The 115,343-nt window shown below is 41.8% G+C and carries 95 protein-coding genes, 2 rRNA genes, 1 pseudogene and 2 riboswitches (1 of these 100 cut by a window edge); of the genes and pseudogenes, 70 read left to right on the plus strand and 28 right to left on the minus strand.

Annotated features, from left to right (window positions below):
• Nucleotides 1-107 precede the first annotated feature (107 nt).
• Together ACWPWY_RS05410 and rrf are read left to right on the plus strand one after the other, a co-directional pair.
• Nucleotides 108-3,154 (plus strand): 23S ribosomal RNA (locus ACWPWY_RS05410).
• 253 nt (nt 3,155-3,407) lie between these two features.
• Nucleotides 3,408-3,524: ribosomal RNA gene (rrf, locus tag ACWPWY_RS05415) — 5S ribosomal RNA — on the plus strand.
• 159 nt (nt 3,525-3,683) lie between these two features.
• On the opposite strand, the gene ACWPWY_RS05420 is transcribed toward rrf, so the two are convergent.
• The 3 genes from ACWPWY_RS05420 to ACWPWY_RS05430 are packed head-to-tail and all read right to left on the minus strand — an operon-like array spanning nt 3,684 to nt 5,265.
• Nucleotides 3,684-4,433, minus strand: a complete 750-nt coding sequence (locus ACWPWY_RS05420; RefSeq protein ID WP_454190724.1) for an SDR family NAD(P)-dependent oxidoreductase — start codon at nt 4,431-4,433, stop codon at nt 3,684-3,686.
• Nucleotides 4,434-4,489: 56 nt separating this feature from the next.
• The gene (locus ACWPWY_RS05425; RefSeq protein WP_454190725.1) at nt 4,490-4,885 is read right to left on the minus strand and encodes a hypothetical protein; all 396 of its coding nucleotides are present in this window, start codon (nt 4,883-4,885) and stop codon (nt 4,490-4,492) included.
• A 41-nt stretch (nt 4,886-4,926) separates the two neighbouring features.
• Complete coding sequence (locus ACWPWY_RS05430) at nt 4,927-5,265, minus strand: MerR family transcriptional regulator (protein ID WP_454190726.1); 339 nt, start codon at nt 5,263-5,265, stop codon at nt 4,927-4,929.
• A gap of 227 nt (nt 5,266-5,492) precedes the next feature.
• Here ACWPWY_RS05430 and ACWPWY_RS05435 point away from each other — a divergent pair, with 227 nt between their 5' ends.
• The 6 genes from ACWPWY_RS05435 (at nt 5,493) to ACWPWY_RS05460 (ending at nt 12,106) form a co-directional block, all read left to right on the plus strand.
• Complete coding sequence (locus tag ACWPWY_RS05435; protein ID WP_454190727.1) at nt 5,493-6,062, plus strand: AAA family ATPase; 570 nt, start codon at nt 5,493-5,495, stop codon at nt 6,060-6,062.
• Nucleotides 6,028-6,624 (plus strand): histidine phosphatase family protein, encoded by a 597-nt coding sequence (locus tag ACWPWY_RS05440; protein ID WP_454190728.1) that lies wholly within the window; start codon nt 6,028-6,030, stop codon nt 6,622-6,624. The genes ACWPWY_RS05435 and ACWPWY_RS05440 overlap by 35 nt, the downstream gene beginning before the upstream one ends.
• Nucleotides 6,625-6,638: 14 nt before the next feature.
• A complete protein-coding gene (locus ACWPWY_RS05445; protein ID WP_454190729.1) occupies nt 6,639-7,001 on the plus strand; it encodes an MmcQ/YjbR family DNA-binding protein in 363 nt (120 codons plus the stop codon).
• A gap of 1,428 nt (nt 7,002-8,429) precedes the next feature.
• Nucleotides 8,430-9,176 carry a DeoR/GlpR family DNA-binding transcription regulator gene (locus ACWPWY_RS05450; RefSeq protein ID WP_454190730.1) on the plus strand — a complete coding sequence of 249 codons (747 nt, stop codon included), beginning with the start codon at nt 8,430-8,432 and terminating at the stop codon, nt 9,174-9,176.
• 3 nt (nt 9,177-9,179) lie between these two features.
• Nucleotides 9,180-10,094: a 1-phosphofructokinase gene (gene pfkB / locus ACWPWY_RS05455; RefSeq protein ID WP_454190731.1), complete on the plus strand. Its 915-nt coding sequence runs from the start codon at nt 9,180-9,182 to the stop codon at nt 10,092-10,094.
• A 62-nt stretch (nt 10,095-10,156) separates the two neighbouring features.
• The gene (locus ACWPWY_RS05460; protein ID WP_454190732.1) at nt 10,157-12,106 is read left to right on the plus strand and encodes a PTS fructose transporter subunit IIABC; all 1,950 of its coding nucleotides are present in this window, start codon (nt 10,157-10,159) and stop codon (nt 12,104-12,106) included.
• A gap of 86 nt (nt 12,107-12,192) precedes the next feature.
• On the opposite strand, the gene ACWPWY_RS05465 is transcribed toward ACWPWY_RS05460, so the two are convergent.
• Nucleotides 12,193-12,921, minus strand: a complete 729-nt coding sequence (locus tag ACWPWY_RS05465; RefSeq protein WP_454190733.1) for an MOSC domain-containing protein — start codon at nt 12,919-12,921, stop codon at nt 12,193-12,195.
• A 257-nt stretch (nt 12,922-13,178) separates the two neighbouring features.
• Here ACWPWY_RS05465 and ACWPWY_RS05470 point away from each other — a divergent pair, with 257 nt between their 5' ends.
• From ACWPWY_RS05470 to ACWPWY_RS05500, 7 genes are all read left to right on the plus strand, one after another.
• Nucleotides 13,179-14,024 carry a GNAT family N-acetyltransferase gene (locus ACWPWY_RS05470; protein ID WP_454190734.1) on the plus strand — a complete coding sequence of 282 codons (846 nt, stop codon included), beginning with the start codon at nt 13,179-13,181 and terminating at the stop codon, nt 14,022-14,024.
• Nucleotides 14,025-14,136: 112 nt separating this feature from the next.
• Nucleotides 14,137-14,685, plus strand: coding sequence for a GNAT family N-acetyltransferase (locus ACWPWY_RS05475; RefSeq protein WP_454190736.1), 549 nt, complete (start codon nt 14,137-14,139; stop codon nt 14,683-14,685).
• 150 nt (nt 14,686-14,835) lie between these two features.
• Nucleotides 14,836-15,279, plus strand: coding sequence for a GNAT family N-acetyltransferase (locus tag ACWPWY_RS05480; protein WP_454190737.1), 444 nt, complete (start codon nt 14,836-14,838; stop codon nt 15,277-15,279).
• A gap of 30 nt (nt 15,280-15,309) precedes the next feature.
• Nucleotides 15,310-15,636, plus strand: coding sequence for a GNAT family N-acetyltransferase (locus ACWPWY_RS05485; protein ID WP_454192809.1), 327 nt, complete (start codon nt 15,310-15,312; stop codon nt 15,634-15,636).
• Nucleotides 15,637-16,069: 433 nt separating this feature from the next.
• Nucleotides 16,070-17,400, plus strand: a protein-coding gene (locus ACWPWY_RS05490) for an IS3 family transposase (RefSeq protein ID WP_454190738.1) whose coding sequence is annotated in 2 segments (ribosomal slippage) — nt 16,070-16,448 and nt 16,448-17,400 — 1,332 coding nt in all. Because the reading frame shifts where the segments join, the coding sequence is not laid out codon by codon here.
• A gap of 512 nt (nt 17,401-17,912) precedes the next feature.
• The gene (locus ACWPWY_RS05495) at nt 17,913-18,392 is read left to right on the plus strand and encodes a hypothetical protein (RefSeq protein ID WP_454190739.1); all 480 of its coding nucleotides are present in this window, start codon (nt 17,913-17,915) and stop codon (nt 18,390-18,392) included.
• 22 nt (nt 18,393-18,414) lie between these two features.
• A complete protein-coding gene (locus ACWPWY_RS05500; protein ID WP_454190740.1) occupies nt 18,415-18,873 on the plus strand; it encodes a hypothetical protein in 459 nt (152 codons plus the stop codon).
• Nucleotides 18,874-18,982: 109 nt separating this feature from the next.
• On the opposite strand, the gene ACWPWY_RS05505 is transcribed toward ACWPWY_RS05500, so the two are convergent.
• Together ACWPWY_RS05505 and ACWPWY_RS05510 are read right to left on the minus strand one after the other, a co-directional pair.
• Nucleotides 18,983-19,666, minus strand: coding sequence for a hypothetical protein (locus ACWPWY_RS05505; protein WP_454190741.1), 684 nt, complete (start codon nt 19,664-19,666; stop codon nt 18,983-18,985).
• A 134-nt stretch (nt 19,667-19,800) separates the two neighbouring features.
• The gene (locus ACWPWY_RS05510) at nt 19,801-21,045 is read right to left on the minus strand and encodes an MFS transporter (protein WP_454190742.1); all 1,245 of its coding nucleotides are present in this window, start codon (nt 21,043-21,045) and stop codon (nt 19,801-19,803) included.
• 189 nt (nt 21,046-21,234) lie between these two features.
• Between ACWPWY_RS05510 and ACWPWY_RS05515 the strand changes: the two genes are divergently transcribed.
• The 4 genes from ACWPWY_RS05515 to ACWPWY_RS05530 all read left to right on the plus strand — a co-directional run bounded on the left by ACWPWY_RS05515 (nt 21,235) and on the right by ACWPWY_RS05530 (nt 24,876).
• Nucleotides 21,235-21,909, plus strand: a complete 675-nt coding sequence (locus ACWPWY_RS05515) for an SOS response-associated peptidase (protein WP_454190743.1) — start codon at nt 21,235-21,237, stop codon at nt 21,907-21,909.
• A gap of 184 nt (nt 21,910-22,093) precedes the next feature.
• Nucleotides 22,094-23,230: an NADH-dependent flavin oxidoreductase gene (locus tag ACWPWY_RS05520; RefSeq protein ID WP_454190744.1), complete on the plus strand. Its 1,137-nt coding sequence runs from the start codon at nt 22,094-22,096 to the stop codon at nt 23,228-23,230.
• 107 nt (nt 23,231-23,337) lie between these two features.
• Nucleotides 23,338-23,787, plus strand: a complete 450-nt coding sequence (locus ACWPWY_RS05525) for an OsmC family protein (protein ID WP_454190745.1) — start codon at nt 23,338-23,340, stop codon at nt 23,785-23,787.
• 15 nt (nt 23,788-23,802) lie between these two features.
• Complete coding sequence (locus ACWPWY_RS05530) at nt 23,803-24,876, plus strand: lactonase family protein (RefSeq protein ID WP_454190746.1); 1,074 nt, start codon at nt 23,803-23,805, stop codon at nt 24,874-24,876.
• Nucleotides 24,877-24,962: 86 nt separating this feature from the next.
• On the opposite strand, the gene ACWPWY_RS05535 is transcribed toward ACWPWY_RS05530, so the two are convergent.
• Nucleotides 24,963-26,804 (minus strand): LTA synthase family protein, encoded by a 1,842-nt coding sequence (locus ACWPWY_RS05535; RefSeq protein ID WP_454192810.1) that lies wholly within the window; start codon nt 26,802-26,804, stop codon nt 24,963-24,965.
• Nucleotides 26,805-27,241: 437 nt separating this feature from the next.
• On the opposite strand from ACWPWY_RS05535, the gene hxlA reads away from it, so the two are divergent.
• From hxlA to pdxK, 5 genes are all read left to right on the plus strand, one after another.
• The gene (gene hxlA / locus ACWPWY_RS05540; protein ID WP_454190747.1) at nt 27,242-27,874 is read left to right on the plus strand and encodes a 3-hexulose-6-phosphate synthase; all 633 of its coding nucleotides are present in this window, start codon (nt 27,242-27,244) and stop codon (nt 27,872-27,874) included.
• 9 nt (nt 27,875-27,883) lie between these two features.
• Nucleotides 27,884-28,435 carry a 6-phospho-3-hexuloisomerase gene (gene hxlB, locus ACWPWY_RS05545; protein ID WP_454190748.1) on the plus strand — a complete coding sequence of 184 codons (552 nt, stop codon included), beginning with the start codon at nt 27,884-27,886 and terminating at the stop codon, nt 28,433-28,435.
• Between the two features lie 71 nt (nt 28,436-28,506).
• Nucleotides 28,507-28,911 carry a winged helix-turn-helix transcriptional regulator gene (locus ACWPWY_RS05550; protein ID WP_454190749.1) on the plus strand — a complete coding sequence of 135 codons (405 nt, stop codon included), beginning with the start codon at nt 28,507-28,509 and terminating at the stop codon, nt 28,909-28,911.
• A 139-nt stretch (nt 28,912-29,050) separates the two neighbouring features.
• The gene (pepF, locus tag ACWPWY_RS05555) at nt 29,051-30,850 is read left to right on the plus strand and encodes an oligoendopeptidase F (protein ID WP_454190750.1); all 1,800 of its coding nucleotides are present in this window, start codon (nt 29,051-29,053) and stop codon (nt 30,848-30,850) included.
• A 273-nt stretch (nt 30,851-31,123) separates the two neighbouring features.
• On the plus strand, nt 31,124-31,936 hold the full coding sequence (gene pdxK / locus ACWPWY_RS05560; protein WP_454190751.1) for a pyridoxine/pyridoxal/pyridoxamine kinase: 813 nt from the start codon (nt 31,124-31,126) through the stop codon (nt 31,934-31,936).
• A 98-nt stretch (nt 31,937-32,034) separates the two neighbouring features.
• On the opposite strand, the gene ACWPWY_RS05565 is transcribed toward pdxK, so the two are convergent.
• A complete protein-coding gene (locus tag ACWPWY_RS05565) occupies nt 32,035-32,901 on the minus strand; it encodes an alpha/beta hydrolase family protein (RefSeq protein ID WP_454190752.1) in 867 nt (288 codons plus the stop codon).
• Nucleotides 32,902-33,012: 111 nt separating this feature from the next.
• Entirely contained in the window at nt 33,013-33,837 is an 825-nt protein-coding gene (locus tag ACWPWY_RS05570; RefSeq protein WP_454190753.1) for an alpha/beta fold hydrolase, read from the minus strand.
• 323 nt (nt 33,838-34,160) lie between these two features.
• Here ACWPWY_RS05570 and ACWPWY_RS05575 point away from each other — a divergent pair.
• The 16 genes and pseudogenes from ACWPWY_RS05575 (at nt 34,161) to ACWPWY_RS05650 (ending at nt 56,105) form a co-directional block, all read left to right on the plus strand.
• Nucleotides 34,161-36,229: pseudogene (locus ACWPWY_RS05575) on the plus strand (bifunctional aldolase/short-chain dehydrogenase).
• Between the two features lie 51 nt (nt 36,230-36,280).
• Nucleotides 36,281-37,501 (plus strand): L-rhamnose isomerase, encoded by a 1,221-nt coding sequence (rhaI, locus tag ACWPWY_RS05580; protein ID WP_454190754.1) that lies wholly within the window; start codon nt 36,281-36,283, stop codon nt 37,499-37,501.
• On the plus strand, nt 37,498-38,976 hold the full coding sequence (locus ACWPWY_RS05585) for a rhamnulokinase (protein WP_454190755.1): 1,479 nt from the start codon (nt 37,498-37,500) through the stop codon (nt 38,974-38,976). Before rhaI ends, ACWPWY_RS05585 begins: the two co-directional genes overlap by 4 nt.
• Before the next feature lie 45 nt (nt 38,977-39,021).
• Nucleotides 39,022-39,750, plus strand: coding sequence for a (Fe-S)-binding protein (locus ACWPWY_RS05590; protein WP_454190756.1), 729 nt, complete (start codon nt 39,022-39,024; stop codon nt 39,748-39,750).
• Complete coding sequence (locus ACWPWY_RS05595; protein ID WP_454190757.1) at nt 39,747-41,258, plus strand: LutB/LldF family L-lactate oxidation iron-sulfur protein; 1,512 nt, start codon at nt 39,747-39,749, stop codon at nt 41,256-41,258. The genes ACWPWY_RS05590 and ACWPWY_RS05595 overlap by 4 nt, the downstream gene beginning before the upstream one ends.
• Entirely contained in the window at nt 41,251-41,976 is a 726-nt protein-coding gene (locus tag ACWPWY_RS05600) for a LutC/YkgG family protein (RefSeq protein WP_454190758.1), read from the plus strand. The genes ACWPWY_RS05595 and ACWPWY_RS05600 overlap by 8 nt, the downstream gene beginning before the upstream one ends.
• Before the next feature lie 408 nt (nt 41,977-42,384).
• Nucleotides 42,385-45,576 carry a bifunctional cytochrome P450/NADPH--P450 reductase gene (locus ACWPWY_RS05605; protein ID WP_454190759.1) on the plus strand — a complete coding sequence of 1,064 codons (3,192 nt, stop codon included), beginning with the start codon at nt 42,385-42,387 and terminating at the stop codon, nt 45,574-45,576.
• Between the two features lie 159 nt (nt 45,577-45,735).
• Complete coding sequence (locus tag ACWPWY_RS05610) at nt 45,736-46,224, plus strand: hypothetical protein (RefSeq protein ID WP_454190760.1); 489 nt, start codon at nt 45,736-45,738, stop codon at nt 46,222-46,224.
• Between the two features lie 253 nt (nt 46,225-46,477).
• Nucleotides 46,478-49,174: a pyruvate, phosphate dikinase gene (gene ppdK / locus ACWPWY_RS05615; protein WP_454190761.1), complete on the plus strand. Its 2,697-nt coding sequence runs from the start codon at nt 46,478-46,480 to the stop codon at nt 49,172-49,174.
• Nucleotides 49,175-49,201: 27 nt separating this feature from the next.
• Nucleotides 49,202-49,840, plus strand: coding sequence for a CBS domain-containing protein (locus tag ACWPWY_RS05620; RefSeq protein ID WP_454190762.1), 639 nt, complete (start codon nt 49,202-49,204; stop codon nt 49,838-49,840).
• An 18-nt stretch (nt 49,841-49,858) separates the two neighbouring features.
• On the plus strand, nt 49,859-50,647 hold the full coding sequence (locus ACWPWY_RS05625; protein WP_454190763.1) for a pyruvate, water dikinase regulatory protein: 789 nt from the start codon (nt 49,859-49,861) through the stop codon (nt 50,645-50,647).
• Nucleotides 50,648-50,720: 73 nt separating this feature from the next.
• Nucleotides 50,721-51,641 (plus strand): hypothetical protein, encoded by a 921-nt coding sequence (locus ACWPWY_RS05630; protein ID WP_454190764.1) that lies wholly within the window; start codon nt 50,721-50,723, stop codon nt 51,639-51,641.
• A 20-nt stretch (nt 51,642-51,661) separates the two neighbouring features.
• A complete protein-coding gene (locus ACWPWY_RS05635) occupies nt 51,662-52,432 on the plus strand; it encodes a DUF3891 family protein (protein ID WP_454190765.1) in 771 nt (256 codons plus the stop codon).
• Between the two features lie 174 nt (nt 52,433-52,606).
• The gene (locus tag ACWPWY_RS05640; protein ID WP_454190766.1) at nt 52,607-54,496 is read left to right on the plus strand and encodes an LTA synthase family protein; all 1,890 of its coding nucleotides are present in this window, start codon (nt 52,607-52,609) and stop codon (nt 54,494-54,496) included.
• 77 nt (nt 54,497-54,573) lie between these two features.
• Nucleotides 54,574-55,044 carry a translation initiation factor IF-3 gene (infC, locus tag ACWPWY_RS05645; protein ID WP_454190767.1) on the plus strand — a complete coding sequence of 157 codons (471 nt, stop codon included), beginning with the start codon at nt 54,574-54,576 and terminating at the stop codon, nt 55,042-55,044.
• A gap of 134 nt (nt 55,045-55,178) precedes the next feature.
• Complete coding sequence (locus ACWPWY_RS05650) at nt 55,179-56,105, plus strand: manganese-dependent inorganic pyrophosphatase (protein ID WP_454190768.1); 927 nt, start codon at nt 55,179-55,181, stop codon at nt 56,103-56,105.
• 61 nt (nt 56,106-56,166) lie between these two features.
• Here ACWPWY_RS05650 and ACWPWY_RS05655 read toward each other — a convergent pair whose 3' ends face one another.
• Nucleotides 56,167-57,504: a hemolysin family protein gene (locus ACWPWY_RS05655; protein WP_454190769.1), complete on the minus strand. Its 1,338-nt coding sequence runs from the start codon at nt 57,502-57,504 to the stop codon at nt 56,167-56,169.
• Nucleotides 57,505-57,752: 248 nt separating this feature from the next.
• Between ACWPWY_RS05655 and ACWPWY_RS05660 the strand changes: the two genes are divergently transcribed.
• Together ACWPWY_RS05660 and ACWPWY_RS05665 are read left to right on the plus strand one after the other, a co-directional pair.
• Nucleotides 57,753-58,487: a DUF1836 domain-containing protein gene (locus tag ACWPWY_RS05660; protein WP_454190770.1), complete on the plus strand. Its 735-nt coding sequence runs from the start codon at nt 57,753-57,755 to the stop codon at nt 58,485-58,487.
• A 183-nt stretch (nt 58,488-58,670) separates the two neighbouring features.
• Nucleotides 58,671-60,545 (plus strand): PAS domain S-box protein, encoded by a 1,875-nt coding sequence (locus ACWPWY_RS05665; RefSeq protein WP_454190771.1) that lies wholly within the window; start codon nt 58,671-58,673, stop codon nt 60,543-60,545.
• Between the two features lie 78 nt (nt 60,546-60,623).
• Here ACWPWY_RS05665 and ACWPWY_RS05670 read toward each other — a convergent pair whose 3' ends face one another.
• Nucleotides 60,624-60,839, minus strand: coding sequence for a hypothetical protein (locus ACWPWY_RS05670; protein WP_454190772.1), 216 nt, complete (start codon nt 60,837-60,839; stop codon nt 60,624-60,626).
• Between the two features lie 433 nt (nt 60,840-61,272).
• Between ACWPWY_RS05670 and ACWPWY_RS05675 the strand changes: the two genes are divergently transcribed.
• Both ACWPWY_RS05675 and glgD read left to right on the plus strand, forming a co-directional pair.
• Entirely contained in the window at nt 61,273-62,427 is a 1,155-nt protein-coding gene (locus tag ACWPWY_RS05675) for a glucose-1-phosphate adenylyltransferase (protein WP_454190773.1), read from the plus strand.
• Nucleotides 62,428-62,452: 25 nt separating this feature from the next.
• On the plus strand, nt 62,453-63,553 hold the full coding sequence (gene glgD, locus ACWPWY_RS05680) for a glucose-1-phosphate adenylyltransferase subunit GlgD (RefSeq protein WP_454190774.1): 1,101 nt from the start codon (nt 62,453-62,455) through the stop codon (nt 63,551-63,553).
• 91 nt (nt 63,554-63,644) lie between these two features.
• Here the strand turns inward: glgD and ACWPWY_RS05685 are convergent, their stop codons facing one another.
• The 3 genes from ACWPWY_RS05685 to ACWPWY_RS05695 form a co-directional block, all read right to left on the minus strand.
• Nucleotides 63,645-64,106 carry a C40 family peptidase gene (locus ACWPWY_RS05685; protein WP_454190775.1) on the minus strand — a complete coding sequence of 154 codons (462 nt, stop codon included), beginning with the start codon at nt 64,104-64,106 and terminating at the stop codon, nt 63,645-63,647.
• A 4-nt stretch (nt 64,107-64,110) separates the two neighbouring features.
• Nucleotides 64,111-64,251: riboswitch (cyclic di-AMP (ydaO/yuaA leader) on the minus strand.
• Between the two features lie 289 nt (nt 64,252-64,540).
• The gene (locus tag ACWPWY_RS05690; RefSeq protein WP_454190776.1) at nt 64,541-66,256 is read right to left on the minus strand and encodes a hypothetical protein; all 1,716 of its coding nucleotides are present in this window, start codon (nt 66,254-66,256) and stop codon (nt 64,541-64,543) included.
• Nucleotides 66,253-72,963: a DUF7507 domain-containing protein gene (locus ACWPWY_RS05695; RefSeq protein WP_454190777.1), complete on the minus strand. Its 6,711-nt coding sequence runs from the start codon at nt 72,961-72,963 to the stop codon at nt 66,253-66,255. Before ACWPWY_RS05695 ends, ACWPWY_RS05690 begins: the two co-directional genes overlap by 4 nt.
• A 226-nt stretch (nt 72,964-73,189) precedes the next feature.
• Between ACWPWY_RS05695 and ACWPWY_RS05700 the strand changes: the two genes are divergently transcribed.
• The gene (locus ACWPWY_RS05700; protein WP_454190778.1) at nt 73,190-73,969 is read left to right on the plus strand and encodes a GTP pyrophosphokinase; all 780 of its coding nucleotides are present in this window, start codon (nt 73,190-73,192) and stop codon (nt 73,967-73,969) included.
• An 80-nt stretch (nt 73,970-74,049) separates the two neighbouring features.
• Here ACWPWY_RS05700 and ACWPWY_RS05705 read toward each other — a convergent pair whose 3' ends face one another.
• From ACWPWY_RS05705 to ACWPWY_RS05735, 7 genes are all read right to left on the minus strand, one after another.
• Nucleotides 74,050-74,760 (minus strand): DUF3153 domain-containing protein, encoded by a 711-nt coding sequence (locus tag ACWPWY_RS05705; RefSeq protein WP_454190779.1) that lies wholly within the window; start codon nt 74,758-74,760, stop codon nt 74,050-74,052.
• A 375-nt stretch (nt 74,761-75,135) separates the two neighbouring features.
• Complete coding sequence (locus tag ACWPWY_RS05710; protein ID WP_454190780.1) at nt 75,136-75,987, minus strand: undecaprenyl-diphosphate phosphatase; 852 nt, start codon at nt 75,985-75,987, stop codon at nt 75,136-75,138.
• A 36-nt stretch (nt 75,988-76,023) separates the two neighbouring features.
• Nucleotides 76,024-76,635, minus strand: coding sequence for a DedA family protein (locus tag ACWPWY_RS05715; protein ID WP_454190781.1), 612 nt, complete (start codon nt 76,633-76,635; stop codon nt 76,024-76,026).
• Nucleotides 76,636-76,662: 27 nt separating this feature from the next.
• Nucleotides 76,663-78,600 carry an FtsX-like permease family protein gene (locus ACWPWY_RS05720; RefSeq protein ID WP_454190782.1) on the minus strand — a complete coding sequence of 646 codons (1,938 nt, stop codon included), beginning with the start codon at nt 78,598-78,600 and terminating at the stop codon, nt 76,663-76,665.
• Nucleotides 78,575-79,345 carry an ABC transporter ATP-binding protein gene (locus ACWPWY_RS05725; RefSeq protein ID WP_454190783.1) on the minus strand — a complete coding sequence of 257 codons (771 nt, stop codon included), beginning with the start codon at nt 79,343-79,345 and terminating at the stop codon, nt 78,575-78,577. Before ACWPWY_RS05725 ends, ACWPWY_RS05720 begins: the two co-directional genes overlap by 26 nt.
• A gap of 100 nt (nt 79,346-79,445) precedes the next feature.
• Nucleotides 79,446-80,429 carry a sensor histidine kinase gene (locus tag ACWPWY_RS05730; protein ID WP_454190784.1) on the minus strand — a complete coding sequence of 328 codons (984 nt, stop codon included), beginning with the start codon at nt 80,427-80,429 and terminating at the stop codon, nt 79,446-79,448.
• Entirely contained in the window at nt 80,426-81,127 is a 702-nt protein-coding gene (locus tag ACWPWY_RS05735) for a response regulator transcription factor (protein ID WP_454190785.1), read from the minus strand. Before ACWPWY_RS05735 ends, ACWPWY_RS05730 begins: the two co-directional genes overlap by 4 nt.
• Nucleotides 81,128-81,379: 252 nt before the next feature.
• Between ACWPWY_RS05735 and ACWPWY_RS05740 the strand changes: the two genes are divergently transcribed.
• From ACWPWY_RS05740 to thpD, 11 genes are all read left to right on the plus strand, one after another.
• The gene (locus ACWPWY_RS05740; protein WP_454190786.1) at nt 81,380-82,906 is read left to right on the plus strand and encodes a diguanylate cyclase domain-containing protein; all 1,527 of its coding nucleotides are present in this window, start codon (nt 81,380-81,382) and stop codon (nt 82,904-82,906) included.
• A gap of 451 nt (nt 82,907-83,357) precedes the next feature.
• Nucleotides 83,358-83,819, plus strand: coding sequence for a hypothetical protein (locus ACWPWY_RS05745; RefSeq protein ID WP_454190787.1), 462 nt, complete (start codon nt 83,358-83,360; stop codon nt 83,817-83,819).
• Nucleotides 83,820-83,866: 47 nt separating this feature from the next.
• Entirely contained in the window at nt 83,867-84,502 is a 636-nt protein-coding gene (locus ACWPWY_RS05750; RefSeq protein WP_454190788.1) for a hypothetical protein, read from the plus strand.
• A 786-nt stretch (nt 84,503-85,288) separates the two neighbouring features.
• Nucleotides 85,289-85,432: riboswitch (cyclic di-AMP (ydaO/yuaA leader) on the plus strand.
• A gap of 353 nt (nt 85,433-85,785) precedes the next feature.
• Nucleotides 85,786-86,640 carry an ectoine/hydroxyectoine ABC transporter substrate-binding protein EhuB gene (ehuB, locus tag ACWPWY_RS05755; protein WP_454190789.1) on the plus strand — a complete coding sequence of 285 codons (855 nt, stop codon included), beginning with the start codon at nt 85,786-85,788 and terminating at the stop codon, nt 86,638-86,640.
• A gap of 1 nt (nt 86,641) precedes the next feature.
• Complete coding sequence (gene ehuC, locus ACWPWY_RS05760) at nt 86,642-87,295, plus strand: ectoine/hydroxyectoine ABC transporter permease subunit EhuC (RefSeq protein WP_454190790.1); 654 nt, start codon at nt 86,642-86,644, stop codon at nt 87,293-87,295.
• 3 nt (nt 87,296-87,298) lie between these two features.
• Nucleotides 87,299-87,961 carry an ectoine/hydroxyectoine ABC transporter permease subunit EhuD gene (gene ehuD / locus ACWPWY_RS05765; RefSeq protein ID WP_454190791.1) on the plus strand — a complete coding sequence of 221 codons (663 nt, stop codon included), beginning with the start codon at nt 87,299-87,301 and terminating at the stop codon, nt 87,959-87,961.
• A 12-nt stretch (nt 87,962-87,973) separates the two neighbouring features.
• A complete protein-coding gene (gene ehuA, locus ACWPWY_RS05770; RefSeq protein ID WP_454190792.1) occupies nt 87,974-88,819 on the plus strand; it encodes an ectoine/hydroxyectoine ABC transporter ATP-binding protein EhuA in 846 nt (281 codons plus the stop codon).
• 42 nt (nt 88,820-88,861) lie between these two features.
• Complete coding sequence (gene ectA, locus ACWPWY_RS05775) at nt 88,862-89,374, plus strand: diaminobutyrate acetyltransferase (protein WP_454190793.1); 513 nt, start codon at nt 88,862-88,864, stop codon at nt 89,372-89,374.
• A gap of 17 nt (nt 89,375-89,391) precedes the next feature.
• Nucleotides 89,392-90,678 carry a diaminobutyrate--2-oxoglutarate transaminase gene (ectB, locus tag ACWPWY_RS05780; RefSeq protein WP_454190794.1) on the plus strand — a complete coding sequence of 429 codons (1,287 nt, stop codon included), beginning with the start codon at nt 89,392-89,394 and terminating at the stop codon, nt 90,676-90,678.
• Between the two features lie 3 nt (nt 90,679-90,681).
• A complete protein-coding gene (locus ACWPWY_RS05785) occupies nt 90,682-91,074 on the plus strand; it encodes an ectoine synthase (protein ID WP_454190795.1) in 393 nt (130 codons plus the stop codon).
• Between the two features lie 13 nt (nt 91,075-91,087).
• Nucleotides 91,088-91,996 carry an ectoine hydroxylase gene (gene thpD, locus ACWPWY_RS05790; protein ID WP_454192811.1) on the plus strand — a complete coding sequence of 303 codons (909 nt, stop codon included), beginning with the start codon at nt 91,088-91,090 and terminating at the stop codon, nt 91,994-91,996.
• Between the two features lie 161 nt (nt 91,997-92,157).
• On the opposite strand, the gene ACWPWY_RS05795 is transcribed toward thpD, so the two are convergent.
• From ACWPWY_RS05795 to ACWPWY_RS05820, 6 genes are all read right to left on the minus strand, one after another.
• Nucleotides 92,158-93,396 (minus strand): cytochrome P450, encoded by a 1,239-nt coding sequence (locus ACWPWY_RS05795; RefSeq protein ID WP_454190796.1) that lies wholly within the window; start codon nt 93,394-93,396, stop codon nt 92,158-92,160.
• A 4-nt stretch (nt 93,397-93,400) separates the two neighbouring features.
• Nucleotides 93,401-94,024: a DedA family protein gene (locus ACWPWY_RS05800; protein ID WP_454190797.1), complete on the minus strand. Its 624-nt coding sequence runs from the start codon at nt 94,022-94,024 to the stop codon at nt 93,401-93,403.
• 45 nt (nt 94,025-94,069) lie between these two features.
• Entirely contained in the window at nt 94,070-94,666 is a 597-nt protein-coding gene (locus ACWPWY_RS05805) for a hypothetical protein (protein WP_454190798.1), read from the minus strand.
• A gap of 434 nt (nt 94,667-95,100) precedes the next feature.
• A complete protein-coding gene (locus ACWPWY_RS05810; protein WP_454190799.1) occupies nt 95,101-96,921 on the minus strand; it encodes an ABC transporter substrate-binding protein in 1,821 nt (606 codons plus the stop codon).
• 40 nt (nt 96,922-96,961) lie between these two features.
• The gene (locus tag ACWPWY_RS05815) at nt 96,962-98,479 is read right to left on the minus strand and encodes an ABC transporter permease (protein ID WP_454190800.1); all 1,518 of its coding nucleotides are present in this window, start codon (nt 98,477-98,479) and stop codon (nt 96,962-96,964) included.
• A 13-nt stretch (nt 98,480-98,492) separates the two neighbouring features.
• The gene (locus ACWPWY_RS05820) at nt 98,493-99,953 is read right to left on the minus strand and encodes an ABC transporter permease (protein WP_454190801.1); all 1,461 of its coding nucleotides are present in this window, start codon (nt 99,951-99,953) and stop codon (nt 98,493-98,495) included.
• A 139-nt stretch (nt 99,954-100,092) separates the two neighbouring features.
• Here ACWPWY_RS05820 and ACWPWY_RS05825 point away from each other — a divergent pair, with 139 nt between their 5' ends.
• The 12 genes from ACWPWY_RS05825 to ACWPWY_RS05880 all read left to right on the plus strand — a co-directional run bounded on the left by ACWPWY_RS05825 (nt 100,093) and on the right by ACWPWY_RS05880 (nt 113,296).
• Complete coding sequence (locus ACWPWY_RS05825; protein ID WP_454190802.1) at nt 100,093-101,829, plus strand: ABC transporter ATP-binding protein; 1,737 nt, start codon at nt 100,093-100,095, stop codon at nt 101,827-101,829.
• A 116-nt stretch (nt 101,830-101,945) separates the two neighbouring features.
• On the plus strand, nt 101,946-102,320 hold the full coding sequence (locus ACWPWY_RS05830) for a hypothetical protein (RefSeq protein WP_454190803.1): 375 nt from the start codon (nt 101,946-101,948) through the stop codon (nt 102,318-102,320).
• A 24-nt stretch (nt 102,321-102,344) separates the two neighbouring features.
• Nucleotides 102,345-102,482 (plus strand): hypothetical protein, encoded by a 138-nt coding sequence (locus tag ACWPWY_RS05835; protein WP_454190804.1) that lies wholly within the window; start codon nt 102,345-102,347, stop codon nt 102,480-102,482.
• Between the two features lie 162 nt (nt 102,483-102,644).
• Entirely contained in the window at nt 102,645-105,452 is a 2,808-nt protein-coding gene (locus ACWPWY_RS05840) for a DUF5689 domain-containing protein (RefSeq protein ID WP_454190805.1), read from the plus strand.
• Nucleotides 105,453-105,758: 306 nt separating this feature from the next.
• Nucleotides 105,759-106,535, plus strand: a complete 777-nt coding sequence (locus ACWPWY_RS05845) for an ABC transporter ATP-binding protein (protein WP_454190806.1) — start codon at nt 105,759-105,761, stop codon at nt 106,533-106,535.
• A 45-nt stretch (nt 106,536-106,580) separates the two neighbouring features.
• Nucleotides 106,581-107,576, plus strand: coding sequence for an aliphatic sulfonate ABC transporter substrate-binding protein (locus tag ACWPWY_RS05850; RefSeq protein WP_454192812.1), 996 nt, complete (start codon nt 106,581-106,583; stop codon nt 107,574-107,576).
• 31 nt (nt 107,577-107,607) lie between these two features.
• Complete coding sequence (locus ACWPWY_RS05855; protein ID WP_454190807.1) at nt 107,608-108,465, plus strand: ABC transporter permease; 858 nt, start codon at nt 107,608-107,610, stop codon at nt 108,463-108,465.
• A complete protein-coding gene (locus ACWPWY_RS05860) occupies nt 108,462-109,274 on the plus strand; it encodes an ABC transporter permease (RefSeq protein WP_454190808.1) in 813 nt (270 codons plus the stop codon). Before ACWPWY_RS05855 ends, ACWPWY_RS05860 begins: the two co-directional genes overlap by 4 nt.
• A gap of 39 nt (nt 109,275-109,313) precedes the next feature.
• A complete protein-coding gene (locus ACWPWY_RS05865; RefSeq protein WP_454190809.1) occupies nt 109,314-110,672 on the plus strand; it encodes an LLM class flavin-dependent oxidoreductase in 1,359 nt (452 codons plus the stop codon).
• Nucleotides 110,673-110,825: 153 nt separating this feature from the next.
• The gene (locus tag ACWPWY_RS05870; RefSeq protein WP_454190810.1) at nt 110,826-111,728 is read left to right on the plus strand and encodes an EamA family transporter; all 903 of its coding nucleotides are present in this window, start codon (nt 110,826-110,828) and stop codon (nt 111,726-111,728) included.
• Between the two features lie 17 nt (nt 111,729-111,745).
• Nucleotides 111,746-111,955 carry a hypothetical protein gene (locus ACWPWY_RS05875; protein ID WP_454190811.1) on the plus strand — a complete coding sequence of 70 codons (210 nt, stop codon included), beginning with the start codon at nt 111,746-111,748 and terminating at the stop codon, nt 111,953-111,955.
• A gap of 18 nt (nt 111,956-111,973) precedes the next feature.
• A complete protein-coding gene (locus ACWPWY_RS05880; protein ID WP_454190812.1) occupies nt 111,974-113,296 on the plus strand; it encodes an IS4 family transposase in 1,323 nt (440 codons plus the stop codon).
• Between the two features lie 203 nt (nt 113,297-113,499).
• On the opposite strand, the gene ACWPWY_RS05885 is transcribed toward ACWPWY_RS05880, so the two are convergent.
• On the minus strand, nt 113,500-114,492 hold the full coding sequence (locus ACWPWY_RS05885; protein WP_454190813.1) for an ABC transporter substrate-binding protein: 993 nt from the start codon (nt 114,490-114,492) through the stop codon (nt 113,500-113,502).
• 197 nt (nt 114,493-114,689) lie between these two features.
• Between ACWPWY_RS05885 and ACWPWY_RS05890 the strand changes: the two genes are divergently transcribed.
• Entirely contained in the window at nt 114,690-115,133 is a 444-nt protein-coding gene (locus ACWPWY_RS05890) for an NUDIX domain-containing protein (RefSeq protein ID WP_454190814.1), read from the plus strand.
• A gap of 123 nt (nt 115,134-115,256) precedes the next feature.
• A protein-coding gene (locus ACWPWY_RS05895) for an AAA family ATPase (RefSeq protein WP_454190815.1) crosses the window boundary here: on the plus strand, nt 115,257-115,343 show its beginning. 675 nt of this gene lie beyond the right edge of the window; only the first 87 of its 762 coding nucleotides appear in the window; its start codon is at nt 115,257-115,259; the stop codon falls past the right edge of the window.

The following is a 115,343-nucleotide window of genomic DNA, read 5'->3' on the forward strand; positions in this document are numbered from 1 at the left end:
GTGTTAAACAAGTGAAGATTAATAGATTGCTGAGTGAGGTTTTTGGATGAAGAACGACTTTTGGCACATGCCAACTGGAGAGATTCAGCAAAAATACCGAACAATATGGTTAAGCTATTAAGAGCACACGGAGGATGCCTAGGCGCTAGGAGCTGATGAAGGACGTGGCGAACAACGATACTGCCTCGGGGAGCTGTACGCAAGCTTTGATCCGGGGATGTCCGAATGGGGAAACCCAGCTATCGTAATGGATAGTTATCTCCACCTGAATACATAGGGTGGTTGAAGGCAGACCAGGGGAACTGAAACATCTAAGTACCCTGAGGAAGAGAAAACAATAGTGATTCCGTCAGTAGCGGCGAGCGAACGCGGATTAGCCCAAACCAATCAGCTTGCTGGTTGGGGTTGTGGGACGTCTCACATGGAGTTACAAAGGAACCGATTAGTTGAAGAGGTCTGGAAAGGCCCGCCAGAGAAGGTAAAAGCCCTGTAGTCAAAAGTCTGTTCCCTCCGAGACGGATCCCGAGTAGTGCGAGGCACGTGAAACCTCGTATGAATCCGGCAGGACCATCTGCCAAGGCTAAATACTCCCTAGCGACCGATAGTGAAGCAGTACCGTGAGGGAAAGGTGAAAAGCACCCCGGAAGGGGAGTGAAATAGAACCTGAAACCGTGTGCTTACAAAAAGTCAGAGCCCGTTTTAGGGGTGATGGCGTGCCTTTTGTAGAATGAACCGGCGAGTTACGTTCCCGTGCAAGGTTAAGGTGAAAAGCCGTAGCCGCGGCGAAAGCGAGTCTGAATAGGGCGATATAGTACGTGGACGTAGACCCGAAACCGTGTGATCTACCCCTGTCCAGGGTGAAGGTGCGGTAACACGCACTGGAGGCCCGAACCCACGCACGTTGAAAAGTGCGGGGATGAGGTGGGGGTAGCGGAGAAATTCCAATCGAACTCGGAGATAGCTGGTTCTCCCCGAAATAGCTTTAGGGCTAGCCTCGGAACAAGTAAGTCGTGGAGGTAGAGCACTGATTGGGTGCGGGGCCCGCAAGGGTTACCAAGTTCAGTCAAACTCCGAATGCCATAGACTTGTATTCCGGGAGTCAGACAGTGAGTGCTAAGATCCATTGTCAAGAGGGAAACAGCCCAGACCATCAGCTAAGGTCCCCAAGTGTGTGTTAAGTGGGAAAGGATGTGGAGTTGCACAGACAACCAGGATGTTGGCTTAGAAGCAACCACCATTTAAAGAGTGCGTAATAGCTCACTGGTCGAGTGACTCTGCGCCGAAAATGTAACGGGGCTAAACACACCACCGAAGCTATGGCTTGAATCGACTTCACTGCTTCTTTGAGGTAGTGGAAACTGAATGAACATTTTTGTCAGACTTCTTCTGAAATGAAGGATGACTCAATGCTCTCAGGGGATAGACACACTTCGAAGGCGGAGTGAAGTCGATTCAGGGGTAGGGGAGCGTTGTATGCCGGGTTGAAGGTAGACCGGAAGGACTGCTGGACTGCATACAAGTGAGAATGCCGGTATGAGTAACGAAAAGATCAGTGAGAATCTGATCCGCCGAAAACCTAAGGGTTCCTGAGGAAGGCTCGTCCGCTCAGGGTAAGTCGGGACCTAAGGCGAGGCCGAAAGGCGTAGTCGAAGGACAACAGGTCGAAATTCCTGTACCACCGTAAATCGTTACGAGCGATGGGGGGACGCAGTAGGGTAGTGACGCAGACTGATGGATGTCTGTCCAAGCAGTGAGGCTGATGTGTAGGCAAATCCGCACATCATTAAGGCTGGGCTGTGATGGGGAGTGAAAATTACAGTAGCGAAGGTCATGATCTCAGACTGCCAAGAAAAGCCTCTAGCCAGATGAAGGTGCCCGTACCGTAAACCGACACAGGTAGGTGAGAAGAGAATTCTAAGGCGCGCGGAAGAACTCTCGTTAAGGAACTCGGCAAAATGACCCCGTAACTTCGGGAGAAGGGGTACCCCGGTAGTGTGAATAGCACGAGGGGGTCGCAGTGAAAAGGCCCAAGCGACTGTTTAGCAAAAACACAGGTCTGTGCGAAGCCGCAAGGCGAAGTATACGGGCTGACGCCTGCCCGGTGCTGGAAGGTTAAGGGGAGTGGTTAGGAGCAATCCGAAGCTATGAACCGAAGCCCCAGTAAACGGCGGCCGTAACTATAACGGTCCTAAGGTAGCGAAATTCCTTGTCAGGTAAATTCTGACCCGCACGAATGGCGTAACGACTTGGGCGCTGTCTCAACGAGAGATCCGGTGAAATTTTAATACCTGTGAAGATGCAGGTTACCCGCGACAAGACGGAAAGACCCCATGGAGCTTTACTGCGACTTGATATTGGATTTGGGTACGATCTGTACAGGATAGGTGGGAGCCTAAGAAGCATGAGCGCCAGCTTGTGTGGAGGCAACGTTGGGATACCACCCTGATTATCTAGGTTCTAACTTGGTACCGTGATCCGGTGCGAGGACAGTGTCAGGTGGGCAGTTTGACTGGGGCGGTCGCCTCCTAAAGAGTAACGGAGGCGCCCAAAGGTTCCCTCAGAATGGTTGGAAATCATTCGCAGAGTGTAAAGGCACAAGGGAGCTTGACTGCGAGACCTACAAGTCGAGCAGGGACGAAAGTCGGGCTTAGTGATCCGGTGGTACCGCATGGAAGGGCCATCGCTCAACGGATAAAAGCTACCCTGGGGATAACAGGCTTATCTCCCCCAAGAGTCCACATCGACGGGGAGGTTTGGCACCTCGATGTCGGCTCATCGCATCCTGGGGCTGAAGTAGGTCCCAAGGGTTGGGCTGTTCGCCCATTAAAGCGGTACGCGAGCTGGGTTCAGAACGTCGTGAGACAGTTCGGTCCCTATCTGTCGTGGGCGTAGGAAATTTGAGAGGAGCTGTCCTTAGTACGAGAGGACCGGGATGGACATACCGCTGGTGTACCAGTTGTTCCGCCAGGAGCATCGCTGGGTAGCTATGTATGGAAGGGATAAGCGCTGAAAGCATCTAAGCGCGAAGCCCACCTCAAGATGAGATTTCCCAATTAGTAAGACCCCTTGAAGACGACGAGGTAGATAGGCTGGGGGTGGAAGTGCAAAGAATGCATGGAGCTGACCAGTACTAATCGGTCGAGGGCTTATCCTACAAGCTTCTGAAGGAAAGCTACTTCGAAAGCATATGCTATAAATCGCAAAAAAACGTTTCGTATCTAGTTTTCAGGGAGCAAATCCTTGAGGAGAACCTGACGCTTGTTTCTTGATTCACACTTCCGTGTTGAACCCAAGTAAACGCGAAGAGCGAATGGATTTTCCAAAGATTTTTAAGCCGCATGTCCTTTCTAAGGGCTGATATTTTGCTGGTGAGTATTCACTGAAGATATTACAGCGCAAAAATCACGTTTGGTGGCGATAGCGGAGGGGTTCCACACGTACCCATCCCGAACACGACCGTTAAGCCCTCCAGCGCCGATGGTACTTGGACCGCAGGGTCCTGGGAGAGTAGGACGCCGCCAAGCACAGCACTGAAAACACACTTCCAATAAAATTGGAAGTGTGTTTTGTATATATACTATTAAGCTTTTTGCTTTGTAATAATTATAATTTATTGTAATGCAAATTATTAAAAGTAGTACTGTGTTAAAGTACATGAATGTATAATTCTCCATCAAATCACCTTATAGATGACTTCCCCCAGTTACATCCATATTATGTCCCGTAATAAAACTCGCTTTTTCACTTGCTAGAAAGGAAATAACATTTGCAACTTCTTCAGGTTGTCCCTCTCTCGCCAAAGCACTCATATTTTTCGCATTTTCCTGTCCTTCTTCCGTATGCAGCCAGCTAGCTGTGGAATCAGTATCAATGATTCCTGGCATGACTGAATTGACTGTAATCCCTTTTGGTCCTAATTCTTTGGCGAGTGTAAATGTCATTGTGTTAATGGCACCCTTTGTCATTGCGTAGATCATCATATGTGGAAATGCGATGCGAGTAACACCAGATGACAAATTAACAATTCTGCCATTCGGTGCTATAAAATCAACTAGAGATTGTGTTATGAAATAGGGGGCTTTCACATTTGCGTTAAAAACCTGATCAAATTCAATGAAATTTACATCTCCAAAGCCGCTTGACGTCGCATGCCCGGCATTATGAACAATCGTGTGCAGGGAGATATTACTCTTTTCACGTAACAGTTTTTTGGATTTTTCTATAAACTCTTCAATTCCTTCATTGGAATTAAAATCACCTTGAATCAAAGTTGCTTGTCTCCCACTTAATTCAATTTCTTTTTTTAATACATTCGCTTTTTCTGTATTTTGGTTATAGTGTAACAATAGATTGAATCCATCTTTGGCAAGTTGAAGTGCAACTGCTTTTCCTATTCCTCTAGAGGCTCCTGTTACTAATGCATATTGGTCCATTTTCATCTCTCCTTTTACAAAAAGTGTACAGGTTAACCCTAGGGAAAGGTCAATTACTATGTAGGAAAAATGAAGTTGGAAAGTCGCTTTGATGAATAAAGGTAATCATCCGAGTTTAATATTCGTTCATAAACATATGATTCAGTCATTTCCAACGAGTTATTATTCATGATATCTTTTATCTTCGCTACAGAATCATCTTGATACGGATTGACTTCGTAATAAAACTGCGTTGTTTTAAAACCAAAGTAACTTGTACTATTGAAAGTATTTGATTCTTTACCTTCTATTGGTATAGCGATATTAACAGGAGTTATTTGACTATCTATCAGTTTGTACTTAATAATTTTATCCTTTACCTTTACATTCGATTGTTTCATTATTTCTTCAGCGTTATTAAGCGCTACACATATATTTTCATTTGGTTTCAGATTGTATTCATATACATTCACCGATTCTAAGTACTCATTTATACTCTTTTTAGAATCCATAATTAAATGCTGAAATGTTCCCAATTTTCTATTGTTTGATGGGCATTGTTTATTTTTTCGATTTCCAATCGAGTTTTCTCTTTAATTAAATTAATGATCTCGTCTACCGATCGTTTTTCATAAATCACTTCGCTGATTTCCTCTAAAGTTAACCCAGCTTGTTTTAGTGATTTTATACGTTTAGCAGCCAGTAATTGATTTTTATCATAATACCGATAATCATTGTCCGGATGTATGAATACGGGATTCAATAGATTATGTTGTTCATATACATACAAAGCTTTCCGTGATAAACCCGTTAACAAGCTAAATTCCTTTATCAAAAGCAAATTATCATTCACTAATCAATCACCTATTTTCAAAAGATTGTAGTTAACGAAAAAACAATATCGAACAATGAAGAGCTGAGGAAATCGGACTACTTAAAATCTGTAAAAAGGGCGATTTCTTTTGGGCACAAATTAGCTTTCGCTAATAGATTTTATGTATGAACAAGGTATTTGAGCGATAATAGAGAAGTATACAAAATAATATACGTTATTTATGTGTTCAGAAGGGATATTATTTTATGATTATTATGATCAATGGTGCATTTGGATCAGGAAAAACGACAGCCGCGGAAACTTTGAATAGAAAAGTTCCAAACAGTATGATTTTTGACCCCGAAGAGATTGGTTATATGTTGAGAAAGGTAATACCATACGAGGTGAAACATAAGGAAGAACAGACGGATGATTTTCAAGATTTAGAGTTGTGGAGAACACTTGTTGTCACTTGTGCTAAAGAACTAAAACGAAAATACAACCGTACGTTAATTATACCAATGACCTTATACAAACTCGAGAATTATGAATATGTAAGGAATGGACTTAGGGAAATAGATTCAAATATTTATCATTTTTGTCTTACTGCATCTAGAGATACGATCCATGGTAGACTGAATGACCGAGGAGAAACACCTGGTGAATGGGTCTATCGACAGACGGAACGTTGTATTGCGGCGTTTGAAGATGCACGGTTTGAGATCAAACTTGATACTGATCAGATGAAGCGAGAAGAGGTCGTTAAGACAATCTTAGATCACATTAAAGGAGGGCATGGACATGACATTTATCGAAACTCATATTTATATGGTTAGACATGCAGAATCTATACATATTCACGGAGAGGAACGTTCACGAGGTCTTACGGAGAAAGGGTTAGGGTACGCGAAGTATGTCGCAGATGTTTTCGCCGATCTTCAAATAGACGCTGTGGTCTCAAGTCCTTATAAAAGAGCAGTGCAGACGGTTCAGTATGTAGCGGATCAAAAAAAACTTCCGATCAAAGAATACGAAAATTTGCGTGAACGTTCGATAATTGGAAATGAGTACGAGGAAAAATGGGAGGTCATTCTCCAGGCAATCGAAAAGTCGTTTGATGACAAGGATTACTCACTGCACGGAGGAGAGTCGACAAAGCAGGCACAAGAACGGTCTATTCCTACACTTGAACTTCTTCTAGAACAATATGCAGGAAAACATGTTATCATGGGTACGCACGGAAATATGATGACCATTATGATGAATTATTATGATTCAAATTATGGGTTTCATTTTTGGAAACAAACCACGATGCCGGATATTTATTATTTAATTTTCCGTGAAATGAAGTTGGATAAAGTAGATCGTATGTGGAATACCCCAATACACCAAGAATAAAGGAGAACGGTTGTATGAAAAATAACATCATTAAAGCATATTGTCTTTCTAAAAAGGGAGCAACGGAAGATTACCCTTTTGGTCCTGTACCCCTTGTTGTCAAAATTGGAGGCAAGATGTTTGCTCTTATATCGCTCAATGAGAAACAGGAAGCAACTGATATTTCTCTTAAATGTGATCCCGTAATTGCTGAGAATTTGCGGGAACAGCACGAAGAAGTTGTCCCCGGCTATCACCTCAACAAGAAGCATTGGAACACGATATCTCTTGGGGGAAGTTTATCGCTTGAGGATGTAACATCAATGATTGATCATTCGTATGAGCTGGTACTGAAAAGCCTGACAAAAAAACAACAAGAGCTATTCCTTACTTCCTAGATAGTAAATACGCTTGTAAGAATAAAATGATTTTATGTTTATGGTTTGATCTTCTCAAAAAACGTGATAACAATCTCCACACTACGTATGTTATATCATAATAAGGACCAGCTCTCGGAGAAAAGGACTTCCCGTAATTGTGTAAAGCGGCTTCAAGTCCCTTCAGCACAAGAATGCTTGCTCCGAAACCAGGGGGAAGCCTTTTCGATTTTCAGCCAAAGTTAGTTTTTCTTGCGGCTACTTGATCCAAATCTTTATGAGGATATACCTATCACCTTTGATGATCAAACTTGAACAGCCCGTAATTAAAATCTCAACGTATCATGATCAAACTCTGTCCATAATATCGCTAACAATGACATCAGGAAATAGTTTGGGAAAAGAGGATTAATAAAAGGTTTCCATATCCATAGTACTCATTTTATTCTGTACTCCAGTTTGTCCAGTCTTTTTAGACTATCATTGCAAAACAGCCACCTTTCAATTCTCCTCAAGTTGTACCACTCGATTCCCCTCTAGGTAACCAGCGCATGCGCATCTTCCCATAAGGAAAACGACGTAAGGAATTAGCTTGAATAATAAAGCTTTTAGCGTTTTCGTAAATCGTTCAAGTGAAATAATCGGAGTCTATATCGATAACGTCCCATTATTAACAACCTCTTTACGAGACAGCACACGATGCTTTCAAAGTTCTAAGGAAGACTCTCGGAATGCAAAGAATACTTTATGTGCTAAACTCTTTATGTACTTAATTAAAAACTAAAACTTCTGAGTATAGCTAGTCTTTAGGATGAATTAGTAAAAAAGCGTACGAAGTTGATTCAAGTTATTGGCTACAGCACTTAGGGAGAATAGGGGATAGTATCAATGTAGAGCCTAGGGGGGAATACCTACACTTCCGTGAGCAAGTCATAGTAAAATGGTAGGTCACTCGCAGAATTGGATGCGATCTGCGATTCAGCATAGAAAATACATAATAAAATTGTGCTAAATTCCTAATTCATGCCTATGACGCATTTAGCTAGAGAAATGGAAAGTTTACGTAAAAAGGTATGAGGAAATGATTATCACAGGCAGGACAAAAAGAACGAAAAATCCACGAGACATACGATGATTATTTACTTCAAACCTTTCGTGAATCTAGGAACAGGGTCAGTGCAAAAGTATAAAACCGTAATTCTAATGGAGATAAGGAACAGATCGATTAAAAAGCGATTAATTAGAAGTAATTTTTTAAAAAAATAACAATTATAGACTAAGAAGTAGAAGATAGCTATGAAGTTAATCATATAAAAGGTTGATATCTTTATTTTTCAAAGAATTGTGACAGAATAAATGGATTGATGATAGATTTTGAATATTTTTGATAGAAAATGATTGTTTTTTAATGATTTTATGATACTATAAGAGCTGTCAGGAGGAATGTGAATGCTTACTGAAGAACGATACCGTTTGATTTTAGAACGTTTACAATCACGCGGGGTTGTTAAACTGCAAGAGCTTGTAGAGTTGCTTGGAGCTTCTGAGTCTACAGTTAGAAGAGATCTTATTGATCTCGAAGCCAATCGTTTGCTCAAGCGAGTACATGGTGGTGCTTCACTGATTACACAGAAAAGCACGGAACCTGGTATGGATGAAAAAACATTCAAAAACGTTCATGAGAAAACGAAAGTAGCCAGGCTTGCAGCAGAGCAATTGCAAAATGGAGACTGTATCTATCTAGATGCAGGTACAACTACACTATCCATGATTCCTTATATAGAAGCAGAGAATATAACAGTGGTAACGAATGGTCTGTCTCATGTAGACGCCTTAGTATCAAAAAATATTCGTAGTTACTTGCTTGGCGGTTTGATGAAAACGCATACGAAAGCAGTCGTAGGGAGTATCGCACTTCAAAATATGAATCAATTCCGTTTTGATAAATCATTTATAGGAACGAATGGGATTGATGTAAAGATGGGGTATACTACTCCTGACCCGGAGGAAGCCTTAATAAAACGGAACGCACATTTGTTGTCTGGTGAAACATATGTGTTGGCAGATTCCAGCAAATTTGGTGAGATTACGTTTGCTAAGTTGTTTGACTTAAATGAAGCAACGTTAATTACCGACATGGTACCAGAACCATACAGAGTTCCCATCGGTCAGAAATATAAAGTAATTGAGGGATGAATAATGATCTACACAGTGACACTGAATCCTTCCATTGATTACATCGTGGAAGTAGAACAATTACAGCTCGGTAATTTAAACCGAATGAAACGGGATTTGAAGTTACCTGGAGGGAAAGGGATTAACGTTTCTAGAGTCCTTACCCAGCTTGGTGCAGAGAATACAGCGATGGGATTCCTTGGCGGATTTACAGGTGAATTCATTCGTGATTTCTTAGCCAAGAGCACGGTCGCTTCCGACTTTGTATCTATTTCCGATGATACAAGAATTAATGTGAAGCTGAAGCATGGAGATGAAACGGAAATTAATGGACTTGGACCTGCTATTACGAATGAAGAAGCGCACGCTCTTGTGGCAAAGCTGTCTCATTTGAAAAAAGGCGATATTCTCGTTCTTTCGGGCAGTGTACCTCCTTCTCTCGGCAGTGACTTTTATGAGCGATTGATTCAGGTGTGTAAAGAAGCAGGGGCAGACTTTGTTATCGATACAACCGGAGAAGCCTTGTTAAAAGCTCTGAAAGATAAACCTCTTCTTGTAAAGCCGAATCATCATGAACTGGCTGAACTTTTTGGCGTTACTATTGATACGAAAGAGGATTTGGTCAAATATGGCCGGAAGCTTCTTGAAGAAGGTGCTAAACATGTGCTGATCTCTATGGCGGGTGAAGGTGCATTGTTGATTATGGATAACGAGGTATATCATGCTAATGTTCCTGCTGGTAAAGTGAAGAATTCAGTAGGTGCTGGTGATTCCATGATTGCTGGATTTATTGGAACGTTTGCTCTTACAGGCGATGTACTGAAAGCTTTCCGGACGGGTGTTGCCTCAGGTAGTGCAACTGCGTTCTCCGATGATCTTGCAGTAAAAGAACAGATTGAAACACTGATTCCTCAAGTACAAATTAATGAGTGGAAATAACATACATCATGGGTAAGGATGGTCATTTTTCATCACTTTCCTAAGTTAAAGGAGTGCATATCGTGAGAATTACAGATCTGATGATCAAAGAAGTAATGATAATGGATTTAAAGGCAACAACCAAAGCCGAAGCGATTGATGAACTGATTGCGAGCCTTAACAAAAGCGGACGGATTAATGACCCGAAATTGTTCAAGGAAGCGATCTATAAGAGAGAAGAGCAATCAAGTACGGGGATTGGTGGAGGTATTGCGATGCCGCATGCCAAAACCAAAGCAGTAAATGAACCAACGGTTGTATTTGCAAAGAGTAAAGCAGGTATTGACTTTGATTCTTTAGACGGAGCACCAGCTCATGTATTCTTTATGATTGCAGCCCCAGAAGGAGCAGGAAATACGCATCTTCGTACGCTAGCTGCTTTATCTAAGCTTTTAATTGACGCTGATTTCATCGAGCAATTGATGAATACGAAAACGCCGGATGAAGTAACTGCATTATTTAATGATAAACAACAAGATGAAGAAGCAGAACAAGCGAAAAAAGAAGCTGAAAAAGCAAGTGCTGCTGAATCAGCTCCTGTGGAAACAAAATCAAAAGCAGAAGCAGAAACAAAAGCCAATTCTTCTGAAGATTTTGTTGTAGCTGTTACGGCTTGCCCAACAGGTATTGCTCATACTTTTATGGCAGAAGATGCCTTGCTTAAAAAAGCAAAAGAGATGGGAGTAAATATCCGGGTAGAGACAAACGGAGCAGAAGGAGCGAAAAACGTTCTGACTGAAGATGAAATTCGCCGAGCAAAAGGGGTAATTATCGCAGCTGGTAAAAAGGTTGATCTGGACCGTTTCCATGGAAAACCTGTACTTCAGCGTCCTGTAGCAGACGGAATTCGTAAACCAGAAGAACTAATCACCAAGGCTTTAAAAGGTGATGCGCCTATACTTCAGGCGGATGCTGCATCATCCTCTTCCTCTGCGGACGAAGAAAAGACAAGCATAGGAAGTACGCTCTATAAAAACCTCATGAACGGGATTTCGCACATGCTTCCATTCGTGGTGGGTGGAGGTATCCTGCTTGCCATCTCTTTCTTGATCGAACAAGCAGCTGGAGCAGACAGTCCACTCTTCCAGTTATTACAGACAATTGGGGGCGGGGATGGCGCATTCCACTTCCTGATTCCAGTCCTTGCTGGTTTTATTGCGATGAGTATTGGTGATCGTTCAGCTCTCATGCCAGGTATGGTCGGCGGTTTAATGGCAGTTAATGCAAACGCAGGATTCCTTGGCGGTCTTGCAGCTGGTTTTCTAGCTGGTTATGTGATCCTTGGTCTGCGTAGAGTATTCAAATATTTACCATCCGCGATTGATGGATTGAAATCCATTATGCTTTATCCTGTTTTTGGTCTTCTGATTACCGGTGCAGCAATGTACTACATTCTCTCACCGATTTTCAGTTGGATTAACGTAGGTTTGGTAGATATACTGAATAACCTCGGTACAGGGAACATGGTGCTTCTTGGTGTCATTCTTGCTGGAATGATGTCCGTTGATATGGGTGGTCCGTTTAATAAAGCGGCATATACGTTCTCTATTGGTGTCTTTACTTCCAGCGGGAATGAGAACGGGCTAATGATGGCAGCAGTAATGGCCGGTGGTATGGTTCCGCCTCTTGCGATTGCACTGGCTACGACTTTCTTCAAAAATAAATTTACGGAACAAGAACGTAAATCAGGTGTAACGAATTACGTGCTCGGACTCTCTTTCATTACCGAAGGTGCGATTCCATTTGCAGCAGCAGATCCGCTTCGTGTCCTGACTTCCTGTATTATTGGTTCCGGTATTGCAGGCGGACTAACACAATTGTGGGGAATTAACCTTCCAGCACCGCATGGCGGTATTTTCGTAGCAGCACTTGCTAACCATGCTTTGCTGTTCTTACTAGCTGTACTCATTGGTGCGGTTGTGTCCGGTCTGATTCTTGGATTATGGAAAAAACCAATTGAAGTAAAAGCATAAAATAAATGAATAAATAAACAAAAATGAAGAAAAAAAATCAGAAACCTGGAAGGGAATATCCTTCCGGGTTTTATTTTTTTATAAGGCTAATCCAGAAGCGTGACTTCATCTCCTTCGGAAACCGTACCCGTATGCAGTACAGAAGCATATATACCAAACTGATTATTTCGCTCTGTAACTACCTTCTTAAGCAGAGAAGGATCTCGCATCGCATTTTCTGGATGAATATTAATAATGGAGCATCGTTTACAGGGGCGTTTAATGAGTAAGGTAACATTCTCTCCGATTCGGATCCTTTTACCAAGCCATTGTTCCTCAATAAAAGGAACCTGATCGACAAGCGACAAAACGAAGTTCGGTCGAAATCTGCGTGAATCCACTTCATTATTTCCCCATAGTTTCTCAAGTTGTTTGATGGAAGCATCTGTGACGAGTTGAATAGGTTCCTCTTCGATCGCTCCCAATGGCACATGAGCAGGTGTATACTGGATCGGCACGATTTCTTTCTTATACAATTCCTCTAATTTACGAGTCAGTTCCTCATCGCCAAAGTGATATTTCTGTGCCTGGGGTGTAATGACTTCCACACGCGGGTAATGCTCCTGCACTTCTTGATCTGTAAAATAAGCCTGAAAACCGGCCATTTGTGGCAATTGAGTAATCGTTACATATTGATTCCTATTGGATTTGTGTACAAAGGCATGACTGCGATCCCCATAAAGTCCATACTCCATCACTTGAGTACGGGGTACCCGTTCTCCTTGGAACGATTTTATAGGATGACGTACAATTTCTTTGATCCGGCCGACATACATGGAGTTCACTCCTTCGATTTCATAAAAGGTTGTGCAGGTGGTAGATAACACTTATAGATATATAATAACTTGTTTATGGCATATTTTGGGGTAACAATAGAAGAAAACAGGGAAAGAGGATGTGAATGGGACAAATCGTCTTGAAACCTTATAAAGATTCATGTCATGAACAAGTTGTACAGTTATATCTGGCGGTGACTGCGAAGTAGAAGCATGCGATTTTTTGGTGGCCAGGTCCGGAAGAAAATTACCATAATGTGTACTGCGCCTTCGATGGAGAGATTCTTGTAGGAAAAGGACAAGTCGAAATTATAACCATTCAATCTCAGGATGAGACCGGTGTTTACGAAGGAACGAAAGACGGTATAGTGGAGAGCTATCACCAGATCTATATGAACATAAAGGTAAGACCTGAAGTATCCAATCAGGAGGAAGTGTTCCAGTTACTTTACGGTGCATTATATGAACGTGCGCTTGTCCTCGCTCAAGATCTTCCTAAGACACATTCAGTACAGATTTGTGTAGGGAATCATCAGGCAGAACAGGAGAATTCAGCGCTTTTTGAGAAGCGTAACTTCACTCCAATGTATCGTCAGTATGAGATGGAAAAAGAGCTGAATAGTGTACAGGATACTCCTGATTTACACATTCCTGAACTTCAGTTCATCCAAACTGCACTTGAATCCTCTGATGAAGAACAACGCTATCTTCGTACAGAAAGCACAATATGGCCGGAATATCCGCTTGGATTACATCGCCTTCGTCAGCTAAATGGAAGAACTGATTTCACTAGTTATGCTGCGCTAGATCCGGATGGACAGCTCGTGGGGAGCGTTATGGTATGTCAAGAAAATGAGAATTCAGGTTCCATTGAAGAAGTCTTTGTCGTACCGGCTTGGCGAAACAAAGGAATTGCAACGCATCTTATTCGCTATGGCTTGAATTATTTACAAGAAAAAGGATACGCTACCGCAAGGCTTCAGGCTCAGACCAAAAATGAAAAAGCACTGGTGCTTTATCAATCTCTCGGATTTATGATTTCAGGTGAAGAGCATCGTTATAGAAAAGATCTAATTAAGATTGAACCCCTATCACACGGATAAGAAAATTCTTTCGTTCATAACTATCAAATTATATAATAGTAAAAACTGGATGAACCCGGATTTCCTCCTAGGAAAAAACGGGTTTCTTTATTTTATGGAGGAGGAAGCATATATGGTGTATACAAGGATGGAAACAAAACGCCTAGTAATCCGGGAGTTTGTAGCAGAAGACTGGATGAGTGTGCACCGGTATGCATCGGATGAACGTGTGACAGAACATACTCTTTGGGGGCCGAATAAGGAAGAAGATACAAAAGCTTTTATTCAGTTATGTTTAGAACAACAGAAGGTAGAGGATCGAACCGAGTATTCACTTGCAGTCGAAGAGAAAGAGACAGGAATTCTCGTCGGAGGCTGTAATATCATTTTTATGGGCAACAATGCGGAGATTGGCTATTGCTTTCATCCCGATTATTGGGGGCAAGGTTACGCGAGTGAAGCAGCAGCGGCAATGCTGCAGTATGGTTTTGAACATCCAATAGTGCACCGGATTTATGCCACATGCCGTCCTGGTAATACCGGTTCAAGTAAGGTAATGACTCGAAATGGAATGACACAGGAGGGATTGCTACGTGAGCATGTATTTTACAAAGGGAAATATCACAGTTCATTCTTGTTTTCTATTCTGAAGCAAGAGTATCAGAGTCTTATAAATCGATAAATGTGTGCGAGTTTTTACTCATTTCATCAGGAGTTTCGCAAGGTTCCTGACATGAAAACATAAACTTTGTCAAAGAAAAGAACATCCTGCGATTACCCGAGAAATATCAGGGGTGTGGTAACTAAAGGAATCGGAGAGGGAGGATACATAATGAGTGATATTGTGGTGAATGATTTACGGTTATCCGATCTGCGAGAACATCCAGATGACTATCAGAATATTTGCCGGAAATTATATGGGTACAATGTAAGGGCGAGTAACGGGTTACTTCAGAAGCCAGGGCAAAACATTCATCTATACTTAAAAAATGCCAGTTCAGAAGTGGTAGGAGGTATTTTTTGTGAGTCATGGTTATCCGGGCTGTACATTGATGTGTTATGGATTTCAGAAGATTACCGGAAAGCGGGGTATGGCAGGCAGATGCTACTTGAGGCAGAGCGCAGGGGGAAGGAGATGGGCTGCTTATTCGCACATACCTCTACCTTTTCTTATCAAGCGCCCTCCTTTTATGAGAAGAATGGATATGAAATCTATGGCGTAAATGATGAATATCCAGAGGGGATCAAACAGTATTTTTTGAAGAAAAGGCTGTAATGAAAAAGAAAAGTGGTGGAATGAAAAAGGCTGCGGCATAATGAGAATTATGAAGTGATAGGTGCTATCTATGGTGGAGAGCTTGTTGGATCAGCGATGGGAATCTATTGTGAGGACTTAGCTGGTGACAGTAACCCCTTTATGATAATTGAGAACGTAGTGGTCTCATCCAAGGTTCGCAGACAAGGTGTGGGGCTTAAATTGAAGGGCCGAGTGGAGGAGCTTGCACGGAGCAGGAATTGCTCTTACATTATTTTGGTATCCGGAGCAGGACGAGCAGAAGTACACCGCCTGTATGAGTCGCTGGGATATAATGAGAAAGAGTCGGTGGCAGGATTCCGAAAATACTTAGATTAGGGGTGTGAAGTTGAGCAAAACATGGCGTTTTCTACTTGAAGGGACAGTTGTTCTTATGCTGATCTTCGCGATCATGCCGATTCTATCGGGGATGTACTAACACTACTGTATGTTCCTCAGAAGATACAAAGCGAGTCTCCATCTGTTCAATCATTTGAAGCTTCTCCCTTACTAATGATTGGCTTGGCTTTATTAATGTTGCTAGTCTATATGTTGATCCGAACCGGAATAGCATGGATTATCAGGAAGGGGAAATCCAGTGAATGAACAAATTCATGTGGTAAGAAGAAAAAGAGATATAGGAATAATCATTGAACTGAACCCCGAATGGTAGACACTTTAAAAAAAGTGACTCCATTCGGGGTTTTTCTATTTTCTTTCTAGAAAAGTCCCGTTATACTAACATTACAATTTTTAGAACGGAGTAATTATCATGAGTAAGATTATCTTTAATGAACACCAACAAAGACAATTAGAGGCCAATCCAAATGTTAGAATCGTGACAGATCGGACGATTCAATATACCCCTGACTTTAAACTACTAGCGGTTAAACAAAACCAAGTTGGCAAAGGACCAGCAGAAATTTTCACAGAAGCTGGATTTGATTTGAAGGTGATTGGCCTAAGTAAAGCACGAAGTGCCTTAGATCGTTGGCGTAGAACCTTTCAAACCTATGGAGAAGATGGTTTTTTTGAAGAACGTCGAGGAAAAGGCAGTAAAGGACGTCCTAAGAAAGAAAATGCCTCTGCAGAAAGGAAATTAGCCCAAGCAGAAGCGCGTATTCGATTGCTAGAGGCGGAGTTGTCTTTACTAAAAAAGCTAGACGAGTTAGAAAGGCAGGCGAAAAAGAATCGTCGTTAACAGCTCGAGAGAAATACCAAGTCATCAATGAAACGATTCGGCAGTATCAATTGAAAAACATGGTCCGTTACTTATGTGAAGTGGCTAGAGTAAGTCCTAGTGGCTATTACAAGTGGCTTCAAAACGGAGAAAAACGAGCCCTCAGTGAAGAATCAGATTATCAAGATTATCTCTTACTAAAAGAAATTTATGATCAAGCCAACGGGAAAATTGGTTATCGTGGTTTGTATATGGAAGTGACTGAAAAAGCCGGTCGGCCCATGAATCATAAAAAAATCTTACGTTTAATGCGTAAGTTTCACTTCTTTGCCAAAGTACGAAGAGCAAATCCTTATCGTACGCTAACCAAAGCTACAGAAGCTCACTGCCAGGTACCAAACCACTTAAAACGTCAGTTCAACCAAGAGGAACCTGGGAAAACATTCGTAACCGACATTACTTACTTGCAAATTCAGGGTGGTAAAACGGCTTATTTGTCATGTGTGAAAGATGTGGCGACACGGGAAATTGTCGCTTATGAACTTTCAACGAGTTTACGGATGGAAATTGTCTATCGAACGTTAAGCAAATTAGAAGACTTTATCGGGAATCGACTACATCCAGAAGCCATGATTCACTCGGATCAAGGTTTTCATTACACCCATCCAGAGTACCAGTTTCGTGTAAAGAGGATGGGACTTCTGCAATCTATGTCGCGAAGAGGAAACTGCCTAGATAACGCACCGATGGAGTCTTTCTTTGGGCACATGAAAGACGAAATATCTTATAAACAAGCAACCAGTATAGTAGAACTAAGACGAATGGTTGATGATTACATGGACCACTATAATAATACAAGAAAGCAATGGACATTAAAAAAGATGACTCCGGCAGCATACCGAAGTCATCTCATTGCCGCTTAAACAGCGGCACATCCTTTTTTTAAAACTGTCTACTTAATAGGGTTCAGTTCACATTTTTTTGATCTTTTTTGTTTTCTATCATACTTTTTATATTTATAGAGTTGTCGAGAATAGCGGGTACGATGTTTTGATTGTCCTAATGATCTGTCTGTATATCACTATAATCGGATTTTTCGGATATAAATTATTTCTTATACTAAGGTATAGCTTTACATATTATCCGCTTCGCTTCGTCGAACTCGAGTTATTACCCGGTTCATTTCGTCTAGGCTCTTGTAGCGTGAAGACTTCAGAGATTGAAGCCATTCGGATCGATGGATACTGGAATTCCACGATAGGAGTTAAGCTAAAGGGGAGCAAACGAATTCCTCTTCATCTAAGACTCAAATATCAGAATACATTGCAGGAGGACGAGATTATGAAGGAGCTGCGAACCTGGTCCGCGGTTCACGAGATTCCTATCGAATACAAACGCATAGTTTACTAAGTCAGCAGAGAGGAAGGATATAGAGGTGGAGCAGAAACAATATCTGATTACCAAAAAAGATCGGAAGTCACAGCTGGTAGCTTCTTTATTATTTTTGTTAATGCTGTTAAGTATTAGCACTCTTCAACGAAAAACCGATCATGTATTACTGCACGTTCTTTTATTTGTATTGATTGTGATATATATCGTGCTTGTAGGATATGAGCTTTATTATTACTTCACCTTTACTCGACCTCGTAAAGAACAGTTACTGATCATTAAGGAAGATCATCTTATATTACAAGGAGAAGAGGTATATCCTTCTCAAATTGATCGGATTGTCTCAGAAGGATATATCAATTCTCCGATAGGAATTAAACTGAAGAAGAGTAAATGGATTCCTCAGCGTTTACAATTCATATTGGCAAATCCTAGTACAGAACAAGAAGCATTTGATCAGTTGCAGGAATGGGCGAATACATATCAGATTACAATCCAGGAGGGTAAGATTAGATCGCTAACATAGCATAGAAGGGAGGGGAATGTTGATGAAAGACCCTAAGATTGAAGTTATTTCGAGGAGAAGATACAGAAATCTATTCGTAATGGGGCTTTACACTTTATTGTTGGGGGGATATCAAGCCATTGTTGAGATGGATAGGGATTATGTACATATATTCACAGTAATAACAGCTGTCTTGTTCCTTTTTGAACTAGGTCTGCTGCTATATCAATGGTCTGTCAAACCTAAAACCATCGAACTTCATAAAGGGCAACTTATAATTGGTAACCGTATATTCCGAGCAGATGAGTTGAAGTCCATTATTATAGAAGAGTATTACGGGCCGCATATCGGAATCAAACCTAAAAATAAGATGCTCGTTCCTATGTGGCTTGCTTTTCGAGTGCTGGATAAGCAAAAAGCAGATCTTGCCTTTGATGAAATCCATGAATGGGGAGAACGGAATAAAGTTCCTATACTCACCCAGCGAATGTGGTTACTATAATCCTGTACGAATAAAAACCTCCCAATCCTGCCTTCATTCTTAGCAGATGTGGGAGGTTTTCTTTCATGCGATTAATAATTAATGGCATAAAATATAAAACTGATTAACTTCACCTTGTGATCGGACGAGATTCATTCTTCTGGTCTTGGAACCAAACTGTTGTCCATAAAGAGATGATCAGTATGAGCTCAAAAATATTGGTGGCTGCTGAACTTTCGAAAGGGAGAGGAACCAGTTGTCCAATAAAAAGCAACGCAGTTCCAACAAACATCCATATCCATTTTTGTCGGAAGATTAAGATGATGCCGATGATTAACAGTACTAACCCCACCACAATAACCATGATTGGAGGTCCGGAGGTACCTTCTGCTGCGTAGCGAAGAACGCCGTATTCCTGAACTAGTTGTAGATTCTTTACTTCATGTAATGTTTGAGCAAAGATCTGATACAGTATCAATGCTAAGGTTAGAAGCCAGGCGGAGATCCGTATGTATGATTTTGAAGCAAAAGCTGCTCCCGATCTTTGAAGTATGTAATAACCTACAAGGATAAGACCCGGTGTGACAAAAGCATGAATCCAGAAACGAAGACTACTTAATATCATAAGGAGTTTACCTTCCCCAATAGCATTACCAACAGCAATAATTCCGTTATCGTAAGCAAGGCCGAGTGCCAAGATCACGAGTAAAATCGGATAATGAAACCACAGCTTTGTCCGTGACAAATGGGTGAACATGAAGAATAACAAGATGATGTAAGCAAATGTAATGATTGAGTAAATCCAGAAATCCATGCAATCCCACCTTATATAGAGTTTTTAATCTTCTTTATTCCTTAAGCCTATTCACCAATATGCATAATAATGAAACGAATAAAATAGTTGAATCGATCAAAATAACACTCTATTTAATGTATTGCAGAGTTTTATTAAATCACTTCATTTCGTTTTTTTAAGTAGACATATAAGATCATGCTGAATATAGCACAGAGTAGTGTACATAATCCAATAAATCCATAACCAAATTGCAGCCCGGTTCGAAGTGCTGCGTCCGTGCCCGAACCTGCCTTTACGTTTTTAGTACTCTCAATGATGATACCAATTAAATAATTGCCAACCACATTTCCAATTCCCATAAGCGTTACCGTAAAAGTAATGGCAGAATCGCTTCCTTTGGCATATCGTCTTGCAATGAGTGCCATGACGGTAGGATAGATTGGAGCGATCCCAATTCCAGCTAAAGCAAAGAAAAAGGAACCTGGTTCTCCCGTTATAATGGCAATCAAAGTGCAGATCCCGCTGAAACCGGAAAGGATTACAAGCGATAAAGTGAATCCAATTCGGTCTATGAAGGGACCAAGTAATAGCCTCGCAAGCATAAAACAAAGGAAAAAGGCAGAAAGCATGCCTGCAGCATTGGTTGCATTCCAACCATATACTTTCTCTAGAAAATTAACGAGCCATCCCCCAACCCCCATCTCCGCAATCACGCCGAAAGTTAGAATGATGACAACAAGCCAAGCCGCTTTATCTTTCAATAATTGCCGGAAAGGCAGGCGATCTTCATCTGCCGTTTGATCCTCAGTAAATTTACTAAAGAGAGCAGGAATAACCGGAATAAGAGATAACATGAGTACCACCAGATACATTCCTCTCCAGTCCAGTGTATATCCCAATATTGTAAGGCTCATGAGACCCGATGCGATTAACGGAGCCACAGTGGAACTGAGACCATAGAAGAAATGAGCTAGATTCATCATTGTACCGGTATTTTTGATGAAAATCCTAGCCCCAAGAACGGCAAGTGCAATTTCAAGCATCCCATTACCTAGATACATCATGAAGTAAGACCAGGTCAGAGAAGTATAGTTATGGGACAAAAATATAAGGACCCCCGAAAAAGCCATGAAGACAAATGAAAAAATACTGATGTACTTCACACCGAATTTTCGGACAAGAATTGCTGTAAATGAACAAGCGATGAGATATCCGAGCGAGTTTAGGGACAGAAGAGTACCCACCTGCATTTCATCAATGTGAAACTCAGCCTGCATTCTGGGAATAGCGGGGCCTTTTATATTCTCTGAAAAACCAAATACAAGAAAGCCGATAAAAACCGTGGCAAGTTGTAAAGCATAATTTCGATGGATACTCCATCGATTTAATATTCTCATAATGTAATCCTCCAGCTGCTTCTGATTGTATAAAAAATGCAAAACAAGAAAGATTATACGCTTTAATCAGAGCAGTGGAAACCAAAAAAAACGATGGGGGAATGAAAAAGGATGGAATACATAAAACTTTATGCATAATTTTACCTCCTGTTGCAAACAGTAAAGGAAAATTCAGGGGGGTTACAAAGGATGTGTAAACGTTATTCGCTTGCAGCAGATTTGGATGAAGTTCGTGATCATTTTGGTGTGCAGCGGGTCATGTATTATTACAAAAACCGTTACAATATTAGCCCGACACAACATGCTCCGCTCATACTTTATGAAGATGGGGAACGTATCATGGACGAATATCGTTGGGGATTTATTCCTTTTTGGGGCAAGGATGCTGTTAACGCAGACTTGATCTCTGTTCATAACAATGTGACTTATCGGAAAATGGTGGAAACAAAACGATGTGTTATTCCTTGTAATGGGTTCTTTTACTGGCGTCAGGAAGGAAAAAGAAAATATGCGGTTCGTGTAGTCATGCCGGATCGTTCTATGTTTGGCGTCGCGGGACTGTATGAAGTATGGAAAGATCCACACAAGATTCCAGTGAGAACGAGTACCATGCTGATGTCGGATGCCAATCTAACGATTCGTGAATTTGATAACAGAATGCCAGCGATCTTATCAAAAGAAGCAATGGATGCCTGGCTCGATCCAAGGAAGACGGAAGTACATCAATTACTTCCTTATCTAACCTCTTATCGAGATACTCCGATGGAAGTTTATCCTGTATCACCACTCGTAGGTAACGATAATCACGATTCACTGGAATGTGTTAAAGAAGTAGATACGCGAATGGCTATGATCAAACCGTAACATCGTGAATACACATGACCATATCAGGACGGCAGCAATGCCGTTTTTGGTATGGTCATGTGTATTTTTTATAAGCTCTTATATTTACGATGACTTGCATAAAAACTTTAAAGTAACTATACTTGTTTCAGTAAGCAAGGAAAAGTTTATAAATATAATAGCTGTAAATGTGGGAGTGATCGAGATGAATTCAAAATATAATCTTCTTTTTGACCAAGTTACCTTACCAAATGGAATGATCTTAAAAAATAGAATTATGATGGCGCCAATGACGCATTCGTCTTCCAATGAGGACGGGACTGTATCGGATGCAGAACTGGAATATTATGCTCGCCGCTCTAATGGAGCGAGTGTTGTTGTTACTGCAGTTGCGTATGTAACGGATAATGGCGTAGGTTTTCCAGGTCAGTTTTCGGTATCGGACGATTCTTTTGTGCCAGGTCTTAAGAAACTGGCTGATACAATTAAAAAACAAGGCGCTAAAGCCGTGTTACAAATTTTCCATGCGGGCAGATTATCTCCACCGGATTTGGTAGGCGGAGATGTTGTCAGCGCGAGTGCCATTACAAGTGAAAGACCAGGATCGCCTGAACCGCGTGAATTACAAGATACTGAGATTGTTTCGATTATTGAGGATTTTGGAGAGGCGACTCGCCGTGCGATTGAAGCCGGTTTTGACGGGGTTGAGATTCATGGAGCTAACGGTTACTTAATTCAACAATTTTTCTCTCCTCATTCAAATCGTAGAGAAGACCGCTGGGGTGGAGATGTAGAGAAACGACTTACATTCCCGCTTGCTGTGATCGATTCCGTTCAATCCGCAGTTAAGAAATATGCGAAAGGCCCGTTTATTGTAGGTTATCGTTTTTCACCGGAAGAACCGGAGACACCGGGACTAACCATGGAAGACACTTTCGTATTAACGGATGCACTACTTGAGAAAAATCTGGATTATCTGCATGTTTCTCTTGGCGATTTTTGGTCCAAACCAAGACGTGGCGCGGACGATTCTAAGACGCGAATGGAATGGATCGCAGAGCGCGTAGGTAACAGAGTTCCGCTTATCGGAGTTGGTAACATTCAGACAGCGGATGAGGCACTGAGTGCACTGAATACAAATGTATCCATGATTGCACTTGGCAGAGAACTGATTGTTGAACCGGACTGGGTTGAAAAGATTGAATCCGGCAATGAAGAACATATTGCTGTGCACTTAACAAAAGAAGATCAGGAACGACTTGTCATTCCTGGTCCGCTGTGGAATATGATTCTCGGAGTCCCGGGCTGGTTCCCGGTACTTGATTCCGAAGAATCAAAATAATATCATGAGTATAAGGTCGGAAGCTTCCCGAAGCTTTCCGGCTTTATTGTTTTTTCTTAGGTACTCTATGATATAGTGAAAAAAGCAAAAGAGAGGATGATTGCAGGTTGAAGCACCCATTTGTACTCGAAGCCGTATGGAACGGTGGACGTAATAGTACCGGCACGATTGAAGCTGGACAGCTCCAAACCAAGATCTCAATTCCTAAAGAAATGGGCGGACCGGGTATCGGTACGAATCCTGATGAGATGCTGCTTGGAGCAGCCGCCACCTGTTATCTGATCACTCTTGCAGCAATGATGGAGCGGTCTGAACTTTCTGTAGACCAGCTTATCTTAACTTCAGAAGCGACCGTAGATGTAACAAGCAATATATTTACGTATGAAGCAATTACTCATCGTCCGGTAGTTACTTTGAAGCAAGGCTCAACAGATTCGGATGTGGAAAAAGCACTTCATCTGTCGCATAAAGCGGAAAGTTCTTGTATGATCTCAAGAGCTGTTGCAGGAAATGTACAAATAAAAACGGAGCCAAGTGTGCTCGTAGCTAGTAGGTAAGGGAGGAAATACAAGATGACAACTTCAAAATTATTAGTATTTACAGGTTCTTATGCAGAGAAAGAAAATCCAGGGATTCATGTATATGAACTCGATGAAAATACATACGAGCTATCCCTGCGCAGTAAGCAGGAAGGAGTGAAGAACCCAACCTTTCTCCAAGTAGATTCGGATTCAAAACAACTTATTTCTATTGGAGAAATGGTGACAACCGATGGCTTAAAGTCGGGGGAAGCTCTAGCTTATCAGATTTTCCCGGAGACGGGGGAACTGGAACTCATTAATCGTGGTCAGTCTGCTTATGCACCTACGTGCCATGTTCAAAAGGATCCTCAAGGTGAGTATCTTGTGATTTCCAGCTACCATGGAGGCACAGTAAGTCTAGTATCATTAAAAGAAGATGGAAGCATCGGAAAAATGCTGGATTCCAAACAGCATAAAGGTCATGGAACGCATCCAGAACGCCAGGATCGCCCTCATGTTCATTCCGCTTTCTTCTCGCCAGACGGACAATTTATCATGGTCCAAGATTTGGGGCTTGATACGATTTTTGTATATCAGATCGACCGGGAACAAAATAAACTTGTGCTGCATCGTGAAGTGAATACGCATGACGCTGCAGGTCCACGTCATCTCGTATTCCATCCAAATGGCAAGTATGCCTATGTAATCAACGAAGTAGATTCTACGGTAACTTCTTATTCATATGACGCCGAAGAAGGTAATCTAACGGGGATTCAAACGATACCTACCTTGCCAAGCGATTTCACAGGTGAGAATACGTGTGCAGAAATTACGATTTCGGAAGATGGTCGCTTTGTATATGGCTCTAACCGGGGACATGACAGTATTGTTGTGTATGCCACTTCTGCGGACGGAACGCTCGAACATGTACAGCATATATCCACTGAAGGTGCTCATCCAAGACACTTTTCGCTTACACCAAATGGTAACCTGATGCTTGTTGCAAATCGAGATACGAATAATATTGCTGTATTCGAAGTGAACAAGGAGACCGGCCGATTGACTTATACTGGTAAACAAGTAGAGTCACCGAAGCCAGTCTGCGTGTGGCCCTTATATATGTAGTGTAGACACCGTAAATGTGGCTGCAAAATAAAACAGCACCCCATGCTTCACGATTTTATCGTGAGGACATAGGGTGCTGTTTTTACTTATTGCTTAATAGGAAGCTGGGATATATAACTATGTGACAAATCGAGGAGAGAAAGGGCATGATAGAAATCATTCTCTGTCGTTATATGATCTGTTTCTTGTGTGTTCTTCAGTAAATGATGTTCTCCATCATCAAATCCGCTACCGGAGATGAAGACTTCATTGCTGTTCACAAACGAGCCGGTAGGCAGATAATAGCGTTCAGGCAATAAATTATAATCCTGATGATTCAATAAATCTTGCCCAAAATGAATATGGTCTTCGAGTGAAATACCAAGCAGATTGGCTACGGTAGGTAAGATATCCACCTGACCGCCAATTTGTTTCTGCTCTCCCTCAGGTGTGACACCGGAAGAAGCAATGACAAAAGGAATATTAATCATATCCGAGTAATCATAAGGATGTCCTAATATTTCATTTAACAATGATAAATCTTCGTCATCCAGTGATGTGGTTGGTAGTCCGACGTGATCTCCATATAGAACAACAACACTGTTGTCCCATACCCCGCGATTTTTCAAATCCTCAATGAATGTACCGAGTTCAGCATCTGCATAATGCTGAGCGCGAATGTAGTTCCCCACAAACGTATCATCATAACGTTCGGGAAGAGGCAACGTCATTTTCTCTTCGGGAAGAGTAAACGGATGGTGAGCAGACATGGAAATGACTTGGGCATAAAATGGATTTGCTTCCTGATCCATCTCCTCTAGTTTTTCCGCTGTTTTTTGATAGAGTACATGATCGGAGGCTCCAAAGAATACCGTATCTTCTTCACCAAAGAATGACTTGTCATAATAGTGATCGAACCCGAGTGATGAATATAGTTCGCTGCGATTCCAGAATTCTACCACATTGGTATGGAACGTAGCTGTATCGTAACCTTCATCTTTAAGAAGTCTTGGCAGGCTCGGTAATACTTTGTCTACATAAGTCTGGACAGCAGCGCCCTCAGGAGGGACATAATAGGAAGTGTTTACTACAAACTCAGCATCCGATGTATTTCCTTGACCTACCTGATGATAAAAATGAGAGAAATAAGTATTATCTTGTACCAGCTTATTTAAGTTGGGTGTAATTTCTTGTCCATCGATTTTTAGATCAACTAGAAAATTTTGAAGCGATTCCATCTGGATTATAATGAGATTTTTTCCTTCTAAAGCTCCATTCAGTTGTAAATCGTCAGCCTTATTTTCTGACAATCCTTTTAACTCATTAATCCGTTCTTGAGTAATCTCTTCTGATGGAATAAGTTCCACTTTCTTTTGATTGAACAAGGTGTACGCTTCGTAATTGAAAATCCCCATTTGTTCTGCTTTGACTACTTCATTAAAACTGCCGCGATTTGTATAAATATTTAGTGATGTAATAAGGAGTGAGATAGAAAAAAGACAGGCAACGATTTTTTTATTTGCGGGTCTTCCTATCGCTTGTTTCCAGCCTCTCACCGATTTATTCCGGAATAGTAAATAGCCAAACACGAGAACGTCTGTGAAGATCAGCAAATATTGGGGGTCGATTAGTGAGAAAACACTGTTGCTGACTGCCGTCACCTGATTCACTTGTTCTAACGCCTTGTAGGTGACAATAACACCATAATATTTGTAATAAATAATAACTGCAAAGAAAATAGCGGTTAGAAGCAAATTAAAAATAGTATATATCATTAATTTTCGTTTCGTGGCAAACCATTCTATAAGACAGAAAATCAGCAGTATGAAAGGTAATTCTTTGAGCATAATGGCCCAGGAAGGTCCGTCATCAAAAACGCCAAACCAAGCTACATAACTCTTAAACAGCATAATTAGAGAGAAGAACAATAACGAGCGTGAGCAGATCATGGTGAGGACTTTTGAAGCATTGACTAGAACTTGTGATTTTTGCTCAGGAGTATTTGGGACGTAGTTTATCAAGGCATCGTCCTGAGAATTTACTTTCTCGAGTGGTGGTTTCATTAATTGTACTTCAGCCGGAAACTCATCTACCGGACAAAAGTTTTCCCTCCCTGCTAGATTCTATCGTTTTCCAGATATTTATCATATCTTCTAGCATTATAGTATAGGTCTTACTGGCTAATCAATTGTGCTTAAACCGTACAGTTCAAAAGTTACAGTGTTTATATAAAAAATCTACATACGGCCCATTAGTATACTTTAGGTAACTACCCTACTTTAAAGTGCGTACTTCCTATTTGGAACTTTAGTACTTAGTATAAAGGGTAACAGACAATCTGAATTCAGCTTGTCATGAATACGAACTATAGAGGAGCGAATGATATATGAAATTACAATTAGCACTTGACCTTGTAAATATCCCGGAAGCAATTGAAGTGGTAAAAGAGGTTGAATCTTATATTGATATTGTAGAAATTGGAACACCGATCGTTATTAATGAAGGACTTCGTGCAGTAAAAGAAATGAAAGCAGCATTCCCTGAGCTTACTGTACTCGCTGATCTTAAAATTATGGATGCGGGTGGTTACGAAATTATGAAAGCTTCTGAAGCGGGCGCTGATATTATTACTGTACTTGGTGCTACGGATGATATGACAATCAAAGGTGCTGTCGAAGAAGCAAAAAAACAAGGCAAAGAAATCCTTGTTGATATGATCAATGTGAAAAACATTGAACAGCGTGCTAAAGAGATCGATGCTCTTGGTGTCGATTATATTTGTGTCCATACTGGATATGATCTTCAAGCCGTAGGTCAAAACTCATTTGAAGATTTACAGACGATTAAAAGAGCTGTAACCCATGCAAAAACAGCGGTTGCGGGCGGAATTAAGCTGGAAACCTTGCCAGAAGTAATCAAAGCTGGACCTGATCTCGTTATTGTCGGCGGCGGAATCACTACCCAAGATGATAAAAAGGCAGTAGCAGCACAAATGCAAAAATTGATTCAACAAGGGTAATAGAGAGCGATGGTCAAAAATGATGTAGTATCTATCCTTAGGGAATTAGAAACGGCAACGTCTCTTCTTAGCGAAACCCAGTTAACGGAAGCGATGAATGTAATCGCATGTGCAGGTCAGGTCTTCGTAGCGGGAGCAGGGCGATCTGGCTTGATGGGAAAAGCGTTTGCTATGAGGCTGGCTCATCTGGGTAAGCCGACCTTTGTAATTGGAGAGACGACGACCCCTCCCATTCGCAAAGGAGACGTTCTAATTCTTTGCAGCGGGTCAGGTGAAACGAAAAGTTTGTTATCAATGGCCCAAAAGGCGAAAGCAATGGATGCTTCCGTCGTGGTTCTTACGATTCATCAGGATTCTTCGATTGGACAGCTCGCGGATGCCATCATTCAAATTCATGCGGCAGCGAAAGAAGATGAAGGTAAGCGTCAATCTATTCAGCCGATGGGTTCACTATTTGAGCAAAGTCTAATCATTACGCTTGATGGAATTATTCTGTCATTAATGAGAAAGATGGATCAGGATACAGGAACCATGTTTGAAAGACATGCCAATCTTGAATAGTTTCCTTTAGCCCCTTTTGCTGCGAATTAGGAAGTTATAGTAGACTTAGGGTGAAGGGGGCTTGATATCAAATGGCGACAGAAATAAAAGATCGTATTAATCTTAAAGAAATTAACTGTGAGAAAGAACTGACGCTTGCTGTCATTGGCGGGAAGTGGAAGCTGATTATATTATGGCATTTAGGTCTTGAAGGGACCAAACGTTTTAGTGAACTGAAAAAGATGATTCCTCATATTACACAGAAAATGTTGACCCATCAGCTACGCGAACTGGAACAGGACCGTCTTGTTCATCGTAAAGTGTATGCAGAAGTTCCTCCGCGCGTGGAATATTCTTTGACGGATCATGGACAAAGCCTGATGCCTGTTTTACAAGCGATGTATAATTGGGGCAAACAATATGGTGAGAACGTGATATGGAAAGACGACAGTGAAGAGACGCCAGATGCTGATCATGAGCTGGTAATCGAGCAATAAGTCTGGACGTAAGGACTCGCTTCTGGAAACAGAAGTGGGTTCTTTTTTTTTTTTTTTAAAAGAGGCTGAAGGTATTTTATGATACAATTACATAAATTAGGTAATACATAAACAAGGAAAAGAGAAGGGAATGAACCATATGTCCAAAATCTTATCAAGGTCGGAAGTCCAAACAGAATCGACTTGGAATCTGGATGATATATTCGCTACGAGAGAAGCGTGGGAGGAAGAACGTAAAGCCATTGAGATTGATATTTCTACCGTTACACAGTATGAAGGAAGACTGGGAGAGGGAGCAGAAGTTCTTCTTGCTTGTCTTGAGGCTCAGGAGAAGCTTCAGGGAAGACTACAGCGAATGAGTGCTTATTCCTATTTGCATCAATCGGGCGATAGTATGAACGCTCAGAATCAAATGGATGCCACAAAGGCGAGAGACGTATCATCTGCGGTCAGCTCCGCGCTCTCTTTTGTGCGTTCAGAGATTTTATCTCTTCCGGATGGGATAGTGGAAGCCTACATAGAAGAAGAGCCAGGACTTCAAGTGTTCGAAAGAAGTTTGAAGTTGCTGCTTGAGACGAAGCGTCACCGGCTTAGTGCAGAAACCGAAAAAGTACTTGCCTCTTTTGGTGAAGTGTTAAGTGCACCTTACCGTATTTATGAACGAAGCAAGCTTGCTGATATGACCTTTCCTTCCGCTGAAGACGGACGTGGGGAACAAGTTCCCGTATCCTTTGCCCTCTATGAGAATAAATATGTAGAGTCTGCGGATACCATACTTCGCCGAAATTCGTTTCATGCGTTTAGTGAAACATTGTATAAATATCGGAATACATTTGCAGAAGCTTATAGTACAGAAGTAAAACGACAAGTCATTGAATCTCGTCTTCGGGGATATGATTCCGTAACAGATATGCTGCTTAAGCCTCAGCAGGTAACACAAGCTATGTATCATAATATTCTAGAAATTATTCAGGAAGAACTGGCACCTCATATGAGGAGATATGCAGCCCTCAAAAAGCGCGTGCTGGGTTTATCAGAGATGACGTTTGCTGATTTGAAAGCTCCGCTTGATCCTGATTATAGTCCCGGTATTTCATTCGAAGAGGCTGGCGAACTGATCAAAGAAGCTTTACAGGTCCTCGGACCCGAATATGGTGAGATTGTTGCTGATGCCTTCCGTGAGCGCTGGATTGACTATGCTGATAATGCAGGAAAACGAACAGGTGCCTTCTGTATGTCTATTCCAGATGTCCATTCCTACATCCTGATCAGTTGGTCAGATAATATGAGGGGGGCCTTTACCCTCGCTCATGAAGTAGGTCATGCGGGACATTTAATGCTTGCTGGGAAAAATCAACGTCTTACCAATGCCAGACCATCGCTTTATTTTATCGAAGCTCCTTCTACCCTGAATGAGCTATTGCTGGCAGATCATTTAATCAAGCGCTCTAATGAACCGCGCATGCGCCGCTGGGTTATTTCACAGCTCTTAGGAACCTATTTCCACAACTTCGTTACTCACCTGTTAGAAGGAGAACTGCAGCGTCAGGTGTACGAACTGGCCATGAATAATGAGCCGATAACTGCAGTGAAGCTAGGTGAGTTAAAAGGCGGGATTTTATCTTCATTCTGGGGAGAGGATGTTGTCATTGATGATGATGCTTCCCTTACATGGATGCGTCAGCCGCATTATTATATGAGTCTCTATCCTTATACTTATGCAGCAGGGCTCACAGCTTCGACTGCTGTTGCACAGCAAATTCGTAACGAAGGGCAGCCTGCGGTAGATCGCTGGTTAGAGGTATTAAAAGCCGGGGGAAGTAAGAGTCCACTGGAACTCATGAAGCTGGCTGGTGTGGATATGTCGCAGCCGGAACCGATCCGCAGTGCCGTACGTTATGTAGGTGAACTGATTGATGAACTGGAAAGTTTATACTAAATCGCACAAAGGTTTTTATGTCCATCAAGGAACTCGGTATTTAGGATTTGAACGGATGACAAGTCCGCTCAGATCTTCTCCATATGAACAGTAAATATTAAAAAGTTACTATTAACTTAGAGGACTGTCTGATCATCTCGATAGAGAGGTGATTAGGCAGTTTTTTTTTAAAAATGTCGATTTCTTTGATAATCTTACAAAATGGGTATGGATTAACGCCATTCATTTATTTTATAATAGAGAAGTTATCTACAAGCGAAGGGAATAATGAACATGACGATAAGAAAAGCATTAACGGTAGCAGGCTCTGATACAAGCGGAGGCGCTGGAATTCAAGCTGATTTGAAGACATTCCAAGAATATGATGTATACGGAATGACCGCTTTAACAACGATTGTATGCATGGAACCGAAAACATGGGATCATCAAGTATTTCCTGTGGATCTCGGAGTTGTGGAGACGCAACTTAAAACGGTAATTGAAGGTATTGGTTTTGATGCAATGAAGACAGGGATGCTTGGTTCTGTTGATATTATTGAACTCGTATCTCGCTATATTGACCGTTATAAGCTAGATCGAATTGTTATCGACCCTGTTATGGTCTGCAAAGGTACGGACGAAGTACTGCAGCCGGAAAATACAGAAGCGATGATCGAATTCCTTCTTCCGCGTGCGGATCTCGTAACACCAAACATTTTTGAAGCTTCACAACTTGCAAAAACAGGTCCAATTACTACATTGGAAAAAATGCAGGAAGCAGCAACGATCATTCATGAACTCGGAGCAAAACATGTTCTGATTAAAGATAGAGGGAAAATCCGTGAAGGTAAAGCAGTGGATCTTCTATATGATGGACAAACCTATGAATGGTTTGAAGCGGATGCGATTGAGACCCAGTATACACATGGTGCAGGCTGCACATCCTCGGCTGCAATTACAGCTGGTCTAGCGAAAGGACGTTCCGTTCGTGAATCCGTATCTGGAGCGAAAACTTTTGTAACGCAGGCTATCTCTAATGGATTCCCGCTGAACACTTTTGTTGGTCCAACAAGACATTCCGCACATCGGATCCCGTCTGCGAAATAATACTCAGTACGTTATCACGGTAACACTAAAAAGAGCTATCCCCATTATGTAGTGTGTTTCAGACTACAAAGGGGACAGCTCTTTTTTTGTGAGTTGAGTTACATAGAAATGGTCTCAGGATCTCCCGTGCCCTCTGTAATCCACTCGAACATTCGAGTAATCGCAGCGCGGTGTGTTTCCTGTGGGAAATGATGACCGAGACCTTCATAACGGTGGAAGTTCACATCTGCTTTTGCTTCGTTTAACGAGTTGTACATTTTCTCGCCTTGACTGTAGGATACCTGGGCATCCTCCGTACCATGAACGATAAGTACTGGACAGCTGAGTTCTCCAGCAATCGTGACGGGTGAGCGATCTTTATATGCTTCCGGCACTCTCGTTGGAGTACCGCCGATTACGCGTTTAAAAGTACGGCGCAGATCAACTCTTTCTTCATAAGTCTGAGCCATATCGGATACACCGCTCCAAAGCACCAGTTTATGAATATTCGGTTGGGTATGCGCAGTATATGCCGCATTAATTGAACCTCTTGAAAATCCCATAATGCTTATTCGATCGGCATCAACAAAAGGTAGTTCTGACAGAAGTCTTACGGCAGCATACACATCTTCTTTGTCATCTCCGCCAAAGCAGTCACGTCCTTCACCGCCGTCTGTTCCCCGGTAGGAGGGAGCGAACACGATATGATCATGCATAGCAAATTCTTCGACCCATGGAGTACGAACCTTACCAAAATTACCAATTCCTCCACGGCAATAAATGAACACAGGCCACTTCTTAGAAGTGAAATCTTGACCTGTGGTATGCAGAGGAGTATTTAGTTGTACAGCGGGATATGTATCGCTGCTGAATGTTCCGAACAGCAACTGGCGAACTTCGTCTTCCGGAAGTTGATACCCATAGGGCAGACTAAGATATCCTTTTACATGAAGTCCTTCAGATGGATAGGTCACATGATAAATCATAATACGTGCTCATCACCTTTGGTCATAGTTGTTATTTTACGCTTATACTATTATACCCCATAGGCAATGTTCATCAAACGCAACGTTCATACTTACCTTCTTCTTATGTTTCTACGTATTTTGAATAAAATCTAGCAATGTGGCTTGAAAGCGATTCTTCTCTTCATATAAAAGTCCATGACCGCTTTCCTCAAAACGATATAACAAAGACCCAGGGATTGCCTGTTGTGTAGCAACTGCACCTTGAAACTGGGCGAACTGATCATGAGCTCCGTGAAAAATACCGGTCGGTATTTGAATCTGGGACAAATCCGAGGAAACATCTTCGTTTCTTAAGGCAATCCCACTCTGTAAAATGGCGTGGGAAGCGCCTTCGAGGCACATATGCTGAAACCAGTTTTTGTATTCTGGGCTGATATATTGATAATAGAAAGTACCTCCAAAGTCGGAGATCGCTTGAGGCAAATCAATCTGCATTTGCTGAAGTAAATGATCGATTTGAACTAAAGGCAGACCAAAAGCAGACTGATTCTCTTTTTTTACGATAAAAGGGGTTGTTGCTCCGGCAAGAACGAGTTTTTCAACTCTAGCACCCGTATCATACTTCGTAATGAGACGAGTGCAGATGGCTCCACCCATGGAGAATCCGACAAGAACCACATTTTCTAAATTAAGTACATCCATTACGAAAGAAATGTCCTCGGCAAATCGATCATAGTAATATCCATGCCATGGTTTATCCGACTTCCCAAACCCTCGAAGATCAAGAGTAATACAACGATATCCTAAGTAGGGCAGCATTTGCATCTGGTAATCAAAAATCCGGTGACTTACAGGCCAGCCCGCGACAAATAGGATGGTTTGTCCATTTCCTCCGTCCACAGGACGAAGATCTTCTACGTACAGTTGAACTCCATTTTCAACTTCAATCATCATAGCCCGTTTCCTCCTTTGTTGTTGTCATACATCATATCGTTACCCTTACTCATCTCTATTGTTCTTATAATATGCAGCTCTAACTGAAGGAATGTCCTATCTAAAAAGAAGAAGTTTCTCGAAGAAATAGGTGGTAGTTTTATATGATTCAGTGGTTGACAGCGCTTCATTTGTTTGAAACAAAGATATATGACTGTTTTTCATATTGTTTTTTCTTTAAAAAACAGAAAAATACATACTCAAACCCAAATAAAAGTGGTATACTCCCGTTAAGCAATGACAAAATATCCTAAATATAGAACCTCTGGAGGATTGATTGCACTATGGTACAAAATTTGTGGGACAACGAGAAAGCACAGCAATTGAATAAAGGACTTGAAGAACTTGTGTATCGCTCCAATCTTATTGGAACCGATCGCCGTGTATGTAATTGGGGCGGGGGAAATACGTCAAGCAAAACGGTGATTAAGGATTTTCGGGGAAGAGATGTAGAAGTCATGTATGTGAAAGGCAGTGGATCCGATCTTGGAACCATGCAAGCTAAGCATTTTACGGGACTTCGACTTGAAGATATCAATCCTCTATATGAATTAGATGAAATGCCAGACGAAGAAATGGTGGCGTATCTCAGCAATTGTATGATTGATTCGAAACACCCAAGGGCATCTATTGAAACTTTGCTTCATGCGTTTCTACCATTTCCACAGGTAGACCATACACACCCAGACGCCATTATTAGTATCTGCTGTGCAGATAACGGACGCGAAATTGCTCGTGAAATATATGGAGATCGATTCGTCTGGGTTCCTTATATTCGTCCAGGTTTTACGTTGTCAAAAATGATTGCTGAAGGTGTCAGAAATCACCCTAATGCGGAACTTGTGCTTATGGAGAAACATGGGCTGGTTACATGGGGAAACACTTCTGAAGAGACGTATGCGAAGACAATTAGCGTAATTCAAGAGGCGGAAGATTATATTGAACGCCATGCACAGGAGAAGGAGACTTTTGGAGGAGCACGCTATACATCGCTTAGCGAGGAAGAACGCCGCGCAGCAGCAGCGGTGATCATGCCTTTGATTCGCGGGGCTGTCAGTGATGAGAAGAAAATGATTTTAACATATGACGATGCAGATGATGTATTATCATTCGTAAATGGAGTAAGTTCGAAAGCTTTATCGCAGATCGGCGCAGCTTGCCCTGATCATCTGGTACATACCAAAGTCGTTCCTCTATTTGTGGAGTGGGAACCAAAGTTAGAAAATATAGACCAATTGAAACTAATCTTAACTGAAGAAATCCAGAAGTATAAACAGAATTACAAAGCTTATTTCGAACGCAACAAGCATGAAGGAGATCAAATGTTTGAAAGCGCACCACGCGTCATTTTGATTCCTGGTATCGGGATGATCAATACGGGAAAAAGCCATGCTCATTCGCTAATTAGCGGTGCATTATATCACAGGGCAATTGCCGTGATGAGAGGCGCTACTGCTCTAGGAGAATTTGTCTCTCTCAGCGAAAATGAATCGTACAATGTGGAGTATTGGCCGCTTGAACTGTATAAATTGTCACTCGCACCAAAAGAAACGGAATTCTCGCGTCAAGTTGCACTCATTACAGGAGGTGCGGGCGGAATTGGCAGTGAGACTGCTAGGGTGCTTGTATCCGAAGGAGCGCATGTGGCTATTGCCGACCTGAACCTGGAAGGGGCTCAGCGTGTCGCTGCAGAAATTAATGCCGAGTACGGAGGCGGCCGGGCTCTTGCTATAAAAATGGATGTGACGAATGAAGAGCAAATTAAAGAAGCTTACGATCAGTGTGCGCTCACTTATGGCGGTGTCGATATTATTGTCAATAATGCAGGGCTTGCAACCTCGAGTCCGTTTGATGAACCTCCTTACAAGAATGGAATTTAAATATAAATGTGTTAGGAACAGGATATTTCCTTGTTGCCCGCGAAGCTTTTAAGGTAATGAAAGAGCAGGCGCTTGGAGGCAGTATGGTTTTCATTGGTTCTAAGAATTCAATTTATGCCGGTAAAAATGTGACCGCTTACAGTTCCGCGAAGGCTTTGGAAGCACACCTAGCTCGCTGTATTGCCACAGAAGGCGGGGAATACGGAATTCGAGTAAATACGATTTTACCGGATGCGATCTTACAAGGTTCTGCGATATGGAATTCCAACTGGCGTAATGAGCGAGCTGAGGCTTACGGAATCGAACCCGATCAGCTGGAAGAACATTACCGCAAACGCACTACACTGCTCGTTAATATTTATCCCAGAGATATTGCCGAAGGCGTCGCTTTCTTTGCTTCATCCAAAGCAGAAAAAACAACGGGTTGTATGTTAACGATTGACGGCGGAGTACCTGCAGCCTTTACACGTTAATCCGTACGCACGCATTTGTTTTGTGCTTCACATTCGAAGGAGGGGACAGATTTGAAGGATAAAGCCTATGTACTATTCGAAGAGCAACAGTTAGCAAGAGGTATCGATGTTAATCAGATAAAACAAAAGCTAGCCGAGCTGAAAATTGAAACTCCTTCTTGGGGGTATGGGGATTCCGGTACACGTTTTAAAGTATTTCAAAAAGAAGGAGTTCCGCGTAATCCTTTTGAGAAAATGGAAGATGCTGCGGTGGTCCACCGGCTGACAGGGCTCGCTCCGACCGTCGCAATTCATATCCCTTGGGATCAAGTGGATGACTATAGCAAACTGCGTTCACATGCGGAAAATCTCGGGCTGCGCATTGGAGCTGTGAATCCGAATTTATTCCAGGCAGACGAGTATATGCTGGGAAGTGTAACGAACAGTGATAGCCGAATTCGGCGCATGGCAACCGACCATCTGCTGGCCTGTGTAGATATCGCAAAAGAGACCGGTTCGAAAGATGTATCCTTATGGTTCGCCGATGGAACCAATTACCCGGGACAAGGCGACATCCGTAAGCGCAAAGGCTGGATGCATGAAGCTTTGCAGGAAATGTACCGTGCACTGGATCCAGACATGCGGATGCTTATTGAATATAAGTGCTTCGAGCCTGCTTTTTATCATACCGATTTGGCGGATTGGGGCATGGCGTACAATATGGCGCTGAAGCTTGGAGAACAGGCGCGAGTGCTAGTTGATACGGGACATCATCTCCCTGGGGCGAATATCGAACATATTGTAGCCTACCTGTTGGATGAGAAAAGACTAGGCGGTTTTCATTTTAACAGCCGTAAATACGCCGATGATGATCTTATCGTAGGTACCGTCAATCCATATGAATTATTCCTTATTTTCTATCAGATTCTGCAAGGAAGCATGGATGAAGATGAAGGAATACGAAGCGGTGTAGATAATATCGCTTATATGCTAGACCAATCTCATAACATTGAACAGAAGATTCCAGCCATGATTCGTTCCGTACTCAATGTTCAGACGCAATACGCTAAAGCGCTGCTTGTAGATCATGAGGAAGTAGCAGCTGCTCAAAAAAATAATGATGTGCTTGCTGCTGAACATGCAGTAAGAAGAGCATTTGAGTTCGATGTTACTCCGCTACTTCATGCCGTACGTGAGGAGCAAGGACTTCCAGTGGATCCAATGGAAGCCTATCTAAACAGCCGTTATACGGTCGAAATTGCAGGGCGCGGCAAAGGAGGGGCTAGCTGGTGAGTGTCCTAGCCTTTGATTTGGGAGCCAGCAGCGGGAGAGCAGTCCTTGGACTGCTCCACGACTCCCGCATGGAGATAAGGGAAGTGCATCGATTCAGTAATAACCCGGTTTTTACTGGGGAACACATGCACTGGGATATATTACGAATTTTGCATGAAATGAAACAAGGGTTGCTCAAAACTAAACAAGGGGGAGAACGGGTAAGCAGTGTCGGTATTGACTCGTGGGCTGTTGATTTTGGGATCCTTAGCAAGGACGGCGAGCTGCTCGGAAATCCATACCATTACCGTGATACGCAGACAAGCGGTGTAATGGAAGAGGTGCATAAAAAGATTCCAGCAGAACGCATTTTTGAAAAAACAGGAATTCAGTTTCTTCCGTTCAATACCATTTATCAACTTGCTGCCTTGAAAAAACGTGACTCTTATCTGCTGAGAGAAGGGGCACATTTACTGATGATCCCGGATCTACTCCGTTATTTTCTAACGGGAGAAATACAGCATGAATTCACAAACGCAACGACCACTCAGCTGTTTAATCCGGGTATGAATGATTGGGACCGAGAATTAATCAAGGACATTGGCATACCAGAAGAATGGTTTGGCCCGATTGTCGCTCCAGGCACGGAAGTAGGGATGCTTCGATCTAAAGTGACCAAAGAGCTTGGAATACTTCCAATTCCCTTCATTGCGGTGGCTGAACATGATACGGGCTCAGCAATTGCTGCAGTCCCGGCGACCGATGGCCCTTTTGCTTACTTAAGCTGCGGCACATGGTCTCTCATGGGTACTGAGGTAAAAGCGCCGATTATTAATGAACAGACGCTTGCGAGTAATTTTACGAATGAAGGTGGTGTAGGTCATACTTATCGTTTGCTGAAAAATATTATGGGATTGTGGATTTTTCAAGAAACGATAAGAGAGTGGGAGCGAGAAGGGCATGAGGTAAATTATGATAAACTCCTTCATTTAGCTGAGCAGGCCGCCCCTTTTCAACATTTTATTGATCCGGATCACCCCTTGTTTCTTCCTGCGGGGAGCATGACGACTCGAATTCAGGAATATTGTGTAAGGACCAACCAACGTCCGCCACAAACGCAAGGAGAGATCATTCGGTGCATACTGGAAAGTCTCGCAATGAAATATCGGTATGTATATGAACTGACAGAGCAGGTATCGGAACAATCTTTCAGCGGGCTTCATATGGTCGGCGGAGGTATTCAGAATCGCCTTTTATGTAAGTGGACTGCGAGTGCCCTTGGCAAACCTGTATATGCGGGTCCTGTCGAAGCAAGCGCAATTGGGAATATTATTGTACAATGGATAAATGAAGACGTTTTCACTTCTTTGACTGAGGCGAGAAAAGCAGTAAAAGAGTCATTTCCAGTACTTACGTATGAACCAGAGAACGCAGAGGCTTGGAAAGAAGCTTATCTCGAATATGTAAAATATACAAATGTAGCTGCCCATGTATAGACCTAAACAATAAGATGAGTTTCTCTAGATAAGAGGTGTACGCTGATGAAAGTCTCCCTATTTATTACTTGTTTGAGTGATGCCATCTATCCAGCGGTGGGAGAAGCCATGGTTCGTATATTGGCAAAATACGGTGTTACTCTTCAGTTTCCAAAAGTGCAGACTTGCTGTGGTCAACCGGCTTATAACAGTGGATATTTTGAAGAAGCAAGAACAGCTGCCAGAACCCTTCTTGAAGCATTTGAAGACAGTGATTTTGTAGTCTCTCCTTCGGGTTCTTGCACTTACATGATCCATCACTATGAGGACTTATTTAAAGATGATCCTGTTTTGGCAGAACAAGCAAGGCGTCTTGAAGCGAAAACCTATGAATTTACACAGTTTTTAGTTCAAGTGATGGGGATCACCGATATAGGTGCTAGATTCCCTCATAAAGTTACGTATCATCCGTCTTGTCATGGCAGTCGTTTATTAGGAGTGAGGGAAGAACCGATGGCCCTTTTAGCCGGAGTCAGAGATATCGAGTTTATTCCACTCCCTTTTGCAGAAGATTGCTGCGGATTTGGCGGAACCTTTGCTGTGAAGATGGCGGATATTTCAGGTGCGATGGTAACGGAAAAGGCAGAACATATCGTTGAAACAGAAGCTGAAGTTCTCGTTGGTTTAGATATGGCATGTCTGATGAATATTGCTGGCCAGCTTCGCTTTCAAAATAAGCCGGTTCGGGTCATGCATCTTGCTGAGCTGCTATACGAAGGGGTGAAGTCTTCATGAGCATTGGAGCAGGGAAACATGCCGTTCGAGAACGCGCTGAAATTGCGCTGCATGATGAATTTTTACGCAGAGCAGTACGATTTACGACAGAAAGGCTTCGTGGTGGCAAAAAGCTGGCATCCGAAGAGCATGGAAGATGGGAGGAATGGAGAGAGCGAGGAAGACAGATTCGTCTTCATACCATTGCTCATTTGGATTATTATCTCCATCTTTTTACTGAGAATGCGAGAGCGAACGGAGTTCATGTCCATTTTGCCGAAACGGGTGAGGATGCCGTTAGAATTGCCCTAAAGATCGCCAAGCATCGGGAAGCTCATTCTGTCGTAAAATCCAAGTCCATGGTCACGGAAGAACTGCATCTGAATCATGCGCTGGAAGAAGCGGGAATCGAAGCGATTGAAACCGATTTAGGGGAATATATTATCCAGCTAGCAGGGGAGATGCCTTCCCATATTGTAATCCCCGCTATTCATAAAAATAGATATCAGATTGCCGAGCTGTTATCGAAGGTTGCAGGAGAAACACTGGCTCCTGATACAACCATTCTTGCAGGATTTGTACGGAAAAAATTGCGTGAACGGTTTCTCGATGCCGATATCGGCATGACGGGATGTAATTTTGCGATTGCGGAGACGGGTTCTATGGTCCTCTTCGAAAATGAAGGGAATGCACGGATGGTAAGTACATTACCGCGAACTCAGATTACACTCATGGGTATGGAGCGTATCATCCCATCATGGGCTGATTTGGAGGTCATGGCAACACTGCTGCCAAGATCAGCTACAGGTCAGCGTATGACGATGTATATGTCAGGTATTACAGGTCCTAGGAGAACCGAAGATGCCGATGGACCTGAACAAATGCATATCATTATCGTGGATAACGGACGTTCTCTACAGCTAGGAGACCCCGAGTTTCAGGAACTGCTGAACTGTATCCGCTGCGGTGCCTGTCTTAACGCTTGCCCCGTCTATCGCCACATTGGAGGTCATGCTTACGGAAGCACATATAGTGGACCGATTGGGGCCGTTCTAACACCAGCATTAAATAAGAATGTCGCTGAGTGGGACGACATTGCCAGTGCCTCAAGTCTGTGCGGAGCATGCTATGAAGCTTGTCCTGTGAAAATTCCTTTACATGACATGCTTGTTTCTCTTCGTAGACGTAAGGTGGAACAAGGGTACGGGAATAAGGTAGAAACAGCAGGGATGAAGGCTTTTGGAACGGTCGTGAAGAAGGCCAGCCGCTTTAGTACAGCTATAAAAATGGGGCAAATCGGCCAAAAATTGATTGTAAAAAATGGCGAAATCACATTAAAGGCTGGACCTCTTAAGGGCTGGAATAGTTACAGAGTAACTCCATCGCTTGCAAAGCAGTCTTTCAGACAGTCATGGAAGACACTAGAAGCTGAGATTCGTTCAGGGCATGTGGAGATGAATAGGGATGTTCGCGATCGAATGCAAAATGTACTAGACCGTAGACAACAGGGGGACTCGCGAGATGAGTAAATTCAATGAAACTTGGCTCACGGAACTCGAACAAGAATCGCGGCGCAAACAGGAGGCATTTATGCAGCATATTGCTTCTAAACTGCAACGACCCCGTGTAATGGAACGACCCGCTAGACCCTTTCAAGGTTCACCTGATTTTTGGAATGAAACGAATTGGGATGACGAAAAGCGGGTTGAACAGTTTTCTCTTCACTTCGAGAGCGTAGGGGGACATGTCGCCCTCGTTTCTAGCGAGCAGGAACTTCGCACATGGATCGAGGAAAAAGCAGAGGAGCTGGAGCCAAAGCGGATTATATGTCAGGATCAAGAAGGGCTAAGGGCACTCCAATTAGAAGATTCCATCCCGTATGCCAAGATTACTTTTTGGAATACGGAGGAGGGAATTAACGAGAAGGTTTTGGCTGCAGAAGCCGATATTGGGATCGTTATTGCAGATGGAGCAGCGGCATATACCGGTTCCGTGATGGTGAAGTCTTCTAAGGAAAAGGGAAGATCAGTAAGTTTACTGCCTACGGTATTGTTTCTTATTATTCCTAGAGAACTGATCCGAACGAGAATGGGGGAACTGCTTGTAGAACTCGACGAACAAGCCCGAGAGGAATTACCAGCTGGGGTGCATTTTATATCGGGACCAAGCAGGTCTTCTGATATAGAGAACGATTTGACCATTGGAGTTCACGGTCCTGGAATCGTATATGCGATTATATTGGGTTAGACCTAAACTAAGTGAAGGCCTCCGAAGCGAAAGGAATGGAGGTTTCTTCACTTTTTTATATTCAGCAAGTCATGATTTGGGTAATTAATAAAGTAGGTGATTCATATTTCACGTGGTGAATAATACAGGTATTTAACGATATAAATGAAGAATGCTGTGATAAAAGTACCAAGAAAAGGCAGGTATATTGATATATTTCGAAAATAATATGAAACTTTTGACGTATGGATTCATGACCTTATACCTGTTGTGCGACAAATTAACATCGTGATAATGTAGATATATAGGAGAGATTGAATAATCAAATCCACTTTTTTTTACATCAAAATGACCAGTTTACTATAACAGTCAGTTGGTTCTAGACATAACAAAATGAATGATAAATGAAGGATAACGGAGGGAAATAAAATGACAGAATCTGTTCAGATACCACAACCTAAAACCTATGGTCCGCTTGGAAATTTACCGATGATTGATGGAACGGCTCCAATACAGTCACTATCTAAAATCGCGAAAGAATATGGTCCGATCTTCCAAATGCAGTATCCGGCAGGACGTAAGGAAGTCTATATATCAGGTCATGAATTTGTGAAAGATGCAACGGATGAGAAGCGCTTTGATAAGAGAATATGGGCTCCGCTGCAAAATGTTCGGCCGTTTGCGGGCGATGGACTTTTTACAAGTGCGACGAACGAACCCAACTGGAAAAAGGCACATAACATTTTGTTATCTAGTTTTAGTCAGCGTGCCATGCAAGGGTATCACACCAAGATGCTTGATATCGCTTTTCAGCTCGTTCAGAAATGGGCGAGATTAAACCCTGACGAGACTGTTGATGTCCCGGCTGATATGACAAGACTTACGCTCGATACGATTGGGCTATGCGGATTTGATTACCGTTTTAACAGTTTTTACAGAGAAGATAATCATCCCTTTATCGATGCCATGGTTCGTTCTTTGGACGAAGGGATGAATCAACTGCATAGATTAGGGATTCAAGAAATGTTTATGGTGAAAAGAAAAAAACAATTTCAAGATGATAAGCAGTTTATGTTCAATCTTGTGGATGATCTGATCAAGGAGCGAAAAGAGCGGGGCACTGGAAACAGCGGAGATTTACTTTCTCACATGCTCGAAGGTGTTGATCCGGTAACGGGTGAAAAATTAGACTCTGAAAATATACGTTTCCAGATCATTACTTTCTTGATCGCAGGACATGAGACAACAAGCGGCCTTCTGTCATTTGCCATCTATTACTTAATGAAGAATCCAGACAAAATGAAAAAGATTGTAGAGGAAGTTGATAGAGTACTCAAAGATCCGGTGCCTACGTACAATCAGGTTCGAGAGCTGAAATATACTCGAATGGTGTTGAATGAAGCACTGCGTCTATGGCCAACGGCACCAGCATTTTCTCTCTATGCGAAAGAGGATACACAAATTGCTGGTAAATATCCGATCAAGAAAGACGACAGCGTAACCGTTCTTATTCCGGCGTTGCATAGAGATACTCGGGTATGGGGAGATGATGTGGAAGAATTCAAACCGGAACGGTTCGCAGATCCAAGCGCAGTACCGCATGATGCTTATAAACCATTTGGCAATGGACAAAGAGCTTGTATTGGACAGCAGTTTGCCCTTCAGGAAGCAACGCTTGTTCTTGGTCTTGTTGTTAAACACTTTGAATTTATTGATGATCGTAATTATGAGCTTAAAGTAAAAGAATCGTTAACTTTGAAGCCGGAAGATTTCCATGTAAAAGTACGTAGCAGAGGAAACTTATCTGCAGCACTTATGATTCCAGGTGCTTCGGCAGTTACCGCACAAGAACAAACGTCAGAAGCGAATGAAGCTGAGTCATTGCCGGAGAATGCGCATCATACCCCAATGCTTGTACTTTATGGTTCAAACCTCGGTACCGCAGAAGGTATTGCCCGTGAGGTAGCGGACCGGGCTAAATATCAGGGATTTGACAGTAATGTAGCACCAATGGATGAATATGTGGGCGATCTGCCAAAAGAAGGCGTCGTGCTTATTGTCACTGCTTCTTATAATGGCCAGCCGCCATCCAATGCAAAATCGTTCACACAGTGGATCGAGTCAGCTGGAGATACCGAGTTCGAAGGTGTTCGTTATGTTGTATTTGGTTGTGGTGACCATAACTGGGCCAGCACCTATCAGCGGATTCCAAGATTGATTGATGAAACTCTGGAATCAAAAGGAGCGACTCGTCTTCTAAGCAGAGGAGAAAGTGATGCGAGCGGTGATTTCGAGACAGATGTGGATGATTGGTCAGAAGGATTATGGCCTGATCTGATGCAAGCGCTGGATCTGAAGCTTGTGGAAAACGGTAAGAAGAAGAGCACAAGTCTGAAAGTGAAATATGTCAGCGGAGTAGCTGCCGTACCACTGGTAGAGACATACCATGCTGAACTTGGCCACATAGTTAAAAGTGAGAACTTACAAAATGCAGAAAGCGGCAGAATAACTCAGCACATTGAGATAGCTCTTCCAGAAGGGGTGTCTTATCAAGAAGGAGACCACTTGGGAATATTGCCTGTTAATCCTGAATCACTCGTTCAGCGAGTATTGAAACGGTTTGCTCTTCAAGGAAGCAGCCACCTGGTTCTATCCGCCAGCGGAAGAAGCAGTGCGCATTTGCCGGTAGGAACTCCCGTACGTCTTGATGATCTGCTTGCACGCAGTGTAGAACTGCAAGAGCCGGCAACTCGTGCACAGCTGCGTGAGCTTGCAGCTTATACGGTATGTCCTCCTCATGCGAAAGAGCTGACAGCTATGCTCAATGATGAGCTGTACCAATCGGAAATAAGAGCAAAACGAATCACGATGCTCGATTTGATCGAAAGATATGAAGCTTGTGAAATTCCATTTGAGCGTTTTATGGAATTACTGCCTGCACTAAAACCAAGATACTATTCGATTTCAAGTTCTCCAAAGGTGAGCGAAAATATCGTAAGTATTACGGTAAGTGTAGTGAGAGACGCAGCATGGAGCGGCCAAGGGGAGTATAAAGGTATTGCATCTAACTATCTGGAAGGTCTGGATACGGGTGCAGAAGTATTCCTGTTTGTTCGTACACCGGAATCAGGATTCCATCTTCCTGAAGAAACGGAATCACCAATTATTATGATTGGTCCTGGGACAGGAGTAGCACCATTCCGTGGTTTCATTCAAGCGAGAAAAGTAATGAAAGAGCAAAACATGAAACTCGGCGAAGCTCATCTTTACTTTGGTTGTCGGAATCCTGAACATGACTATCTGTATAAAGAGGAGTTAGTTGCGGCTCAGGAGGAAGGCCTAGTTACGCTTCATACGGCTTTCTCGAGAGTGAATGGACAAGAAAAATGTTATGTACAGCATCTAATGAAACGAGATGCCGATCATCTGCTTGGTCTGCTAGAACAAGGAGCTAAGATGTACATTTGCGGTGATGGTACAAAAATGGCACCAGATGTCGAAATGACTTTGATCACAGCTTACCAGTTGAAACATGGTGTTAGTGAAGAAGAGGCGTTATCTTGGTTAACCGGTCTTGAATCATCTGGTAAATATGCGAAAGATGTATGGGCGGGAGCTTGATCTAAACTAAAATGAGAGGCTAATCTCAGTGGTGTATTCACTGGGATTAGCTTTTTTTGTCAATCACAGATTTGGAAAAACCTGTACATCATTTACTGTAGGCAAGTACAATGTGGTTAGAGATTCGAAGATTATTTGCAACCGCAGGGAGTGGAGTACATGTTATCGTTTCAAATCATCAGTTTGATCGTATATTTAGGTTTGTCTGTTGTCATTCTTTGTCATAGTATATGGCTACGTGGACGGGTGGGACAAATCAGGTTTGATGGACAGGGCAAACAGCAATCTTTTCTTACTATAGCCGTGTTTATTTTGGGTGGTGTTTATCTCGTTTCTAGTACAGGTTTTGTAAGATACGGACTCTTTATTATCGCTTTTATCGTGCATTACTTTGTAACCCGGTTCTACGTAGGGACGAAGGGAATAAAATACGGCACACGTTTTTACTCTTTCGACCAGATTCATTCCTATCGTGGGTATAGTGATACGAATGAGCTATCACTGTACTTACACGGAAAGACGAATGATATGTATTTACGGCCGCGGATTTCTTATCATAGCAGTAGGATTCGTCAGATCCTGGAGCAAGAAGGAATAGAGAGTGCTAACGATACGGAAGATACAAGCGAACATGAAGCCAGGAAGTAAGACGTTTTATTGCTAAAGCTGTTTTGGATTGGAGACATAGCCATACTTCATAGATAAACAATGTAGCCGCCTTATGGCGGCTTTTTTAATACCGAAATGATGCTGAATTTGCGTGTGATGTCGTATTTGGAAAAAGGGATCTGTGATCCTTCTCATCGTGACGTATTATATATTGACCAATTGCCCTTAATGACGTATTATATTGGCTGAGCACAACTTGAAAATATTGGAAATTATGACAAGGAGAGATAAAATGAAGAACAAGCGGGTGTTTTTGTTTCATGAAGGAAACGCGTCTATGCGCGAGCTGCTCGGAGGTAAAGGTGCGGACCTGGCCGAAATGACGAAAGCTGGATTACCAGTTCCTTATGGATTCACCATCACAACAGCTTCCTGCAGAGATTATTATACTCACCTTGGTCATATCCCGCTTACACTCATTGATGAGATTCGAACAGCACTTCGATCTCTAGAACAAACTTCAAACAAGCGCTTCGGTGATCCGGTGAATCCTCTTTTACTTGCGGTACGTTCCGGAGCGGTTACTTCTATGCCGGGCATGATGGATACCATTCTTAATTTAGGCCTCACGGATGAAACGGTAGAGGGTCTTGCGGTAACTACAGGTGATCGAAGGTTTGCGCTGGAATGTTATGCAAGATTTATACAGATGTATGGTCATGTCGCCATGGATATCGAAAATAATGCTTTCTCTAAAGTTCTTCAGCAAATAAACCGTGAATCTGAGGCGGAACATATCGGACAGTTGTCGGAAGTGAAACTGGAAGAGCTGATTAGTAAATATAAACAAATGATTCTTCATCGTGCTAAAAAACCGATCCCGCAAAATGTAGAAGACCAATTAATTAATGCGGTTCGGGCTGTTTTTCGTTCCTGGTCAAATCCAAGAGCTAAGGTCTACCGTAAAGTTCATAAAATCTCAGAAGATCAAGGCACCGCTGTAAGTGTCCAGGAAATGATTTTTGGAAATCGGGATGAAACGAGCGGTACGGGCGTTTTGTTTACGAGGAATCCTTCCACAGGCGGAAATGAGATGCTGGGTGAATATTTGCCTGCTGCCCAAGGGGAAGAAGTTGTATCGGGAACCAGAACACCTTTTGGTATTACTTATCTCAAACAAACGATGCCGTCCATATACGAACAGCTTCATGAAGCAGCTTCTTCATTAGAAGAGTTATATGGCGATATTCAAGATATTGAATTTACGATTGAGAAAGGTCAGCTGTACATATTACAAACAAGAAATGCAAGAAGAACAGCGCAAGCTGCCATGAAAGCAGCGGTTGATTATGCGGAAGAGGGGATTATTACTAAAGAAGAGGCACTAATTAGAATTGAGCCTGAACACTTGAATCAGCTACTCCATCAATCGATTAAAATTAGAGAAGAAGATGAGATTATAGCTAGCGGACTACCTGCCTCTCCTGGAGCAGTGAGCGGACAGCTCGTATTCGATGCAGAAACGGCTGAATCCTGGGCATCTCTTGGAAAACGAGTCATTCTTGTGCGCAGAGAAACGACCCCGCAGGATATTCACGGTGTTATCGCAGCAGAAGGGCTTCTTACGCTCCGCGGCGGAATGACAAGTCATGCTGCTGTAGTAGCGAGAGGGATGGGAACCCCTTGCGTATGTGGTTGTGAAGAGCTTGAACTTCGTGAGGATACAAAAGAGCTGATCTGCAGTGATCAGATCTTCCGTGAAGGAGATTTAATATCGATTGATGGCGGAACAGGAAAAGTATATGCCGGAGAAATCGAACTAAGAGAGCCAGAAATATCCGAAGAACTAACACGGATGCTCAGCTGGGCAGATGAAGTGAAGAGGATGAAAGTATTTGCAAACAGTGATCATCCCCATGATGTAAGACTCGCTCGTAAATGGGGAGCAGAGGGAATTGGACTTTGCCGAACCGAGCATATGTTTTTATCTCCATCGAGACTTCCGCTAGTACAGAGAGTCATTGTTGCAGGAAGCAACCAAGAGCGTCAGGAAGCACTCCAAAGACTACTACCTGTGCAGCAATCTGATTTCGCAGAAATTTTCACGGAAATGGATGGGTTGCCAGTTACCATCAGGTTGCTTGATCCACCGCTCCACGAATTTTTGCCTAAGCTCGAAGTGCTCGAAGGAAGAAGAGAGCACCTGAAGATGATTACACTCGATGGTGATACAGATGAACTCGAGAAGGTAGATCGTGTAATTGAGAAGGTTAAAGAATTGAAAGAATCGAACCCTATGTTAGGTCAAAGAGGAGCAAGACTTGGCATCGTATTCCCGGAGATTTATGATATGCAGATCGAAGCTATATTCAGAGCAGCGCTGCAATGTATTCATCAAGGAATCAAAGTACTGCCGGAGATCATGATTCCGCTGATTGGTCACGCAAGTGAGTTATCCTTCCTGCGTAAATTAGTAGATGAAGTAGCAGAGCAGGTACTTAGGGAAGAGCGAATCCATTGTCCTTACCGTGTAGGTACGATGATTGAGGTTCCTCGTGCTGCACTTACCGCATCACAAATTGCGGAGCATGCCGACTTTTTCTCGTTTGGCACGAATGATCTGACCCAAATGACGCTGGGGTATAGCCGAGATGATGCAGAACGAAAGTTTTTAAATCATTATGTAGAACAAAAGATTCTTCCTGCTAATCCATTTGAAGTATTGGATCAAGATGGAGTTGGTGAGCTGATTCGGATGGCTCTTGAACAAGGAAGATCCCGTAAACCGGAACTTGCAGCAGGAATATGCGGAGAACATGCAGGGGAGCGGGATTCGATTTTCTTTTTCCATAATGTAGGGCTTGATTATATTAGCTGCTCTCCTTATCGTGTACCTTTCGCACGTATTGCTGCTGCCCAAGCACAGATTCAAGATTCAAACATGACAAAATCATCTCATGGTGAGAACCCTATTTCTACTACAGCATAAGAGAAAGTTAACAAATCACGCTGGAGGGTGAATAAAATAGAACTTACCGCACGCCAGCAGCAAATTATTGACATTGTACAGAAGAAAACACCGATTATTGGAGATCAGATCGCTGAACAGCTTGGCTTGTCTAAACCGACGATACGCAGCGATCTTTCTCTTCTTGTCATGACACAGTACTTGTCTGCGAAACCGAAGGTTGGATATTTTCCAGGTGAGCGTCTGACGGTTAAGGAACCGCTTCGAACGGCGCTTGTAAATATGAAAGTAAAAGATATTCAAAGTGTACCGGTCGTAATCAATGAAAATGCGACACTTCATGAAGCCGTCGTTGCTCTATTTTTAGAGGACGTTGGCACCCTGTTTGTTATTAACAAAGAAGGTAGACTTTCTGGCATTCTATCTCGAAAAGATATCCTGAAGATGACGCTTGGGAATCAGGATTTATCCGAAGTGCCTGTATGCATGATGATGACGAGAGCCGTGCAGATTGTTGCGGTCACACCCGAAGATCATGTTGTGGAGGCTGCACAGAAAATGATTAATTATGAAGTGGACAGTCTTCCTGTTATTCGAACATGGAATCAAGAGGATGGGTATGAGGTGGTTGGCAGAATAACCAAGACTACCATTACCAAGCTTGTCGTTCAGATCGCAGTAGAATAGGCCGCTGGAGGAGAAACTATGCAATTTGTTGCTATCTGCTCGGATTCACTCGGGGAAACCGCAGATCTTGTTGTGAGAGCTGCACTGCACCAATTTGAATCCTTGCAAATTCAGATTAAACGTTACCCGCAGATTCGCAGTGAGGAAGAGATTCGCGAACTGATGGAAGAAGTCCACCGGATGTCAGGGTTTGTTGCTTATACTCTCGTACAGCCTGAACTTCGTGAACTGATTAAAGAAGAGTCCATTCGGCTGAGTATCCGAACAGTGGATATTATGGGCCCCATGATGCAGGCATTTATCGATACTTTTCATGATTCCCCTACGCAAAGACCAGGGGTGCTTCACCGCCTGGATGAGGACTATTTTCGCCGCGTAGAAGCAGTCGAGTTTGCGGTAAAATGTGATGACGGCAAAGATACCAGTGCGATTCGAAAAGCGGATATTGTCCTTCTTGGTGTGTCTCGGACTTCGAAAACTCCGCTCAGTATTTTTCTGGCGCATAAAGGTTATAAAGTCGTAAATTATCCCGTTGTGCCAGAGATCAAACCTCCTGATCCGCTTAATGAAGCGATCAAGGGACAAGTCATCGGTCTTACGATGGACGCAGAACATCTGCTCAAAATTCGTACAGAACGACTGAAAGTCATGGGTTTACCGCACGGTTCCAATTATGCTTCACTCGCTAGAATTGTTGAAGAATTGGAATATGCATATACGTTGTTTGATCGGTTAGGTTGTCCTGTCATTAATGTCACAGACAAAGCGATTGAAGAAACGGCTGGAATGATACTTGGTTATATATGAAACCGCCTTCTGGCGGTTTTCTGCTTCTTTTGATACGATAATAGATAAAACAAATGGAAATAGGGGGAGCCGCTTGTTAACAACAATAGGAAACCAGAGTATTACGATAGAACCTTTTGGGGAAGAGCATGAACCATTTTATATGAAATTAAAAGAGTTAGCCAAGGTAGATGATCAGGAACATGTAAACCCGGCGAAGTCAGAAGTTGCTTTTGTTGCGCTTGCTGACGGAGTTCCAGCGGGCATGATTTTTACATATCATCGTCCGTTTCATCCCTACTGTACCTATATTTCACTTCTCGTCTTCCCTTCAAGTGACCGAATGTTGATTGCATCGAGATTGTTGGATTCTTTATCGGCGCACCGGATGGTGTACCCGCTCCAAATCTCCGTCTGGGAAACTGATTTTGCAATGAAGCAGGCACTTGTTAAGCAAGGGTTTTATGAAATTAGAAATACATATAAAGTACGTATTGCAACGCCTGAGAGTGGATTTATCAGAGATGAGGAATACTTTATGAGGCAACACTCCGATTATGAGGTGTTGTCACTGTCTGAATATCTAAAGAGGGAACAAGGTGAAGAAGAACTTGTACGCCTTGTGAAAAGAACCTACGAACATACGCACCGGGCAAATCCACCGGGAGTGTTCGATCTATCTCGCTGGAAAGCATTTCTATATGAGCAAGATTTGGATTCACAAGGTTCTTATGTTGTTCTCCATGCTACGAATGGTCGTTGTGCCGGATTTGCCTTGCTTCATTCTACTTCAGAGAACGGTGTGGCGGAACTCGGTTGGAGAGGTGTGGCATCTTCTGAACAATCCGATCTGATTCTGCTGCTTACACGAGAACAAATGACATACGCCGCTGAAAATGGAATCAAGCAGCTTGTTTGCGAAGTGGACAGTACAGATCCTTACCAAATGGAGTTGCTACATGTGTATCCGTTTGAACCTGCTCCAGCATGGGTTACTTATCATAGACAAAGATAATGACAGGAGTTGAATTTCTCATGGTGATCAGAGAACAAGCAGAACATTTTATCATGATTGAGCAACATGAACATGCTAGATTAAGCGGAGAAATTGCCAAACATCTGAAAGCCGAATACTTCATTCATGAGAAAGATAAACAAGATGTCATTTATGCAATCACAGAGCACGATCGTGGCTGGATTCGGCTTGATGCTGACCCCATCTGGAATGAAGTCACAAAAGCTCCCTATTATTTCGTCGATTATCCCTATGCGGTTAAGCTTAAAATGTACCAAGTAGGAATTCAAGAAGTTGAATTCGTTAATCCTTATGCTGGTTATTTAGTGAGTTACCATTTTTCTACCTTTCCCGATATTAAGAATGGAACCGATCCGTTCAGTATTTCTTTTAATCAGGAAGAGAAGCAGCGACAAGACCAGCTGGAACAACAACTGGGCTCAATTCAGAAGACGGAAATGAAACAGCATTACCACCTACTTCAATTGTGTGATGATCTGTCTCTCTACGTATGTATGAATGAACCGGGGGTAAGTAAAGATAAGGAACATCCATGGTTCCAGAATGGGCTTGGATCAGCGGCGGTACTTTTTCAAGAAGGAAAAGGATCCGTTCAAGCATTTTGGAAAGATGAATATACGGTGGAAGTGCAGCCTGCCCCATTCAGTAAGGCTTTTGAGACGGAGTTATTCTACCGAAAAGTAGCCAAAAAAGACATTCAAGATAAAGGATTGAACAAAGCTTTTCACGAAACAGAGCCGGCAGTTCAAAAAATAACGTACACATCATAATAACGGTATACATCGTAATATATGAGATTTTAAGAAAAGAAATGGCCCTTAACCGGTCGTTTCTTTTTTATTTCTTCGTACGTTTTCTTTCATTGAAATGGAAGGCGGATCAAAACAGTGTTATAATTAATCAAGCTTTTCGTAAACGAGAAATTAATTTTGATAAATGGGGTTGTGATTTTGAAAAAAACGATGAAGGGGCTTCAAGGGTCCTTATTTGTTGTTGTATTTGTTTTGCTATTGGCAAAGTTTGCCTTATTTCGTTTCTTTGTTTTTAGAGATTTATCATTGGACCGTGTAGGTGCAGATGCCCTAGCGATTCTTGTTATTCTGAGCCTATGGGAACTCATTAGTCCGCGCAGATGGAAAGGCAGTGCTTATTTTGTACTAAATACACTCTTTTCTCTTATTTTGTTCGCAGCAACGCTGTATAACGTGCAGTTTGGGTCTATACCTACTTACACCACGCTACTCAGCTTGAATCAGATTCCGCAAGTAGCAGGAAGTATTGGTATGCTCATTAAACCGATACATTTCTTGTTTTTTGTTGATGTAATCTTAATGGCAATTTGGTGGTTCTACCAACGCATGCAAGGTAAACGCCGATTGTATACGAAACAGCTTTCCCGGATCTCTATCGTTGCGGTCGGAGCCATTTGTGTTATTCTCTCCGGTTTAACGATTGCGAAAGATGGTACGATTGAGAATGAAACCGTTCGTGCAGATGAGCTGGGGTTTCTCAATTATCAAATAGCTGCTGCCATTCATGCGAAAGCAGAAAATAAGGCGATCGCCGCTGGGAACCTGCAAGAGACCATCAAAAAAGTGAATGATCTAAAGTCATCCTATCCTTATCAGACCTCGGAGAAGGACCCTGATGCGAAACCAGAAGGGTATGGGGCGATGAAAGGTAAAAATGTCATTGTCGTGCAGCTGGAATCTTTCCAACGGTTCCCGATCGGACAATCGGTAGAAGGTCAAGAAGTTACGCCGGTTCTGAATGAGCTTATCGGTGATAGTCTTTATTTTCCAAATGTATTCCAGCAAATTGGGCAGGGAAATACGTCGGACGCCGAATTTATATCGAACACATCCATTTATCCGCTTGGCACCATTGCCATGTCTACCGGTTATGGAGATCGCGTTCTTCCGAGTCTGCCGAGACTGCTGCAAAATGAAGGATATACAGCAGAGACCTTTCATGTGAACTCGGTTAGCTTCTGGGATCGAATTAAGATGTATCCTGCACTTCATTTTGATCAGTATTTTGATAAGCCTTATTTCAACAATGATAATTATAATGAGATGGGAGCTTCCGATGAAGAACTATTTCGTGTGGGAATTGAAAGGCTGGCAGATTTAAAAACACAGAACCAACCTTTTTATGCTCAGTTTATAACGGCTTCGAGCCATTCTCCTTTCAAAGTCAAACCGGAATTTGTGAAGTGGGATACACCTGCTTCTATTGAAGGAACAGCGCTTGGGGATTACCTGACATCACTGAATTACGCTGATTACGCGCTTGGAACATTGATTGATGGACTGAAAGAGCAAGGATTATGGGATGAAACAGTGCTTGTTGTTTACGGTGATCATTTTGGATTACAGAATCAAAGTACTTCTCCAGAAGAGGTCGAAGCAGCACTCGGTGTTCCATACCATGAACAGGTTAGCAGATTTAATATTCCTTTAGTTATTCATGTACCCGGGATGGAAGGGCAAGAAATTGAGACGGTTGGCGGTCAGATGGATATTCTGCCTACGGTCAGCAATCTGTTCGGTATTTCACTTGAGGACACTAAATTTACCGCTTTCGGTCAGGATCTGCTGAATGTGGATCAAAATGTGATTGGCATGCGCTATTACTTGCCAACGGGTTCTTTCTTTAATAATGATATTATGTTTATTCCAGGGACTGGGTTTGAAGATGGAACCGCAATTTCACTTGAAACGCTGGCTCCTGTAGAAGACATTGAGAAGTATAAGTCAGACTATGATTACATCATGCAGCTCATGAAGTTGTCTGATGAGTATGTGAAGCTACTTCCGAAACGCGGGTTATAAAAAGAATCGTAAAGGCACCGTATAATAGGTACGGTGCCTTTTGTCAGGAGAAAATGAAGAAATGAGGAGAAGAACGGATGATCAAAAATGAAAAGATCAAAGCATCAGAAGTACATGTGACGGGTCTAGATGGAGAAGATCTCGGACTTATGTCGACAACAGAAGCGTTGAAACTAGCAAAAGAATTAAAAGTGGACTTAGTATGCACCTCACTCATGACAAGCCCGCCGCCTTGTAAACTGATTGGAGCAGGAGCAGCGAAACAGGAAGCACTGGCTGAGAAACGGAAGGACAGAGCACCAAAGACGAAGGAGATCAGGCTGACACCTCATATTGAGGAGCATGATTATGATACCAAAAAAACGCAAATGGAACGGATTCTAAAGACGGGTGATATTGTAAAGCTGGTTGTTAAGATCCAAGGAAAGCAAGGAGAAGCGGCTAAGAAATTGCTTGAAGACTTAATTCGGGATGTAAAACCTTGGGGGAAACCGAGTACTGGAATTCAGCTTAGCGGTAAACAAGCGGTTGTAGAATTACATCCTTAAAAAAATGTTGTTAAATACAAGGTAGAGTTATTGGAATACAGATGATTTAACGCTATAATCTTAAAAGGACTTACATCCTTAACGGATGATCTAAAATATGAACTTACTCTAACAATTATCGGAGGTTACTTTTCATGGAGAAAACTTTAATCTTTGGCCACAAAAATCCGGACACGGATACGATTTGCTCTGCACTTGCATATGCTGATCTGAAAAACAAACTGGGCATAGAAGCAGAGGCAGTACGTCTCGGCGAGGTGAACGGTGAAACTCAGTATGCGCTTGATTACTTTGGTGTTGTTGCACCGCGTTTCGTAGAGACTGTAGCGAATGAAGTAAACAAAGTAATTTTGGTAGACCATAATGAACGTCAGCAAAGTGTAAGTGATATTGATCAAGTACAAGTTACGGAAGTTATTGATCATCATCGTATTGCAAATTTTGAGACAAGCCATCCGTTATACTATCGTGCGGAACCAGTAGGCTGCACAGCAACTATACTTAATAAATTGTATAAAGAAAATAAGGTAGAGATTTCTAAGCCTATTGCTGGTTTGATGTTATCTGCTATTATTTCGGATTCACTCTTGTTTAAATCTCCTACTTGCACAGATCAAGATGTGGCTGCTGCTGAAGAACTCGCTGCGATTGCTGGCGTAGACGCGAAAGTATATGGTCTGGATATGTTAAAAGCAGGTGCAGATCTAAGCAAGAAGTCAATTCCTCAACTGTTGACCCTAGATGCAAAAGAGTTCCAAATGGGCAGCTCCAAAGTGGAAATTGCACAAGTAAATACAGTAGACGTGAATGATGTACTTGCAAAACAAGAGGAACTTGAAGCAGCTATTTCTGCAAATGTTCAAGTGAAAAACTTGGATCTGTTCCTTTTTGTAATTACTGATATTCTGAATAATGATTCTGTTGCTCTTGCCATCGGTGAAAAAGCGGATGCGGTAGAACGTGCTTACGGTGTACAACTTATTGAGAATAAAGCAGTACTCAAAGGTGTAGTATCTCGTAAATCTCAAATTGTTCCTGTTCTTACAGAAGCATTAGCATAACATAAATATATACAAAACCCTCTGACTACTGTCAGAGGGTTTTGTATATATTTATTGTATTTTAGAACGAAACCGTAGGTTCATGTTCTATACTATTTTCAGCGATTTCTGGTGCTTTCTTAAATTCTACTTTCTTCACTCGGTTGCGTCCCACTTCTTTGACGGTAAAGAGGAGACCTTGATGAAGATGCGTTAGACCTGGTCTCGGGTTAAGCAAGATGGTATATAACCATCCACCAATAGTATCCGCAGTTTCCAGATCGAAATGTATTCCCGTCATATCTGCGATTTGATCAAGCTGGATTTTTCCATCTACAATGTAGTGAAGCTCCCCAAGTTGTTCAATTTCCTTGCGTTCTTCAGAGTCAAATTCATCTCGAATTTCGCCAACGATTTCTTCGAGAATATCTTCTATCGTGACAAGCCCGGCTGTCCCACCAAATTCATCTACTAAAACGGCGAGATGAACTTGTTCTTTCTGCATTCGTTTCAACAGATCATTAACGGCTGTTGCTTCAGATACGGTCAGAACGGGATGCATAAACTGTTTGAGATCAAGACTTTTACCTTCCTCATAATTAAGGAACATTTGTTTCGTATTAATCATACCTATAATCTGATCTTTGCCTTGATCGGCAACTGGAAAGCGTGTGTATTGTTCTCTACGGATAATTTCCATGTTCTGATCAAACGTATTATTCGTATATAGACAAACCATGTCGGTACGAGGGATCATAATTTCTTTCGCTAATAAATCGTCAAAAGCAAAAATACGATTTACATATCCGTATTCTGTATTATTTATTTTTCCGCTCTGATAGCTTTCAGATAGAATAATTTGTATTTCTTCTTCAGAGTGAGCATCTTCATGTTCACTTGCTGGTTTTAATCCGAAGAGTCGAACCAAGCCATTGGCAGATCCGTTTAGAAGCCAAATAAAAGGATACATGATTTTATAGAACAACATAATTGGTCTTGCAACCAGGAAGGTCACAGTTTCTGCTTTCTGAATAGCCATTGTTTTCGGAGCGAGTTCACCCACAACGACATGCAAGAAGGTAACGATAGCAAAGGCAGTAATGAAGGAAACGATGTGGCCAATTTCTGCAGCGATGCCGAATCGTTCAAACAACGGTTCAACCATTTTTGCTACAGTAGGCTCACCGAGCCATCCAAGTCCTAAAGCTGTTATCGTAATACCAAGCTGACACGCAGACAAGTATCCATCCAGATTGGATGTCACTTTCTGTACGGCAAGTGCACCTCTACGTCCTTCCAGTACTAATTGATCAATTCGGCTCGGTCGCAACTTAATAATGGCAAATTCAGTAGCTACGAAGAAAGCCGTTAGCGCAATTAATACGACAAACAAAAACAAATTCAGTCCTATGTCATCCATTAGACGTCTTCACAATCCTTTATAATATATTTTAAGTTCATATGAACTAGTATACAGAACTTATCATTGGGTGAGCAATGGTCAATATCGTCTGGTTTAGTTGATTTATGGCGTTTAAGGTCTGAATTGATGAACTTTATATCCTTTTGCGCTCCCTTGCACTCCTTTACAAGGGATAGCGTGTCACGTAATATTAGTCCATATGATTTGATAGGATTATTATTACAAAAATATAGGAGGTCCGTGAGATGACAGAGTTATTCACCCTTACTCGTAGCGAAATGGCACAACTGCTGCTGTCCATCGAAGGACATCATAAGATAACACCACTAGAACTGCTGCAAAAAGCGTGGAATGAACACCATAAGTCTGACGTAGATCAGAGAACTACATATGCAGCATTCTTATCCACTTCGCTTCCTCCCATCTTAGAGAAATTAATTAAAGGCAATCGAACGGCTGGTTTCTCCCTCCAAGAGATTGCTTCACTCGCTCAAATGATTGAATATTCAAATACATCCCTTACTTCGATGCAAAATTGGGTGAAGCGGGATTTCAAAGAGTATTTTTCTTCACCGAAGATCGGGAAAAAATATTCCATTCATCAAGCTGCACTCCTCTTTATTATAGATGATTTAAAAGCAGTTCTAGACTTCGATTCTATCCGCAATCTGTTCAAGGGGGTTTTTATTGATCCTGAGCGGGACGACGATGATTTATTAAATCCGCTGATCTTGTACAACACGTATGCGGATCTTTTTGAACAGTTAGACTGTGAGAAGGAGCGTTTTATTCACACGGATCGGGCAGCAGAAGCACAGGTACTGACGGCAGCTGATGAGATAGTGCAATCTTTCTCCTATTTAACGGAAAGACAACATCTTATCGTGAGGAATATCATTTTCATTGCCACCTTATCCATACAAACAACATATTTACATTCCCTTTCTAAACGATATTTGAATGCAACCTTATTTTTATAAGGATATGAATGACGAAGAATAAAAAGCCGGTATTTTTATAAATACAGGCTTTTTTTACTTATGCAAAATGATGGGAGAGGATATTTATTTAAAATATGAATCTTTTGTAACCTTAGTTTGGAGTAAGGTAAAAAGAGGTAACTATTAGAATAGATACAATTGGTAGGTGAAGGAGGCGGCCACATGTCAGGGCCTTTAACAGACAGTAAAGTCTGGAAGAGCATCTTTCAGAATGCACCCATTCCGATGGCCATGGTTGTTGGTGATAAGGGAATAATATGTAAAGTGAATAAAGCGTTCGAAAAATGGGCTGAACTTTGTTCAGAAAATTTGCTCTCTAAATCTTTTATACATATATTAGGTTTACAAGACATGGAATATATTAATTTTAAGCAGATCGCTAACGAACTAGAGACAGGCAGCGAGGATTCAGTACAATACAAAGTTCTGCTAAACAAGGAGCGTCTCAAATCTAAAGAAGTACAGCTCCACTTCTCACTATTGGAGGATTCGGATCAGGAAGACTCTTGTTTTATTGTTCAGGCCGTTTCCCCAATGAAAGACTTAGCAGCGGAAAGAGAATTGGAAGAATCAAAATCTCTGTTCAAATATAATCCATTAGGAGTAGCTTCTATGGACCTCAGCGGCCATTTACTGCGGGTAAATGAAGGGCAGTGTAAGATAACAGGTCATACGGTAGAAGAGCTTCTTACAGACCGATATACTCCACTGATTCATCCTGATTATATAGAGAAGACCGATTATCACTTTTCTATGGCTTCCCAAGGGATCCCGCAATCGTACCATATTCGTATGCTTCATAAAGAGGGGCATACCATTGAAGCAAGTGTAATCAATGTTCCTACTATTCTAAACGGTAAGGTGGTAGGTGTTTATGGTATTACTAGCGACATCACAGAAAGCAGACGGTATCTTCAGGAAATCGAGAATCTTAGCAACCAACTTGAACTTATTTTTAATGCAGTAGATGAATGTATATTTGGCGTAGATTATGAGGGACATTTGACTTATTTGAATAAAAAAGGGGCCGAACTGCTCGGCATATATCAAGAGGAAGCGATCGGTCTTAAGCTTACGAATCAATTTTTGCAATTTAATGAAAATCATTATCCCTACACACCAGAAAAGATGCCAATATATGAAAGTATTCTGTCTGGGGAAAGTCACTGCGTAAAAGAAGAGATTTTTGGACGCAAAGACGGAAGTACGTTTATTGCTGAGTATCAAGTCACTCCATTAATCGATCGGGGTGAACGTAAAGGTGCAGTCGTCGTGATTAGAGATATTACCTCTATCAAAGAGATTATGAAGGCAAAAGAAGAAGCGATTCATGCAGACCGGGCCAAATCCGAATTTCTTGCGATGATGAGTCATGAACTGCGGACACCAATGAATGGGATCGTGGGGATGACTTCTTTATTAATGGATACAGATCTCGATGATGAGCAAAAGTCATATACAGAGATTATTGCCAGCAGCAGCAACACACTCATGCAAATGTTTGGGGAACTGCTTGATTTTAGTAAGATCGAAGCCGGGAAAATAGAAGTGGTTCATGAGCCATTTTCCTTAACGGAAGCACTTCGAGAGGTTCATGATTTATTTATCGCTTCAGCAGAAGAGAAAGGTATACGGCTTATACAAAATTATGATGAGGATATCCCGGAAATCTTCTTAGGGGATGTAACCAAAATCAAGCAAGTTTTAATTAACTTAATCAGTAACGGAATTAAATTTACGAATGATGGAGAAGTGATTATACAAATTGAACAAATGAACACTCACTTGACTAATCGAAAATTACTTGTATTTCAAATTCAAGATACAGGTATTGGAATTCCACTTCATAAACAGCATGAATTGTTTCAATCCTTCTCCCAGTTAGATGCTTCCATTAATCGAAAATACGGTGGAACCGGTCTCGGACTGGCCATTTCAAAACGTTTGGTTGAAGTGATGGGAGGTACGATCAGCGTCAGTAGTGATGAAGGGAAAGGAGCTACCTTTCAATTTCTACTGGAGCTGGATATAGTCTAAAAAAAAGAAGAATTTAAAAAGGACAGTCTTAACCTCGTTCTCGTTAGAGAAAAGTCGGACTGTCCATTTCTTTTTTTATTATTCGTTCCATCCGCCTATAATACTAGAGAGCAATATGCACTCCTCATCCTCTAACTCAGCGATGCATCGGATGTTCTCATGATCTTCTGGATCTGTGCAGTAAATTTCACGACGTCCATCTTCATGGTGAACGATAATGAAATTTGAACCTGATTTGGTTTCCAGTTGATATTTCATACCTACACCGGGCAAAGTGGATTTGAGAAGTTCCATGGGAATAATCCCCTTTCTAAGCTATAATTCGATTTGCTGTTATTCACACTCAAAGCCGTATTGTACTATCAGGTGTCTTCGAATGCAAGACGAAAAGAAGGAAAGGTACATAATAGCAGGTTTTCCTAGGCAGAGATTCCGATTTTTAATGATAATTTTGATAACACTGCTTTTTAGGAAGGATTTTCGATGATTATAATGAAATAGAACTGTGTATACATAAATTAACAACATAGAGTATTTATTCTTCTTATACACCCTTTATAAGTTTTACCTCCCTAATAACCATCTTCTAAGACCAACCTTCATGGTGTTACCTCTACAATGTTTGATCTTCTAATGTCCAGTCACAGGCATCTTCAATATGTTATTTGTTTATTTCTACTCACTTTAGCAGCAGTTATACAATTTTACATCTTGAGGAGGCTTTTCCATGAACAAAAAAGAAGTGGTAGCTATGTTACTGGCCGGAGGTCAGGGTAAACGATTAAAAGGGCTGACGAAGACTTTGGCTAAACCTGCTGTTTATTTTGGGGGTACTTACCGCATTATTGATTTTCCGCTGAGTAATTGTGCAAATTCGGGAATTGATACGGTAGGTGTATTAACACAGTTTGAGCCTTTGGTGCTTCATTCGTATGTAGGGATCGGCAGTGATTGGGATTTAAACCGCCGAAATGGAGGCGTGTTTGTTCTTCCGCCACATGAGAGAGAGGGGAGTAATAACTGGTACAGAGGTACGGCAGATGCGATCTATCGTAATCTGAATTTTGTTGACCAGTTTGAACCAGAACATGTGCTTATTTTATCAGGTGACCATATCTACAAGATGGACTATGATGCCATGCTTCGATATCACAAAGACCATGATTCGGACTGCACGATCTCGGTCGTTGATGTACCCATGCATGAAGCAAGCCGGTTTGGCATTTTGAATACAAAAAATAATTATGAGATTTATGAGTTTGAAGAGAAGCCCGAACATCCGAAGAGTACGCTAGCATCCATGGGAGTATACATGTTCAGATGGTCTGTCCTTAGACAACATCTTCTTGAAAGTGAACAAGATCCGGATTCCACCTATGACTTCGGTCATGATATTATTCCACTGCTTCTAAAGAATGAGAAGAAGCTGTACGCTTATCCATTCAGCGGTTACTGGAAAGATGTAGGGACGATTAAGAGCTTATGGGAAGCGAATATGGATCTGTTAAGCGACGACCCTCCGCTGAATTTAAATGATCCGCAGTGGCGTATCTATTCACGTAATCCGAATGAACCGGCGGGCTATATTGGCACAAAAGGGAAGGTACGTAACAGCATCGTGAATGAAGGCTGCATTGTCGAAGGGGAAGTCAGCAAATCGGTATTATTTTATGGGGTAGAGATCGGGGAAGGAAGTGTGATTACGGACTCAGTAATTATGCCTAAAGTGAAAATAGGGAAGAATGTTAGGCTTCACAAGGCGATTGTAAGCGAAGGAACGATTATCGAAGATTACTCCGTTGTTGGGGGTAATGGAGATCAAGAAGATGAAATATTACTGATTGACGAAACATATCGACAACATACTTATGGACTTAGCTAAATATGAATGAGGACGGTGACCGAGTATGCAACAACTCATGGGTGTAGTAAACCTGGATCAAGAGCTCGATTTAATGAATGAATTAACGTATTTTCGTTGCGGTGCTGCCGTTCCTTTTGCAGGTCGGTATCGTTTAATCGATTTTGTATTGTCAAATTTAATGCATTCTAACATTCATCATACCGCGCTATTTGTACGCCGGAAGTATCGGTCGCTACTTGATCATTTGGGGCAGGGAGCTCCATGGGATCTAGATCGCAAACACGGGGGACTCTTTATACTTCCGCCCGACTGGAATGATCCTACGGACCGTTCCAAAGGCGATTTACAGCATTTTCATAATAATCGTGATTATTTTCTTCGAGCAAAAGGCACCCATATTATTCATACGGGCAGTCAGCATATTTACTCTATGGATTATCGTGAAATGTATCAGTTTCATATCTCTCAGCAAGCCGATGTCACTCTTCTTTATAAAAAAGTAGATGAGATCCTTCCTGAACATGAATCCTGCGTACGGGTCGATGTGGACGGTGTGAAAGTTACCGGAATTCATCAAGAAGGAGACCATCCTAATATATATCTTGGTGCCTTTATTATGGAAAAACAATTGTTTTTGAAATTAGTGGATCATTGTATTGCCCATGGTCAAGATTACTTCTTCCGTGACGGTATCCAAGATAATTTGCATAACTTAAACGTTGCTGCTTTTGCTTTTGATGGCTATCATACCGTAATTAACTCGATTGAAAGCTACTATCGCAATAGTATGGATTTACTCAATCAAGAACAATATCAACGTTTGTTTAAACAAAATGAGATTCATACCAAAATCAAATACGAACCGCCGACTAGGTTTCTGGATAATGCGGAAGTAAGCAACTCTTTAATAGCTAATGGCTGTATTATTGGAGGACAGGTCGAGAACAGTATTATTTTTAGAGGAGTTAAAGTTCATAAAGGGGCACAAATTCGGAATTCGATCATCATGCAAAAGTGTGTAATTGAGGAGAATGCAGTGCTTGAGAATGTAATTCTTGATAAAGATGTACATTTAACGGCAGATCGCACACTGATCGGTGACGCTAAGCAGCCTTATGTCATTGCCAAAAGCAGCCAAATTTAAAATTACTAAAAAGGTCGGAGGAGTAATCCTCTGACCTTTTTTATATTGAATTTCTGAAGTTTCATAATCGTGATGGCAGTTTATATGTATACTATAAGCCGGCCTTTTTCGCAGCTGATGAACTAAGTACACGCTTAGCACCATAATATTTTGAGCTCCAATAACCCTTATTAATGGGTGTAATGGCAATACCTTTAGAGGAGGTAGCGGAGACAAAATTGTTATTACTTAGGTATATGCCAACATGCGAGATACCTTTACCGCTTGTATTAAAGAATACAAGATCGCCTTTGGTAAGAGCGGATTTTTTCACTGATGTGCCTTTTTTATATTGTTGCTTCGAACTATGGGGTAAAGATACACCTAGTTTTTTATATACATAACGAGTAAACCCAGAGCAATCAAACCCTGAGAGTGTGGTACCGCCGTATTTATAAGGAACACCAACTGTTTTATTTACTGTGGTAGAAAGTACAGAAGCGGAAGCTTGCCCGAGTCCTGCTGTGAATAGTAATGATAGTCCTAATGCTGCTGCTGCGAGTTTCTTTTTCAAAATGTAATACTCCTTCCAATGCCTGCGAGGTTAGCTAAGGATTCGGTTGAAGGTACCCTATGATCACTCTGTTTCGAGATCAATTCACCCATGGTAGGCGGGTCCCCCGCTTCTTAGGTGCGTAAGAATTCGGCGGTTATCGTGATTGCACCTTGTATATTCATGATAATGATAACAATTAGTTACAAAAATAATTACGAAAATGTTACTTTCTCTACAACGAATTTTAACATTGGCAGAATGAATTATCAACCTGATTTTGCTAATTTCGTTATCATTTTTTCGGATTTATCACGCTTTTGTGAACAATGGTGTTGGTTAACCCTTATTAGCAGAATTATTGGAGATGTTTTAATACCGACTAATTTACTTAGCAACACGATAAAAGAGGCCCGGAAGCATTAAAATAATGCTCTCGGGCCTTTCATTTCTCCTTATTCATCGTGCTCAGTAAAGACAATTTCATAGACATTAGATACCACTTTAAAGGAGTGTATCCGATTATTAAAGTCATAAGTGCAAAGTGCCTGGATCGTGTCGGAAAACACATATTCATCCCGTCCCCGCGAGGGTCTAAAGAGCGGAAGCACTTGCATATGCAGTGTGTAGATAATCTTAATTACTTCACTAGGCTGAATATCTGTAATTTGTACTGTCTGTTGCTCCATCTCAGAATCTGTTAGCTCACGTTTACGATCAGACGACTGAATAATGCCATTTAGGATCGTAGACACACCCGGAGCAGGTAAGGTGAGAAACAAATCTGCTTTCGTATTTCCTAAATTCTGAACGGTTAGCTCAAAAAGAATGTCGTCGCCTGGTTCCACGAACTTCGGTGAGGTGCGGACATGAAGTATTATGCGCGGAGCATAGAAAAAAACAGGAGTAAGAGCTAGTGTTGTCAGTCGAACGGATCTCCCATCATTAATTCGAAATGTGTAAGTCAGCAGTGAGCGGTTCATCCATTCTTCAGCAGGGACAATGGAATTAGGGATCACAGAAACTGACGATTCAAATGTAATGTATATGCTGGCGTGTGGAATTAAGGTGCCTAAAGGAAGTCCGGTATCTAAAGAAACCTCAGGGCGAAGAATGCCGTTTATTTTTACTGTACCTGGAACCAGGTTGAGCTCTGAGGCTTGAAGTAAGTCATAGACTGCTTGGACAGGAACTTCTCCTTTATTTTGGATAAGCACTTCATATATAACGGTATCTTCATAGGTTACTTGATTAGGAGTTATGTTTACGGAAATTGATAACAACGGTTCCACATAGGAGATAGATACCGGGTTTGAACGAATTGTAATTTCTTCTCCCTGATTGATATAAAGTAACATTGCAACACTCGTAAGAGGAGTTGAAGTTGTCTTTTTCCCTATTTTCACCTGATACGATATTTGTGTCGTTGAGTTTGCGGCAACGAAAGGTAATGTAATACCTGCAGATGGATCAAGTTCAGGGGCGAGGAGACCATCAATGACTACACTGCCTGGAAGAAAACGCATCTCACCTACCAATGATGTGCTAACTACTGCATTTCTGATGTCATCTTTGCCTGTATTTGTGATTTGGATAAGAAAAGTGAGGGTATCTCCCTCAAAAGTCTGATTCGTATTGGCATAATAGTAGATTGATAATTGAGAGGGAGATAGGTATAAGGTGACTGGATTAGAGATGAGCTCTTTGGTAATGAGACGACCATCCATCGCTTGGAATGTATAGCTAGCTGTGGCCACATTGATCAGCGTTAAAGAATCAGGAATGCTGCTTACAATGATCTGGAACTGAATCGCAACTTTCTTATTGATCGGCAAGATCCCGATTTGCAGACCCTCTCGGGGATTCGCCCCTGGTATAGGTACGCCATCTTTCAAGAGGCTGTTAGGAATAAAGGAAGTACCCTCCGGTAGCGTATCGGTTAGCGTAACCTCTGCAGGGGCATTCCCTGTATTCTCTATTTCAATCTGATACGTAACGATGCTGTCGAGCGTCACTTGTTCCACTGAAGCACTTTTTTTTAGTGTGAGAATGGCACCTGTTAACGGAATAGATACCATGTTGGAATAAGATACACCTTCAAAGCGGCCGGAAGCAAAACGGACAGAAGATTGATTGTTTAATACATAATTCCTTCTATCCTGCGAATTCATATCGTAACGACCTGTACTTGGAATGTAATTGTTGAGAAAGCTCCTTCTTGAATGGTCCCAACCGTAACACCTGTATTTGGATTGGCATTAGGTCTAGCGTTTCCATCCACAATTACACTTCCAGAAATAAACTCAGTACCAGCAGGCACGGGGTCTACCATGACGACATTTTCAACTTCTACGATTCCATTATTGGTAATAACTACGGTATATGTGATGGTATCGCCAACAACAGCATCTCCTGTAGATGTCGTTTTTATAACCGTTACATTTGGTGATGAGACAGGGATCACGAGCGGGTTAGAACTAAAAGTGCCGCCGAGCAATCGTCCATCTGGGGGTGCGTAAGAAAACGTTCCAAATGCTTGATTGATCAGTTGTTGTAATTCTGGAAGAGTGTCAACGACAATCTGTAAAGTTACGGTAATATTGATATTCGATCCAGGAGCTACATTTCCGAGAGGAATACCTGTTTCCGGATTCACCCCAGGCTGAGGGACTCCATTGATGAGTACACTATTCGGAACCAAAACGGCTCCATCAGGTAAGTCATCCGTTAAAGTGACAATTCCCGGTAAATTACCTGTGTTCGTGAGATTTAAGAAATAGGTTACGGTATCGCCTACCGTCACGTTTGAGGTGCTGGCTGTTTTTAGTAATTGAAAAATAGGCTGGTAGATCGGGATGCTCACTGTGTTGGAATAGGAAGCTCCAGTAAAAGCACCGGAGGTAAAACTAACGGAAGTACGGTTTTGGATTGTGTAAGGAGCACTAGGCAGCGTATTTACGGTCACGTCGAAAGTTACGGTCACTGCACTGCCGGGTGCAATCGTACCTAGGTTAATTCCGCCCGCCGGATTTGCGTCTACTCGAGGACTGCCGCCAACAGTAACACTTCCGGGTACAAAACTACTTTCGATCGCTAACACATCAGACAATACAGCATTATTTACATTCGCAATCCCGTTATTCGTAACAAGGACGCTATATGTGTAGGTGTCACCAACGACTGCGGTTGCTACAGAGGCTGATTTCACGAGTGTAATATTTGGTGAGGAAACAGGTATTTGCAATAAATTACTGACAAAAGAACCATTCAGTGTTCTACCATCAGGCAAGGTATAAGTGAAGGTTGAAGCCGCTTGATTGCTTAATTGTTGACTGACCGGCAATGTATTAATGACCACAGAGAACATAACGGTGGCTGTAGATGACACAACACCGACGGACATACCTGCTGCCGGATTTGCTCCTGGAACCGGAGCACCATTCAGAATAACACTGTTCGGAATAAGTGCTGTACCTTCTGGTATGAGATCGGTTAGAACGACGTTACCGCCATAATTACCTATATTCGTATACGTGATCGAATACACTACGATATCTCCGACCGTAGCATTGATCGTGTTAGCTGTTTTGACAGCTGAGAGAATAGGGCTATATACAGGTGTGTTTACGGTATTCGAAAATGTGCTGCCTGAGAATGTACCGGAAGTAAAGGTCACGATTGCACGATTTTCGATTTGCGACAAAGAGGTAGTAGGAATCGAGTTGATACGGTATTGAAAAGTAATGTTGACCGTAGATCCTGGAGTTATACTCCCGATCGTCACCCCAGTAGAAGGGTTCGCAGTAGGACGCTGGATTCCGTCTACATACACACTTCCGCTAACAAACGAAGTCGATGCAGGAAGTGCATCGGTAACAATCACATTATTTACAGTATCGATACCATTGTTCCCGACGGTTACCGTATACGTATTGACATCCCCCACAGTAAGGGAAGTGAATGAAGATAATTTAATAGCTGTCACATTAGGAGCCGAAACGGTAACTACGGAGATATTAGAAGAAACATTTCCGCCGAGTGTTCTGCCCGAAGGCAATGTGTAGGAGTAATTGACAAAAGATTGATTACTCAAGAATTGTGGACTCGGAAGCGTATCTATGACGACAGAAAAGGTAACTGTACTCGAGGTCCCTGGGGTAATAGTGCCTGATACAATGCCTAGGGAAGGATCGGAACCAGGTGATGGAAGTCCGTTGATTAATACACTGTTTGGAACAAATGAGGTACCCGCAGGAATCGTATCTGTTAGATTGATTGTTGCACTATAGTTACCTGTATTACTGACCGTAATATTGTAAGTGAGTGTATCACCAACGGTGGCATTGATTTTGCTTGCAGATTTAACAGCCGTAAGAGCCGGGTTATATACGGGAATGATCGGTGCATTAGAGAAGGTAGTACCTGCAAACACTCCTGATGTAAAACTCACGGATGCTGAACTATTAATTTCAGGTGGAGTTGGTACGGAATCAACCCTGACATTATAAGTAACGGTAGCAGAAGCTGCGGCTGCTATTCCTCCCAATCCAATTCCATCTACCGGACTTGCTATTGGATTCGGGCCGCCATTAATCGTGACACTACCCGGAATGAAGGTTGTTCCCGTTACTGGATCTGATAAAAGTACATTTTGTACATCATCGATTCCAAGATTCGTAACCGTTACTGTAAAGGTAATAATATCTCCTACGGAAACATCAGCAAGTGAGCTTGTTTTGGTAACGAGTACATTTGGTGATGATACAGGGAAACTAACTGTGTTGGATAAGGCGGTTCCTGTTAATGTCCGATTATCAGGAGTGGTAAACGTAAAGGTAGATGAAGCTTGATTCGTAATGAGCTGTGGTGAGGGAAGCGATGTAATTGTAACGGAAAAAGAAAGACTGGAAGTTGCACCAGCTGCAATTACCCCAGCACTAACTCCATCAATGATGGATACGCCAGGTATGGAAATTCCATTAACAAGAACACTGTTTGGAGCAAAGGTAGTTCCTGCAGGGATGGTATCTGACACGATAAGTGCAGCGGGTAGATTCCCTGAGTTTGTAGCCGTTATTGTATATACCACAGTATCGCCTACGGTAGCATTGTTCGTATCTGCTGTTTTTGTGAGTGAAATTTGCGGTTGAGTCACAGGGATCTGCGTTTGATTCGATGTTGATGTGCCTGAAAAAACACCTGATGTAAAACTAACCGTTGATTGGTTATTAATTTGTGAAGGTACAGCCATGGTTACATTCACCTCAAATGTAACGACAGCACTTGCCCCGGGGGCTAGACTGCCGATTGGAATGCCGGATAGAGGAGATCGATCTGGAGCAAGGACTCCGCCGATCACCACACTCCCGGGTACAAAAGAAACGTTTTGCGGTAATCCATCGCTGACAATGACATTGGTGATCGTAGAGGGTCCATTGTTAGTAATCGTTGTAGTGTAGGTAACTCTATCACCTACTACAGTCAGAGCGGTAGAAGCGGATGTGACCACAGAGACATTTGGAGCCGATACTTGAATTACAACACTGTTAGATGTAGCACTTCCAGACAGCACACGGCCTGAAGGAGTTTGATAAAAGTACAAAGCAGTTGCCTGATTTAGGATCTTCTGTGATGGAGGCAGTGAATTTATCGTTACGAGGAAAGTAACGATGGTCATCCCACCTACAGGTACATCCGAAACCAAAAAACCACTCACAGGATTGGCGCCTGGAGCAGGCACACCTCCGATCACCACACTATTAGTCACAAAGCTGACTTCAGAAGGTAATACATCTGTTAATGTTAGTGAGGTAACCGTGTTGCCCGAATTGCTGATTTGTATCGTGTAAGTCAGTGTGTCTCCAGCTGTAGCGAGCGCTGTATTCGTACTTTTCACAAGGGAAATCGCAGCGCTATAAACAGGAATCGTCACTGTATTCGATGTGGAGGAACCACTGAATGATCCGCTTGTAAAAGCAGCAGAAGCTTGATTTGCAATCGCTCCGGAAGCAGGTAAAGAAGTTACTTTTAGCTGATAGGTTACCAAGGAAGAGGATTGAGCCGCAAGCGGACCAACCGCAATCCCGTTAGAGGGTACCGCTGTACTTACAGCAACTCCATTAATACGAACTGAACCGGTTACAAAGGAGGTTCCTTCGGGAGTGATATCCGATAAAATAATGGAGCTTACGGTTCCAGACCCGGTGTTACTTACTGTGATGCTGTAAGTGATGACATCATTTATCGCCGCTTCAGCAGTATTGGCTACTTTAACCAAGCTAATATTGAGGGCTGACACAGGAATAGATACCGTATTAGAAGAAAGAGAACCACTTTGTGTACGACCACTAGGTAATGTATAGGTGTAATTAATCGCTGCCGTATTCGTGATGGTTTGCGGCGTTGGCAGAGAAATGACCTGAAGCTGGAAAGTGACAGTGCTTGTAGTATTCACTCCAAGCATGCCGATGGAGAATCCATTTGCAGGATTTGCTCCAGGAATAGGAGCTCCATTGAGCGCTACACTCCCTGTAACAAAACTTGTTCCAGGGGGGATGTTGTCAGTAATCTGAACTTGAGCTCCTATGTTTCCTGTATTCGTAAGCCCAAGTGTAACTTCAAGTAGATTACCAATGGCAGTACTTGTAGTGTTAAAGCTTTTTAAGGCAGAAATAGTAGGAACGTATATGGGCGTTGAGACAGTACTAGAAACAACGTTTCCTGTAAAACTGCCCGAACTATAGGAGATACTCGATTGATTCGTGATCTGACTTGTCGAAGGGACTGAAGTTACAAGCGCTTGAAAAGATACCGTAGTTGTTCTACCGCTCTGTAAGCTGCCTATGGAAATACTACTTGCGGGATTTGCATTAGGTCGAACAACACCTTCTACCGTAAAACTTCCCGAAATAAAGTTTGTGCCTGCGGGGCTGGCATCTGTAAACACGATATTCTGTAGAGTGGCCAGACCATTATTCGAAATTACGGAAGTATATGTGATCGTTTCTCCTACGGATGTATCCGTTACATTTGCTGTTTTTGTAACGCTCACATTCGGTCTGGTCACAGGGATAGATAAGGTGTTAGATACGGCTGATCCGCTGATTGTTCTTCCATCAGGTGGCTGAAATGTATAAGAAATACTTCCTTGATTGACGAGACTGGGCGGTGCAGGGAGTGAGTTAACAACCACTTGGAAAGTAACATTGGTTGTGCTTTTAAGAGCTAGGGTTCCTATATTTACACTCGTAGTAGGATCCGCTCCGGAGATCACCGTTCCGTTCACTCGAAAGCTGCCAGGGACAAATGTGGTGCCCGCAGGAATGATATCGCGATAAGTTACAGCTGCTCCTATATTCCCAGTGTTAGCTATGGTTGCGGTATAGGTCACGGTATCTCCTACAGTGGCATTTGTTGTGTCTGCTGACTTGACTATCGTGAACAGCGGATCATAAACAGGTATAGATAGGTTATTGGAAGGAATGACACCTGTGATCGTACCTCCCCCAGCAACACTTTGGAAAGTGAAAGCCGTATTCGCTGAATTTGAGATCGTTTGATTCGCTGGAGTAGAGCTGACTGTGGCTCTGTATGTAATTGTTATTGAACTGCCAAAATTCAAGGTTCCAATCGGGACACCGCTAAGTATATCGAAGGTTGGTCTTGATGTTCCAGCAACAACTACACTTCCAGGTACAAAGGTAACGCCAGAAGGGAGGACATCCGTTAGTACGACACTCGCAGCATTGGCGGTTCCTGTATTCGATACAACAACAGTGTAGGTATAGGTGTCACCTAAGACTAAACCTGTTGCAGAAGCGCTTTTAACGACACTAATGGTAGGGGAATTGATATTGATCTGAATTGCATTCGCGTTAATAATGTATACATCACCGGAAGTTGTAAGATTTAGTACCGCAGAAGACTGATTATTGATTAGTCTTGCCGAAATATCAACATTCGTAATATCCCAGCCTTGTCTGCCGCCTATAATATTCGTTCCCGGTGTGCCATTTGTTTGATTGGACGTTCCGAAGGTTCCCGTAGTATTAATAAGTCCTGCATCATTGTTAATTTGGGAAGCAAAGAAATTGTTAGCAAAATTATTCGGACCTGAAAGAGAAACAAGCGTAGCAGAAGTGGGGCCAAACTGAGCAGAGTCCCCAGTTCGATTGGCATCTCCTTCCTGCGCACTGAATAAAGCTCGACCGCCAAGGGGTCCTGAGGTTGGAGTTGCAAATCCAGTTATCGTTGTTGAATTGGATGCACTTACAAGAATACCGCCTGCTCTAAGCGACATATTCCGAAAGGGGAGCGAGGAGTTGTTATATATAACGGCTAGGGTCCAGCCTGCATGGTTAGCTGTAGTGTCACCCGTGATGACAATCGTTCCTACCACACTTCCCGTGGTATAAGTACCGGCACCCGCTTGCTGTACAAGCGGTGTTACATTGGCAGATCTAACATATGCCTGCGCACCATTTCCGAGATCAAATGCATTATAGGTGGTAGGGTCCGGGATTACGCTGTTCGTTCCTGCTGGTGTAATAAAAGTTACCGGGTTATTAATTGCGCTCGACAAGTTAACAGAACCATTAATATAAGAACCGCCCCAGATCAATTCCGCATAGAGAACCGTACTTCCCGAAGGCATCACAAGAGTGGCAGATGAGCTATTGCTTACATAGTTATTGGTTGTTCCTAGTGGATAGGTCCCAAATCTGGTTGCTGTGTTTGTCGTTATAAAGGCGCCGATGCTGTCTAAATCTCCTGGAACCCCTTGGACAGCAGAACGGCTTAAGCCTAGTGTATTCCCTGTAAATGTGATCCCGCCGGTGGCATTATAGGTTGCCCTTAGAACCAGAGGAATGAGAGACACCCCCTTGGAGTGGAAATATAATGTTAATGTTATAAAATAACAAAAAGTAGTTGCTACACTTAAGCTATGCTTAGATACATAAAAATATTGTCAATTTTATACCAGCGGTATCTAGTTTTGAATTTCAACCTTCACTTCATGTACAATGGATAGAGTTAAAAGATTTAGTATGAGCCATATGATTAAGTATATATCGCCCTAAGAGTAAGGAAGGATGAGTTAGCTTATGAACGAGTTAGTCAATCATCAGAATCAAATGGAACAAGTAAAAAGAATTAAAAATGAAATCACTAGATTTATTATGGTTTATAAATTTGCACTCGATGAGATTGAGACCAAAATTGAGATTCTGAAAGAGGAATTTGAATCTTTTCATGATTACAGTCCGATTGAACATACGAAGTCCAGATTGAAATCTCCGGAAAGTATCTTGAAAAAATTACATCGTAAAGGACTTCCGATCTCGGTAACGAATGTGAAAGAACACATTAAAGACATTGCAGGTCTTCGAATTACATGCTCTTTTATTTCAGATATATACAAAGTTAGTGAGATGCTGCAAAAACAAAGCGATATTAAAGTGCTTGGCGTAAAGGACTACATTGAACATCCAAAACCAAATGGATATAAAAGTCTGCATTTGATCGTGGAAGTGCCCGTTTTTTTATCCGATGGGGTAGAGCATGTATGTGTGGAAATTCAGATTCGGACGATTGCGATGGATTTCTGGGCCAGTCTGGAACATAAGATTTTTTATAAATACAAAAAAGAAGTACCAGAGTCTCTGCTCAAGGAACTCAAAAGCGCGGCTGACACGGCGAATAGTCTAGATCTGAAAATGGAGCGACTACACCACGATATTAAAGAGATTAAAGATGCAGAAGAACAAAGCAATCAAGAAGATCTTCGTAAAATTGTCATTCGCGATCAACAGTTTATGCTTCCTTCCGCATTTCTTGAAATCATCGATCAGGCAACGGATTCTTTCCGCAAAGATAAAAAGTAATTCAGAAAATTCAAAAATCAATTTCTATAAAAAAGGGCTGTCCCTGTAGAGTTTAACTACAATAGGGCAGCCTTATTTCTTTATTTATTTCTTCGAACTTTTCTGATGACAATAAAGAGTATAGTGCCGATGAGAATAAGAGCAATAACGGCAGTAATGATGATATTCTGAATATTGGGTATGCTCACGGAGAGTTCAAGATGGTTAGCGGATAAAGGATCTACATGCCAGGTCATTGTTTTGCCATCGGGAGTTACTGTATCTGCATTACTTGATTCTGGTTTGATCGGCAAAGTTAATTTGAAATCCAGTTCAATGTCCTTTAATAATAAGTTACGCACGAAGTTAGGGATTGCTTGTAACTGTTCAGTCCAAGTGTTATCAGGGATCGCAGACATGAGATCCGCATCGACTGTAATCTTGTGTTTTGAAAAAAAGAAACCTTCCTCTTTCACGGTAGAGTAAGAGATACTTTCAGGAAGTTCTTGTTTGTTATCCGCTCCACCGATCTTCACTTCCTTAGAAGCAGAAATCTCACTTGTACCTTCAGATTGTTGGTTCCCCGTCACAAAACCATGGTCTTCAAAAGCATTCTCAATCGACTGGACAAGCTCGTTTTGTCCTATGAATTTTAAATTGCGATTCTGTACTTGAAGGTCGAAATTCACGTCTGCGGTGCCATCGGTATGGACGGTTACATGTGCTTCACCCTTGGCACAGGCGGAGAGAAGGAATAGGAGTAGCAGGGACATGATAAGGGTTAATAGATACTTGTTTTTTCTGTTCTTCATGGTTATTCTGATCAGCCTTTCTACTATGTAATGAGAGCGAGATAGGGACAACTTATAGAATTAGATAACAAAATATAAATCATATGATACGGGACCTAGTCATATACATATAACGGGAAACGTAAATGCAAGCCATCAACATAAGGCCAAGCGAATGGGAGAGGATCTGGTACTGAAGGAGCATCTTATGTGCAGGAGGCGAATCGCATGAGTGCAGAATTGCTCATCCAACTGCTAGTGCTCATCTTGATGATTATTCAGCTCAGTTCCCGTAAGTCGTAAGGCAATCAAAAAGCAAAGAAGAGAGGAGGACCGTTATCCGGTCGCTCCTCTCTTCTTTGCACCCTCTATTTAGAGGGTGCAAACGATTATAGACTACATAATAAATACTAGATAAATAACGGCTGCGAGAATAATACGATAAATCGCAAATGGAACCAATTTCACTCGATTAATCAGTTTCAGGAAGAAACGGATGGAGATGAGGGCAAAGATAAATGCAGAAATGAATCCTGCAATAAAATAAGGAAGTGCATCCATTGTGAAATACTCCCAGTTTTTTAGGAGAGACAAGAAACTTGCTCCACACATAACGGGAACGGCCATAATGAAAGTAAAGTCAGCTGCTGCCCTGTGACTCATCCCAAGAAGGACACCGCCAGAAATTGTAGAGCCGGAGCGTGAGAATCCAGGCCATAAAGATAAACACTGGATAAGGCCAATTGAAAATGCTTGGCGATAGGTCATTTGATCCACGGTTTCTACTTTCGGTTGTTTTGGAGCAAAGTAGTCAGCGGCAATCATAAAGAAAGCACCAATGACAAGTCCGATGAGTACCGTGTTAATGGAGAATAGATGCTCATCAATATAATCTTCGAAAAGTACCCCTAGGACAGCGGCTGGAATGAGACCAACAATAACCTGGGACAATTTAAGACGATTATGACTCGGTCCTTCCGGAATCGCGGGTTTCTTCTTACCGAACAGTCGATCGAGTCCGAGCAAGTTAATAAAACGATCTTTAAACACCACGAGCACAGCGAGAATGGATCCTAATTGAATGACTACCTTGAAAGTATTTGCTACATATTGAGTTAAAAATTCTTTTGAATTCAGCCACATGTCATCAACAATGATCATATGTCCCGTAGATGAAACCGGGGCAAATTCGGTTAATCCTTCCACCATTCCAAGAATAATGGTTTTTAGTAAATCTATAAAATTCATGTTGATGTCACTTCTCCTTTATAAAGGGTGCTTCGTTTATTTAGCTTTTTTGTTGCGTCTGAAAAACCAGATCAGGAAGGCAATACCTGCTATGGCGATAATCGCATAAGCGAAGTTAGAGTATACACCGATGAAATCAGTGATTTCATGCCAGTTACTACCCAGGGTTGCTCCGACCAGAACCAGAATCGTATTCCAGATTAAGGTACCGACTGTGGTGTACACCAGGAATAATCCGAATTTCATATTGGACATACCAGCTGGAATAGAGATCAGACTTCGTACCAGCGGGATCATACGGCAAAATAGTACCGTCCAATATCCGTATTTATCAAACCAGGCGTCTGCTTTGCGGATATCTTCTTTTTTGATACGTAGAATATGTCCCCAACGTTCTACGATCTTCTCCAAGCGCTCCACATCAAGTAAGAGACCTACACCGTACAGAATGACTGCGCCAACGACAGAACCGATCGTAGCAGCAATGATAACCCAGAAGACGGTAAGGGACGTGTAGGTGGTCATAAATCCCCCGAAAGGAAGTACGATCTCTGATGGAATCGGCGGAAAGACGTTCTCAAGTGCAATAATCAGAGCAATACCAATGTAACCAAACTGTTCCATAAAACTAGTAATCCAATTTTCCAAGGTCTACCTCCTAAAATTAAAATCTTGTTAAAGTGATTTTTTTAAATTTCGTAAGTAATGAAAACGAATAAAAAAGAAATACAGCACCTGGGCAAGTACAAAACACAAAAGCACAACTCCCATTTTAGATGCTATGGATAAGTAGAACAAGCTTTGCAGTGCAATAAATGCAAAAATGCTGTGAATTACGGCCATCACGGTAGGCACAAAAAATAAAAATGCAAGTTGGCCCGTTACACAGCTCCGAAATTCTCTAGGAGTCAGGCCCATCTTTATTAGTGTTAAATACTGTCTTCGATCATAATCCAGATCAGCATACAGCCGGAAGTATAAGAAGCTTCCTGCAGCAATGAAGAAAATAGCGGCAAGCAGCATCGCGATAAATAAAAGAATGCGATACATACTTTCTCTGAGAATAAACAGCGTACCGCTTACCGACATAGCATAGGGTTCTCCAGCGTCATAACGTGTTCGTCCATGATCAACAAGCGTATCTGCTAAAAATGCGGTCTGCTCAAAATGTTCTACATAAAAACCGGTGTACACATCTGTTCGGTCCGGAGTGACAATCTGTGCGAATAACTCATCGTGAATAACGACCGCTTCAAAGCTTTCATCAAAGTCTGCAAGCAGATTATCTGGGATAATCACGTGCTTGGTGTAACCTGTTTCTCTAATCGTTACTTCAGGCTCAAGCAGTGTATACTCTTTACGCTCTTTGAGTCTAATTTTGCTCTTGTCATTCTGTGAACTAATCAGTACATAAGCTTCATTATAGGCGGGGGATTCCTCTGTCCATTCATACCCAGCAAGCTGAACGGCCTGTTGATAATCTGAAAAAGATATCAGGGGCAGTTCACCAGATAATACTTGGTTGTCCTCATCAGGATGAATCGCCGCATATTTTATCTGAATACGATCCTCATTGTAGGGGATATTTCGGTCTTTGAGCTCCGATGTAATACGTGATAAATGGGCGTCTTCTGATGAATTACCTTCTTTGGATACATAACCGACAGCAGCGGGATAATCCTCCAGAAAAAGCTCAGTAACCACATTAATAGAAGCAAATACACCCAGCGAACAAAAAGAGATCGTCGAAACCATCGTCACCATAAAGAACAGTTTTGCGTGTTCTTTCATCCGCGAGGAAAGCCCAGAGAACATAATTAAATGAGTTCGTCTGAGAGAAAGCTTTCGGTTTCTCTTTATCCATTGAAGCAGGATCACACTAAAATGAGTGTATAACAGATACGTTCCAACCATCGTGATGATAACTACCGGAATAACCCGGTCATAGATGCTATTCGTATCCGACCCGGCTGCTAGTGTATATCCTGTACCGAGCAAAATCAAGCTCAGTAAGGCAAGCCCTGGTGAACCTTCCGGTTTTGTTTTATTCTTTGCAGCTGCTTGGAAAAGATCAATGAGTTTCGCTATGCGTACAATTCTTGAGGTGTAAGCAGAAATCAGCAGGAATAAAAATACAAAAGCAAACAAGGTCAGCATGAGTGGCTGCCATGACAAATAAAACGGAAGAGAGCTAATCTCAAGTGCCCTGGCGCTGACGAGAAAAAACAATTTGGCAAACAGCGCCCCAGCTGCTGTACCTGCCATGGTTGCAGACAACCCAATAATCATATTCTCGAGGAATATAACTTTGCCGAGCTGAGCAAGGGTCATCCCATGCATTAACAAGATTCCGAACTCTTTTTTACGAGTAGTTAAGAAAGAGCGTACAGAATACAACACAAACAAGAAGGAAAACAGAAAGACCATACATTCTGCCAAAACAAAAGCTTGTACGGCAAGTTCTGAACTTAGTCCGCGCCTGATATCCGGATGATAAATAAGTAATGCATTAATAAAAAAAACCATTACCGAGAATGCGCTGCTTAAAAAGTAGGCAGCATAAGTCCGTTTATTACGGATCACATTCTTAAAGGCGAGCTGTCGTAAGGTCATATCGATCTCCACCTAGTAAAGCTAACATATCCACGATTTTTTGGAAGAAAGCTTGTCTGTTTTCGCCTCGGTATATTTCATTGTAGAGCTTTCCGTCTTTGATGAAAATGACCCGCTGACAATAGCTTGCAGCCATTACATCATGAGTAACCATCAGAATAGTGGCATGCTCTTGTTCATTCATTTGCTGCAGCATCGTCATGACATCTTTAGAAGACTTAGAATCGAGATTCCCGGTCGGCTCGTCAGCCAGGACAATGGACGGATGATGGATCATTGCTCTCGCAATCGCGGTACGCTGTCTTTGTCCGCCTGAAATTTCATGAATCATGCGGTGACGGATGGACTCGATTCCGAGGGTCTGAATAACCTCTTCCAAACGAGCATTCATCTCAGCCAGCGGAATGTTATCCAGGGTTAATGGCAAGACGACATTCTCTTCCACGGTAAGGGAGTCCAGCAGATTGAAATCTTGAAAGACAAAGCCGAGTTCACGCCTGCGGAAGAACGCCATTTCTTTTGCATTCATCAGATATGGGTTGTTACCCCTAATCTTAATGTCTCCGGAAGAAGGAGGGTCGATCGTAGCGATGGCATTCAGCAATGTAGTTTTACCACTCCCCGATGGACCCATAATACCTACGAAATCACCATTTTTCACTTGGAAGCGAATGTTATCGAGCACTTTATTCTCGATGGAACCTTCATATATTTTTGATACATTTCTTACTTCAAGAAGCGACACTTCACTTTTGCCACCCTTCTCTTGACCTTATTTATTATAATAATTTTGGGTATGAATTTACCAGCATGCAAACTTACAGTTAACTTACAGATTTGTAAGACTAGAAAATCAGACGAATACAAGTGCCTTCTCCTTGTACGGATTCAATCTCAAGTTTGTGACCAAGTTTCTCACAGACTTCCTTTACAAGGTAAAGACCCATGCCTGTCGATTCAGGTACGGATCGTCCGTTTTCTCCTGTGAAAAAAGGATCAAAAACTCTTTCTATATCGTGTTTTGGTATGCCGATTCCTTCGTCTTTCACTTCAAGAATCGTGTGCTGTTCCCGCTCATAACTTTCAAAGTATACTTTTCCATTCGTTCGGTTGCTATATTTCACACTATTCGTAAGCAACTGAGTGATTATAAATTTCAGCCATTTCTCATCCGATATAATCTTGAAATCACTCGGTATTTGAATGACAGGAAATACATGATTCCGTATGAAAAGTTTCTTTTGATTGGAAGTAATAGTTCTTACAAGGGACCCAAGAGAGATCGTCTCTATATGCAGATCGTGTTCAAAAGAATCCAGCCTTGCGGCATATAGCACCATATCAAGACCTTTACGCATCCGATCGAGCTCATCCTCCATAGCATGCGACAATTCGTCATCTCGTTCTTGATTTAGCAAATGCATCACAGAGAGAGGAGTCTTCATCTGATGAACCCATTGATTGATAAAATGGATATGCTGGTCCAGTTGTTCCTTTACGCTGAGCAGCTCTGTTTTTTGTGTTCGATCTTGGTGAAGTAATAGCTTATGAAGGCTTTCCGCTAGCGGCGCATGTTCAGATCTATAGGTTAATTCATCTGGGACTGCCTTAGGTCTTGCAAGACGTTCGTAAAAATGCCGATGCGTATAGTAGCGATAGATCAAATAAGCGATTAGCAGACTTGTACTAAGCAGGATGGCATAAAGGGAAAGGGAAGTATCGCGCATTCCGCCAAGCCAATATACGAACGAGATGAGTGCAAGTTGGAGCATATAAATAAATAGTAATGGCACTTGTTCTCTTAGAAACAGCAAGACCCCTTTTTTCATGTCTGTTCTTCCAGTTCCGGACGCAGTCTATATCCTAAGCCGCGAATCGTTTCCACCGCATCAGTCAGCCCTAAAGAACTCAGTTTTTTTCGAACTCGGGTAATGTACACGTTGAGCGTATTATCATCAACAAAGGTATGTTCATCCCAAATTTTTTCAAGCAACCGGTCTCGAGATACCACTTGGCCCGGTTTTTTCATGAATTCATCCATGATTTTGGCCTCGGTATGGCTAAGATCGAGCCGCTCATCTTGATAAAATAAAGCGAGTCGTTCCATATTCAGCGTGAGACCAGCCACTGTTATTGACCGATCCTGTTCACGGGATGAATACGGGCCAAATGCGCGGCGGAGGTGGCTGTTTACTTTGGCAATGACAATATCATAGTCAAAAGGTTTGGTTAGATAGTCATCTGCACCATTTTCAAGGGCCATCACTTGATCCATTTTACTTTCCCTTGCGGATATAAATACAATCGGGCAAGTGGACCGATTCCGAATTTGTCTGCACCAGTAGTATCCATCATAACGAGGGAGATTCACATCCAGCAGGACAAGATGAGGCTGAAAGGCTTCAAAATCTTCGATAACGGTATCGAAGCGGGAGACTGCAAAAGTATCAAAACCAAATTTATGTAATCGTTTCTCAAGCAAGGTGACCAGCGTTCTGTCATCCTCCACTATGAATATTTTAAACATGCTTATTCTCCTTCAGAGCAATGTAATCTACTTGATTGTATCAAATTTTGTGGAGTGAAGAGAAATACAGGTGAATATTTAATATTCTTGCTGTGGCCGTGGATAACGTGACTGCTTATTTGTGGCGGTACAATTCTTGTTTCTCCAAAAAAAAGAGCTCATAATATCTCGATAGCATAATATCAAATAGCAAAGGCAATCTTAGTGAGAACAGTTATTCATTATACTTTTCTTGATGTATGTGGGGTAGATATGGAGAAAATATTACTGAAAAAAATAGGATTCATCTTTGTTGTTCTATCTATTTTAATATTCACAACGTTTTCGGGGTTCATCTTTTTTACAGAAAGTAAGAACACATTCCAGGAACTTGATGAGATGATGAAACAAATGGACGTTTCATATAACGAGAACGAGATAAAGAATATACCAACTTTACACCAAATATCTCTTTTTGTTATTGATGGGAATACAGGCAAGGTGATAGGTATAAGCCAAAATAATGAACAAGAAATCAACATTGATGGGGCAGAGTCTACAGAAGAGTACTTAGGGGTTCTGAGAAGCAGTAACACCGGAGAACTGATTAGAATCAATGGAACTATGAAGTTTCTGAAAACGAAAAATATAGATGATAAGATCTTAGGTGCTTATGTGGAGGCAGGTACCGTATACAGGACAATCCTAATACAGATTATATACTTGCTGGCAGGTATTGTGGCTGTACTTATCTGTGTCATTATGATTGTTAGGTATCATCTTAAACGTTATGTCTTACAAGATATTTCATCGATTGAATCGAGTATTAAAGAATTGATGGCTGGAAATATGGATGTCACATTTAAAACAGACTACAATACAGAGTTTCGGCATATAACGGCGGTACTCAATGACTGGAAAGATAGTTACAAAAACAAAAAAGAAAGAATGTCGAGATTGATTTCTTCCATTGATAGTCATGTGGCCGTGTTTGAATGTCTATATTCCATAAATCAGAATTTCTTCTCTGATAATACACAGTGTATTTTAGGGATAGATGATGAAGAATGGGATGAAATGACCAAGACACCGAAAGGGTTTGAAAAATATCTTACTTCATTGATTACTGATTCTGAAGAGAACATTATAAAGCTAGAAAATGATCGATATATCAGTATCGTTTCTTTTACAAAAGAAAATGAGTTTTACGGGATGATCATGGATAAAACGGAAGATGTGAAATTAAAAATTAAAATAGAGCAAGAACTTCAGGCAGCACAAGAAGGTGCTGAGATGGATCCTTTAACTCAATTGACCAATAGAGCAGGACTAGAAAAGAAAGTGAAAACCTCATTAAAAAATGAACCAGGACAAGGAACCATGCTTATTTTTGATCTCGATAACTTTAAATTGGTGAATGATAAACTGGGACATCCAGAAGGGGATAAATTATTAAAGAAATTTGCAGGTTGCTTGAAATCTTATTTTAGAAAAAACGACATTGTCGCGAGAATGGGCGGAGATGAATTTGTTGTTTTTATTCATTCGAATATAACTAGAGATATTTTATCAGATAAACTAAACGCTTTATTAGACAGTATCCGGCGGGAATTGAGCAGCTATGATCGTTATGGACTTTCAACAAGTATTGGGGTTGCCTATGTAAATCAAAGTACAAATGGTTATGATGATCTTTATAAATGTGCGGATGCTGGATTATACATGGCAAAAAGACAGGGTAAAAATAGATTTTATATTAACGAAGATCATAGTCGTTGTATCAATTCTAATGAACCTTGAGGGCTTCATGTCATATGAATGTGAAAAATGTCACAGTAAAGATTTGTCACCTAATTTATAATTATTTACAAATCGCTGAAAATTGATTTAGTTAAATAGAAAGTAAAAGAATGATTTAAGCACTGCGAATAGATTTAAATACGAAGAGCAAGTAGATGTTTTAGAGGGAGCAGATCTCTCAGAGATGGAAAAAGAAGTTTAGCTAGCAGAATGATATCATACACCTAGAGTGCTGACCTCTTAAGGGTAGAGATCAGCACAGATCATCTTACCTTTACATGGATTTTGAAAAAATCATAATAAAAGAAATGTTACGATTGGGGAGGCTGAAGAGCCTCTTTTTTGTTTTCTCTACTTCTTGGCATATATCATGTTTGTGAGGTATTCACTTGATCATAGCTATAGTAGAATGAGAAGAAAATATAACGAATAAAAGGGAGAGAATAGCAGATTGGAGCAGGATATAGAACAATTATGGAGTAATCAATCTGCGGAGCGATGGAAGAGACGCAAGGGGGAACTCACCGCTTGGATTGAACGTCCGAAATTTCAAAATGAGCAAAAAAAACTGATGCTTTTCGATGATATAGAAGTCGATGCTTCCATCTATCCCGCTCTCATGGCTCTTAAAAAGCTTGATTTCAAAACGGAATATTCATGTGCTGGCGTGAGTATTTTGGATGAACCAGAGGACCATTCTCTATATGCGTATGTTACTTTAATAGAAGGTCCGAATACGGATCAATTTGTGAAGTATGCAATGCAGCGGATGGGATATCGTTTATTAGTTACTTATGAAGGATTCAAACATCGTTATGATCTATCCTCATTCTATATTTCGCAAAATCGTTCTTTTTGTTATGGGCTTGAGCTTTGTGCAAAAGAATTTTCTTATCAGATGTTGCAGCCATAACTTTTTATATGTACATTGTGTTCCTTCTATAGAGAGGGAGTGATTAAATGCGTAAACGTTCTGTATGGATCGCGGTAGTAACTTTTGCAATTTCTATTGTATCTATGGGATGTACGAATGAAGACCAGTCCACTGAGGCCACCATTGCTCGAAGTGTGCAGCCGGCATATGAAAAAACATTTACGGAATTGCATCTTGGAGAGGCGCATTTTTATAAAGCATTCATTCCAAACGGAGCAGAGAAATGGGTGCATTTTGGAATTGATACTTACATTGGTGGACAGCTTCAAGAAGTGACTCAGGAATTATCTACGGGTAATTTTATTGAAAGAGAAGATGATAAGTATGATCTTGGACTGGTATTAATGAATCATGGAGATCAGATACTCGCACAACTCAATGTAGATGGAGCAAGTACAAGTTTATATGAACTGCCTAAAGCAACAATGGAGGAAGGTAAGGGGCTCGCAACTTCATGGGTGGAGGCATTGCCAGAGGATGAAGATGTTTCGCTGATTGAAGGGGAAAAACAAATCGTAGGTGCTTATTTAATGAATACGAATAGGCGGATACGGTATCGTGATTTATTAGATGCTAGGCAGCTTAAGCAGGCGATTCGGGAGAATCACATCATGCACATTCTGTATATGACAGTAGAGGCTGTGGATAAAATACCACAATAGTAATTTAAAAAAGCGGAGAGCTTTAACTAACAGTTCTCCGCTTTTTGGTGAATTCAATAGTAGAGTTAGATTTCAACCAAAAATTGTTCGTTATCATATTTTTTTGGTAAAATTATTCTCAAGCAAGACGACAACGAGAAGATCCTTTACTATTTCCGGAATCTTAATATTGACAGAGGTAATGGCATCTCCTAGCAAAACGGTGATTGAGTTATCTTTCCCAGATAACGAAGTTTGGGTTTGATTTTAGTTGACAATATAGTTTAAACCTCCAGTTTACACATTGATGTTGGTTAAGCATATCAAACAAATATATTACTTAGAAGGTTAAAAGTTGTTAAATAGTAGATAAATACCAAGATATTTTAAACGAAATTGAGATGGAAATGTACTTTTGATCAGCAACGCTCGGTTTCTTAACATGCACGTGGTATGAGCAAGTTCACCGAAAAGCATCGTTCTCATACATTTAGGAAACGTTCTTCTTCAACAGTAATAAACTGTTTTTTAAATAAATTTATTAGGCTGAATTTTCTTCAATTTGACCCTGATTCTAAGTAAATAAAAAGAAGTAAAGTAGAGCCTCCTTTCATTATTCTCTTCCTTCGCCAAATGCTTGCTATATAGCTAAATTCTCATTGTTTAAAGCTTGTCTTATACAACTTTTACATCGCGTAATCGAACGAAAAAATCCAGTTATTATCCAAATTTCAAACTTCGTTAAAACAATCATTTATCACCAGAAAGACTCTTAATGAGTTTGACATTTCCAAAATATCCCTTTATTATGGACTCACGCTTAGTTTTCAGAAAGCACTTTCTGAAGAGCGGGGGAACCAGTTTTCAGGGGCGAGTCACATGAATCCATGTGTAGGGTACCATCTTACCCGAGTCCGTCAGCTAACCTCGTCAGCAGTGGATGGGTCCTTTAATACATACATAATGAATTCACATAACAAAGGCCCTTTACTCATTAATCATAGGGGCCTTTGTCTTTGTTTGTTGACCCCCTGCTGGCGGAGCTATGTCTTAATCCCCTGTGTGGAGGTCTTTTTCCGTTTACTGAAGTCCAAGTGCGGTTTACATGTGTGCTTATTTTGACAAGTAAAGATGTGCTTGAGTTGGAGGGGAGGTACAGGGCACACCTGCATTCAGTTTTCTGTTTCAAGTAAGCAGAATAAGACTTTCTCAAGGATTAAATCCAAGTAAAAATGTATGTTTACTTGGTGTATTCGTTGTGTCATTTTTTTGAATCTAGAAACGGAGAAAGGTTGTGGAATGCTTTGAGAAAAGTTTTTGTTCTCGTAATGTCCTTAATCTTTGTGATTTCTCTAGCAGCATGCAGTACAAGTGGGAATCCGCTGGAGGAAGCGATTGAGAGAGGTTACATCACCGTAGGATTTGCAAATGAAAAGCCATACGCATACAAAGAGGCTGATGGAACACTAACAGGAGAAGCTGTTGAAATAGCACGTGTTATTCTAGAGCGGCTAGGCGTGAAGGAGATGAGAGGGGAGCTAACAGAGTTTGGTTCATTAGTAGCCGGCTTGCAAGCTAAGAGGTTCGATCTTATTACAGCGGGAATGTTTATCAATCCAAATCGTTGTTCTGCCGTCCTATTCGCGGATCCGGAGTATAGCATTGGAGAAGCACTTGCAGTTAAGCAGGGGAATCCGCTAGATCTTGTAAGTTACGAAGGTATCGCGAGTAACGAGGATGCAAAAGTCGCTGTCATGACAGGTGCCGTGGAGATCGAGTATTTAGAAAAGTCTGGTATTCCTTCCGATCGTATTATTCAAGTTCCTGACCAAGCTTCAGCGATTAGCGCACTCCAAGCTGACCGTGTGCAAGCTATAACAATGACCGGGCCATCACTTCAGGCGATGCTCGAATCGGCCAATGATAATAAAATTGAGCGTGTTGCTGACTTCACTCAACCTATAGTAGATGGTGAGAGTGTTCGCGGATATGGGGCGACCGCTTTTCGTCAAGCAGACACTGAGTTTCAAGCGGCATATAATGCAGAACTTCAAAAAATGAAAGACTCAGGCGAGTTGCTCGAAATATTGCAAAAGTTTGGATTCACAGAGGATGAGCTTCCAGGCGATATGACAGCTATTGCGCTTTGCGGAGAATAACATGCCAAATTCATGGATTGATTTTCTTCCTTCGTTATTAAAAGGGGCAGAAATCACGGTCTTGGTTGCTTTTTTCTCATCCATATTAGCAATCATTGTGTCCTTTATTGTTGGCTTACTTAGGTTATCAAAACTCTGGATTGTACGTACTGTTTCAGCGATTTATGTGGAGATTTTTCGCGGAACCTCCTTACTGGTTCAATTATTCTGGTTATACTTCGCTCTCCCCTTTATCGGCATTGAGCTTCCGAAAATGTTAGCTGCTATTCTTGCCATAGGACTTAACTTCGGGGCATACGGATCAGAAATTGTACGAAGCGCAGTGCTTGCAGTTCCAAAAGGACAGACGGAGGCTGCTATAGCCTTAAATATGAAATCCTGGCAAAGGTTAACTCATGTCATACTTCCTCAAGCTTCGCTACAAATGCTACCGTCTTTCGGGAACCAGATGGTGGAATTGATTAAATCAACATCGCTCGTCTATTTTATTACGATGGCTGATCTGACATATCAGGCAATGGTGCTGCGCAATAACTACATCTCTTTTACAACGGAGATCTTGGTGCTGCTTTTGCTGATGTATTTTGTTATAGCTACCCTAGTTTCTATCGCTGTTCGGTTACTTGAACGGAAATTGACAACGGGGAGGCTGTAACAAATGTGGGATTGGAATTATGTATTTGATATTTTGCCGCAGTTAATTGGGGCATTAAAAATGACGGTATTGATTACGATTTATGCTTTCGTGTTGGCACTATTCGTTGGTTTACTTCTCGCTTTTATGGCACGAAGTCGATTTAAACTTCTATCGTTAGTGACAAAAGGAGTTATCGAGTTCATACGTAATACACCTTTGCTAGTTCAAGTGTTCTTTCTTTATTACAGTCTGCCGTTACTTGTGGGTATTTCCGTTCCGGCTTTCTATACTGGGGTCATAGCACTCGGGCTTCATTACAGCACATACCTCTCAGAGGTATATCGCTCTGGAATTGAGGCTGTTCCAAAAGGTCAATGGGAAGCTGCAAAAGCACTGAATTATACGAAATCTCAAACCTGGAAGAAAATTATTTTACCCCAAGCGATTCCACCGATTATACCGGTACTTGGAAATTATCTGATCGTTATGTTCAAAGAGACACCTATTTTATGTGCAATTACGTTGGTTGAGCTTATGCTCACAGCTAAGAATATCGTTTCTTTATCTTTCCGAGCTTTTGAGCCGTATACGTTAGTCGGTATATTGTTCTTCATTATTAGTTATATCGCTTCCTTACTCGTGCAACAGTTGGAGAAACGCATGAATCTACAAAGAGGAAGATAAGGAGGGGAATATATGAACACGGTATTTGAACGTGAGCAAATGGATGTTTCTGCGCAAGAGATGAATCAAGAATTACCGGATACATCTCCTATTGTGAAATACACAGATGTGACTAAATCATTTGGGAATGTAGAAGTTCTAAAAGGTATTGATTTAGAAATCCAGCCGGGAGAAAAGGTCGCTGTTATTGGACCAAGCGGCTCAGGCAAAACAACCATGGGACGTATGCTAATGACACTTGAAGAACCGACGAGTGGAAAGATTGAAGTAGATGGAGAGCTTCTGTGGCATATGGAGCATAAGGGTGGAATTGTTCGCGCAAACGAAAAGCACCTGCACCGAATGCGAAGCAATGTAGGTATGGTGTTTCAGCATTTTAATCTATTTCCCCATATGAATGTGATGCGTAATGTGACAGAAGCTCCACGAAAAGTACTTGGCTTAAGCAAAGAAGAGGCAGAGGAACGCGCAGTTACGATGCTTACTAAGGTTGGACTAGAAGATAAGCTGAAGGTGTATCCATCCAAGTTATCCGGTGGACAGAAACAACGTGTTGCTATTGCGAGAGCTCTTGTAATGCGACCGAAAGTTATGGTGTTCGACGAGGTTACTTCAGCCCTTGATCCAGAGCTTGTGGGTGAGGTGCTGGAGGTAATCCGCGAAATCGCTGAAGAAGGAGAGATGGCGATGATGTTGATTACACATGAGATGGAATTTGCCAAAGAAATTGCAGACCGAGTGATTTTCGGTGCAGATGGATTCATCGTGGAACAGGGAACACCGGAAGAGATATTTGATAACCCGCAAAGTGATCGATTACAGAGCTTTCTGCAGCGTTTCCGTTCTTCAGGAAATTAACAGGAGTTACAAATTAGATATAGAAAGGGGGACATTATTAAGATGGCAGTAAACACGGAAACCGAGCTTATATACCGTAAACCGATAGCAAAAGACGGTGCCAGCGTATGGGAGCTCATTCGGGATACAGAAACGCTCGATCTAAACTCACCCTACTGTTACATGTTGCTTGGAGATCATTTCCGTGACACTTGCCTAATTGCCGAACATGAGGGGGAAATCATCGGATTTATTTCCGCATTTTGTTCACCTCGTAATCAAGATCGGCTGTTTGTATGGCAGGTTGCAGTAGCTCCGACGCGCCGAAAGCAAGGGATAGCAAAGACCATGCTGACGTATCTTATGAAACAAAAAGCGTGCCAAGGTGTGCGTTTTATTGAAGCGACTATTTCACCTTCGAATAAGGCATCGCACCGGTTATTCCTGAGCTTTGCTGAGGAAGGATCCATTCCGAGTACCTTTACTGCGGGGTATGGTGCAGATATGTTTCCAGAGCAAACGAATCATGAGGATGAGCCACGGTTTGTCATCGGACCAATCATTAATCAAATGTAAACCAATGGAGGGGTATTATGAACAATCAACTTTTAGAATTGCCAGAACTTAATGTGTTTAACGATCTTGAATCTGAAGTGAGAAGTTATTGCCGGAACTTTCAGACGGTATTTGAGAAAGCAAAAAACGCGCAATTGTGGGATCGAAATGGAAATAAATATATTGATTTCTTTGCAGGTGCAGGGGCTTTGAACTACGGCCATAATAACGAGAAGATTCGCGGAAAGCTGATTGACTATATGATGCAAGATGGTATTACACATAGCCTTGATATGGCAACAAATGCGAAAGAAACATTTCTAACTCAATTTCAGGAGGTGATCCTGAAACCGCGCGGCTGGAATCATAAGGTAATGTTTCCGGGTCCAACGGGAACGAATGCGGTAGAAGCTGCGCTGAAGATCGCAAGGAAAGTTACAGGACGTTCCACAATTCTTTCGTTTACGAATGCGTTTCACGGCATGACGCTCGGATCGCTCGCTGTGACAGGAAACTCTTTTAAACGGGAAGGAGCGGGTATAGCTCTTACTCACTCTGTATTTATGCCCTATGACGGCTACTATGGAAAAGACGTAGATACACTCGCATATATCAAGAAACTACTTGATGATCCTGGAAGCGGTGTGCCTATCCCAGCAGCTGTTATCGTAGAAGCTCTGCAAGGAGAGGGAGGACTGAATTCTGCGAGTCAAGAGTGGTTGAAGGGTCTTGAGCAGCTTTGTAAGGAAAGAGATATTTTACTCATTCTTGATGATGTTCAGATGGGCTGTGGTAGAACAGGACCGTTTTTCAGCTTCGATGATGCCGGTATCGAGCCGGATATTATATGTCTATCGAAATCGATTGGTGGCTTTGGACTTCCAATGGCTATTACATTATTGAAACCAGAGATCGATGTGTGGGAACCAGGCGAACATAACGGAACTTTCCGAGGAAATAATCTAGGATTCATTGCGGCTACCGAAGCACTTAATTATTGGAAAACGAAGGACTTCCAGCTTGACGTAGAGATTAGAGCGAAGTATATTCGCAAGGTTTTGGAGGATATTCCAGTGAAGTATCCAGAGTTTCGTGGTGAAACTCGAGGCAGAGGTCTAATACAGGGTTTTGCATTTGAAAGACAGGAACTCGCTGGAAGACTCTCTGAAATCGCTTTCGATCATGGGCTGATCATGGAAACATCAGGTCCGCATAGTGAAGTAGCGAAGATCATGCCGCCACTGACCATTGAAATCGATACATTAGAAGAAGGATTGAAAATACTGGAGCGTAGTTTGGAACAATTATCTGAAGAGGAGAGATGAATTATGATTGTTAAACATTTAGAAGAGATAGTTCATACGAAGGATGATATTGATACCACGACATGGAACTCGAGAAGGTTGCTTCTTACCAAAGATGAGATGGGTTTTTCCTTGAATGACACACTTATTAAAGCGGGAACGGAGACACTGATCTGGTACAAAAATCATGTTGAAGCTGTGTATTGTATCGAAGGAGAAGGTGAGATCGAAATTGTCGGCGGGAAAACATATCAAATATCTCCGGGAATGATGTATGCCCTTGATGGACATGAAAAGCATTATCTGAGGGCTCGGTCTCAAATGCGAATGATCTGTGTGTTTAATCCGCCACTAACCGGTGCGGAAGTTCATGATGAAGAAGGAACATATCCGCTACTTTCCCAAATTTCGAAGTAAAGGAGAGATAATGATGAGTAATAATCATGTATCCACACTGCAAGAAAGAGAGGTAGACGTCTATCCTTCAAGAATTCATGCAGAGCCTCGAATTTTGAAGAGACAGGACCCTGTTGTTCACTCTGAATGGAATACGAGTTCACCTGTAACGAAAGAACAATCTGATTTTTATGAGCATCATGGGTACTTGTTTCTAGAAAGTTTTTTAAATCAAGAAGAACTAAACCACTATCAAAAGGAAGCACGAGATTTGCAGGTTACAGCCCGGCAATCGGAGAGTGACCAAATTATTCGAGAACCTGAAGGCAGCGAAGTGCGATCTGTTTTTGCTATCCATGAGACTAGGCCCGTATTTCAGAAGCTATCTCAAGACCCGAAACTACTTAGTATTGTGGAGTATTTGCTTGGAAGCAAGACGTATATCCATCAATCGCGTATTAATTATAAACCGGGTTTTACGGGCAAAGAATTTTATTGGCATTCTGATTTTGAAACGTGGCATGTGGAGGACGGTATGCCTCGAATGAGAGCATTAAGCTGTTCTATTGCACTCGAAGATAACTTTCATTTCAACGGGCCGCTTATGGTTGTCCCTGGATCCCATAAAGAGTTCGTGGCTTGTGTAGGTAAGACGCCAGATAACCATTTCAAAGATTCCTTGCGTAAGCAAGAATATGGAGTCCCTGACCATGACAACCTGACTCGTATGGTAAAGGAAGGCGGAATTAATACACCTGTCGGTAAAGCAGGTTCGATCGTATTATTTGATTGTAATATTATGCATGGTTCGAATAGTAATATCACACCTCTGCCTCGTAGCAACATTTTTATGGTATATAACAGTGTTGAGAACAAGCTAGTTCAGCCATATTCCGGTCAACAGGCAAGACCAAGCTATATCGCTAACCGTGGAACTAAATAAACTTCCTTAAAAGATAGGTCTCCTTATCATAGGGCCTATCTTTTCTTTTTTATATATTGTGGGCTACTGAATATCTTGATCATCTTCTAGAAGCAATCCTTGTTTCAAAAAAACGAAAAAAGCGGATAGCTCTTATGAAACAGACTATCCGCTTTTTATGATTACAGTTTTACATGAAGTGCTTCAAGTCCGCGAAATAAAGTTTGATTTCGCCATATTGGTGTGGGCCCGGAGAACCTAAGGGCAGGGTACTGTTTCAACAATACCTGAAAAGCGGTGATCGCTTCTAGTCTTGCCAGCGGAGCACCGATACAGAAATGGGGTCCAGCGGCAAACGAGAGATGCCGATTTTTCTTTCGCGTAATATCGAAATGATTCGGATCACTAAAAACGTCAGGATCTCGGTTAGCTGCACCTAGGGAAACGAATACTTCTTGTCCGCGTCGAATTAGCGTATCGCCAAGTAAAATGTCCTCACCAGCTGTTCGATTGGTAAACTGGACAGGACTTTCATACCTTAGGATTTCTTCTACGGCAGACGGAATCAGCTCTGGCTGATCATGCAAATGCTTGTAAGATTCAGGGTGTTCAATAAAGAGTTTCATTCCGTTACCGATCAGATTGACCGTTGTTTCATGACCAGCCACGAGAAGTAATATACAGTTATTGATGAGTTCCTCTTCAGACAACAAGTGCTCTTTATTTTCCACATGAATGAGTTCGCTTATGATATCTTCTTTTGGATTCTTTTGACGCTCCTTTACCTGTTGACGGAAGTAGTCACGAATCTCTGCTGCAGCTAGATCGCCTTCATCCAGCTGTTCTTCAGAAGTGAAGGTAACGTCAAGGAGTCTGGCTAAAGAATTGGACCATCTTTTGAAAATATTCCGATCTTCTTGTGGCACACCAAGCATATCTGCTATGACCATAACGGGAAGAGGAAAAGCAAAATCATGAATGACCTCAGGATTCGTTTCCTTCCGCATATCTGCTGCTAAGTTTTCAGCAATGGATAGAATTCGAGGTTTGCTCTGTTCCAGTGTTTTTGGAGTAAATGCGTAGGCAACGTGACTCCGAAGCCGTGTATGAGTCGGAGGATCACGGAATAACATCCAGTCTTGCACCAGCTCATTTATATTTCGCCACCTAGGAGGATCCGTAACCACCGGTTCTGCTTCAAGTCTGCTTCGCTCCCGAATAAACGTAGGACTTTTTAGAATGAACTGAACATGTTCATGTTTTGAGATAATCCAAGTGTTTCGCTCTTTCAAATAATAAGCGGGATGATCTTGAAGCATTTTCGCATAAAAAGGGTACGGATCTTGATGAATTAATGGGTCATAGGCATTGAAAAAAGCGGAAATCTCCTGTTCAGTGAGATCTTGACTGATGTTTTTCAAGGCGTTATTTCCTCCCAGAAATGGTTTTATGGTGCTGTTTACTCCGAGATGATCGGTATAGTAAATAAAGTAATAAGCATACGATGAGGACAACAACAACAATCGTTCCATAATGTTCAATCATCGTACCAATTTCCATAATCTGATCTTTCACGGCGATCCCTAATAAGAAATAGACTAGTGTCCATAGAAAAGCAGAAGGGTAGGCGTAGAGAGCGAATTTTTGGTAAGGCATCTTGTTCATCCCCGCAACGTACATCGTGATATGACGAAGAAAAGGTAAACACAGACTCATACCGATGGCATAACCACCGTATTTATCAAACCATTTTTCCGAGATTGTAAAATAACGCTCGGTTTTCGCTGACTTCTGCATACTTCGAAATAATCTTGTCTTGATAAAAAAACGACCTACCACATAACTGAAGGTCATGGCTGAACAGATTCCAAGGCTAACGGCAAGATAAGCAAAAGGATAGAAGAGTATTCCTGCAGCAGATAATGTACCTGCCGTCATGAGAACAACCTCATTAGGAATCGGAAGTCCGATAAGACCCAAACACAATACTAGAAACAAAGCAATGTATCCAAAATGATCAATAAATTCTAGTAAAAAATCATAAACCATCGTTAATTGACATCCTATCCGCCCATATTGCAAAATACAACACGGCTATGAAATAATATGCGCCTTTACTCGGTCCATCGATGCTGTCTTCGTTCGAACAGATCGTTCACTGGACTGGCATGTATAATCCCATAAACTGCCTCGATACACTTCTTTCAGAATTTCTGTTTTCTCAAAATCACTGGGTGTAACGAGATGGGCCGGTTTACGTACCGGCAAAGCTCCTCCATGTCCTAGAACAGTAGAGACAAATTGGGAGCAAAAATAAGCATTCTCCCTGCGGAGTTCAACGTTGAGCATAACTCCGATTAGGCCGAGAAGATGATATTTATATGTATGCTGTCTCTTCATCATGTCCCGAACAAGGTGATGCATTTGATTATACTGCTCAGAGGTCACTGTTAAGGTGTAAATAGCGCAGTGAGATGAATGAAAAAATGAGGAGCTGTAATCTTCCCGGACAAGGCCTGCCAGAAAAGGATTTGCTACATTTTTACGTCCAAAACTATATACCTCTTTCAGCTCTGGGTCAAATGCGATGGATGCATGATTAAGAGATGCTTTCGTATAAAATTGTATCAATTTTGATAAATACGTACCTGTCGAAGTCAGAACGATATATACAACTCTATTCGCTGACATGTTTCTTTTCCCCTCCAAAAACAACGTTACCTTATTCTAACTTGCTAGCTAACTAAATAAAACATGCTAGGGTAGTAATCTACCTCTTGACTATAGTCTATATGAAACCTGGTCTTAAGACTAGGAAGGTGACAAGATTGTGTTTTTATCCCATATTTTGTAATATTTAAAGCTGCGATGCTTACTACAGTTATACGTGAATGTTAGCAATCATATGCTGGGTAGGAATTTACATTTTCTTAACAGCAGACGGAGGGTATCATTTCACCAATTAATAATAAGTACTTTATTGAAATATTACTAGTACTATTTTCTTATAAAAAAGCGCCTCCCGTGTTTGACGATGTCAACAACGAAAGACGCAGCTCTAGAATGGGGACATGATTACAAATCCACCTTCAACAAGGAATGGATCTTTGTCTGTAGTACAAGAATTACTTACTTTCCTGGTATTTAGCAAGATGTTCTTTTACTTTTGCAGGATCAGCAACCAGCTCATTACCGGTTTTAACGATGGGACTAACTGTGGATACTGCTTTAAATTTATTGTTGTTATAAAAGGACAAAATTTCATCCTGATTAATGGAGTAAAGGATGGCTTTTCTTAAATCTTCACTCTCAGCAACATCTCGGCCTTTTGTATTAAATAATAAGTAACTGACTCCATTGCTTTCGAGGGTCTGCAATTGCAGTTTACTATCTTGTTTCACCAAATCATATTTGGTTTCAGGTACGCCGTAGTACATATGAATTTCTCCACTGCGAAGTGCAGATAAAGCATTGTCAGGATCCTTAATGAATTTTAATTGAACAGTAGAAATCTTCGGCTCATTCTCCGTACCTGTCATGTAACCTGGGTTTTTATAAAATACGGCTTCATAATCATTTTTGGAAGACAAAATGTAAGGACCGCTTGCATACAGCGTATTATTGTAAGAACTTCCTTCTGTTACTGTATTTTGATCTCCGTAAGGGATATCTTTATTAACGTCAAATTTTGCTACATCATAGGTATTAATGCTTTCTACCTGTTTTTTAGAAACAATCCCGGCAGACTGGTGAGCCAAATAGTTCAATACTTGCGGGAAAGGTTCTGTAGTTGTAAGTTTCACAACTTGATATTTACCCGATTTATTATCTGCTTGTGCCTTATCACTAACGAGCTGTGTAATTCCCTGATCTAAATCTTGATTCAGCACATCAATAATGGAATTTCCCGTTCCCGCTTGTTTGATGGATTCAAGTGAGCCTAGATCAGTAACAATTTCAGCATCCTTAATATGTTCATGTAAGGAGTAGGTACGGTGATCTGGTACCGAATTTTGATCTTTGGCACGGTTTAGAGAGAAGATGACATCCTCAGCACCCACACGTTCACCGGAGTCTTCCGCTTTTTTATCGGTGATTTTCGCGAAATTGATATCATCACGCAGAACAAAGTAATAGTCAGAATTGCCATCAGCAATACCATGATTCAAAGAAAGAGAACCTTCGGAAGTAATCTGGTCATCATCCGTTAGATTAACAAGACGAACATACATATTGGTATTGATCGCGTTGATCGAACCGTCATTCCCTTTAATGGGATCAAGTGAAGTTAGAGTCGAAGCTGCCTGCGTTAGGAGAAGCGGTTTCGTCGTATTTTGGGAAGCATCCTTAAACTGAATCGATTCCCATACTTGTGAACGTGATTTAGACAAGCGAATCGTATCTGGATGTAAGACATCTTTGTTAAATCCTTGGCTTTTCAGTGAAATATAGAGTGGAGCAATGTACGCTTTATCAAAAACAAGATAGTCTTCGAGCTCCTTGTACGTTTCTGTATACTCTTCAGGTGTTTCGGTCGCTGCCTGGTCAATGAGTTGGTCCACCTTAGGATCAGCTAGTTTACTGTAGTCACCGCCGGTTTTGAAAAGGGAACGGACCGCATAGTCTGGGTTACCCGTGACAGTAGTCCAGCCTGACAGTGAAATGTCATAGTTGCCTGCATCTTCTTGTGCTTTGAAACTGCCGTAATCCGGCTGGAGATTTAGTTTCACATTAAAACCGTTTTTAATCAATTGATCCCGAATGATATTTACATCGGATTCATTACTGCTCATGGCTAACAGTTCAATATCAACGGGCTGAAGATCCGTGGTAGTCGTATTCTCAGCAGGTTCACTTTCTCCTGCTACATCGGATTTCGTACTTACATTGCAGCCGGATATAACCAAGATCAGGACAAGTAACAGGGGTAAAAGGGCTTTTTTCAATTGAAATCCTCCTTAAGTTTATCAATTTATATTTTACGAATTAATCAAGTTTTGGATCGAGTGCATCTCGAAGTCCGTCACCTAGAAAATTAAAGGATAATACAAGAGCTACAATCGCAAGACCTGGATAGATTGCCAGGTAGGAATGCGATTCGAGATACGTGCTGCCGACTTTGAGGATATTCCCCCATTCAGGAATATGCGGTTCAACGCCAAGCCCCAAGTAACTCAGACTGCTGGTTGCAATGACGGCTCCGCCAATCGTCAGGGTTGATTTGACAATCATCGGTGCAAATGAATTTGGTACGATGTGTCTGAAAATAATGGATAGATTACTCGACCCAAAAGCTCGTGCAGCATCAACGTATTCAAAATTGGAGACCATGAGGACATTTGCTCGCATCGTTCTCGCATAAGTAGGGATGGAGCCCACACTAAGTGCAAGAATGAGATTCGTTGTATTTGCGCCAAACGCTGCAATGATGGCAATCGCAAGCAGTATACCTGGAATGGCATACAGCACATCGAGCAGACGCATGATGATGTTGTCGGTATAGCGCCCATAATAACCAGCAAATGCTCCAAGTATTCCGCCTATAATAACCGGAATTAAAGTGGATATAAATCCAACCACGAGGGAGATCCTTGCTCCAAATACAATACGAGAAAATAAATCTCGACCGAAATGATCTGTACCCAGCGGGTAAGCAAGATTCGGTGTTTGGAGGATCGCACTGTAGTTATTTTGGACTGCCATATCGTAGTCGAACGTAAAGTAGCTGGACACGGATATAGCGAACATAAATACGATGAAAAAAAGTCCGAACATAGAGCTGTAATTGCGTGTGATTTTGTTCCAAATTCGTTCCCAGTTACCAGACCTTGGTTTCAGGGTTTGTCGTATTTTGAAGATCAAGTCAAGACCAAGTAATAAAGCAAACAGGTTGCCTGTAATACTTGTTAACATTAGCGGAATGGCGATGTAGATCATCCATTTAGGAGCCTGGCGGCGGTCCACAAACGCAGCGACAAGGATTAAGGTGATGAAATAAAACACAGTTATGCCGATCAAAACAAACATGGATGGTAAAAAGGTATCCGTCACATAAGGTTTAAACAAGTTTAGTGAGGATACAGCGATGACACAAATCTGGGTTACAAGCAAGTAGATCGCGAGTGTATATTGGCTTGTTGTTTTCTTATTAATAAAATGCAAGCCAAAAATGGCAGTAAAGAGATTACCAGTGGCGATCGATAACACTTGCACATAACCGAGTCGTCTCGTCGCAGATCTAACTTCGCCATACGTCAGTACATCCCGCCGAATAAACCAAGTAATCAGAATCTGAATCAAAGTAAACAGTGCATAGACTGCAAATACAGTGAATAGAGCAGGCTTAAAGGTTGCACTTGCAAAATCATAACTGCTTGCAAGGAAAACCACAGTTATCAATAATGAGACAACCCATATGAATTGAGACTGCATATACTCGGGTGACCATTTTAACTGCTGACTCTTTTCGATGCTAGGAGTCTTTTGTTTAGTAAGAGTAGACATGTCAGCACCTGCTTTAATATTGTTTCATCTTGGACCTGATTCGAGGATCGAAGAAGGCATACAAGATGTCGATGAAAACATTGACAATGGAGATCGTGATCGCCGTGTATACAACACCGCCCAGTATACCGGGAATATCGGGAATAAACTGCTTATCGACGATGTAACTGCCAATTCCGCTAATGTTGAATACCTTCTCTGTTACCGCTGCTCCACCGAGCATCCCTCCGAATTGAAGCCCAATCACCGTAATTATAGGAATAATGGCATTGCCTACCGCATGTCTCCACAGTACAACTCGGCGACTAAGACCTTTTGCTTTCGCTGTAATAATATAATCTTCGTGAATGACTTCGAGGGTAGATGATCTAGTCATACGAGCTACAGCAGCCGTAAGTCCTGTACCGAGCACAACGACCGGCATTATGATGGAAGCCGTATTTTCTGGACTGTAGGTAGCGGGCAGTAAGCCCAATTTAATAGAAAAGTTCAGAATAAAGATGAGCCCTTGCCAGAAGTTAGGGATGGATAGTCCAAGCAGTGCGATAAACATGAACGTGTAATCAAAAAATGAATTTGGTTTTGTTGCCGAAATGATACCAACAGGTATAGCAATAAGTACGGAAAAGAAGAGCGAGATGAGTGTAAGTGTCAGCGTGATTGGAAACTTACGTGCAATGCTTGCGGCAACGTCTTCATTCCCTGTATAGGAAGTTCCGAGATCAAACAAAGCAATTCCTTTCATGTTGTTCCACAGCTGACTAAGATAGCCTTGATCCAGTCCATAAATATGGTTGAAGTTCGCTATTTGCTCTTTTGTTGCACCTTCCCCAAGAATGTTGGCAGCTGGATCAAAAGGTGACATGTAAAGGAGAGTGAAGACAATAACGACGACACCCATAATAACGAAGATCGTCATTACGAAACGTTCCATTACATATTTGGTATACGGATTACTGTAGAGCAGAATTACCATATACATCAGAATGCCTGGAAGAAAAGACAAGATTAGAAACAGCGGGTTATGTACAAGCGTTTGAAAAGTTTGATCGTAGGAAGGTTTCTCGAGTCCCCTTTCATTAAGACGGAGTCGTAAAAGTTCTTCCTCTTTTTCTAGAATCGCATCGTTCGCCCACTTTTCTGCTGTTTCTTGAATTTGTTTAGGAGACCCTGATTGATCGAAAAAGGTATGTTTACGTTCTAACTGCAAAGTGTACCGCTCTATTAAGGCATTATAGACATTGGCTTCACTCAATTCCTTTTGCACTTGTGTTCTGATTTCAGTGGAAATAGATCGATTACGATGTACTAAATAGTAAAACAAAATAAACAAATGAACCGGAAATCCAACAATAAAGAGAAAGAACGAATAGGCAGGACGAACCCTTATCTTCTTGTAAGTTTCACTAATGATGTCCGATAGACGGAAACGCTCTGTTGTAGGACCAGGCTGCTTTTTTCTCGCAATCTCCATGGTTTTGACCTCCTTTCGGTTTAAATTGCATAATTCCGATCAATATAGTATATTTTATTTACCGCTGTATAAAAAGTCAATCATTTCTAAGTATAAATTTTACATAGTTTCAAGAAAACATCGTAGGTAGGTGGACATAGTGGACTCTAGTATTTTAAAAGTAAAAGACTTAAGAGTATCTTTTTTAAATCAGGAAAGAGAGTTTGAAGCGGTTAAAGGGGTTAGTTTTGAACTGAAAAAAGGTGAGACACTTGGCATTGTAGGAGAGTCAGGCAGCGGTAAGAGTGTAACTGCCCGTTCGATAATGCGCTTGCTTCCCACACCTCCTGCTCAGATGAAAGATGGCGAGATACTATTTATGGGTCAAAATTTGGCTCATAAAACAGAGAAAGAGATGGAATCCATTCGGGGAAGAGATATTGGAATGATTTTTCAAGATCCGATGACTTCACTTAACCCTACATTAAAAGTAGGAAAACAAATTGCGGAAAGTGTAAAGAAACATCGCAAGCTATCGAGAAAAGAAGCAAAGCAAGAAGCGATTGAAATGTTGAAGCTCGTCGGTATGAGGGATAGTGAGACTAGATATAACCAGTATCCGCATGAATTCTCTGGGGGAATGAGACAGCGTGCGATGATTGCTATTGCGCTTGCGTGCCGTCCTGCCCTGCTGATTGCTGACGAACCGACTACAGCTCTCGATGTAACGATTCAAGCTCAAATTCTAAATGTCATGAAACATATGCAAGAGAAATTTGGAACCTCTATCATTCTCATCACCCATGATCTTGGCGTCGTAGCAGGGATGTGTGACCGCGTGGTGGTCATGAAGAATGGTGAAGTCGTAGAGACGGGTACGACGGAAGAAATTTTCGAGGAAGCAAAGCATCCTTACACGCAAAAACTTTTACATGCACTCCCGCGTCTAGATGAGAAGAAGAAACCTAAGCCTGCTTCCCTTATTCTTAATACAAGCAAGGAACCGCTGCTCGAAGTAACCGGACTCAAACAATATTTTAATATGGGCAGAGGACAGATTGTTAAGGCTGTAGATAATATTAGTTTTCATATTCAGCCTGGAGAAACGCTTGGGGTAGTGGGTGAATCCGGCTCTGGTAAGTCAACGACCGGAAGATCCATTTTACGCTTGCATGAACCTACGGCAGGAGAAGTATTATATCAAGGCATGCCGATACATCGTTTGAATGGGAAAGAAATGAAGATGATGCGCAGACATATGCAGATGATATTCCAAGATCCCTACGCTTCGCTCAACCCTAGATTCAAGATTATGGACATTATTGGTGAATCCATGGATGTTCATCAGATGAGCGGAAGTAAAGAGGCTCGTAAAAAGCGAGTTGAAGAGCTGTTAGATCTGGTAGGTCTGGAACCTTCTTTTGCAGAACGTTATCCTCATGAATTCTCTGGCGGACAAAGACAGCGTATAGGTATTGCCCGCGCTTTAGCTGTGGAACCAAAATTTCTAGTATGTGATGAGCCCTTATCTGCACTCGATGTATCCATTCAGTCTCAAGTAGTGGACCTGCTTGAAGATTTGCAGCATAAGCTGGGACTCACCTATTTATTCATTGCGCATGATCTGTCGATGGTAAAACATATCAGCGACCGGGTCGCTGTGATGTATGCAGGAAAAATTGTGGAACTTGCGGAAAGTGAAGAACTATACGCCAATCCGCAGCATGAATATACGAAATCATTGCTCGCAGCCATTCCGGTACCGGATCCAAGAATTGAATCCAAGAAAACTCGCAAACTACTAGAAGAACAAACGAGTGCCGATAAATATAATCTATTACAGTCTGAACTGGTGGAAGTTTCCAAAGGCCATTTTGTCGCAATTCCTACGGGATAAGACGCTTATGGCGAACTGTACAAAAATATGAAATAAGTAACGTTACAATCCCCTGCGGCATACTTTATTAATACAGTGCTTCATGCTTATCGTGCCGGCTTAAGGGGGTTGTAATATTGGCGAACTATCGCAAGCCTCCACATAAACGTGCATCACCCAACTCTAGTAAAAACAAAGCTCAAAGCAAAACGCAAAGCAGAGAAAAGAACAATGGAAAAGCGGATCAATCCCAAAGTTTCAAATCTCCGCTAAGCGAACTGACATCACTATCAGGTGTGACTCTAGATTATGTGGTTGCTGCACTGCTACTGACAGGTAAACTAACGGTGGATTCTTTAACATTATTTAAAGAGGCAACCATTGTCATCGGCCTGACGGGCAGATTTTTAACCAAAGATGATTATAAAAAGTTGAATGATATTGTTCAAAACATAAATGGCAATAACGAAGTGGAGATTGGAGAAATCTTAAAGTCGATTAATGTACTATAATCTATGGTGGCAGGGGAGTTTAAGGTGAGTGAAATTGAAGGTTTTGATGGTAAAGGATTTTCCACTCTCATCATTCTTGGTATTTTAGTCGCTTTATTCATTTTTGGATCAAACGATATTCAAAAGTTATCGGAAACGCCGACCAATGTAGATGAGATTTAAGCCTAATCACAACGAATAGTTAGAGAAAAAACAGAAGGAATGAGCATGTTATAGCTCTCACTCTTTCTGTTTTTTTATTTTACATAAAGTAGCATGATTTTTAATCTATGGATGCTAGAATAATAGAGTATATACAAATATTAACATTGTAGGAGGGAAAAGATGGGGACATCGCGGAAGAAGATTCGAGACAATCACTGGTTTAAATACGTGGTGGCAGCAGCAGTAGCGCTATCTGTTCAGACAGGATGGTCAGCTGACATTACGAATGTTGTTCAAGCAGAGAGCGCACAAGATCCGGCTCCTTATATTCAAGCAAAAGTAGTTAATGAAAATGCGGGTAAGAAGGTATTGTTCGACAATTCTCATGCACAGACGGCAGGAGCGGCGGATTGGGTCATTGATGGTGGATTTTCCGATTTCGGCAATGCGCTGGCTTCCGATGGGTACTATGTAAAAGAACTGCGTAAAACTACTCCAATCATCCTGTCAGATCTCTCCGATTATGATGTCTTTGTCGTTGCAGAGCCAAACATTCCGTTCACACAAAGCGAACAAGCAGCAATGGAACAATATGTGGATCAAGGTGGAAGTATCTTCTTCATAGGGGATCATTATAATGCGGATCGGAACAAAAACCGATGGGACGGTTCTGAGTCTATTAATGGATACCGCAGAGGGGCTTGGACCGACCCAACAAAAGGAATGAGTGCAGAAGAGAAAAATTCAGCAGCAATGCAGGGCGTAGTCAGTTCGGACTGGCTCGCTGAGAACTTCGGTGTAAGATTCCGTTACAATGCGCTAGGTGATGTCACGGCGAATAATATCGTTGCACCAAGTCAATCATTTGGGATAACCGAAGGGGTATCGACTGTAGCCATGCATGCGGGATCGACGCTTGCCATTACAGACCCAACAAAAGCCAAAGGAATTGTATATTTACCGAAAACGAATGCGGCTTGGGGAAATGCCGTTGACCAAGGTGTATATAACGGTGGCGGAATAGAAGAAGGACCTTATGTGGCCGTATCGAAAGCCGGACTTGGTAAAGCAGCGTTCATTGGAGATTCTTCCCCAGTGGAGGATGCTACACCTAAATACGTTCGTGAGGAAAATGGCATTAAAAAAACGACGTATGATGGTTTTAAAGAGCAAGATGATGCAACTCTCTTGGTTAATCTAGTAAACTGGCTTTCCGAAGATGAGGATTACTCCAATTTTACGGAAGTAGACGGTCTTGCACTCGATCAGCCTACAGCTGTGTTGCCGTTTGAAGTTCCTGCTGCTTCTACAGAACCTCAATCAGAACCATGGTCTCAGCCTGCTGCAGGATATAAGTGGTGGGATCCATCTACTTTTAAAGCAGGGTCTTACGGAAGTAACGTAGCAGCACCTTCTAGCCCATCATATAATTTTGTGCATCAAAGTCAGCTTCCTAACAGCGAAGCTTTTCAAATTCGTGTGGTGGTGAATAATCTTGCGCCAAACAGTACGGTATCTGGGTATAGTGCAGGGTTCTATACGACAGGCGGAACGCAAGTGGCCAAAGTTCAAAATGCAGACCTGACCTGGCCAAGTGCTTATGGTTACAGTCAGACATTCAGCTTGACGGCGAATAGTAAAGGCATAGCGACAAAGGACATTACTGTACAGATTAAACCAGGTACAACCGGAGCAGCGAGTTTGAGGCTTAGATTAAACGGTTCGAATTTGGTGACAACGCCGGTTACGATTGCGAATGTTCCTGCAGAGGCTCTTCCTGATGGCGGAGAAGAGGCTCCTGAGATAACACTCTCAACGATTAGTGAAGCGAGAACTAAAAGTGAGGGAACTCAGGTTATGGTCGAAGGGGTAGTGACGACGCAGCCGGGTACTTTTGGGGGACAAGCATTTTATTTGCAAGATGATACCGCTGGTATATATGTGTATCAGACGCAAAGCGGATTTAATATCGGTGATAAGGTGAAGGTAAAAGCGACTTTAACCCTATATAATACAGAACTTGAACTTGATGAAATTGAATCCATTGAAAAGATAGGTGAGGCTAGTGTTCCTAGTGCGAAACCCGTGGTTACTTTAGGGGAAGACACACAAGGTCAGTTAGTACAACTGAATGGCGTTACGATTGAAAACTTGGTTAGTGCCACTCCTGCAGGATCATTCGAATTTGATGCGGTAGGGGAGCAAACGAATCATGTGAGAATAGATGCTCGTACGGGCCTCACTATGGATAGCTTTCCTTATAAAGCCGGAGATAAAGTGAATTTGACGGGGGTATCAGCTATTTTTCGCGGAGTATATCAGTTAAAACCTAGAGGGCTCAGCGATATTACATTTGCGGAAAGTACGGAACCGGAAACACCTGAAGTACCAGAAGAACCTGTTCTCGCTGAAGGTGTACCAGGACAAGCAATACTTTCAAGCGATAACGGGAATGACAATGGACTACATGATGGAAGTTACGATATTACGATGAATTTGTGGTGGGGAAACAACGCGGCCGAATACAAATTATACGAGAATGATATTCTTATCGATACTCAGAAAATCAGTGATCGTACGCCAGAAAGACAGTCTGCTGTGACATCGATTACTGGAAAATCAAACGGAACTTATACCTATACGAGCGAACTGACGAACAGCTATGGTACGACGGCTTCCACTTCAGTTGTCGTTGTAGTTACCGATGCAAATCCAGGAAAGGCCGTACTTTCTCATGATAACTGGGATCATGACGGCGACTATAATGTACAGATGAATCTATGGTGGGGAACAAACGCAACTTCATACCGTTTATATGAGAATGGCGAGCTTATCGATACCCAATCATTGATCGTGCAGACGCCGAATGCGCAGCGTGCAGTGTCCGCTATTACGAATCGTTCGGAAGGAACATACGAGTATTATGCAGAGCTTATTAACGAGTCAGGAAATACCGTAACAGATAAAGTGATCGTTGTTGTAAAATGAAATAAAAGTGCTGATGTCCTGATCGAGGTATCAGCACTTTTTATATGTAAAAAAAAGGTTTGACAACCATTTTTACTATTGATAAAATAAACGACAGATCAGACAGAATGAATGATGTTTCATTTTGTGAAATGACAATAGAATAGCGAATCGACCAGACAACTGGAGATATCACGCTTTTTTTATTTTTTTAGAGGTGCTTTTTCGCCATTGCATCTATAATGCGTTGTGTCTCTCTTTTTTTTATCCTTTTATCCTACTAAACAGGTAAGTTTAATTTATATACTCAAGTTAGGGGGTTCTTTGATGACAACCAGTACACTGCGGATCGAGCAACTGAATAAAGTCTTTCGTGCACCAGCAGGAGATGTGGTGGCGCTCCATCAGATTGATCTACAAGTCCGCAAAGGAGAATTCCTAACCATGATCGGCCCAAGCGGATGCGGTAAGAGTACATTGCTCAAAATTATTGCAGGACTCGATACTTCATACGAAGGAAAAGTCTTGCTGAATGAAGAGCCAATTACGGGACCAAGTATTCAAAAGGGATTTATTTTTCAGGAGCCGCGCTTATTTCCTTGGTTAAATGTAGAGAAAAACATTGCCGGAAATTTGTCACTGAAAAAACCAGAGGTCCGCAAAAAGGTAACTGAACTTATCGAACTTGTTCGTTTGGAAGGTTTTGAACAATCTTACCCTAGAGAATTATCAGGAGGCATGGCGCAGCGTGTGGCTATTGCAAGAGCATTACTTCGTGAACCAGATGTGCTTTTGCTCGATGAACCATTTGGAGCACTCGATGCTTTTACAAGATCTCACATGCAGGAAGTGCTTTTAGATATTTGGCAGAGAAATCGCACAACCATGATATTCGTTACTCACGATCTCGATGAAGCTGTTTTCCTGGGAGAAAGAGTTGTCATTATGAACCCGAGACCTGGTCAGATCCGGACCATTCAACCCATTGATTTACCTTTTCCGCGGAAAAGAACCGGGCCTTCATTTCAAGAACTTAGAGCAAAAGTGCTGCGAGAATTCGAAAAAGGGGAAGAACCTGAACTCGATGCGGGAGCAGGGATTTAAACCGGTAAGGACACTATTGAATCAAGGGGAGATTGGGAAATGCACATGAAAAAGAGCGTCTGGACTTTTACATTATTATTGGTGGGTTTACTAGTGATTGCGGGCTGTGCAAAAGATACAGAAGAGAGCAATGGTTCAGAAGGAACACAAGGTTCGGTCGTTCGAATCGGAGTTCAAGGCAGCGGAGGCTTATTTGGAAAGGCTCGGGAAGAACAGTGGTTTGAGAAAGAATTTGCTAAGCATGGTGTTACCGTAGAATGGGCGGAATTTCAAAGCGGTCCCCCAATGACAGAGGCAATGGCCTCGAATCGACTTGATTTTGCGGGACTTGGGAATATGCCGATTATTGCCGCACAGGCAGCAGATATTTCTTTCAAAGTAATTTCTCAAAGCCTGGAAGGAAAAAACAATGTGGCTATTATTGTACCAGCGGATAGTCCGGCTCAGTCGATCAGTGACCTAAAAGGTAAGAAAGTGGCCGTTACCAAAGGAAGCAACGCATTTAACTTTTTATACAGAGGTCTGAATGCTGAAGGCATTTCCGCTTCTGATGTGGAGGTCATTCAGCTTCAGCCAGATGAGACTCAGCCCGCTTTTGAATCGGGAAGTGTGGATGCCTGGGCAACTTGGGATCCTTATATCACGCTGAACACACTCACGGGCAAAGCAAAAATTCTAACCGATGGTGAAAAGCTCGGAATTTTATCTCCCTCTTTTAATATCGTACGTAAAGAATTTGCTGACAAAAATCCAGACCTCGTCACCCTTTACTTAAAAGTTCTGAATGATGCCCTCGCTTGGGAGAAAGAGAATGAAGATGAGGCAATCCAAAGATATGCGGATGAGCGGGGCATTCCTGTTGATGTGATCAAAGGTACTTTTGATAGAGCTAGACAGATTAACATTCCGGTCAGTGATGCGATTATAGAAGAACAGCAGAAAACAGCGGATTTCCAATATGAGCAAAAAACAATCCGTAAAAAAATCGAGGTAAATAGCGTATTTGATAATCAGTATATCGAAAAAGCACTTCAGCCATAAAAGGCAGAGGTGAAGAAACGGGGCGTTTTTCATGCTTCAAAACAGTGTTAGTAAATTAGCGAAGAAGCGGGAGGGCCCCCGCGAATGGTTTCAGAAGAAAGACCAAAGGTGGAAAATCAGGTGGATTAATATTGCTTTGGGATGGTCTGTTCCTTTACTTCTGATTGCCATATGGCAGATTGCGGGTTCCCTAGGCTTACTTAATCCTGTGCTTCTCCCTACACCAATTGTCATCTGGAATGAACTGGTTGCCATGACTCTTTCGGGTGAATTAGCTTCCAACCTCGGCATTTCAGCTGGGAGAGCCTTTCTTGGATTTATTTTAGGAGGGGGGCTAGGGCTTGCAGCTGGAGTATGGGTCGGTTTTTCTTACAAGGCAGAGCGACTTGTTGATCCTTCGCTACAGATGCTGCGGACATTGCCACATCTAGCAATCGCCCCTTTGTTCATTTTATGGTTTGGATTTGGCGAGACTTCAAAAATTTTATTGATTGCAAAGGGAGCCTTTTTCCCTCTTTATGTCAATACGTTTCTTGGGATTCGTTCGGTAGATAACAAACTATTCGATGTAGCCCGAGTTCTGGAGTTCAGCAGATGGGAACTGATTTGGAAGTTAATCGTACCGGCTGCACTGCCTAATATTTTTCTCGGTATCCGGTTATCCATTGGGGTAGCATGGCTTGGACTCGTTGTGGCCGAACTAATGGGTTCGAGTTCCGGTATTGGCTACATCATCAATGATGCTCGGTCATTTTCTTTAACATCGGTTGTGTTCGTAGGGATTATCGTATTTGCCGTCGTCGGAAAATTGTCTGATTCTTTAATCAGATGGCTGGAACATCGCATGCTTTCATGGCAAGACAGTTACAAGGGAGGTGGGCGCTCATGAAAGCTGATTCTACTCCAAGTATGCAGACACGCTCGAAGGACTGGCTTGAATATATTCCTGCTCCCCTTCATGCTTGGTTGCTTCCCGTTCTGCTTGTAGCGGTATGGCAGGCAGCAGGCAGTCTCCAACTCATTGCTCCCAATCTGCTCCCAACTCCGGTTGCGATTAGTAAGCAGTTTATCAGTCTGGTACAAAGCGGCACGCTGTGGGAGCATTTTGCAATCAGTGCATTTCGTGCGTTATCGGGCTTTTTGTTAGGAGGATTTACGGGATTATTTCTTGGATTATTTACGGGACTAGGAAAAATGGCAGAACGAACACTAGACCCTTCCGTTCAGATGCTGCGGACCATTCCGCTGTTATCACTCATTCCGTTATTTATTCTTTGGTTTGGAATTGGGGAATTTTCGAAAATATTAATGATTTCTTTGGGCGCTTTTTTCCCAGTGTATGTGAATACGTTTCTTGGAATTCGAAGTGTTGATGTAAAGCTGTATGATGTATCACGGATTTTTCAGTACTCAAAAATTCAGTTGTTGACCCGATTAATCCTGCCGGCTGCCCTTCCTAACATTCTGCTAGGTGTTCGATTAGCACTGGGCGTAGCGTGGTTGGTACTGGTGGTTGCAGAGATGATGGGGACGAGCAGCGGGATCGGATATATGATTCAAGATGCTAGAGCCTACTCGCAAACAGATATTGTTTTTGTAGGCATTATTATTTTCGCCATGATCGGAAAGCTCTCTGATTCCATCGTCCGTATGCTGGAGTCAAGACTTCTTCACTGGAGAGAGACTTATAAAGGCTAAGTAACATTCCAAATAAATAGCAGAAGGGTTGTTTAACACATGGGACAAAGAAATGAACAGATGCATCTAGGCGCTTTTATTTATTATACAGGACATCATCATGCAGGCTGGAGACATCCAGATTCGGGTGTGGAACAACTGTTTGATATTGAAATGTACAAAAAAATAGCACAGACAGCCGAAAGAGGAAAGTTTGATATGATGTTTTTTGCTGATTTGCTATACGTTCGGCAAGTGGAGTATGCCGCTTCAGGTATGCTCGATCCGATTACTTTGCTATCTGCGCTATCCATGGTTACAGAGCGAATTGGTCTCACGGCAACCGTATCAACGACTTATAATGAACCTTATAATGTAGCGCGCAAATTTGCTTCCCTTGATTATATCAGCGGAGGGCGAGCTGGCTGGAATATCGTAACCTCTCAATTAGATATAGAAGCACATAATTATGGCAGACCAGAACATCCGGAGCATGGTTTACGGTACGAAATGGCGAGTGAATTCGCGGGTGCGGTTACTTCACTATGGGATACATGGGAAGATGGAGCCCTTGTGCTCGACCGTGAAAATGGAAAATTTGCCGATGAATCAAAAGTGAAAGCAGCCGATTTTAAAGGCAAATTCTACTCGACGAAAGGTCCGCTCAATGTACCTCGTCCACCGCAAGGTTATCCCGTACTTATCCAGGCTGGTTCTTCTGAGCCAGGACAAGATTTTGCTGCTCAGTATGGAGAAGTGATCTTTACGGCGCAGCAATCAATCAAGGCAGCCCAACGTTTCTATCAGCAATTAAATGAGAAATTGGTGCAGAGTGGACGTAAAAAAGGTACGCTGAAAATTATGCCGGGCCTTTCACCTATTCTAGGAGCAACAGAAGAAGAAGCTCAAAGAAAATATCAGGAACTTCAAGACTTGATCCCTGTAGAAACAGCGGTCATGGCGTTATCTGGTTTCCTCAATTATGATCTGAGCGGTTATCCAGCAGATGGTCCATTGCCTACTCATATTCCTGATCCTGTAGCTGCATCGAATGGGATGAAGAGCCGAGTGAAGTTGTTCTTGGAAATGGCTTATGAGGATAATGTGTCAATCCTTGATCTGGGAAGAAAGATACTGAGTAGTCGCGGACACATGCAATTTGTGGGAACGCCTGAGCAGCTAGCAGATCTGATGGAAGAATGGTTTGATTCCTATGCTTGCGATGGCTTTAATATTATGCCTCCCGTTCTTCCAGGAGATCTAGAAGATTTCGTTAATCTGGCTATTCCGGTTCTGCAAAAAAGAGGCTTGTTCAGAGAAGAATACACAGGTTCTACGCTGAGAGAACATCTTGGTCTAGAACGTCCTGAGCTTGGACATTTTAAGCCAAAGCATGAGCTGAGTGCAGGTGTGAATTAAAAGAAAATCTTCATTGATATTTTACTTTTTTTGCAATTTCACTTACAATTATCTATAAATTTTATATTTAAAAAATAGAGACCCCACTTTTTATTGTTTTCGTGTTTCCAAAAACAATAATAAAAAGTGGGGTTTTTGCGTGGGGGGAAGAGTTTGTTTCAGTTATTTAAAAATTCGATGTACGTATTTTTAGGAGCATGTTCATTTGGGATTTTGTCCACAGTAATTAAGCTAGGATATGAAAAAGGATTTACATTTGGGCAATTGACCCTTGGACAATTTGGGACGGGATGGCTTTTACTGCTTATTCTGATGCTTTTATTCTCTAGAAAGAAAGTGAGTTTTAAACAGTTTATTCGTCTTGCTGGAGTGGGTACCTGTACCTGTCTTACAGGGATCTCTTATTATCTGTCACTGGAAAGTATACCTGCTTCCATTGCGGTCGTACTACTATTTCAATTTACATGGATCGGTGTCCTCATTGAGGCGATCGTAACGAGGAAGTGGCCATCAAGGGCTACTATGGTGTCTGTGTTTCTATTACTAATAGGAACCATCCTCGCCGGAGGAATCATTGGCGTTGAATCACTTGAGCTAAATCTAAGGGGTACGTTATTTGGCTTAGCTGCTGCAGTAATGATGGCCTTATTTGTTTTCTTTAGCGGCAGAGTAGAGGTTCAAGTATCACCGATTACGAGAAGTTTTTACATATCGACCGGTAGCTTATTGTTACTTCTCACGATTCTGACACCCAAAGTAGTTCTTGAAGTATCGTTTGCCGAAGGGTATTGGTTATATGGGCTTATTTTAGGAACCTTTGGAGTGGTGTTACCCGTATTGCTGTTTGCACTCGGAGCACCAAAAATTAGTACGGGGCTTGCTACCATTTTAGGAGCAGGGGAACTGCCCGTTGCTGTTGTTGCCTCTGTCTGGGTACTGCAGGAGTATGTGTCCATTGTTCAGTGGGTTGGAATCATCATTATTTTATTCGGAATCGTTTATCCTCAAATATTCGGCAGAAATCGGAGTCAGAAAGAAAATACGGCAGTCCAATAGTAAAGATAAGATGTAAGATGATTAGTGAAGTGAGAACAGTGATGCGATTCAAAAATACATCAAATGATAAATCCATCAATAAAAAGGACCCTCATAAAAGACAATGTCATTTAGTTAAGGCGCATGCTAAAAGAGCAGGCTATCGAAAAGATAACCTGCTCTTTTTTGTGAACAAACGAGAAATGAGACTTGACAAGCAGGTGGAAATGTGTGGCGAAGCCCCTTGAGACAAGGAGGTTACGCCAATGAACGAGTACGCTAATTCACTAAAACAATCACTAACATCCCTTATACACGAAATGTCTGCTGCACCTGCACCTTATGTCAAAAACCCTGAAACAGATTTTACCAGAAAGAAAAAACTGCCCTTTGAAACGGTCATGCAACTTCTCATCTCAATGGGTGGCAATAGTATATATAAGGAACTCTTGGAATCAGAGGGCTATGACGTAAACACCGCAACCACGTCCGCTTTTGTACAACAGAGAAATAAAATTCTACCCTCTGCTGTGGAATTTTTATTTCATGAATTTACGCGTTTGTTTACGGATATTAAGCACTATCGTGGGTATCGATTACTTGCCGTTGATGGTTCGGATATGCATATCGCAACGAACTCTGCGGACACAGATACCTATTTTCAAAGTGGACCGAACACAAAAGGTTATAACCTTCTGCATTTGAACGCAGCCTATGACCTTTGCAACAGACTTTACGTGGATGCCCTTGTTCAGCCACGAAGATTGTGCAACGAGGGAAGGGCAATGGCAGATATGGTTGACCGTTCTCCTATCCAAGGCAAAGCCATTGTTATTGCCGATCGAGGCTATGAAAGTTACAATAACTTCGCGCATATTGAACGAAAAGGCTGGAACTACGTCATACGGGTAAAGGATGTAAACTCCAATGGTATTCTTTCGGGCTTACGTTTGCCTTCTAGTAGAGAGTTTGATATTGATGTTCATCGGACACTCACCAAAAAACAAACCAAAAAGGTCAAGGCTCAGCCCGAGATTTACAAGTTCATCCCTTCCACTTCTACATTTGATTTTTTGGATCTGCATGAGCGCATCTTTTATCCCATTTCCTTTCGGGTTGTTCGTTTTATCCTGCCGAGTGGCACTTATGAAACGATCATTACCAATCTTTCCTCTACTGATTTCCCACCTGATGAAATCAAATCAATTTATAACATGCGTTGGGGCATTGAAACCTCTTTCAGAGCATTAAAATACACCGTTGGTCTGACAAATTTTCACGCAAAGAGGCAAGATTCCATTATCCAAGAGATTTTCGCAAAAATGATCATGTACAATTTTACTGAAATGATTACCTCGCGCGTAGTTATCTCCCAAATGGATAAACGGTACCCATATCAAGTCAATTTTACAGTCGCTGTTTATGTTTGTAGACATTTCCTGCGCTTACGAGACGATGAACCCCCACCCGATTTGGAAGCGCTGATTCGTAAAAACATGTTGCCGATTCGATCCATTCGTCAAGGACAGAAGAATACACGAAAAATCCGGTATAGATCCGTTGTTAGCTTCGTCTATAGAGTAGCATAATCCGTTTCACACCAACTTTTTTAGCGGATATTTCATCCGCTTTGTTTGCTGTGCGTTTTTTTTACTTACACAAAAAAACAGCACAGGACTTTTTCCCGTGCTGATTTAAATTTAATTCAGGTGTTGTCTTTAAAGCTTAACTAAATGACATTGTCATAAAAGAGGGTCCTTTTCTCATAAATCATCAATTCAAAAGATCTATCTTACTTAACAAGGCTGTTAAGTATATCATCAATCATTTGGGAGTTCGCAACAGCACCTGTGTACAGCCAGCTGGTATCTTTACCAAATTCATATACATTTCCGTTTTTCACAGCCGGAATATTCTTCCATAGGTCATCGTTCAATGCTTCACTACCTGTGTCGGAGTCACTGTTGATCAGGAAGAGGTGGTCGGCATCGAGTTCTGCGAGTTTCTCTAGGGAAACAGGAAGCCAGTTACCCGTACCGGTAGTCGAAATCTCTTTAACTACTTCTGGTACAGCAAGTCCTAAGTCATCATACATGACAGTACCGCTGGAAAGATCTTGGCTAACCATAAAGAATTGTTTTTGAACGAGCCAGATTGCAGCAGCAGATTCACCTGGTACAGCTTCTGCGAGTTTCGCTTTGGCTTCGGCTGCTTTCGCATCATATTCATCAAGTACTTGCTGGGCTTCTTTATCTTTACCTAGAACCTCTCCGATTTTCAGAAGCTCTTCTCTCCAGTCATTATTCTCTTCACTACCGATTACATAAGTGGATGCAATCTTGGAGTACTGTTCATATTTCTCTCCAGCGGCCATATCCGCAGAATCCATAATGATCAGGTCTGGTTCAAAGCTTGCCACTTCTTCAAATGGCAGATCATAAGAGATGGTTGGTACCTCTTTAAGTTCCGTTTGGAGATATTCTTGGATACCGTTCGCAACAGACCATTGTGCCACTGGTTTTACACCAAGCGCAACGAGATGATCTTCAAGGTAAGAAGCAATAATACGCTGCGGGTTAGCAGGAATAACGACTTCATGTCCCACTGCATCGGTTACTGTACGATCTTGAGATGTATTTTGCGCATCAGTTGCAGGAGCTTCTACATTTGTATTCGGATTCGGTGTAGTATTATTAGTAGTATCTTCGTTAGTTCCGCAAGCTGATAAAAATGCGGATACGACGAGCAAACCCGACAGTAAAGTAATTAGTTTTTTCTTTCTCATGATTAGTGGTTCCCCCTATTTATCTATCTATATATTTAAATGATAACAATTCTCATTATCAAAATCAATTCTTTTTTTGTTACATCACTGTATACAAGATGTACGATTGATAGAGCTGTGTTGAATTAAAGGATTACGTGACCGCTCATTTTTTATGCAGATCCATTTTGAGATAGAAGTAGAGAGGAAGAAAAAGAATGACACCTCATTTTGTACTGGTAGCAAGTGTGTCGATTGTAAGTCATGGTAAATTGCTAATGATCGAAGAGAAGAAGCCGGGTGAAGTAGGAAAATGGAATTTTCCATCGGGAAGAGCAGAACAAGGTGAACCCATACTCGCTGCTGCTCTGCGTGAAGTAAAAGAGGAAACGGGTATCGATATAAAACTTACTTCTACAACAGGTGTTTATAACTTTACAAGTTCAACGAATGACCAAGTGATTTTGTTTCATTTTATGGGAGAAATTATAGGCGGGGCGCTACAACTTCAAGAAGAGGGGATTACAGATTGCAATTGGATCGAGCCAGCTCATCTCCTTGAGGTGGACCTTGGTCAGTTACGTAATGGACACATTTTAAAACAAATTACACAAAACATAATGAATAAGCGCTTTTATCCGCTTTCGATCATACATGAATAAGCTATATGGTGAGGTATGTTCGGGAAATGAATGCTAGAATCTATACGATAGAATCTTTTCCATATAGCATCGTCTAATTATGGGAACCAAACTACTAGCTTGCCCTTAAGGAGGAATAAGGATATGAATGATTTATTAAGTCCATATTTTATAAGAGAACTCCAGATATTGCCTGAAAGTTACCGCGATCGTTCAACCTACCCATTCAAC

This window comes from Paenibacillus sp. Marseille-Q7038, assembly GCF_965111595.1.

Coding starts and splice junctions, on each gene's coding strand:
- ehuA (WP_454190792.1), top strand. CDS start 87,974: ATGAACACGGTATTTGAACGTGAGCAAATGGATGTTTCTGCGCAAGAG.
- ACWPWY_RS05435 (WP_454190727.1), top strand. CDS start 5,493: ATGATTATTATGATCAATGGTGCATTTGGATCAGGAAAAACGACAGCC.
- ACWPWY_RS05675 (WP_454190773.1), top strand. CDS start 61,273: ATGAACAAAAAAGAAGTGGTAGCTATGTTACTGGCCGGAGGTCAGGGT.
- ACWPWY_RS05655 (WP_454190769.1), bottom strand. CDS start 57,504: ATGGATGACATAGGACTGAATTTGTTTTTGTTTGTCGTATTAATTGCG.
- ACWPWY_RS05750 (WP_454190788.1), top strand. CDS start 83,867: ATGCGTAAACGTTCTGTATGGATCGCGGTAGTAACTTTTGCAATTTCT.
- hxlA (WP_454190747.1), top strand. CDS start 27,242: ATGAAATTACAATTAGCACTTGACCTTGTAAATATCCCGGAAGCAATT.
- ACWPWY_RS05690 (WP_454190776.1), bottom strand. CDS start 66,256: ATGAATTCGCAGGATAGAAGGAATTATGTATTAAACAATCAATCTTCT.
- ACWPWY_RS05880 (WP_454190812.1), top strand. CDS start 111,974: ATGAACGAGTACGCTAATTCACTAAAACAATCACTAACATCCCTTATA.
- ACWPWY_RS05625 (WP_454190763.1), top strand. CDS start 49,859: ATGCAATTTGTTGCTATCTGCTCGGATTCACTCGGGGAAACCGCAGAT.
- ACWPWY_RS05845 (WP_454190806.1), top strand. CDS start 105,759: ATGACAACCAGTACACTGCGGATCGAGCAACTGAATAAAGTCTTTCGT.
- ACWPWY_RS05815 (WP_454190800.1), bottom strand. CDS start 98,479: ATGTCTACTCTTACTAAACAAAAGACTCCTAGCATCGAAAAGAGTCAG.
- ACWPWY_RS05660 (WP_454190770.1), top strand. CDS start 57,753: ATGACAGAGTTATTCACCCTTACTCGTAGCGAAATGGCACAACTGCTG.
- ACWPWY_RS05535 (WP_454192810.1), bottom strand. CDS start 26,804: ATGATCTGCTCACGCTCGTTATTGTTCTTCTCTCTAATTATGCTGTTT.
- ACWPWY_RS05710 (WP_454190780.1), bottom strand. CDS start 75,987: ATGAATTTTATAGATTTACTAAAAACCATTATTCTTGGAATGGTGGAA.
- ACWPWY_RS05505 (WP_454190741.1), bottom strand. CDS start 19,666: ATGGATTTCTGGATTTACTCAATCATTACATTTGCTTACATCATCTTG.
- ACWPWY_RS05820 (WP_454190801.1), bottom strand. CDS start 99,953: ATGGAGATTGCGAGAAAAAAGCAGCCTGGTCCTACAACAGAGCGTTTC.
- ACWPWY_RS05600 (WP_454190758.1), top strand. CDS start 41,251: ATGAGTAAATTCAATGAAACTTGGCTCACGGAACTCGAACAAGAATCG.
- ACWPWY_RS05420 (WP_454190724.1), bottom strand. CDS start 4,433: ATGGACCAATATGCATTAGTAACAGGAGCCTCTAGAGGAATAGGAAAA.
- ACWPWY_RS05665 (WP_454190771.1), top strand. CDS start 58,671: ATGTCAGGGCCTTTAACAGACAGTAAAGTCTGGAAGAGCATCTTTCAG.
- ACWPWY_RS05890 (WP_454190814.1), top strand. CDS start 114,690: ATGACACCTCATTTTGTACTGGTAGCAAGTGTGTCGATTGTAAGTCAT.
- ACWPWY_RS05785 (WP_454190795.1), top strand. CDS start 90,682: ATGATTGTTAAACATTTAGAAGAGATAGTTCATACGAAGGATGATATT.
- ACWPWY_RS05740 (WP_454190786.1), top strand. CDS start 81,380: ATGGAGAAAATATTACTGAAAAAAATAGGATTCATCTTTGTTGTTCTA.
- pepF (WP_454190750.1), top strand. CDS start 29,051: ATGTCCAAAATCTTATCAAGGTCGGAAGTCCAAACAGAATCGACTTGG.
- ehuD (WP_454190791.1), top strand. CDS start 87,299: ATGTGGGATTGGAATTATGTATTTGATATTTTGCCGCAGTTAATTGGG.
- ACWPWY_RS05610 (WP_454190760.1), top strand. CDS start 45,736: ATGTTATCGTTTCAAATCATCAGTTTGATCGTATATTTAGGTTTGTCT.
- pdxK (WP_454190751.1), top strand. CDS start 31,124: ATGACGATAAGAAAAGCATTAACGGTAGCAGGCTCTGATACAAGCGGA.
- ehuC (WP_454190790.1), top strand. CDS start 86,642: ATGCCAAATTCATGGATTGATTTTCTTCCTTCGTTATTAAAAGGGGCA.
- ACWPWY_RS05465 (WP_454190733.1), bottom strand. CDS start 12,921: ATGTATGTCGGCCGGATCAAAGAAATTGTACGTCATCCTATAAAATCG.
- ACWPWY_RS05500 (WP_454190740.1), top strand. CDS start 18,415: ATGAAAGACCCTAAGATTGAAGTTATTTCGAGGAGAAGATACAGAAAT.
- ectB (WP_454190794.1), top strand. CDS start 89,392: ATGAACAATCAACTTTTAGAATTGCCAGAACTTAATGTGTTTAACGAT.
- ACWPWY_RS05855 (WP_454190807.1), top strand. CDS start 107,608: ATGCTTCAAAACAGTGTTAGTAAATTAGCGAAGAAGCGGGAGGGCCCC.
- ACWPWY_RS05445 (WP_454190729.1), top strand. CDS start 6,639: ATGAAAAATAACATCATTAAAGCATATTGTCTTTCTAAAAAGGGAGCA.
- ACWPWY_RS05865 (WP_454190809.1), top strand. CDS start 109,314: ATGGGACAAAGAAATGAACAGATGCATCTAGGCGCTTTTATTTATTAT.
- ACWPWY_RS05700 (WP_454190778.1), top strand. CDS start 73,190: ATGAACGAGTTAGTCAATCATCAGAATCAAATGGAACAAGTAAAAAGA.
- ACWPWY_RS05800 (WP_454190797.1), bottom strand. CDS start 94,024: ATGGTTTATGATTTTTTACTAGAATTTATTGATCATTTTGGATACATT.
- ACWPWY_RS05730 (WP_454190784.1), bottom strand. CDS start 80,429: ATGAAAAAAGGGGTCTTGCTGTTTCTAAGAGAACAAGTGCCATTACTA.
- ACWPWY_RS05565 (WP_454190752.1), bottom strand. CDS start 32,901: ATGATTTATCATGTGACCTATCCATCTGAAGGACTTCATGTAAAAGGA.
- infC (WP_454190767.1), top strand. CDS start 54,574: ATGATCAAAAATGAAAAGATCAAAGCATCAGAAGTACATGTGACGGGT.
- ACWPWY_RS05875 (WP_454190811.1), top strand. CDS start 111,746: ATGATTAGTGAAGTGAGAACAGTGATGCGATTCAAAAATACATCAAAT.
- ACWPWY_RS05705 (WP_454190779.1), bottom strand. CDS start 74,760: ATGAAGAACAGAAAAAACAAGTATCTATTAACCCTTATCATGTCCCTG.
- ACWPWY_RS05450 (WP_454190730.1), top strand. CDS start 8,430: ATGCTTACTGAAGAACGATACCGTTTGATTTTAGAACGTTTACAATCA.
- ACWPWY_RS05530 (WP_454190746.1), top strand. CDS start 23,803: ATGACAACTTCAAAATTATTAGTATTTACAGGTTCTTATGCAGAGAAA.
- ACWPWY_RS05650 (WP_454190768.1), top strand. CDS start 55,179: ATGGAGAAAACTTTAATCTTTGGCCACAAAAATCCGGACACGGATACG.
- ACWPWY_RS05510 (WP_454190742.1), bottom strand. CDS start 21,045: ATGAGAATATTAAATCGATGGAGTATCCATCGAAATTATGCTTTACAA.
- ectA (WP_454190793.1), top strand. CDS start 88,862: ATGGCAGTAAACACGGAAACCGAGCTTATATACCGTAAACCGATAGCA.
- ACWPWY_RS05520 (WP_454190744.1), top strand. CDS start 22,094: ATGAATTCAAAATATAATCTTCTTTTTGACCAAGTTACCTTACCAAAT.
- ACWPWY_RS05605 (WP_454190759.1), top strand. CDS start 42,385: ATGACAGAATCTGTTCAGATACCACAACCTAAAACCTATGGTCCGCTT.
- ACWPWY_RS05550 (WP_454190749.1), top strand. CDS start 28,507: ATGGCGACAGAAATAAAAGATCGTATTAATCTTAAAGAAATTAACTGT.
- hxlB (WP_454190748.1), top strand. CDS start 27,884: ATGGTCAAAAATGATGTAGTATCTATCCTTAGGGAATTAGAAACGGCA.
- ppdK (WP_454190761.1), top strand. CDS start 46,478: ATGAAGAACAAGCGGGTGTTTTTGTTTCATGAAGGAAACGCGTCTATG.
- ACWPWY_RS05440 (WP_454190728.1), top strand. CDS start 6,028: ATGACATTTATCGAAACTCATATTTATATGGTTAGACATGCAGAATCT.
- ACWPWY_RS05735 (WP_454190785.1), bottom strand. CDS start 81,127: ATGTTTAAAATATTCATAGTGGAGGATGACAGAACGCTGGTCACCTTG.
- ACWPWY_RS05840 (WP_454190805.1), top strand. CDS start 102,645: ATGGGGACATCGCGGAAGAAGATTCGAGACAATCACTGGTTTAAATAC.
- glgD (WP_454190774.1), top strand. CDS start 62,453: ATGCAACAACTCATGGGTGTAGTAAACCTGGATCAAGAGCTCGATTTA.
- pfkB (WP_454190731.1), top strand. CDS start 9,180: ATGATCTACACAGTGACACTGAATCCTTCCATTGATTACATCGTGGAA.
- ACWPWY_RS05720 (WP_454190782.1), bottom strand. CDS start 78,600: ATGACCTTACGACAGCTCGCCTTTAAGAATGTGATCCGTAATAAACGG.
- ACWPWY_RS05850 (WP_454192812.1), top strand. CDS start 106,581: ATGAAAAAGAGCGTCTGGACTTTTACATTATTATTGGTGGGTTTACTA.
- ACWPWY_RS05475 (WP_454190736.1), top strand. CDS start 14,137: ATGGTGTATACAAGGATGGAAACAAAACGCCTAGTAATCCGGGAGTTT.
- ACWPWY_RS05595 (WP_454190757.1), top strand. CDS start 39,747: ATGAGCATTGGAGCAGGGAAACATGCCGTTCGAGAACGCGCTGAAATT.
- ACWPWY_RS05670 (WP_454190772.1), bottom strand. CDS start 60,839: ATGGAACTTCTCAAATCCACTTTGCCCGGTGTAGGTATGAAATATCAA.
- ACWPWY_RS05885 (WP_454190813.1), bottom strand. CDS start 114,492: ATGAGAAAGAAAAAACTAATTACTTTACTGTCGGGTTTGCTCGTCGTA.
- ACWPWY_RS05570 (WP_454190753.1), bottom strand. CDS start 33,837: ATGATGATTGAAGTTGAAAATGGAGTTCAACTGTACGTAGAAGATCTT.
- ACWPWY_RS05805 (WP_454190798.1), bottom strand. CDS start 94,666: ATGTCAGCGAATAGAGTTGTATATATCGTTCTGACTTCGACAGGTACG.
- ACWPWY_RS05635 (WP_454190765.1), top strand. CDS start 51,662: ATGGTGATCAGAGAACAAGCAGAACATTTTATCATGATTGAGCAACAT.
- ACWPWY_RS05860 (WP_454190808.1), top strand. CDS start 108,462: ATGAAAGCTGATTCTACTCCAAGTATGCAGACACGCTCGAAGGACTGG.
- thpD (WP_454192811.1), top strand. CDS start 91,088: ATGAGTAATAATCATGTATCCACACTGCAAGAAAGAGAGGTAGACGTC.
- ACWPWY_RS05590 (WP_454190756.1), top strand. CDS start 39,022: ATGAAAGTCTCCCTATTTATTACTTGTTTGAGTGATGCCATCTATCCA.
- ACWPWY_RS05515 (WP_454190743.1), top strand. CDS start 21,235: ATGTGTAAACGTTATTCGCTTGCAGCAGATTTGGATGAAGTTCGTGAT.
- ACWPWY_RS05480 (WP_454190737.1), top strand. CDS start 14,836: ATGAGTGATATTGTGGTGAATGATTTACGGTTATCCGATCTGCGAGAA.